Origin of the sequence: Nucisporomicrobium flavum, from assembly GCF_016464385.1 — a bacterium.
GTDB lineage: Bacteria > Actinomycetota > Actinomycetes > Mycobacteriales > Micromonosporaceae > Actinoplanes > Actinoplanes flavus_A.
This window is the reverse complement of sequence record NZ_JADMLH010000010.1, coordinates 120169-231504: the sequence shown is the minus strand read 5'-3', so window position 1 is coordinate 231504 and position 111336 is coordinate 120169. Positions and strand designations below refer to the sequence as shown.

Here is a 111336-nt window from a genome sequence, read left to right as displayed (position 1 = left end):
GTCGTACGCCGTACCGAACACCGGGTGCGGCGGATCCGCCCTGCCGAAGGCTCCGGCGTTGTTCACCAGCACGTCCAGGCCGCCCAGCCCGGCCGCCGCCTCGTCGACCATGGCCCGTACGGCATCGGGGTCGGCCAGATCGGCCCGGACCACGACGTGGCCGTCACCGGGCAGCTCGGCCGCCAACTGCTCCGCCAGCGCGGCGGAATCGCGGTGATGCACCGCCACCCGGTCGCCGCCCGCCGCGAACCGCTGGGCGATCGCCCGTCCGATACCGCGCGAAGAACCGGTCACCAGGATCGCCCGACGTGTCATACGGCCACTCTAGGATCACGATCGTGGACTCCCCGAGCACAGCGCACCGCCGCCTCGAACGCGCCGTCCGTAAGGTCCAGGCCGAGGCCCGCGTGCCCGCCCTGTCCGTGGCCCTGCACCGGGCCGACCGCGAGCTGTGGACATGCACCGTCGGCGACTCCGGCAACCCGGCACACCCGCTGGACGCCGACAGTCGCTTCCGCATCGGCTCGGTCACCAAGACGTTCACCGCCGTGCTCGTCCTCCAGGCCCGCGACGACGGCCTGCTCGACCTCGACGACCCGGTCTCCGCCCACCTCGAGGTCCCCGCCCACGGCACCGCCACGATCCGCGGCCTGCTCTCGCACACCGCCGGCTACCAGCGCGAACCCCACGGCGACGTGTGGGACGTGCTCATCGCCCCCGACGACCGGCAACTGCTGGACGACCTCGCCCGCGCGGAACGCGTCCTGCCCGCCAACCGCCGCTACCACTACTCCAACCTCGGCGTCGCCGTCCTCGGCCAGCTGGTCGCCCGCCTCCGCGGCGGCACCTGGGCGTCCGTGCTGGCCGACCGCATCCTCGAGCCGCTCGGCCTCACCGCCACCACCGTCGAACCCACCGCGGACGCGGCCGTCGGCTACCTCGTCGACGCCTACTCCGACGCCGCCCGCCCCGAGCCCCAGCTCGACATGGGCGGCGCCGCCCCGGCCGCGCAGATCTGGAGCACCGCCGCCGACATGGCCCGCTGGGCGGCGTTCCTGGCCGCCCCCGAGCTCGTCGACCCGGGTGCGAAGGTGCTGGCCCCGGCCACCCTCGACGAGATGCGCTGGCCCCGGACGACCACCGACGAGACGCTCTGGTCCGCCGGCTTCGGCCTCGGCCTCATCCTCATGCCCCAGGGCGGCCGCGTCGTGCACGTCGGCCACGACGGCGCCATGCCCGGCTTCCTCGCCGGCGTGTACGGCCGCCGCGGCGGCGACGGCAACCCGGGCGCCCTCGGCGCGGCGGTCCTCGCCTCCTCCGGCACGTCCACCGAGATCAACGAGCTCGTCCACGAGCTTCTCGCCATCGCCACCGAAGCCGACCCGGCCGAGATCCGCCCCTGGTCACCGGGCCCGCCCGCGCCCCCGCACTACCGGTCCATCCTGGGCCCCTGGTGGAGCGAAGGCTTCCAGCACACCTTCAGCTGGCACGCCGGCACCCTCCAGTCCCGCGCCGCCGAGGCCCCGGCCGACCGGCCGCCGTCGGTGTTCCGGCCCCTCCCGGACCAGCCGGACGTGCTCCGCACGGTCTCCGGCCGCGAAGCGGGGGAGCTGCTCCGCCTGACGCGGGACGAAGAGGGACGCGTCGTGCGGATGCATTGGGCGACGTACCGGTTCACCCGGCACCAGGAGACGTTCGACGGGGTGCCGGTCTCGCAGGGCTGAGCGGCCGGCTGCCGCTCGTGCCCGGCTCATCGCCCGGCCGCCGACCTTTCCGCCGCTGGTCGCCGGCGCTTGCACTGCCGGTCGTCGGCCTTTCCGCCGCTGGTTGCCGGCGCTTGCACTGCCGGTCGTCGGCCTTTCCGCCGCTGGTCGCCGGCGCTTGCACTGCCGGTCGTCGGCCTTTCCACCGCCGGTCGTCGGTCTTTCTGCTGCCGGTCGCCGGCGCTTGCACTGCCGGTCGTCGGCGCCGGGAATGGTCGGTCCGAGCGCTCCGGGACGCCGCGAAACGGGCCGGAATCGCCTCGGCGGCGGGGGCCTCGAGCGGATACGATGGCACGATCCTTAGGCGCACCGCCGACGCACGGCGGGGATGAGAAAGAGAGCAGGTGGCGTAGGCCGTACGGCCGCCCCTATGACCGGCACCGACCACAGCAGCGCTGCCGCTCGGGTGCAGACCAGGATCGAGGTCTCCGACCCCAAGATCATGGTGAACCTGCTCGGCACCAAGGACGAGATCCTGCGGCTCGTCGAGCGCACCCTCACCAGCGACGTGCACGTCCGCGGCAACGAGATCACCATCACCGGCGCACCGGCCGACAACGCCACCGCGGAGCGGCTGTTCTCCGAGCTCATCGAGCTCATCGAGAAGGGCGAGACGCTCACCGTCGACGCGGTGCGGCGTACCGTCGCCATGCTGGAGCAGAACACCGCCGAGCGGCCCGCCGAGGTGCTCACCCTCAACATCCTGTCCCGGCGGGGGCGCACGATCCGGCCCAAGACGCTCGGGCAGAAGCGCTACGTCGACGCGATCGACGAGAACACGATCGTCTTCGGCATCGGCCCCGCCGGCACGGGCAAGACGTACCTCGCGATGGCCAAGGCCGTGCAGGCGCTCCAGGCGAAGCAGATCAACCGGATCATCCTCACCCGCCCGGCCGTCGAGGCGGGCGAGCGGCTCGGCTTCCTGCCGGGCACGCTCAACGAGAAGATCGACCCGTACCTGCGGCCGCTCTACGACGCCCTGCACGACATGCTCGACCCCGAGAGCATCCCGCGGCTCATGCAGGCGGGCACGATCGAGGTCGCGCCGCTGGCCTACATGCGTGGCCGGACCCTTAATGATGCGTTCATCATCCTCGACGAGGCGCAGAACACGACGCCCGAGCAGATGAAGATGTTCCTGACCCGGCTCGGGTTCGGCGCCAAGATCGTGGTGACCGGCGACGTCACCCAGGTCGACCTGCCCGGCGGCACGTCGAGCGGCCTGCGCGTGGTCCGGGAGATCCTGCAGGGCGTCGAGGACGTGCACTTCGCCGAGCTGTCCAGCTCCGACGTGGTACGCCACCGGCTCGTGGCGGAGATCGTCGACGCGTACGCCCGCTACGACGCCGAACAGGAACAGGACCAGGGGCAGCAGTCCGTACGCGCCGTGCAGGGCCGCGCCGCCGGCAACGCCCGCCGCGGCCGCTGACCGCCGGTCACGACGAACGACGGCCCGGCCGGGCCGGACGGCCGCGCCGGGCCGGGCACGCAGGACGGGCGGGCCGGGCCGGGCACGCAGGGTGGCCGCGCCGGGCCGGGCACGCAGGGTGGCCGCGCCGGGCCGGGCGGCTGCTCACGGCACGGTGGTCCCGTCCGGCCGGGCAGGCATTACGGGCGCGGCGGCCGCGCTGCCGGGTGGCCCGTGGCCGGTGCCCGGCGGGGCGGCCGGGCCGGACCGGGTGGGCGCACTGACGGGCGGCGGGCCGGAGCGGGATACTGAGGGGGCCGGCCCGGTGTACCAGGGCCCGGTGTACCAGGGCGTGACATCAGCAACGGCGGCCGTCATCACCGGCGGGCGCTGACCGAGCTTCACACCGAGACCAGGGGTAACGCACCACAATGTCCATCGAGATCGCCAACGAGTCGGGAGTCGAGGTCGACACCGACGCGATTCTCGCGGTGGCCCGGCACGCGCTCGAGGAGATGGGGGTCAACCCTCTCGCCGAGCTGTCCATCCTGCTGGTCGACATCGACTACATGACCGAGCTCAACCATCGCTGGATGGGCAGTGACGGCCCGACGGACGTCCTCGCCTTCCCGATGGACGAGGGCAGCGTCGATCACGGGCCCGGCGAGGCCGGCACCGGGGAGCCCGCGCTGCTGGGCGACATCGTGCTCGCGCCCGAGGTGGCCGCCAAGCAGGCCGTCGCCGCCGGCCATTCCGCCGCGGACGAGCTGCATCTGCTCACCGTGCACGGAGTGTTGCACCTGCTCGGGTACGACCATGCCGAGCCGGACGAGGAGCGGGAGATGTTCGCGTTGCAGGCACGGCTGCTGCAGAGCTGGCGCTCCGGGCGGCGGACCGGCTGATCGCCATGGACCCGTCCCTGCTGACACCCATAGCCGCGGGCGCCGCCGGCGCGGCTGACCTTCCGGACATCCAGCTCATCGTGTACGCGGCGGCGCTGGTGTTCCTGGCCGGGCTCGCCTCGATGACCGACGCCGCGCTGGCGACGGTCTCCCCGGCGCGGGCCGCGGAGATGGAGCGGGAGGGGCAGCGGGGCGCCGCCGCGCTGGCCGCGGTCGCCGGTGACGTCGTCCGGCACCTCAACCTGCTCCTGCTGCTGCGGCTGATCTGCGAGCTGACCGCGACCACGCTGGTGGCGCTCGTCGCCGTGGACAGCTGGGGCGCCGGGTGGCGGGCGGCCCTCGTGACCGCCGCCGCCATGACGCTGGTCAGCTTCGTCGTGGTCGGCGTGGGCCCGCGCACGGTGGGGCGGCAGCACGCGTACGCGGTCGGGAAGGCCACCGCGCCGCTCGTGCGGTGGATCGGGCGGGTGCTGAACCCGCTGGCCTCGCTGCTGATCCTCATCGGTAACGCCGTCACGCCCGGTAAGGGGTTCCCGGAGGGCCCGTTCGGCAGCCAGGTGGAGCTGCGGGAGCTGGTGGACCTGGCCGAGCAGCGTGGCGTGGTGGAGCACGGCGAGCGCGAGATGATCCATTCCGTGTTCGCGCTGGGTGACACCATCGCGCGCGAGGTGATGGTGCCGCGGACCGAGATGGTGTGGATCGAGGGGCCGAAGACGCTGCAGCAGGCGCTGTTCCTGTTCCTGCGCTCCGGCTTCTCGCGGATCCCGGTGATCGGGGAGAGCGTCGACGACGTGCTCGGCGTGCTGTACCTCAAGGACGTCGTCCGGCGGACCCAGAGCGGCGACCCGGCCGCCTCGGCGGAGCCGGTCGCCGACCTGATGCGCCCGGCCACGTTCGTGCCCGAGTCGAAGCCGGTCGACGACCTGCTGTCGGAGATGCAGGCGGCCCGCACCCACCTGGTGATCGTGGTCGACGAGTACGGCGGGACGGCCGGCCTGGTCACGATCGAGGACATCCTCGAGGAGATCGTCGGCGAGATCACCGACGAGTACGACGTGGAACGCCCGCCGGTCGAGCACCTGGAGGACGGGGCCGTACGCGTCACCGCCCGCCTGCCGATCGAGGACCTGGGCGACATCTTCGGCGTGGAGCTGCCCGCCGACGAGGTGGAGACGGTCGGCGGCCTGCTCGCGCAGACGCTGGGCCGGGTGCCGATCCCCGGCGCGACCGTGGACGTCGGCGGCCTGCACCTGATCGCCGAGGGCACCACCGGCCGCCGCAACCGCATCGACTCGGTGCTGGTGCGCCGGGTCGAACCCCCGTCGGAGCAGTCCGGCGACGACGAGAACGCCCCCGAGACCGAGGAAAGACAGCACGCCGATGCCTGAACAGAACAGCACCGCCGCCGAGCTCAGCGCCGAGGACGCGAAGCTGGTCACGCTGGCCCGCGGGGCGCGCGCCCGGGTGGGCGCGGCCGAGGGAGCTTCGGTACGCGACCAGGACGGCCGGACCTACGCCGCGGCGACGGTGGCGTTGCCCAGCCTGCAGCTGACGGCCCTGCAGCTCGCGGTGGCCTCCGCGGTGGCGGCGGGCGCGACGAAGCTGGAGGCGGCGGCGGTGGCCACGCAGGCGGAGACGCTGGACGAGGCGGGCCGGGCCGCGGTGCGTGACCTGGCGGCGGACGCGCCGATCCACGTGGTGGCCCCGGACGGCACCCTCGTGGGCACGGTGACCCAGTGACGGACGCGGGCGGCTCCGGGCGAGGCGGCGCCGGCGAGCGCGGCGCGAAGCGTGCCGATGGGGGCGGTGCGAAGCGCGCCGATGGGGGCGCGAAGCGCGAGCGGAGCGAGCGCGGTGAGCCGGGAGGCGAGCGGCGGCTGACGCCGGGGGAGCGGAACGCGCAGCGACGGCAGGAGCGTCAGCAGGCGAAGCGTCAGCAGGGATCCGCCGGGGGCGCTGCTCAGGGCGGTGGCAAGCGGCGGCAGGAGACGGCCGGTGCCGCTCCCGCCCCGGACGGGAGACCGGATCGGAAGCCTCGTCATCGCAGCGGTGCGGGGAAGGCCGCCGTGAGCCCGGGGCCACTGGATTCCGGCGGGGCGGGGGGCGCGCGTACCGATAAGAAGGTGCACAAGCACAAGGCCGCCGGCCGGGTGACCGGCGCGGACGACGCCTACCGTGCCGGGTTTGCGTGTTTTGTCGGCCGGCCGAACGCCGGCAAGTCGACGCTGACGAACGCGATCGTCGGGCAGAAGATCGCGATCACCTCGAACAAGCCGCAGACCACCCGGCACGTCATCCGTGGCGTGCTGCACCGCGACAACGCCCAGCTCGTGCTCGTCGACACGCCGGGGCTGCACCGGCCGCGCACGCTGCTCGGGGAGCGGCTCAACGATCTCGTGCGGGAGACGTGGAGCGAGGTGGACGTGATCGGCGTCTGCTTCCCGGCGGACGAGCCGGTGGGCGCGGGTGACCGGTTCATCTCGACCGAGATCGCCGCGCTGAAGGCGACCGTGATCGCCGTGGTCACCAAGGTGGATCTGGTGGATCCGGCGACGCTCACGGAGCGGCTGCTGGCCGTCAGCAAGCTGTACGACTTCGCCGACATCGTGCCGGTCAGCGCCGTCTCCGGGCACCAGGTGGAGACGCTGGTCGACGTGATCACGAAGCATCTCCCGGAGTCGCCGCCGCTGTACCCGGACGACGTGCTGACCGAGGAGCCGGAGCAGGTGCTGATCGGGGAGCTGATCCGGGAGGCCGCGCTCGAGGGCGTCCGGGACGAGCTGCCGCACTCGATCGCCGTGCTGGTCGAGGAGATGTTCGTCGAGGGCGGGTTGACGAAGATCTACGCCAACATGTACGTGGAGCGCGACAGCCAGAAGTCGATCGTGATCGGCACCCGGGGCGCGCGGCTCAAGGACGTCGGCATCCGGGCGCGGGCGGAGGTCGAGGCGCTGCTGGGCCGGAAGGTGTACCTGGACCTGCACGTCCGCGTGGCGAAGGAGTGGCAGCGGGATCCGAAGCAGCTGCGCCGCCTGGGATTCTGAAGATAGTTCGATTTATCCATATTTGTGGGCATAGTCACGTAGGCCCGGTTTCACGTTGCCGGACAGCGTCCTGTTTCGATAGGCGTTGTCGCCATGCGAAACCGGTACCTCGACCTGCTGCGCGCCGTCGCGACCGTCCGGGTGGTGGTCTACCACGCCACCGGCTGGGCCGCCCTGACGGTCGTGTTCCCGGCGATGTCGGTGATGTTCGCGCTGGCCGGCTCGCTGATGGCGGCGTCGATCGACCGTTCCGGTCCGCTCGCGGTGGAGCGCCGGCTGCGCCGCCTGCTGCCGTCGCTGTGGGTGCTCGCGCTCGTCGCGGTGCCCTCCATGCTGCTCACCGGCCTGGCCTGGGACTGGACGGTGCTGTACTGGGCCTTCCCGCTGCAGGACCCGCCGGCCAACGGCTGGGGCTCGATGGCGCTGAGCGCGACCTGGTACCTGCGCGACTTCCTCTGGTTCGTGCTGCTGTCCCCGGTGGCCCTGCCGCTGTTCCGGCGGATGCCGAGGACCGCGCTCGCGGTGCCCTACGCGGCGCTGGCGATCATCACGCTGGCCGGGACGCCGGTGCATCCGATCGTTCGGGACATGGCCCTCTACGGCGGCGCGTGGCTGCTCGGCTTCGCGCACCATGACGGCATGCTGCGCCGGCTGAGCCGGCGGACCCTCGTCGCCGCTGCCGGGTCGCTCGCCGCGGCCGGCGCGGCCTGGATCGTCACCCATCCCGGACCCCGGGGGTACGACCTCAACGACGTCCCGCTCGGCAACGCGCTGTGGTCGGCGGCGTTCGTGCTGGTCGTGCTGGGCTGCGCCCCCGTCGCCACCGCGGCGCGTCCGGGCCGGCTGCTCACCCTGCTCAACGCCCGCGCCCTCACGATCTACCTGTGGCACGTGCCGGTGATCGTCGCGGTCACGAAGCTGGGGGAGGCGCACGGGCTGCCCACCCGCGGCTGGGTAGGCATCGGCTGGCGGCTCACCGTGGTCGTCGCCCTCGTCGCGCTCGCGGTGCTGCTCGTCGGGTGGGTCGAGGACGTCGCCGCCGACCGCCCGCCGCGGCTGATCCCCGGCCGCCCGCCGCGCAGCGCACCGGTGTCACCCGCCGTACCGCGGACGGCCGTCGCAGCGGGTAACGTCGGCTCGGTGGCCGAAACGCTGCGCACATGACCACGGCCGCCGCCCGGGTGCGGCGGACGTACTACGTCCTGGGCTTCGGCAACACCTTCGCGGCGTCGCTGATCTGGGGCGTCAACACGCTCTTCCTGCTGGACGCCGGGCTGACGAACCTCGAGGCGTTCGCGGCCAACGCGTTCTTCACCGCCGGGATGGTGCTGTTCGAGGTGCCGACCGGGATCGTCGCGGACGCCTGGGGCCGCCGCGCGTCGTACCTGCTCGGCACCGCCACGCTGGCCGTCACCACCGGGCTGTACGTCTGGCTCTGGACCGTGCACGGGCCGTTCTGGGCGTGGGCGGTCTCCTCGGCCCTGATCGGGCTCGGGTTCACGTTCTTCTCCGGCGCCACCGAGGCCTGGCTGGTCGACGCGCTGACCGCCACCGGGTACGACGGCAGCCTCGACACCGTGTTCGCCCGCGGACAGGTGGTCTCCGGGATCGGCATGCTGCTGGGCGCGGGCGGCGGCGGATACCTGGCCCAGTTCGCCGGGCTGGGGGCGCCGTACGTGCTGCGCGCCGCCGTGCTCGTGCTGATGGCGGTGCTCGCCGCGGCGCTGATGCGCGACCTGGGGTTCACCCCGGACCGCGGGCGCTCGTTCGGTGCCGAGGTCCGCGAGATCGCCACCAGTTCCGTCGAGTACGGCCTGCGCGTCCGCCCGGTGCGCTGGCTCATGCTCGCCGCGCCGTTCACGGGGGGCGTGGGCATCTACGTGCACTACGCGCTGCAGCCGTACCTGCTGGAGCTGTGGGGCGACGAGTCCGCGTACGGCCTGGCCGGGCTCGCCGCTGCGCTGGTGGCGGGCGCCTCGATCGCCGGTGGGCTGGTGACGCCGTGGCTGCGCTCCCGGTTCGCCCGGCGTACCTCGGTGCTGCTGCTGACGCTCGGGCTCGGCGCGGTGACGGTGCTGCTCATCGGGCTCGTACCGGCGTTCTGGGCGGTGCTCGCGCTGATCGTCGTCTGGGGGCTGCTGGGTGCGGCGGCGATGCCGGTGCGGCAGGCGTACCTCAACGGCATGATCCCGTCCCGGCAGCGGGCCACGATCCTGTCCTTCGACTCGCTGATGTCCTCCGCCGGCGGCGTGGTGGCGCAGCCCGCGCTGGGCCGCGCCGCCGACGTCTGGGGCTACCCGCTGTCGTACGTGGTGTCGGCCGCGCTGAGCGCCTGCGCGGTGCCGCTGGTGTGGCTGTCCCGCCGGGAGAGGCCGGCCGCGGACACCGCCGTGGAGCCGGCCGCTACGACGACGTGACCGCGATGTTGCCGCTGCTGGCCCGCAGGTCCAGCACGTTCGTCGCGCCGGGGCTCGAGGTCACGTCGGATTCGAAGTCGCCCGAGCCGGTCCGGTGCAGGATGCGGTAGCTGCCGTCCGGCACGGCCAGATCGATGTCGCCGCTGGTCACGTGGGCGGTCACCGAGGCCGGCTGTGCCAGCCGCAGGTCGACGCTGCCGGAGTTGGCCTCGACCTTGATCGCGCCGCCGCCGGTCAGGTCGCTGGCCTCGATGTCGCCCGAGGTGACATGGAAGGTGGCGGGACCGGCGAGGGCGCTTGCGGTGATGGTGCCCGAGGTGGCCTTCGCGGTCGCCTGGCCGGTGACGCCCTGCAGGGTGATGTCGCCGGAGGTCACCGTCACGTCGGCCGACGCGACGCCGGTCAGGTTGAGGCTGCCGGAGTGCACGCCGCCGCGCACGGCCACCCCGGTGGGCGCCTCGATCTCGTACGAGGCCCGGCAGTTGTGCCCGCAGCTCGTGTCGATGGCCAGCGTGGTGCCGGTGAGCCGGTACGAGACGTCCGGATCGTCGCCGTTGCTGCGGACCACCCGCCGGATGCGCGTCTCGTCGATCGCCGAGGCCGTCACGGTCACATCGCCGCTGTTGCCGCTCACCACGATCTCGGTGACCTTGACCTTCTCGGTGTCGTCGTAGGTCAGCCGGGCGCCGATCCCACCCCCGCAGCCGGCGAGGGCGGTCGCCGCGGCGGCGGTGACGACGGTGAGGGCTCCGGCGCGCAGGACCAGTCTCGTGCTCATGCACCAGACGCTATGAGCCCGGGTACGCCCGGCGCCATCGGTCCTGTCACCCACCCGTCCCCGAGATGACCCTGAGATCCGGGTCAGGGTCTGTCGTACCCAGGGGGCAGAATGTCGGGGTGCCCGCCGGATACCGACGCCAGCTCTACCGCGACGACGCGGTGGTGCTGCGCGTGCAGAAACTCGGCGAGAGCGACCGGATCATCACGCTGCTGACCCGCCGCCACGGCCGGCTGCGTGCCGTGGCCCGGGGCGTGCGGCGCACCACGTCCCGGTTCGGGGCGCGGCTGGAGCCGTTCGGCCACATCGACCTCCAGCTCGCCGGCTCGCCCGAGGGGGTCGGCAGCAGCCTGCACTCGATCAGCCAGGTCGAGGGCCTCGCGCTGTACGGCAAACGCTTCCTCGAGGACTACCCGCGCTACACGGCGGCCAGCGCCATCGCGGAGACCGCCGAGCGGCTCACCCCGGTCGAGCGGGAGCCGTCGCTGCGGCTCTTCCAGCTGACCCTGGGCGCGCTCAAGGCGCTGGCCGCCGGCGAGCACTCGACCAGCCTGGTCCTGGACGCCTACCTGCTGCGCGGCATGGCCTTCGCCGGCTGGGCGCCCGCCCTGGCCGAGTGCGCGGTCTGCGGCACGCCCGGCGGCCACGGTGCGTTCTCGGTGCCGGCCGGCGGCTCGGTGTGCCCGGACTGCCGCCCGCCCGGCGCCGCCCACCCGGCCCCGGCGACGCTCGGGCTGATGCTCGCCCTGACCCACGGCGACTGGGCCGTCGCCGACGCCGCCGAGCCGCCCGTCCGCCGCGAGTGCAGCGGCCTCGTCGCGGCCCACCTGCAGTGGCACATGGAGCGCAACCTGCGCGCCCTTCCGCTTGTCGACCGACGGGAGCCTATTCAGTGAACCTTTTTCAACCTGGCATCAAGCCCGACGGTGCCGAGCCGTCGGCCGGTGGCGGCCCGGGTCGGCCCCGCCACGTTGAAAAAAGTTCAGTGACACGTCCGCCCACGCCGCACATCTCCGGCGCCCGCCCTCCCGAACTGCCCAAGGGTGCGATCCCGCGGCACGTGGCGCTGGTGATGGACGGCAACGGCCGCTGGGCCAAGGAGCGGGGGCTGTCCCGGACCAAGGGCCACGAGCAGGGCGAGTTCTCGCTGTTCGACACCATCGAGGGCGCGATCGAGCTCGGCATCCCCTATCTGTCGGCGTACGCGTTCTCCACGGAGAACTGGAAGCGGTCGCCGGAGGAGGTCCGCTTCCTCATGGGCTTCAACCGCGACGTCATCCGCCGGCGCCGCGACCAGCTCGTCGACCTGGGCGTACGGGTGGTCTGGTCGGGCCGCACCGGCCGGCTGTGGAAGAGCGTGATCTCCGAGCTGCAGACCGCCGAGGAGATGTCGCGCGGCAACAAGACGCTGACCCTGCAGTTCTGCGTCAACTACGGCGGCCAGGCCGAGATCGCCGACGCGGCGGCCGCCATCGCCCGGGACGTGGCGGCGGGCAAGCTGAGCGCCGACCGGGTCACCGAGAAGACCATCCAGAAGTACCTGTACCACCCCGAGGTGCCGGAGGTGGACCTGTTCCTGCGCCCGTCGGGGGAGCAGCGTACGAGTAACTTCCTGCTCTGGCAGTCCGCGTACGCCGAGCTGGTGTTCCTCGACACCCTCTGGCCCGACTTCGACCGCCGCCACCTCTGGTACGCGTGCGAGCTGTACGCCCAGCGTGACCGCCGGTTCGGCGGCGCGATCCCGAACCCGATCGCCCCGGTGTGACGGCCCGTTACCTCTACCTGGCCCGGCACGGCGACGCGGCGGAGGACAGCGGGCTGACCGCGGCGGGACGGCGGCAGGCGGAGTGCCTGGCGGAACGGCTCGGGGACGTGCCCCTGACCTCGATCACGCACAGCCCGCTGCGCCGCGCCGCCGAGACAGCAGCCCTGCTGCCCGGGCCCGCCCCCGCCGAGTGGGACGCTGCCGGTGACTACGTTCCGTACGTGCCCGACCCGGTGCCCCCGGGGTTCGAGGTGCTGTTCGAGGGCTGGACCGCCGATGAGCTGGAGGCGGGGCCACGGCTGGCCGCGCAGGCGCTGGGCCGGTTCGCCGTCCCCTCGCCGGACGGCGCGGAGCGGCACGACCTTGTCGTGACCCACGCCTTCCTCGTGGCCTGGTTCGTCCGGGACGCGCTGGGGGCGCCGCCGGAGCGCTGGCTCGGGCTCAACGCCGCCAACTGCGCCCTCACGGTGATCCGCTACAGCGAGGGGCGCCCGCCCGGTCTGCTGGTCTTCAACGACATGTCGCACCTCCCCGCCGAGCTGCGCTGGACGGGTTTCCCGCGGCACCTGCGGGTCAGCCGGTGATGATGGCGACCGCGGCGTCCACCCGGGACAGGTCCGGGAGCACCGCGTGCGCCCCGGCCAGGGCCAGCTCGGCCATGCTCGTCGCGCCCGTGGCCACGCCGACCGCGAGCGCGTCGTTGGCCAGCGCCGCCGAGACGTCGTTGGGGGTGTCGCCGATGACCACGGGCTCGAAGCGCTCGCCGTACTTCGCCTCGGCCCGTTCCCGGCAGCGGCGCACGAGGGTCGCCCGGACGCTGTCGTCGGTGCCGTAACCGCCGATCTCCGCGTCGAAGACCCCGGTCAGGTCGAAGGCTGCCACCTTCGCCGCCGCGACCTGCGGCACGTTGCCGGTGACGAGCGTCTGCACGACATCGTCGCGTGCGCCCAGCACGTCCAGCACCGCCCGCACCCCCGGCAGCAGCTCGCCCTGCTCCGCGAACAGGTGCCGCGACCCGTGCACCCGCTCGACGTAGCGGGCGAAGAACCGTTCCGGCGTGCAGTCGGTGACACCGTGCGCGGCGAAGACCTCCGCGCAGATGTCCAGGTCGGTACGCCCCCCGAAGCTCGGCGTCGACCGCCAGGCCACGCCGGTGACCTCGGTGAACGCCTCCCGCCACGCCTGCGCCGCGACACCGCCACCCCGCAGCAGGGTGTAGTCGATGTCCCACATCACGAGGCGTCTCACTGCCCGGCCAGCCGCCGCTCGACGTGCTCCACCTTGGTGTTCAGCGCGTCGGTCACGCCGGGGCGCACGTCCGCCTTGAGGACCACGCTGACCCGGGGCGCCTGCGCGGCGACGACGTCGACGGCCTGCTTGACCACGGCCATCACCTCGTCCCACTCGCCCTCGACGGTGGTGAACATGGCGTCGGTGCGGTTGGGCAGGCCGGAGGCGCGGACCACCCGGACGGCCTCGGCGACCAGATCGCCGACGGACTCGGAGGCGCCCAGGGGCGTGACGGAGAAGGCAACCAGCATGAGGCCATCGTGGCAGAGCCGGGCGGCCGGCGATGTGTCGACCGTCATCGACATAGAGGGATTTCGGGCACAGATCGTTTTCGCGCGGGTTTGCGGTGGACCTTGCGGAGTACAAAGGGCGGGCCCGCCGACTCATCGAGGAGAGTGACCGCCGTGTTCACCGCTTTCGCCCGTACGGCCGCCCTCGCCGTCCTGGTTCTCACGCTGCCGGCCTGCCGCACGGCGCAGAAGGTGCCGACGGCCGACGCCCCGGCGTCCACCTCGGCCCCGGCGCCGTCGACCGTGACCCGGGAGCCGTCCGTCCCGCCGGCGACGCCGTCCAGCCCGGCGGCGGGGACCGGCTCGGGGAAGCCGGATAAGGGAGGCGCGATCCTGGCCGGCAAGCGGCAGGTCGTCATCGCGCCGGTGGGTTCCGCCGAGTCCGTCCTGACCGTGGACGACAAGGGGCGGCTGAGCCTCACCGACGGCCCCTCGGACCGCACCCTGTTCGTGCTCGTCCCCGTCGGCGACGGGAAGCATCAGATCCGGACCGCGAAGGCCGACGAGAGCGGCGAGCCGGCCTGCATGGGCCTGCGTGACGGCAGCGTCGTGGCAGCGGCGTGCGACGCGGGCCGGGCGGGGCAGCGGTTCACCTTGGAGTCGGAACCGCAGCGCGGCGGAAAGGCGGCGTACACGATCGGCGCCAAGGGCGGGCTGCGGCTGAGCGTCGACCGTTCCGGGCTGGTGGCCACCCCGGGCCGGGGCACGCCCTTCACGCTCGTGGACAACGGCGCCGCACCGGCCGGCCCCGGAGACTAGCCCTGCCTCGACGTGTTCGCCCGGCGGCCACCCGGGCGACACCGGGCGTTGAGCGCGGGAGGCGAGATTGGCGCCGTCACCACCTAGATCTCGCAGCAGCTCCGGACATGGGTCACGGCCACCACCACGATCACGACCACCCGCACGCCGCCGACGTCTCGCCCGCCCTCGACCCGCACGTACCCGACAGCGAGCTGTCGCCCGCGGACGTCTCGCGCCGGGGCTTCCTGCGCGGCGCCGGGTTGCTCGGCGCCGGCGCGGCCGCGTCGGTGCTGGCGTCCCCCTCGGCCGCCGCGGCCGCCGGTCTCCCGCACGCCCACGGGCCGGCCGGTGGGGGAGCCACCCAGGGCGGCTTCCGGTGGCTCGCCGGGGACCACCACATCCACACGCAGTACAGCTCGGACGCCCAGTACCGGGTGATCGACCAGGCGAAGCACGGGCGGGCGTACGGGCTGGACTGGCTCGTCATCACCGACCACGGCAGCAACGCGCACGCCAAGATCGGCGTGGAGAAGGTGAACCCGGACATCCGGGCGACCCGCGAGGAGCTGCGGGACCTGCTGACGTTCCAGGGTCTGGAGTGGAACATCCCGGCCGCCGAGCACGCGACCGTGTTCGTGCACCCCGGCCGCAACGAGGTGGACGTGCTCAAGCGCTTCGAGCAGGCGTACGACGGCTCGCAGCTGCCGGCCACGAACACCGAGGCGCAGAACGAGGCCACCGCCATCGCCGGCATCAAGTTCCTCGGCGAGCAGGTACGCCGGCGCAAGGTCGAGGGCGCGCTGTTCCTTGCCAACCACCCGTCGCGCCGCGGCATCGACTCGCCGCACGAGATCCGCAACTGGCGCGACGCCGATCCCACCGTCGCCATCGGCATGGAGGGCGCGCCGGGCCACCAGGCCGCCGGTATCAAGGCCCCGAACGGCCGTGGCGGCGCGCGCGGGCTCTACGACAACAACCCGTCCGCCGCGTCGTTCGCCGGCTACCCGCTGGAGACGTACCGGACGTGGGGTGGTTTCGACTGGATGACCGCCACCGTCGGCGGCCTCTGGGACAGCCTGCTCGCCGAGGGCCGCGCGTGGTGGGTGACCGTGAACTCGGACAGTCACGTGGTCTACCTCGACCAGTCGCAGCGCGGCCCGGGCAGCGACTTCGACGCCAACGGCAAGTACAACGACCCCGTCTACAACCCCGCGGTCAACACCTCGGCGGGCGACTTCTGGCCGGGCTTCTACGGGCGTACGAACGTGGGCGCGACGTCGTTCTCCTACAAGGCGGTCATGGACGGCCTGCGCGCCGGGCGGGTCTGGGTCGACCACGGCCGGCTCATCAAGACCCTGGACGCCCGCGTCCGGGTCGCGGGCGACCGCCGGCCTTCCACGGGTACGCCCCTCGGCGGTGTCCTGCAGGTGCGGCGCGGCACGAGCACCGAGCTGACCCTCGAGATCGACCTGCAGGACGTGCCGAACTGGGCGCAGTTCGTGCCGGTCCTCAAGCGCGTCGACGTGATCGTCGGGTCGGTGACCGGCCCGGTCGCGGACAAGGACTCGTTCAAGGCCCCGGACACCCGGGTCGTCAAGTCGTTCGAGGTGTCGCCGGGCGCGCGGAAGCTGACGGTCACGTACGCGCTGGGCCGCCTCGACAAGCCGTTCTACCTGCGCCTGCGGGGGACCGACGGGAACCGTACGCAGCCCGGCCTGATGGGCGCCGCGACCGACCCGTACGGTCCGCAGCTGGACGTCGCCGGCGACGCCGACCCGTGGGGTGACCTGTGGTTCTACACCAACCCGATCTGGGTGCTGCCGCGGTGACCTCGTCCCTGACCGACCTCGACGGCCTGCCGGTCGTCGGGGTCGGCCTCGGCCATCCCGACACGGCCGCCGCGGAACACTGGCTGGCGTCGCTCGACCCGCAGCCGCTGCTCGCCTGCACGCACCTGGTCCGCCGGCCGCATCCGCAGGTGGCCTGGACATTGATCTTCGCCGGCGAGGTGCCCGCGGACCTGCCGCGCGCCGACGTCTCCGCCGAGGGCGGACGCGCGGTCGTCTTCCCGGGGGTGGAGCTGCTGACCGGGGAGCTGACGGTCGCGGACATTCTCGCCCGCAGCGCGATCGACCGGGTCGAGATCCTCGGCGGCGCCGAGGCCGACCCGTCGGCGGTGGTCAGGACGAACGACTTCGTCCGTCCGCTGTGGCGCGACGGCACGCTGGTCCTGGTGACCATGCCGGCGGCGGGCGGGGCGCTGGTCCCGTTCGAGACCCGGCACCCCACCCCCTGCTGCGCCGCGCACTGACCCGGTCAACCGGCGATGCGATCGGCCACGGTGCCGGCGATCCCGTCCAGTTGGGTACGGGTCAACGGCGGCGCCGGGGCGCTGACCGGCGCGGCGTCCCCACCGAAGTAGTTCACGGCCCGCAGGGTCAGGGTGTGGTCGCCGCCGCGCAGCATCACCTGGACGCCGTAGAAGACGTACCGGTCGCCGTCGCCGGCCGGGAGATTCTCCAGCCACCGCACCACCCGCAGGCCGCCGGGCGTCCGGGCCTCGGTGCAGCCGGGCGGCAGGTCGTCGCACTCGTACGCCGGTGAGCACGACGTGCCGGGCTCGCAGCCGGTCGGGCGTACCGAGAGGTAGAAACCGCCCTTGCGGCCGCCGGCGGTGAGCCCCGACCGGCCCTCGAACGTGACCGGATCGCGCTCGACGCGCAGCACCGGGTGCCCGTCGGGGGTCCGCCGCTCGCCCGGCACGTCCGGCATGTAGATCCACCCGGCTTGCGGCGCGTGCTCGGTGAGGGCCTCCTCCAGGACCTCCTGCAGCGCGGCCCTGGTGCGTTCCCGGCCGGCGGCGGTGCCCGTCTCCAGCACGAGACCGGCGAGGCTGGGCGACGGCCGGGCGCTGGGCGACGCCGCGGCAGGCGGGGAGGCGCCGCGCGAGTGCGGGCCGCCGGCCAGGCTCATGCCCGCGACCACCGCGATGACCACGCCGGCCGCGGCCGCCGCGCCCGTACCGAACCGGCGGAGCCGCTGCCGCCGGCGCTGCGACACGATGACGGCCCCGACGTCGACGGTGGACGGCGGCGGCGCGCCGATGAGCTGGTCGAGCATCTGCTGGTTCATTCCTGACTCCCGGATGAGTACGCCAGCGCGCGCAGCGTCTCCAGCCCTCGCGCCGACTGGCTCTTGACCGTTCCCGCGGAGATGCCGAGCAGTTCGGCGGTCTCCTCGACCGAGTGGTCGAAGTAGAAGCGCAGAACCACCACGGCGCGCTGCCGGGGTGCCAGCCCCGCCAGCAGCCTGATCAGCCGGTCCCGGTCGCCCGCCCGGTCCGGCTCGCTGCGGCCCGCGTCCGGCAGCACACCGGCCGGGTGCTCCCGCCGCCACGGCCGGCGCCGCTCGTCCAGCCACGACATCGTCAGCACGCGCTGGGCGTACGCGTCGGGGTTGTCGGCGCCGCTGACCTTGCGCCAATGCCGGTACAGCTTGCCCACGACGACGGCCACCAGGTCGTCGGCCATGTGCCAGTCATGGCACAGCAGGTACGCCGCTCGCCGCCACCGGTCCATGCGGACGTCGACGAACGCGCGGAACTCGTCCTCCTCGGACCTTCTCACGGTGCCTCCCATCGCTTCCCCCCGCACGACGGAGCACCCCCGGACCGGGGTTGCACGCCGGCGGTCACATGCTTGGATGGGTCCGTGACCGATCATGGAACCGGCCGGGTCGTGAGCGCCACCCGCGAGATCGCGGCGGCGCCCGCCCGCATCTTCGAGCTCATCGCCGACCCCGCACAGCAGCCCCGGTGGGACGGCAACGACAACCTGGCCGAGGCGCCCGCCGGGCAGCGCGTCCACGCGGTCGGCGACGTCTTCACCATGACCACGACGAACGGCAACGTCCGCGAGAACCACGTCTTCGAGTTCGAGGAGGGCCACCGCATCGCGTGGAAGCCCGCCGAGCCCGGCAAGCCCACGCTGGGGCACGTGTGGCGGTGGGAGCTCGAGGAACTCGGGCCGGAGCTGACCCGGGTGACGCACACGTACGACTGGACCGACCTCACGGACGAGAAGCGCCTGCCCCGAGCCCGCGCGACGACGGCCGACAAGCTCCGGGCCTCCCTCGACCGCCTCGCCACCCTCGCCGAGCGCCCCTGACGGCGGTCCGCCCGGCGGCGGTCAGCCGAGGATCGGGTTGAAGACGCCGGCCAGGATGCTCGTCGTCAGGGCCGCCGCTCCCAGCACCCCCGCTCCCACCACCAGCGCCGCGTCCGCCTTGGTGAAGTGCTGGCGGCGGGCGTACGTGCGGGGGGTCGTGGAGTCGAAGCCGCGGGCGTCCATCGCCGTCGCGAGGCGGCCGCCGCGGCGGAGGGCGCCCACGAGCAGGGCGAAGGCTGTCGAGGCGAAGAGACGGAGCTTTGCCAGGGGGTTGCGGCCCGCGTCGATGCCCCGGGCTCGGCGGGCCATGGTCAGCATCTGCCATTCCTCCGTGAGCAGGGGAATCAGGCGGAATGCCGCCAGCGCGCCGATGGCGAAGCGGGCCGGGGCCTTGACGTTCTGGACGAGCGCGTCGGCGAGGTCCGTCGGGTCGGTGGTGGCGAAGACGATGATGCCCGGCAGAGCCACCGCGAAGACGCGCAGGACGAGGCCGAGCGCGCCCGCCACGACGCCGGTGGTGATGTCGAACGGGCCGACGGAGAGCAGGTGGGAGCCCGTACGGTCCGCGGCGAACAGCACCATCGTCACGAGGATGCCCGCGGCGGCGAGGGTGAGCGGCCACGCGCGGCGGGCCAGGACGCCGAGGCGTACGCCGAAGAACGGGAGCGTGCACAGCTCGACGGCCAGCGCGATCGCCGGGGTGAGCGGGTCCAGCGTGGCGATCAGCGGCATGGAGAACAGCAGGGCCGCGCCGAGTTTCGCCACCGGGTTGCGCCGGGCCAGCGGGGCCGTCGGGTCGGCGACCGGTTCGAGGGCCAGGGTCACGGCCGCCGCCGGGGGAGCGGGCCGGGGGCCGGCGTGGGGCCGAGGTGGTGGACGCGGTCGGCGAGGGAGGTGACGAACGCGTCGTCGTGGGTGACCGCGACGATGCCGTGGCCCTCGTCGCGCAGGGCGGCCAGCAGCGCCACCAGCTCGATCCAGGTACGCCGGTCCTGCCCGAAGGTCGGCTCGTCGAGCACCAGCAGCCGCGGCGCGGTGGCCAGGGCCGTCGCCACGCTGAGCCGCCGGGCCTCCCCGCCGGAGAGCGTGTACGGGTTGGCCTCCGCCAGCGCCGTCAGCCGCAGCCGGGCCAGCAGGTCGTCCACCGTGGCCGCCACCTGGGCGGGGGAGCGGCGGAGCCGGCGGGGCCCGAGCGCCAGCTCGTCGGCGACGCGGCTGGTGACGAACTGATGTTCCGCGGTCTGGAACACCGAGCCGATGCGGCTGGTGAGGTGCGCCGCCCGCCACCTGTGCGGCGGTTTCGCCTCGCCGGGTACGTCGATCCGGCCGGTCGTGGGTGCCAGGAGGCCGCCGAGCATCAGGGCGAGGGTGGACTTGCCGGCGCCGTTGGGTCCGGTCACCGCCAGGGCCTCGCCCGCGCGGGCGGTCATGCTGGCGGCGCTCAGCCGGTGCCGGAAGGCCGCGCTGTGTGCCCGTACCAGATCATCACCCGGAGCCGCCGCGGCCGGGTGCCGGGGCAGCGGATAGCCCGGCACCCAGACCCCCTGCCCGGCCAGCGACGGGCCGTGACCGGCGAAGACGACCTCGGGGGCGCCGTCGGCGGCGACGCCGCCGCCCGGCGCGAGCACCACCACCCGGTCGATCAGCGGAAGCGCCTCGGCGACCCGGTGCTCGACGACGATCAGCGTGCTGTCGCGGTCGCGCGCCCGGGCGACGGCCTCGCGGATCAGGTCGCCGCCGGCCGGGTCGAGGTTGGCGGTGGGTTCGTCGAGCAGCACCAGCCCGGGGCGCAGGGCGAGCACGCCGGCGAGCGCGAGGCGTTGCTGCTCGCCGCCGGAGAGGGCGCTGGTCGCGCGGGTGATCGGGTACGGGAACCCGACCCGGTCCAACGCGTCGCTGACCCGCGGCCAGATCTCGCCCGCGGGCACGCCCCGGTTCTCCAGCCCGAACGCCACGTCGTCGCCGCTGCGGGCCATGACGAGCTGGGTCTGCGGGTCCTGGAAGAGCAGGCCGACGCCGTCGTGTGCCTTGCGGGGATCGAGCCCGTCGATCTCCACGGTGCCCTCGGCCTCGCCGGAGTCCTCGGGCAGCAGCCCGGCGAGCGCGGCGAGCAGGGTGCTCTTGCCGGCCCCGGAGGGCCCGAGCAGCAGCACCCGCTCGCCGTGCCGGATGTGCAGGTCGACGCCGCGGACAGCCCATGACCGGCGCCCCGCGTGGCGCCAGCCGAAGTCCCGCAGCACGACCTCCGCCATGATCAGACCAGTGCCCGGTCCCGGCCCGCGGCGAACCTGTCCAGCACGCCGGTCGGCACCAGCGCGCGGGTCAGTGCCCAGCTGCCGGCGCCCGCGATGGCGGTGCCGCTGACGATGGTGATCAGCGCGTACGGGATGCGGTAGTCCCACAGGGCGTAGCCGCCGTTCCACACGAAGAAGTCGTACAGCGCGGCGCTGAGCCCGGTGAGCGCCCCGGCGAGCAGTGCGGCGGGCAGCTTCCACTGCCGGTAGAGCAGCATCGCGAAGGCGAGTTCGGCGCCGAGGCCCTGCACGAGACCCTGGGGGATGACCGTCGCGCCCCACTTCGAGCCGAGCAGCGCCGAAATGATCGCCGCGACCGTCTCGGTGTAGAGCGAGGCGCCCGGCTTGCGGATGATCAGGCCGGCGAGGACGGCCGGCATCAGCCAGACGCCGTAGAGCACCGCCTGGGCCGGCGGGAAGAACGCGAACGCGCCCTCGGTCAGGTTCCAGACCGTGTTCCACGCCCAGAAGATGACGCCGAACGCCACGGCGATGATGGAGGCGATCACGATGTCGATCGTGCGCCAGCGGTACTGGTTCATGTCGTTGCCCTCCCAGGGGTACCGGGAGGAGACGCACGCCACGGACCGGGCTGTCCCGGACGTGGCGCGGCTGGAGAAGACCGAGCTCCCTGCGCTGGCATTACCCAGATCAGGTTCTAGGGTCTGCGGGCCGGAACCCGCACTCTCAGCGCTGTGCGCTCCCCTGTCGGATGAATCCTTTTCGCGACCTACCTCGACCCCCGCAGGGCGGGGGCCAGGTGCGGTGATCTCCACCGTCGCGAGAAGGATTCACTACGTTATTTTCATGGACGTTAACACCGTACGGCTGTACGGAACAGCGTTGGAGGCGTCACATGGAGATCAAGGCCCGGGGGCTCACCTTCGATGTGTACGAGGGCGGCCCGGCCGACGGCGACCCGGTGCTCCTGCTGCACGGCTTCCCCCAGGACCATCGCGAGTTCGACCTGATCCTGCCCCGGTTGCACGCGGCGGGGCTGCGGACGTACGCCCTCGATCAGCGCGGCTACTCGGCGGGCGCCCGGCCGGCCGCGGTGGAGGACTACCGGCTGAACGAGCCCACGGCCGACGCGGTGGCGGTGCTCGACGCGCTCGGGGTGGAACGGGCGCACGTGATCGGCCACGACTGGGGCGCACAGGTGGGCTGGCTGCTCGCCGCGCATCACCCGGACCGGGTCCGTACGCTCACCGCGGTCTCCGTACCGCACCCGCGCGGGCTCGCCGTCTCGCTGCGCAACCAGCCCTCGCAGCGGCTGCGGTTCGCGTACATGAAGGTGTTCCAGTCCCGCTTCGCCGAGCGCCTGCTGCTGGCGCGCGACGGTGAGGTGCTCAAGCGGATGATGCGCCCGATCGGGGCCCGCGCGGCCCGGTACGCGTCCGCGATGGCCGAGCCGGGCCGGCTCACCGGGGCGCTCAACTGGTACCGGGCGCTCTCCGGCCGCCAGCTCGCCGGTGTCGGCAAGATCACCGTGCCCACCACGTACGTCTGGAGCGACCGCGACCCGGTCGTCGGCCGGTCGGCGGCGCTCGCCACCCGGACCTGGGTCGAGGGGGACTACCGCCTGGTCGTGCTGCGCGGGGTGGGGCACTGGGTGCCGGAGGAGGCGCCGGACGCGCTGGCCGACGTGGCCCTCGCGCGGATCGGCGTTTGACGCCGCGGCGGTCCGGGCATCCGATGCGCCACATGACGGTGAGGAGACGACCTGATGGCCGCCGAGAAGCGCCGGATGAAGAATGAGACCGAGAAGCAGCGGTGGGACCGCAACTTCGCCGACCTGCTGCAGGAGTTGCGCGTCGCGCAGACCGGCGTGCAGATCCTCTTCGCGTTCCTCCTGACGCTGCCGTTCAGCAACGGTTTCCCCAAGACGACGGACTTCCAGAAGGACACGTACATCGTCGCGCTGATCTCGACGGCGTTCGCGACCGCGCTGATCATCTCGCCGGTGGCGTTCCACCGGGCGCTGTTCCGCCAGGGCCGCAAGCCTGAGCTGGTCCGGCACGCCCACCGGATGGCGACCGGTGGCCTGGCGTTCACGCTCGTCGCCATGGTCAGCAGCGTCCTGCTGATCACCGACTACCTGCTGCCCATGTGGGTGGCGCTGGTGTTCACCGGGATCGCCGCGGCCTTCTTCCTGACGTTCTGGGTCGCGATCCCGTTCGCCCGGCGCAACTGGCTGGACGAGGACGACGACGAGGAGGACGAGGAGTTCGCCGAGGACGCCGCCGAGCCCAACAAGGAACCTAACGTGCCTTCGCGGGCCTGAGGCCGAGGTCGCGCAACTCCAGCGCGGCCAGCGCCTCCACCGCGTCGGCGTCGCCGTTGCGCCAGGACTGGGCGATGTCCGGGCCGAGCGCGGCGAGCTCGTTCAGCGGCCGGCCCGCCAGGGCCCGCAACGCCAGCAGGTCGCGGCCGGCCGGCTGCTCGCGCACCACCGCGGCCACCCCGGCGCGGCGCATCCAGCGCAGCCGCCGCGGCAACCACAGGAACAGCACCAGCGCCAGCGGCACGGCGACGATCAGCAGCGCCATCGTGACGGCCAGCTTGCCGACGATCTCCTGCTGCTGCCGGCCCGCCTCGGCGAGCTGGGACGCCGCGCCCGCCGCGCTGTTGAACGGCGCCGTCAGGTCGTCGCCGACGAGCGGCACCCGGCCGACCTTGCCGCCGATGTCGCCCAGGTTGCCGGCGATCCCGGTGCCCGCCTCCTGCAACTTCTGCCCGGGCACGCCCAGCTTCTCCACCATGTCGTTCACCCAGAACCCGGCGCGGATCCAGGCGTACACCCACAGGACCACGGCGAGGTCGGTCAGCAACTGGCGTACGGCGGTGGGCAGCCGGTCGGCGTACATCTTCACGCGCGACAGCTTCCCACGCCGAGGGCGCGACAGCCTCCCACGCGGGGGCTAGGAGCGCTGGGCCGCGCACTCCGGGCAGGTGCCGAAGATCTCCATGGTGTGCGAGACGTCGACGAACCCGTGCTCACCGGCGACCCGCTGCGCCCAGGTCTCCACGGCCGGGCCCTCGACCTCGACCGTACGGCCGCAGGACCGGCAGACCAGGTGGTGGTGGTGCCCCTGGCTGCACCGGCGGTACAGGTGCTCGCCGCCGGGCGGGCGCATCACGTCGATCTCGCCGGCGTCGGCCAGCCCCTGCAGCGTGCGGTACACCGTGGTCAGCCCGACCCGTTCGCCGCGCTCGCGCAGGATCGCGTGCAGGTCCTGGGCGCTGTGGAAGCCCTCGCAGTCGGCGAGGAGGTCGCGGACCGCGGTCCGCTGCCGGGTGTTGCGGACAACGGTTCCCTCGTCCGTCATGATCCCTCCCTCGCATGGCTCACCGCGTCCGCGACGATGTGCGCGACGTGTTCGTCCACGAGCGAGTATGCGATCTCGCGTCCACGCCGTGCACCCCGCACCACCCCCGCGCCGCGCAGCACCCGCAGGTGCTGCGAGACCAGCGGCTGCGGTGCGCCCAGCTTCTCGACGAGCTCGTGCACGCACCGCTCGCCGCCGCCGAGCTCCGCGACTATGGCGACGCGGATCGGTGCGGACAGCGCGCGCAGCAGCTCGCCGGCCGCCTCGTACGCCTCGTAGCCGGTCGCCGTGCCCGGCACCGGATGGGCGCTCATCGGGCGCCCGCTTCCTGCAGGACCACGTCGGGCGGTTCGGCGTGCTCGGCGTGCCGCTCCGCGGGGATGTGCCGGCGCAGCACCCGCCAGGTCGCGCTGCCCACGGTGATGGCGAGGAACGCGGCGATCGCCAGGATGACGATCGTGGCGCCGGGCGCGGTGTCGATCTCGCCGGCGGCCCAGACCCCGGCCGCGGCGGCGGTCACGCCGATGCCCATCGCCAGCGCCATCGTGCTGCGGAACCCGCGGGTGATCTGCTGCGCGGCCGCCACCGGCACGACCATGAGGGCGCTGACGAGCAGCAGGCCGACGGTGCGCATGGCGATCGTGACGGTCACGGCCGTGGTGGCGGCGATCACGAGATTGAGCGTACGCACGGGCAGGCCGGAGACGCGCGCGTACTCCTCGTCGTTGCAGACCGCGAACAGCGCCGGGCGCAGCGCGAGCATCGCGGTGAGCACGGCGGCGCCCAGGATCGCGATGACGATCAGGTCCTGCCGGGTCGTGGTGATCAGCGAGCCGAAGAGGTACTGCATCAGGTTGGCGTTGGCGCTGTCGTCGGAGAGTCCCACGAGGACCACGCCGCCCGCGATGCCGCCGTAGAACAGCAGCGCCAGGGCGAGGTCGCCGGACGTACGGCCGCGCTCACGCACCAACTCGACGCCGACGGCCCCGAGCACGGCCACGACGACCGCGGTGAGCACCGGCGACTGCTGCAGGAGCAGCCCGACGCCGACGCCGGTCAGCGCCACGTGCCCGATGCCGTCGCCGATCAGCGACAGCCGCCGCTGCACGAGGTAGATGCCCAGCGCCGGGGCGGCCAGCCCGATGATCAGCGCGCCGGCGAGAGCTCGCAGCATGAAGTCGTACTGAAAGAGGTCCATGTCAGGTGGCCGGCATTCTGTCCGTGGGGGCCACGCAGATGCGCGCCTGCTCGGGCTCCGCGTGCGGGTGGACGTGGTCGTGGCCCGGCCCCGCGTGATGCCCGGCGGGCTCGGGGACGGCACCCTCGTACGCGATCCGCCCGCCGTGCACCACGACGGCCCGGTCGATCAGCGGCTCCAGCGGGCCCAGCTCATGCGCGACCAGCAGCACGGTGCCACCGCGTTCGCCGAAGCCGGCGAGCGCCTTCGCGAAGGCCTCCTGGCTCCCGGCGTCGACCCCGGCCGTCGGCTCGTCGAGGACCAGCAGGTCGGGGCGGCCGGCCAGGGCGCGGGCGATGAGCGTGCGCTGCTGCTGGCCGCCGGAGAGCGTGGTCACCGGGTCGTGGATGCGGTCCAGGAGCCCGACGTCGTCCAGCGCGGCACGGACGGCCTCGCGGTCGGCGGCGCCGGGAAAGCGGAAGATGCCCCGGCGGGCGAGCCGGCCCGAGGCCACGACCTCGCCGACCGTGGCGGGCACCCCGCTGCCGGCGCCCATGCGCTGCGGCACGTAACCGACGCGCGCCCACTGGCGGAAGCGGCGCTGCGGGGTCCCGAAGAGCTCGATCTCGCCGCCCGCCAGCGGCACCAGGCCCAGGATCGTCCGGATCAACGTGGACTTGCCGGACCCGTTGGCGCCGAGCACGGCCACGACCTCGCCGGCGCCGACGTCCAGCGTGACGTCGCGCAGGACCGTGCGGCCGCCGTACGCGACGGCGGCGTGGCGTACCGAGACGACGCTCATGACGTGCACCCCAGGGCGGTGGTGAGGGCGGTCAGGTTGGCGCGCATGACGGAGAAGTAGTCCGCGCCGGGCTCGGTGACGCCCTCGATCGGGTCGAGGACGGCCGTACGGGCGCCGACCTCGCGCGCGATGGTCTCGGCGACCTTGGGACTGACCAGGGTCTCGAAGAAGATCGTGGTGGTGCCCGTGGCTCTCGCCTCCTCGGCGACGTGGGCGAGGCGGCGCGGGGACGGTTCCGCCTCGGGGGAGATGCCGGTGATGCCCACCTCGGTGAGCCCGTACCGGTCGGCCAGGTAGTGGAAGGCGGCGTGGCTGGTGACGATCTCGCGCCGCGCGCAGGTGGTGAGCGCCTTGCGGTACTCGCCGTCGAGGGCGGCCAGCTCGGTGCGCAGCGTCCCGGCCCGGCTCGCGTACGCGGCCGCGTGCGCGGGGTCGGCCTGCCCGAGCCGCTCGGCCAGCGCGCCGGCGATGGTGGCGTAGCGGACCGGGTCGAGCCACACGTGCGGGTCGGCGCCCTCGCCGGCCTCGGCGTGCTCCTCCTCGCCCGGCTCGTGCTCGTGCTCCTCGGCCGGCAGCAGCTCGACCGTGGCGCCGGCGTCGAACGCCCGGTCCCGAGCCTCGAGGCCGACCGCCTGGTCCACGGCCGGCTGGAAGCCCTTCAGGTGGACGACGAGCCCCGCGGTGCTGACCTTGCCGACCTGGCGGGGGTTGAGCTCCACGTCGTGCGGCTCCGCGCCGGGCTTGGTCAGCTGGACCACCCGGACAGCGTCGCCGCCGATGCGCTCGGCGAGGAACTGCAGCGGGTAGAAGGCCGTCACCACGTCGAGGCGGCCGCCGCTGAACCCGCTCGCCGGCTGCCCGCACCCCGCGGCCGCGCCCAGCAGGAGGGCTGCGGCGGTTGCGGCAAGAGCCCGGCGGGGGAGCATGGCACAACAATGCGCCGAGTTGGTAATGATTGTCAAAAGCGCATACGTCAGAGCGCCTTGGCCACCGCCGCCGCGAACAGCAGGGCCAGCAGGATCAGCCGTACGGTCCGCAGCGCCGGCGTCTGCACCGGCCACGTGGTGAAGGTCAGCGCCACCAGCGCCACGCCCAGCAGGAACAGCAGCGCGGCGCCGACGATGCCGGGCAGGAACAGACCCGCGAGAAAGACCACCAGCGCGGCGATGAACGCCGTCGTCGGGTTGACACCGGCCAGCCGGCGCAGGAGGTTCTCGGGCGGGGACGGGGTCACGTCGGGCTCCTCGCGGTACGTAGGCTCAGGTCATGCTGGTGCTGAACCGCTTCGTCGTCCCGCCCGACACGCAGGACTCGTTCGTCGAACGGGCGCACGCCGCCCTGACCGCCCTCGCCGCGAGCGCCGGATACCGCTCCGGGCGCCTGACCCGCGCGCTGGACGACCCCGCCTACTGGACCCTGGTCACCGAATGGGAGTCCGTCGGAGCCTACCGCCGGGCGCTCGGCGGGTTCGACGTGAAGGTCCACGCCACCCCGCTGCTGTCGGAGTCCCTCGACGAGCCGTCGGCGTTCGAGACGCTCGCGAGCGCCGCGCCCGGCGCGCAGGTCGAGGCCCGGGCCAGCGACCGGGCCGCCGAGCCCTGGCGCTGAGCCGTACGCTTGATCGCATGACCACCCTGGGTGCGCCCCCGCCGCAGCAGCAGGGACCGTCTCCCGTGCCGGAGCCGCCGTCCGGGCCGGGCGTGGTCCCGCCGTTCCCGGCCCCGCCGGTGGAGGGCCGCGGCCGCCGCGTCGGGCTCGGGCTCGGCCTGGGCGCCGTGGTGCTCGTGCTCGTCCTCGGCGGCGGGCTGGCCGCGTTCATCGGGCTCACCACGGTCGCCACCCGGGCCCTCAACGAACAGGCCGACGTGGTCGTCGGCGACTACCTCGACGCGGTGCGCGACAAGCGCTACGGCGAGGCGTACGACATGCTGTGCCAGCAGACCAAGGACGACGAGACCGAGGCGGAGTTCACCAGCCGGGTCTCCGCCGAGGAGCCGATCAGGAGCTATGACGTGGGCGACGTCGAGCTCGTGCAGATGTCGGCGCCGGTCGACGTCACGTATGCCGACGGCTCGACCGCCGAGCTGCGGGCGTACCTCGCGCAGAACCGCCGGACGGGCGGTTTCGAGGTGTGCCGCGTCGAGGAGTAATCTCCTGATTTTGTCCGCATCCCCTGAGTCCCCGCCGACAACCAGCCGGCGTAGGAGGAACATGCCCGTCGACCGTATCGACGCCGTCGTCAGCCTGGCCAAGCGCCGCGGCCTCGTCTTCCCCTCCAGCGAGATCTACGGAGGCACCCGTTCGGCGTGGGACTACGGCCCGCTCGGCGTGGAGCTGAAGGAGAACGTCCGCCGGCAGTGGTGGCGCACCATGGTGCAGCAGCGCGACGACATCGTCGGCCTCGACTCCGCCGTCATCCTGTCCCGCGACGTGTGGGCGGCCTCCGGCCACCTCGACGCGTTCGTCGACCCGCTGACCGAGTGCCAGTCGTGCCACAAGCGTTTCCGTGCCGACCACCTCGAGGAGGCGTGGGAGGCCAAGCACGGCTCGGCCCCCGCCTCGCTGAGCGAGCTCAACTGCCCCAACTGCGGCAACAAGGGCACGTTCACCGAGCCCAAGATGTTCAACGGGCTCATGAAGACGTACCTCGGCCCCACCGAGAGCGCGGACGGCCTGCACTACCTGCGCCCGGAGACCGCCCAGGGCATCTTCGTGAACTACAACAACGTGGCGACCGCGGCGCGCAAGAAGCCGCCGTTCGGCATCGCGCAGGTCGGCAAGTCGTTCCGGAACGAGATCACCCCGGGCAACTTCATCTTCCGTACGCGCGAGTTCGAGCAGATGGAGATGGAGTTCTTCGTCGAGCCCGGCACCGACGAGACCTGGCACGAGTACTGGCTCGAGCAGCGCTGGAACTGGTACCGCGACCTCGGCCTCGCCGAGCAGAACCTGCGCTTCTTCGAGCACCCCAAGGAGAAGCTCTCGCACTACTCGAAGCGCACGGTCGACATCGAGTACAGGTTCCGCTTCGGCGGCACCGAGTTCGCCGAGCTCGAGGGCATCGCCAACCGCACCGACTTCGACCTGAGCACGCACTCCAAGCACTCCGGCGTCGACCTGTCCTTCTTCGACCAGGAGAAGCAGGAGCGCTGGGTGCCGTACGTGATCGAACCGGCGGCCGGTCTGACCCGCGCGGTGCTGGCGTTCCTGCTGGAGGCGTACGACGAGGACGAGGCCCCCAACACCAAGGGCGGCGTCGACAAGCGGACGGTCATGCGCTTCGACCCCCGCCTGGCGCCGATCAAGGTCGCGGTGCTGCCGCTCTCGCGCAACCCGGAGCTGTCCCCGAAGGCCCGCGGCCTCGCCGACACGCTGCGCAAACGCTGGATGGTCGAGTTCGACGACTCGCAGGCCATCGGCCGCCGCTACCGCCGCCAGGACGAGATCGGCACCCCGTTCTGCGTGACCGTGGACTTCGACACGCTCACCGACGACGCGGTGACGGTCCGGGACCGCGACACGATGAAGCAGGAGCGGGTCGGCCTCGACGCGATCGAGGACTACCTCATCAAGCGCCTGCCCGGTTGTTGAAGCTCTTGTAACCAGTGGCGGGTGGTCGTCCAGCCTTCGAGGCGGCGGCCGCCCGCCGCTGTCGTTCCGTCGGCGGCGAAGCGGCCGCCGTCGGCGATGTGGCGCAGGCCGGTGACCGCCGGGGTGAGCCGGTCGCGCACGGCGGGCCGGGCGGCGGCGAGGGTCGCCTCGAAGTCGTCCAGGACCGGTCCGGGGCCGGCCGCCCCGGGCACGGCCAGATAGAAGATCACGTTGCGCCACGCGTACGCGATGTCCTTGATCGTCGGCAGCGGGCGCGGGTTGCCGGGCAGCCGGGCGGTGAGCCGGCACCCGGCCTCGAAAGCCCGGCGGGCGAGCGTCGCCCAGTCGCCGGCGGGGGCGACACCCGCGCGCACGAGCGTGGCCAGGTTGTGCGTGGTGAGGATCTGGCCCTGCTCGATGAGCATGCCACCCGCCGCGACGGTGAACGTGTGCCGCCAGGCCCCCGTCCGCGAACGGCACAGCCGCTCGAAGTCGGCGTCCGGCGCGGCGACCGCGGCGTAGTCGATGTCGTAGTAGCGGGCGTACAGGCTGCCCTCGAGCAGCTCACCGGCCAGCCGGGCGGCGCGCAGGAACTTGGGCGAGAAGGTGCCCATGAAGATGTCCGCCGCCAGCTCCTCCACCCACGGCAGGCCCGCATCGGCCTCCCGGCTCAGCGCGGCGAGCTCGCGGATCAGCGGGTTGGGCAGCAGCGTACCGGGGAAGCCGTCGATCGCCAGCTCACCCAGGCGGCGCAGGGTGGCGTGGGCGTCGCGACGGGTGTCGTCGCCGGCCTCCCGGTACGGGCCCACGGCCGCCACCCACGGCAGCTCGCTGAGCCGCACCTGGCTCTCCAGGTTCAGCAGCAACAAGGACCGGCGGTTGCGGAACGCGCGGTACGTCGCCGCCATCAACGCCCGCAACGCCGGATCCCGGTACGCGGCCGCACTGGTCTCGGCGGCGATCTGCGGCACCAGCTGGGCGAGCACCTCGGCGGACGGGACCACGCCGGCCTCGATCAGCTCGGGGATCCGCCCCGCCCGTGCCCGGCGGACCACGCCGCGGATCGACGGGGGGATCGGCGTGCCGGCCGCTACCGCGTGGGTCTCGGCCTCCGCCCCGCGCACCGGCACGCAGAGCGCGTCCACGTCCGGTACGCCCCGGCCGGGGTCGAGCGCCGCGAGCCGGCTGACCACCACCCGCGCCAGCACGTGGTGGGCGGGTACGCGCGCCTCCCGCGCCTGCCGCTCCCGCAGCGCCGCGTGCTCCGGCGAACCCGGCACGCCCCGCCGGGCCAGCATCGAGCCGGCGACGTGACGCAGCAGCCCGAGCGCCCGCGGGGTCAGCTCCCCGTCCGCCACGGCCTGTTCGGTGGCGGCTCGCAGGACGGCCAGGTTCTCCTTGGGACGACGGTGCTTGCCGCAGTGGGTGTGGGCGGCCGCGAGCTGCCCGTAGCGCCCCAGCAGGCCCCGGGCCCGGTCCCGCCAGCCGGGCGGGAACACCGCGGCCACGGTCCCGCCGGCATCGCGGGTGTCCAGCCACAGCGTCAGGAACTCGTCGGCGAGCGGGTTCCACACGGTCAGCGCCTCGCGCATCGCCGCCACCCGGGGGTTCTCCCGGCGGCCGGCCAGCGCGGCGCTGACCTGCCCGGCGTCGGCGCGCCAGACGAGCTCCGGGTCGTGCCCGCCCGCCGGGTCCGGCACCGGGGTGAAGCACAGGCGCCCGGCGTACGGACCGATCTCGTCGACCAGGGCGAGGGCCGCCGCCCGGTCACCGGTGCGCAGCAGCCACGCCACCGTCAGCAGCGCCGCCTGTTCCGGCAGCTCGAGCCGGTAGCCGCCGCTGTCGAGCAGTGCGCCCAGCTCGGCCTGCCCGGCCTCGGTCAGGTGGTACGCGAACAGGGCGGCCCGGTCGGTGGCGATCCCCGGACGGATCTCGTGGGGGCGCAACGGTCCGGCCGCTGCGGGCGTACCCGTGGCGAAGCCGCCCCTGACGACCTCGGGGGTCACCCAGGCCGGCAGCCCGGCGACCGGCGTGCGGGACCCCGGGCGCACGGCTCCGGACGCCACCGCCCGCAGCACCTGCACCCAGCGCCGCACCCGCCCGTCGGCGCGCTCGCGGGTGGCGGCGTCCTCGTGGATCGCCGCGGTGACGAAAGCCGCGGCCAGCTGCGCGTACGGGTAGCCGCTCTTCTGCATGTCCATCGCCAGCGTGGCGGGTTCCGCCCCCGCGCCCTCCGGGTCCCGAGCCCGGTGCTCTGCTGCTGAGCTACACGCTGCAGTCCCGTGCCGGAGACTACGGGACCCCGCGCGTTCTGCCGATCAGAATTCGAAGCCGCCCGGCCGGTCGTTGCGGTCGGCGATCAGGCCCGCGAGCGTCGCCACCGCGATCTCCGCCGGGGTCCGGCTGCCGATGTTCAGGCCGACGGGCCGGTGCACCCGGGCGATCTCCTCGTCCGGTACGCCCAGCTCCTTGAGCGCGGCGAGGTGCGGGCCCTCCTTGTGGGGGTTGCCGACGATGCCGATCCAGCGGGCGCCGCTCGCCAGGGCCTCCTGGAGGACCGGGCCGATCTCCGGCCGGTGATGGTCGGTCAGCACGATGTCCGTGTGCTCCGTCACCCCCGCGGCGGACAGGTCACCCACGAACGTGTCGCCGTGCGGCCGCGGCGAGCCCTGCAGCCGGGCCGGGTCCGGCTCCACCAGCGTGCACCGGAAACCGACGTCCAGGCCCAGTCGCAGCAGCGCCTCGGCGACCGGGGACTCGAAGACGGCGACCAGGTGGCGGGGGCTCTGCTCGGTCTGCACAGCCCGACTGTGCCAGAGACCGGTGTGTAATGCTCGACGGCGTGACCCTCGCGCTCTCCGCCAAGCCCCTGACGCTGGGCAGCCACCAGGTGTGGCCGCCGGTCGTGCTCGCGCCGATGGCCGGCATCACCAACGTGGCCTTCCGCAAGCTCTGCCGCGAGCAGGGCGGCGGCGTGTACGTCTGCGAGATGATCACCACCCGGGCCCTCGTCGAGCGCATCCCCAAGACGCTCAAGATGATCCAGTTCGCCCCGGACGAGGGCTTCCGCAGCCTCCAGCTGTACGGCGTCGACCCGGACGTGACCGCCGCCGCCGTCCGCATGGTCGCCGAGGAGAACCTCGCCGACCACGTCGACCTCAACTTCGGCTGCCCGGTCCCCAAGGTCACCCGCCGCGGCGGCGGCAGCGCCCTGCCGTGGCGGCGCAAGCTTTTCGGCCGCATCGTCAAGCAGGCGGTCGAGGCCGCGGCGCCGGCCGGCATCCCGCTCACCGTCAAGATGCGCAAGGGCATCGACGACGACCACCTGACGTACGTCGAGGCCGGGCTGATCGCCCAGGAGGCGGGCGTCGCGGCGGTGGCGCTGCACGCGCGTACGGCCGAGCAGCGCTACTCGGGAACGGCCGACTGGGACGCGATCGCGACGCTGAAGCAGGCCCTCGACGTCCCGGTGCTCGGCAACGGCGACATCTGGGAGGCCTCGGACGCGCTGCGCATGGTCGCGCACACCGGCGTCGACGGCGTGGTCGTGGGCCGCGGCTGCCTCGGCCGGCCCTGGCTGTTCAAGGACCTGCAGGCGGCGTTCAACGGCGTCGAGTCGCAGGAGCTGCCCACCCTCGGCGAGGTGGCAGCCATCATGTCCCGGCACGCCCACCTGCTGGTCGAGGCGCTCGAGGACGAGAAGCACGGCTGCGCGGACTTCCGCAAGCACGTCGCCTGGTACCTCAAGGGCTTCCCGGTCGGCGGCGACCTGCGCCGCGCCCTCGCGATGGTCTCCTCGCTCGCCGAGCTCGACGACCTGCTCGGCAAGCTCGACGCGGACCTGCCGTTCCCCCGCGAGTCGCTCGGCCAGCCGCGCGGGCGCATCAACGCCCCGGGCAAGGTGTCGCTGCCGTACGGCTGGCTCGACAGCCGCGACGACGACACCGTCCCGGAGGGCGCCGAGATGGAGAACAGCGGCGGATGACGCGCGAGGCGGGGAGGGCGCCAGGTGCCCTCCCCGCCCCGCATCGTACGGCGGCTCAGACGTCGAGGTCGTTCTCGATGCGCTTGAGCTGGTGCCGGGCCATCGCCAGGTTGGCGCGGTCGCGGCGCAGGGCGACGTACAGGAACAGGCCCTTGCCGGAGCGGCTCGTGAGCGGCCTGATCATGTGGTACTGGGTGTCCAGGGTGATGAGGATGTCCTCGATCTTCTCGCTGAGGTTGAGCATCTCCATCGCCCGCAGCTTGGCCCGGACCACGTCGGTGTTGCCGGCCGCGGCGACCGTCAGGTCGAGGTCCTTGCCGCCGCCGGCGGTGCCGAGGGCCATCCCGCTGGTGTGGTCGACCAGCGCGACGCCGACCGCGCCGTCGATGTCCATGATCTCTTTGAGTGCGGTGTCCATGTCGGGCATGGGGATTTCCTCCGTCTGTGCAGTGGGGTGTTGGGTGAGACCTCAGCGGCCTCGGATGGAGCTGGGCAGGGTGGCCATCGGCGTGCGCCGCGCGAGCGGGATCGCCGGGCCGGCCTGCACGGGAATCTCCGGCCGCGGGGCCGGGGCGGCGTCGAGGACCAGGACCTGCACGAGCCGGCGTACGGCCCGCCGCGCCTCGAGGTGCACCATCGCCAGGTTGGCGTTCCCGGTCGTCACGAGGGTCAGCAGGGCGCTGGGCCCCGCGGTGTACGAGGTGATGTATCCGCCGTCGCACTCCACCACCGATTCGCGAAGGCCGCCGTGGTTGACGGCGTGCGCGAAGCGCCGGGCGAGGGCGAGGTGGGCGGCGGCGAGGGCGGCGATGCTGTCGGGCTCGATGCCGTGGGCGTCGTGCGCGACGACCATGCCGTCGGTGGTGGCGAGGACGCTTCCGGTGAGTTCGGGCAGCCGGTGGCGGAGGTTGCCGAGTTCCGTCAGTACCGCCGGATCCACCGTCATCCTCGGTGTCTCCTTCCTCAAGTCGGCCGTCAGCGGGGGCGCCCGCGTCACCGCAGGGCCCGCAGCGCGGTGCGGATGCGTTTCAGCAGGACTTCGTCGGTGCCCGGGTGCGGCGGCGCCGGCTGGGAGATGAGCTCCTTGGGCAGCTTGGCGCCGGGTTTGCGCCGGGCGAGCCGCGGCGGCCGGTGGGCCGGGCCCGGTTCGGCCTCGCGCGGCGGGTCGCCCGAGGCGAGACCGGGCCGGGCCCGGGTGACGATGGGTACGGTCGGCCCGTCCGGCACCGTCGCCGGGGAGGCGACGGTGCTCTGGGGGGCCGAGGCGCGCGCCCGGGGCACGCGGGCGAAGGCGGGTTCCGTGCCGGCCACCCGCTCGCCGGGCGACTCGATCAGGCCGAGCGCCGCCAGCCGGCGCAGCTCCTGCACCGTGGCGTACCCGGCGCGGCCCAGCAGCAGCGCCAGGTCGGCCGGGGTGCGCTGGCCGTCGGCGTGCACCAGCAGCTCCCACTGCGCCGCGGTGACGGTGATCCGCTCCCGGGGCGGCCGGGGCACCGGGGTCACCGCCGCCGTGTCGATCCGCACGTTGGGGAAGATGTCGTCGAGCAGCCGGGCCCGCCGCCGGGACTCGCGGACCACCGCGGCCGCGTCGACGCGGACGACGTCGCCCAGCCAGTGCGCCGCCCCGTCGAGGAAGTTCACCGGCGCCGCCGCCGGGGCGAGCGCGAAGTACGCGGCGTCGTACGTGGCACCCAGCACACACAACTCCAGTTCTCCCTGGGTGATGTGGCCCTGCTCGAGCAGCACCCGACCCACCCGGGCCTGCGAGGTGGCGGTGTCCAGCGCCGCCTGCCACGTACGCGGCGCCAGCCGGCCGGAGGCGGTCAGCAGCTCACCGACGCCCGGCGCCGCGGCCGACTCGGCGTACGTCACCCGGCCGTCGACCAGGTAGAGCGTGCCGCCCGGCGGGCCGCCGACGACCAGGGCACCGGTTCGCCCTTCGCCCGCCGCCTGCGTGAGCAGGCTGCCGGGCGCCGCGGACGTCGGGGACTTCACGGTGGCTCCTAGGGTCAGGTCGAGATCAGCTCGTCGGCGAGGCGTTCCATGCGGCGGCGGGCCACGGCGAGGTTGCCGCGGACCCGGTCCAGCCACACGTAGAGCACCAGCCGGCTGTCGAAATCGGTCCGGACGAGCCGCAGCAGGTGGTAGCCCCCCGCGGTCGTGATGATCAGGTCCTCGAGGAGGTCGTGCGGCACGGCCGAGACGAACAGCGACCGGCTCTGCGCCGCCTGTACGACGTCGGCCGTGCCGGCGGCCGCGGCCTCGTGGTCCTCGTTGGGTGCGGCCCCGGTCGTGGCGACCGGGAAACCGGTGGTGTAGTCGACGATGCTGGCCCCGACCGCGCCGGGGATCGCCATGGCCTCCTGCAGACAGTGTTCGACCCCGGGCACATCTCTCCTCGCCGGGTGATGCTCCCGCCGGCGGCTTCGCGGGCTGCCGGCGGTTCGGGTGGATCCGGTTCCGCTCGGGCGGGGTCTGGAGGTTCCCGCCGTCACAAGGGGCCATCCTGCGGGTGAGCCGCGCTCACGAGTCGCACCCGCTGTGCGTCATGTGCGTCGATGCTCGCCGGGCGGCGTGCGGACGCGCGCGCGACGCCCGGCGCGGCGCGGGCCGGGACAACAACCGCTTGGCCGCCTCGGGACCGAGTGCGCCCAGCTCACAGTGGGGGAACGAGCCGAACCAGTGCCGCTCGCCCGGTACGAACCGCAGCGGCGCGTCGCCCGCCGCGAGCAGCACCTGCGTCACGGCAGTGATCGTGGCCACCACCCGGCACGCCAGCTCGTGGTGGCCGAGGTGCCCGTCGCGCAGCAGCAGCCGGCCGACCCGCCCCTCGCCGTGCCCGGCCGCGTACGCCTCCCGCCACTGCCGCGCGGACAGCCGGCCGCAGCCCACCAGCCGCGCCCCGATGCCCGGGCAGCCCGGCGACTCGGCGTACGAGATGCGCCCGGCGACGAGATAGACGACCCCGCCCGGCGTGCCCCCCACATGCAGGGCGCCGGTGCAGCCGGCCTCGGCCAGCGCGGTGAGACGGCGGTGCAGCGCATTCATCGATCGGTCTCCTCCTCGCGGCCAGTGTCGGCGCGCCGGGGCGGGAGGATGTCGCACGACGGGTGCGTCGTTCCCCGGTGGTGGGGACGCCGTCTGCGCGTAACATGATCGTCACTTTCGATGGCGTCTCGTGGAGGTTTGCCGTATGCCCAGCCGGTGGGAGCAGATCGTCGTCGACGCCGAGGACCCGGCACGGCTCGCCCGCTGGTGGGCCGAGGCGCTCGGTTACCGGATCGTGCACGAGGCGCCCGGCGAGGTCGAGATCCGGCGCTCCCCGGACGAGCTGCCCGGGCTGCTCTTCACCCCCGTGCCGGACGCCAAGACCACCAAGAACCGCCTGCACATCGACCTGCGCCCGGACGACCAGGAGTCGGAGGTCGAGCGCCTCGTCGACATGGGCGCCCGGCCGGTCGACATCGGCCAGCACGACGTCGGCTGGGTGGTCCTCGCCGACCCGGAGGGCAACGAGTTCTGCGTGCTGGCGTCCCGCCGTCAGTAGGTGAACTGACCGATCAGCCCCCGGATCTCGGTGGCGGCGGCGCTCACCCGCTCCGCCGATTGCCGGGTCGTGTTCGCGTCCTCCGCCGTCGCGCCGGTCGACGCGGTGATCTCGCCGACCGTACCGCTGATCTCGGTGGCCGCCGCCGACACCGCACTGACATTGCCGGCCATCATCTCGGTCGTCGCCGACTGTTCCTCCACCGCCGCGGCGATCGTGCGCTGCCCGTCGTCGATGTGCGTGATCACCCCGGTGATGCCGTCGATGGCCGTGGCCGTCCGCGCGGTCATGTCCTGGATCGCCGAGATCCGGCTGGTGATCTGTGCGGTCGCCTGCGCGGTCTCCTGCGCCAGATCCTTGACCTCGGTGGCCACCACGGCGAAGCCCTTGCCCATCTCTCCCGCCCGGGCCGCCTCGATGGTCGCGTTGAGCGCCAGCAGGTTCGTCTGCTCCGCGATCCCGGTGATCAGCCGCACGATGTCGCCGATCTCCCGGCTCGCCTCGCTCAGCGTCCCGACGAGCACCGACGTCTCGCTCGCCTCCGTGCTCGCGCGATTCGCCGTCACCGCGGCGTCCGCGGTCTGCCGGGCGATCTCCCGGATCGACGCGGACAGCTGCTCGGTCGCCGTGCTCATGTCGGTCACCGAGTCCGAGACCTGCCGCGCCGCCACGTCCGCCGTACGCGCCTGCCCGGACGTACGCTCCGCCGACGTGTCCAGCCGGCCGGCCAGCTCGCGCAGGTCGTCGCTGGCGGTCATCAGGGTGCCCGCGCCGGCGGCCGTCGCGGCGATCGTCGTCCGGATGGCGGTCAGCGCCTCGTTCAGCGCCAGCGCCATCTCGCCGAGCTCGTCGCGGTTCACGACCTTCACCTCGACGGTCAGGTCCCGGCGCGCGGCTGCCCGCAGCGCCGCCAGCATCTGCGCGAGCGGGCGCCGCACCGCCCGTACGGTCAGCAGCGCCGCCCCCGCGGTCAGCAGCACCCCCGCGAGACCGGCCGCGAGGATGAGCCAATCGCTGGCCCGGCCCGCATCGGAGCCCTCGCCGTTCGCGTCCTTGACCGCCTGCAGCATGGCGTCGTCGATCGCGCCCAGCGTCTCCTCCAGTGCGGCGAAACGCTCCAGGAAGGCCGGGAGCTGGGCCACCGCCCCGGCCCGGTCGGACACGGCGAGCGCCACCATCGACTTCGCCGCGTCACCGTACGCGACGACATCCGCGCGTACCTGGGCGTAGCGGGCGGTCAGCGCGGCCGGTGCCCGTTCCGCGGCCGCGTCGAAGTTGCTGACCAGCGACCCGGCATGCTCGCTCACCTCCTCGACGCCGAAGTCCGCCCGCTGCTGCGCCGTCGTCGCGTACATCGCGGACATCACGTCGGCGCGCAACCCGTCATGCATCATGTCGGCGTTCCACTGGTGACTCATGCCGTCACTGATCCGGGCCATCTCCGCGGTGGCCGTCGACTGGTTCGACGAACCCCAGGCCGCCGCGGCGCCCACCAGCGCCACCGCCGCCACCGCGATACCCGCCATGATCATGAGCCGGGCGGCGATGCTCACCCGGGACCGGCCGTGCGATTCGGACTCCACGTCATTCGCATCGGCCCCCGGCGCGTTCCGCTTAGGGTTGATCTCATGACGGGCGATGCGGAACGCCGGATCCCGGAGCCGGCGAAGGACAGCGGCTACGGCCGGACCCCGTACGAACGCGACCGCGCCCGCGTGCTGCATTCTGCAGGCTTCCGCCGGCTCGCGGCCAAGACCCAGGTGCACACCGCCGGCTCCGACGACTTCCTGCGTACCCGCCTCACCCACTCCCTCGAGGTCGCCCAGATCTCCCGCGAGATGGGCGCCCGCCTCGGCTGCGACCCCGACGTCGTCGACGTCGCCGGCCTCGCCCACGACATCGGGCACCCACCCTTCGGCCACAACGGAGAGACCGCCCTCGACGCGATCGCCCAGCCCTGCGGCGGCTTCGAGGGCAACGCACAGACCCTGCGCGTCCTCACCCGCCTCGAGGCCAAGGTCGAGGGCGCCGGCCTCAACCTCACCCGCGCCTCCCTCGACGCCACCTGCAAATACCCCTGGCCGCGGCGCACCGGCACCCGCAAGTTCGGCGTCTACCCCGACGACCTGCCAACCTTCCGATGGGTACGCTCAGCAGCCCCCGAAGACGGCCGCCGCTGCCTCGAGGCGCAGGTCATGGACTGGGCGGACGACGTCGCGTACTCGGTGCACGACGTCGAGGACGGCATCCACGGCGGCTACCTGTCCCTGCGCCCCCTGCTCCACGACCCCGGCGAACGCGCCGAGCTGTGCGCCGACGTGGCCGCCACCTACTCCGACGAGACCCCGCAGGCCCTCGGCGAAGCCCTCGACCTCCTGCTCGCCGACGAGGTCGTGGCCGCCGCCGCCGACCACGACGGCACGTACCGGGCCCAGGTTGCGCTCAAGCGGATGACCAGCGTGCTCACCGGCCGCTTCGTCTCCTCGGCCGTCGGCGCCACCAACAGCCGGCACGGCAGCGAACCGGTCCGCCGCTACGCCGCCGACCTCGTCGTCCCGCGTACGGTCCGCAACCAGTGTGCGCTCCTGAAGGGCATGGCGTTGCGCTACGTGATGCGCGCCCGGGCCGCGGAAGACTGGTACGAGCAGCAGCGCGAGATCCTCGCCACCCTGGTCGGTACGCTCTGCGACCGGGCCCCCGACCACCTCGACCCCATGTTCGCGGCCCTCTGGAAGGAGGCGCCCGACGACCCGGCCCGCCTGCGCGTGGTGATCGACCAGGTCGCCTCGCTGACCGACCCGGCGGCGGTCGCCTGGCACCGCACCCTCGTGGGCGGACGCGGGTGACGCTCGTTCCGGCAGCGGACCCTCGTGGCAGGCCGCCGGTAGGGCGAGGCAGTATGTAGCCGTGGCGGGCAGGGTCAAGGACGAAGACATCGCGCTGGTCCGCGACCGCACCTCGATAGCGGACGTGATCAGCGAGACCGTGACGCTGCGCTCGGCGGGCGGCGGCAACCTCAAGGGCCTCTGCCCCTTCCACGACGAGAAGACTCCCTCCTTCACCGTCTCCCCTGCCCGAAATGTCTACTTTTGCCACGGGTGCGGTGCTGGTGGGGACGCGATCAAGTTCCTGATGGACGCCGAGCATCTGAGCTTCGTCGAGTCGCTCGAGCGCCTCGCGGGCAAGGCCGGCATCCAGCTTCGCTATGAGACGTACGCGGATGATCGGCCCGGTAGTGCACCCAGGCCGCAGACCGGGCAGCGGCAGCGGCTGATCGCGGCGCATGCCGCGGCCGCCGAGTTCTACCGTGACCAGCTTGGGAAGGCCGGTGCGCGCAAGGCCCGGGAGTTCCTCGCGCAGCGGGGGTTCGGGCGGGACGCCGCCGAGAAGTACGGGTGCGGCTTCGCGCCCGAGGGCTGGGATCTGCTCACCAAGCACCTGCGGCAGAAGGGGTTCACCGCCGAGGAGCTGACCACGGGCGGCCTGGCCAAGCCGGCGCGTTCCGGGTCGCTGATCGACCGGTTCCGCCGCCGCCTGCTGTGGCCGATCCGCGACCTGAGCGGCGACGTGATCGGGTTCGGCGCGCGCAAGCTGTTCGAGGACGATGACGGCCCGAAGTATCTGAACACGCCGGAGTCGCCGCTCTACAAGAAGTCCCACGTCCTGTACGGGATCGACTTCGCCAAGCGGGAGATCGCCAAGCGCGGCCGCGCGGTCATCGTCGAGGGGTACACCGATGTCATGGCGTGCCACGAGGCGGGCGAGCCGACGGCCGTCGCGACGTGCGGCACGGCGTTCGGCGTCGACCACATCGGGGTGCTGCGCCGGTTGCTGATGGACAGCGACAGCTTCACCGGCGAGATCATCTACACGTTCGACGGGGACGCGGCCGGGCAGAAGGCGGCGCTGCGGGCGTTCGAGGAGGACCAGCGGTTCGTCGGGCGCACGTTCATCGCCGTCAGCCCGGACAACATGGACCCGTGCGAGCTGCGGCTGGCCCGTGGCGATCTCGCCGTACGCGACATGATTGCCGGCCGGGAGCCGCTGGTGGACTTCGCGCTGCGGCAGACGCTTTCGCGCTTCGACCTGGACACCGTCGAGGGCCGGGTCGACGCGATGCGAAGGGCCGCGCCGCTGGTCGCGAAGATCAAGGACCGGGAGAAGCGTCCCGAGTACGCCCGTAAGCTCGCCGGTGACCTCGGCATGGACCTGGAGCCGGTGCAGCGTGCCGTGGCGGCCGCGATGACGCCGGACGCCCCGGTGGTGTCGCAGCGGCGGGCCGCGGAGAGCCCGCAGCGCCAGGTCGAGCGCGAGACGCTGAAGCTGGCGTTGCAGCTTCCGGTCCTGGCCGGCCCGATGTTCGACGCCATCGAGGCCGATTCGTACGGCGACCCGGTGCTGCGCGCGGTCCGGGAGGCGATCGCGGCGGCCGGCGGCACGGCGTCGGCGACCGGCGGGGCGGTGTGGATCGAGGCGGTTCGCGACGCCTGCCAGGATCTGAGCGGCAAGGCGCTGATCGGCGAGCTGGCGGTGGAGCCGCTGCTGGTCGACGGCGAGGCCGACCTCAGGTACGTCCAGATCACCCTGGCCCGGCTGCAGGTCGGGTCGGTGACCACCCGCATCAAGGACCTGAAGTCCAAGGTGCAGCGTCTCAATCCCGTGGCCCACAAGGACGAGTACCTCGCGCTGGCCGGCGAGCTCTTCTCCCTCGAACAGCACGCTCGCGCGCTCCGCGAGCAGGCAGCAGGTGCACTGTGAGTCTGTTCCGCCGCCGTCCCAAGCTCCCGCCGGAGCTGCGCCCACCGCTGGAGGCCGACGAGCGCGTGCTCGCCTGGTCCTTCGTGGGCGAGCCGGGGGAGCAGGTGCTCGTGGCCACCAACCGCGGCCTCTGGCAGCCCGGCGGCCGGCGCCTCGGCTGGCACGAGATCCACAAGGCCGAGTGGTCGGGCCGGGAGCTGCGGATCACCCCGGCGGAGGTGGCGCAGGAACGAGCCGGGTACACGGTGACGGTGGACGCCCCGATCATCGGGTTCCTGCTGCTGGAGCCGGGGGAGCTGCCGGATCAGGTGCGGACCCGGGTGACCCGCTCGGTCGCGTACACGACGCACCATCCGCTGCCGCCCAACGGCGGGGTCCGGGTGGTCGGGCGCCGGATCAGCGGCGTCGACGGCCTGACCTGGTCGGTCCGCTACGACGCCCGGACGGCGGTCGACGCGGATCCGGTCGTGGACGTCACCGACCAGCTCGTCGAGGCCGCCCGGGAGGCGACGGCGCCGCCCGCCTGAGGTTTGTCGTACCCCCTCACTAGGGTCGGCGGGGTGACACTCATTCACGCTCGCGGGCTGGTCAAGCGGTTCGAGGGCTTCACGGCGGTCGACGGGATCGACGTCGACGTGGAGCGCGGCGAGGCGTTCGGCTTCCTCGGCCCCAACGGGGCGGGCAAGAGCTCCACCATGCGGATGATCGGCTGCGTCTCGCCGCCGACGGGTGGCGTGCTGCGCATCCTGGACATGGATCCGCTGCGCGACGGGCCGAAGATCCGGGCGCGGCTCGGCGTGTGCCCGCAGCTCGACAACCTCGACCTCGAGCTGACCGTCCGGGAGAACCTGACGACGTATGCCCGCTTCTTCGGCATCCCGCGCAAGGTCGCCCGGCGGCGCGCCGACGAGCTGCTGGATTTCGTGCAGCTCACCGAGCGTGCCGACAGCAAGGTGGAGCCGCTGTCCGGCGGCATGAAGCGCCGGCTGACCATCGCCCGCGCGCTGGTCAACGAGCCTGAGATCGTGCTGCTGGACGAGCCCACCACGGGGCTCGACCCGCAGGCCCGGCACCTGGTCTGGGAGCGGCTGTTCCGGCTCAAGCAGCAGGGCGTGACGCTGGTGCTGACCACGCACTACATGGACGAGGCGGAGCAGCTCTGCGACCGGCTCGTGGTGATGGACGGCGGCAAGATCGTGGCGGAGGGGTCGCCGCGCGCGCTCATCGACGAGTATTCGACCCGCGAGGTGGTCGAGCTGCGCTTCAACGTCGAGTCCCAGGACGTCTTCGCGGACAAGCTGGCCGGCGTGGGCGAGCGCCTGGAGGTCCTTCCCGACCGCATCCTGCTCTACGTGGCCGACGGCGACGACGCGGTGGCCGAGGTGCAGCGCCGCGCGCTGAGCCCGGCGAGCGTGCTGGTGCGCCGCAGCAGCCTCGAGGACGTGTTCCTGCACCTCACCGGCCGGACGCTGGTGGACTGACATGACCTGGTCCGTGCTCGAATACCACCTGGTCAGCTACCGCCGCATCTGGCGCTCCAGCGTCCTGTCGTCGTTCGTGCTGCCGCTGCTGACGATGCTCGGCTTCGGTGTGGGCGTCGGGGCGTACGTGACCGGCGGCGTCCAGGGCGTGCCGTACCTGGACTGGATGGTCCCCGGCCTCATCGCCTCGACCGCCATGCAGGTGGCCATCGGCGACTCCAGCTGGCCGGTCTTCGGCGGCTTCGAGTGGCAGAAGATCTACTTCGGCCAGGCGGCCGCGCCGCTGCGCGTGGCGGACATCCTCGACGGGCACCTGCTGTTCGTCGTCTTCCGCACCCTGACCAGCTGCGCGGCGTTCCTGCTGATCGCCACGGCCTTCGGCACGATGCACTCGGCGTGGGCCCTGGCGACCCTCCCGATCGCGGCGCTGGTCGGCCTGTCGGTCGCCACCCCGACCTTCGCGTACGCGGCCGCCGTCCGCAGCGACAGCTACCTGGCCATCCTGTTCCGCCTGGGCGTCATCCCGATGTCTCTCTTCTCGGGCGTCTTCTTCCCGGTCGAGTCGCTGCCGGCGGTCTTCCGCTGGATCGCGTACGCCCTCCCGCTCTGGCACGGCGTCGACCTGAGCCGCGCGGCCACCCTCGGCGCGGCACCGTCCTGGTCGGCGGCGGGCCACGTGGTGTACCTCGCGCTGTGGGCGGGAGTGGGCTGGCTGCTGGCGCTGCGCCGGTTCCGGAAGCGGCTGGTGGTCTGACATGACACCGCATCCGCCGGCTTCCCATTCGTCCGTCCCCGTGGCACCCGTTCGCACCTGGAGGTCGCCGTGGTGACTCTCGTTCTGCCGCGGCTGGTGTCCTTCGAGGGTGCCGGCCGCCGCTCGGCCTCCGTCGTCGAGCGCAACGCGGCGTCGCTGCGCACCGCGTACTGGCTGGTGCTGATCTCGGGTTTTCTCGAGCCGGTCCTCTACCTCTTCTCCATCGGTGTGGGCGTGGGCGCGCTGGTCGGCGACCTGACGCTGCCCGACGGCCGGATCATCGGGTACGCCGCGTTCGTGGCCCCCGCGATGCTCGCCTCGTCCGCCATGACCGGCGCTCTGTCGGAGACCACCTTCAACTTCTTCGGCAAGATGAAGTTCATGAAGCTGTACGACGGGATGCTCGCCACCCCCGTACGGCCCATCGAGATAGCCCTGGGCGAGCTCGCCTGGGCCATGATCCGCGGCAACCTGTACGCGGCCGCGTTCCTCGTCGTGATGGTGCTCATGGACCTCACCACCCCGTCCCGGGCCCTGGCAGCCTTCGCGGCGGCGGTCCTCGTCGGCTTCGCCTTCGGCGGCGCGGGCATGGCGTTGTCCACGTACATGCGCAGCTGGCAGGACTTCGACCTGATCGCCTCGGCCCAGTTCGCCCTGTTCCTCTTCTCGGGCACCTTCGTCCCGGCCCAGGCGTACCCCTCGATCCTCCGCTGGCTCGTGGAAGCCACCCCGCTGTACCGCTCGGTCGACCTGATCCGGGCGATCAGCATCGGGGGAGTGGGCTGGGTGCAGGCGGTGGACGTGGTCTATCTGCTGGCGGTGTTCGGCATCGGGCTGACGATCGCGGGGAGGCGCATGGAGAAGCTCCTCTGCAAGTGACCGCACCCTTTCTCGGCCCCGGCGCCGCATCCCTCTGCCGGCACCCATCCCCGCGCGGCCGGGACCGCTCCCACCCCCTTCTCGCCCTGTTCAAGACCATCTGAGCTGGACAAGTGCTGAACGCAGCCTGGGCAGAAAGTGGTTAAAGCCCCAGGATGGCGGGCATCACCTTTCCAGGTCGCGGATCGCAGGGGGCTCGGTGTGGCGGAGCCGATGCGGGTGCGTCCGACGAGACCATGCGTAGCGCCCTGGAGGTATGTGGCGATGAAGCTTTTGGGCAAGGCCGGTGACACCTCGCACGAGGGCGGCCACGACAAGGACGCCGCCGCTGCGCGTGCCGCCGGGGAGCGGGACGCCGACCGCAAGGGGATGGACCTGGATGCGGCTGCCACGTCGCGAACGGGTGAGGACCAGGACAACGACTTGTCCGCGCCCGGCCCCGACGCCGGGCCCGACAACCCGGCCCAGCTGAAGGGCAAGGGGATCCTCGGCGCCCTGAAGCGGACGTTCAAGCAGTTCTCCCAGGACAACGTCACCGACTGGGCGGCCGCGCTCACCTACTACGGGGTGCTGTCGATCTTCCCGGGTGTGCTGGTGCTCGTGTCGGTGCTGGGCATGCTCAGCGACAACGGGCAGCAGACCGTGCAGGAGACGGTGCAGCAGGTGGCGCCCAGCGAGCAGATCCAGAACCTGGTCAACCAGGTCCTCACCCAGGTGCAGGACCCGGGCAAGGCCGGCGTCGCCGCGATCATCGGTATCGTGGCCGCGTTCTGGTCGGCTTCCGGCTACATCGGCGCCTTCATGCGGGCCTCGAACGCCATCTACGACGTGCCCGAGGGCCGGCCGGTCTGGAAGACCATCCCGATCCGCCTGGGCGTCACCGCGGTCATCGGCATCATGCTCATCATGTCCGCGGTCATCGTCGTCTTCACCGGCGGCCTGGCCGAGGCGGTCGGCAAGCAGATCGGTCTCGGCGGGGGCTTCGTCACCGCGTGGAGCATCGCCAAGTGGCCGGTCCTGATCATCCTGGTCAGCCTGATGTTCGCGATCCTGTACTGGGCGTCGCCGAACGCGAAGACCGGTGGCTTCCGCTGGGTCAGCCCGGGTGGCATCTTCGCGGTGCTCGTGTGGGTCGCCGCCTCCGCCGCGTTCGCGATCTACCTGGCGAACTTCGCCAACTACAACAAGACGTACGGCACGCTCGGTGGTGTCATCGCCTTCCTGGTCTGGCTGTGGATCTCGAACATCGCGATCATGCTCGGCGCGGAGCTGGACGCGGAGCTGGAGCGCGGGCGGGCCATCGCGGCCGGCCACTCCCCGGACGACGAGCCGTTCCTGCAGCTGCGCGACGACCGCAAGCTCAAGAAGGGCAGCGAAAAGGGTCTCAGCACGAATTGACGGACGAACCTCACCGACGGCCGCGCCTCCCCCCGGGAAGCGCGGCCGTCGCCGTTTCCACCGGGGGAGCAGGCCGACCGCCGACCGGTTCCGCCCGGCCGCAGCGAACCCGGTGCCGCTCCCGCTCCCGCTCCCGCTCCCGCTCCCGCAGCCGCAGCCGTAGCCGTGGCCGCAGCCGGCCTCAACCCCAGAGCGACCGCCGCCGCGCCCCCCCGGGCCGCATCGCATGGCGGGCCGCAACCGCCGTGCTGCACCCTCCGCAGCTGACGGCACCATGCATGTACTTTTGAATCAGATGACAAAAGTTTGCGGTGATCAACGAGAAGGTATGGACTAGCGCGCCGGAAGGGCCCTAGTGTGACGGGCGTGACACCGTACCGTTTCGGCGGTGTGAACGGCCCGGAGGTTGCCCGTGCATGTCGTCGACCCCCCTCATCTGCGCCTTCTCCGCCTGTTGCGGGACGAGGGTCCGATCTCCCGCGCCGAGCTGGGTGACCGGCTCGATCTGACGCGCCCGCGGCTGCTCGCCGAGGTCGAGCGTCTCGTGGCCGCCGGCTACATCGCCGAGGCGGGGATGGCCGCGTCGCGCGGCGGTCGCCGGTCCACGCTGGTGGAGCTGCATCCACGGCTGCGCTTCGCGGCGGTCGATCTCGGGGCCAGCTCCATCGACATCGAGGTGACGAACGGCCGGTTGGAGCCCGTCGCCGCGTACCGGGAGATCGCCGACATCCGCAGCGGGCCGAAGGCGATCCTGCACCGGGTCAACGAGCTGCTGGCCAAGGCGAGGACCGACGGCGCGTACGAGAAGCTCGATGCCGTCGGGATCGGCGTGCCCGGGCCGGTCAGCTTCCGCGACGGTGTCCCGGTGTCGCCGCCGATCATGCCGGGCTGGGACCGCTATCCGGTGCGGGAGCTGCTGGCCCGCGAGCACGGTTGCCCGGCCGTTGTGGACAACGACGTCAACATCATGGCGATCGGGGAGCGGCACGGCGGTGTCGCCCACTCGGTCGACGACTTCCTCTTCGTCAAGATCGGTACGGGTATCGGCTGCGGCATCCACCTCGCCGGCGACGTGTACCGGGGCGTGGACGGGTGTGCCGGCGACATCGGGCACATCCAGGTCGACGCGCACGGTCCGATGTGCTCGTGCGGCAACGCCGGGTGCCTGGAGGCGCTGTTCAGCGGGGCGGCGCTGTCCCGCGACGCGCTCGCCGCGGCCCGCAGCGGAGAGTCGCCCGCGCTGGCCGAACGCCTCACCGCGAACGGCGAGCTGGGCGCGCGGGACGTCGCGGACGGCGCGGCCGAGGGCGACGTGACCTGCATCCGGCTCATCCGCGACGGCGGCCGCCGGGTCGGGTCGACGCTGGCGACGCTGGTCAGCTTCGCGAACCCGTCGATGATCGTCATCGGGGGCGGGCTCGCGCAGCTGGGCCACATCCTGCTGGCCGAGATCCGCAGTGTCGTCTACCGGCGCTCGCTGCCGCTGGCGACCGGCAACCTGCCGGTGGTGCTCAGCGAGCTCGGCGCCCGGGCGGGCGTCACCGGTGCGGCCGTCCTCGCCAGCGACACGGCCTTCGAGCAGGCATCATGACGGCCCCGGACGGCACCCCGCAGCAGCCGGCCGGGAACGAGCCGGCCGCCACCGCGCCCGCCGGCGAAGCCGTGCGCAAGGGCGAGGCCGTGCTCAAGCCGGCCGGGGACGAGCCCGCCGCCGGCGAGGTCGTGCTCAAGCTGGAAGGCGTCGTCAAGACCTTCCCGGGCGTACGGGCGCTGGACGGCGTCGAGCTGGAGGTACGCGCCGGCGAGGTGCACTGCCTGCTCGGCCAGAACGGCGCCGGCAAGTCCACGCTGATCAAGGTCCTGGCCGGGGTGCACCACGCCGACGAGGGCAGCATCACCTGGCTGGGCGAGCCGTTCGCGCCGGCCACGCCGCAGGCCGCGATGCGCGCCGGCATCGCCACGATCTACCAGGAGCTCGACCTCGTCGACGACCTGTCGGTGGCCGAGAACGCGTTCCTGGGCCACGAGGAGAGCCGGGGCGGGTTCCTGCGCCGGGGCTCGACCGCCGCGCGTACCCGGGAGATCCTGGGCCGGCTCGGGCACGCGCACATCCCGCCGCGCCGCCTGGTGCGTTCGCTGCCGGCGGCGGGCAAGCAGATCGTCAGCATGGCCCGGGCGCTGTCGCACGACGCCAAGCTGATCGTCATGGACGAGCCCAGCGCCGTGCTCGCCCACGACGAGGTCGAGAACCTGTTCCGGATCATCCGGGAGCTGACGTCGCACGGCATCGCCGTCATCTACATCTCGCACCGCCTCGAGGAGATCCGCGACATCGGCGACCGGGTCACCGTCCTCAAGGACGGCCGGACGACCGCGGCGAACCTGCCGGCCCGCAGCACCCCCACCCGCGAGCTGGTCAGCCGCATGACGGGCCGCACCATCGAGTACGTCTTCCCGCAGCGCACCGGCCGGGCCACGAGCGGCGAGCCGCTGCTGGAGGTGGAGGGCCTGACCCGCGACGGCGAGTTCGTGGACGCCTCCCTGAGCGTGCGGGCCGGCGAGATCGTCGGCATCGCCGGGCTGGTCGGTTCGGGCCGGTCGGAGCTGCTGGAGACCATCTTCGGCGCGCGCCCGGCGGACGCCGGCACGGTCATCATGGCCGGCAAGCGGATCCGGTCCATCGGCGACGCCGTACGCCAGGGCATGGGGATGGCCCCCGAGGAGCGCAAGAGCCAGGCGCTGCTGCTGGACGAGCCGATCTACCGCAACATGACGCTGTCGTCCTTCTCCGGGTACGCCCGCGGCGGCTTCACCGACGCCGGCAAGGAGAAGGAAGCGGCGTTGCGTACGGCCGACCAGCTCGAGCTGCGCCCCCGCGACGTGAACCGCCCGGTACGCACCCTGTCCGGCGGCAACCAGCAGAAGGTCGTGGTCGGCCGCTGGCTGCTGGACAAGACGAAGCTGCTGCTGCTCGACGAGCCGACCCGCGGCGTGGACGTGGGCGCCCGGGCCGAGCTGTACCAGGTGATCCACGATCTCGCGGCCGGCGGCGTGGGGGTGCTGCTGGTCTCCAGCGAGGTGCCCGAGGTGCTCGGCCTGGCCGACCGGGTGCTGGTCATGCGCGAGGGACACCTGATCCACGAAGCACCCGCAGCCGAGATCGACGAAGCAACAGTCCTGGACCTCGTCATGGCGGGGTCTCTCATGGAGGGAGAGCCGGCGTGACCGATCAGAGCACCAAGCCTGGCGTGCCGGCGCAGTCGCCGCCGGTCGACCCCACGCTGCCGACCGACACCACGAAAGAGCAGCCCCGGCAGAGCTGGTGGAAGAGCGACGGCGCGGAGCCCGTACGCCGCAACCTCGGCCTGGTCGGCGTCCTCGTCGTCCTGGTGATCATCGGCATCGTCACCCGTCCCGAGCTGTACGGCAACGCGAGCTGGGTGACCGACAACGTCTGGACGATCCTGCAGCAGGCGTCCGCGATCGGCGTCGTGACCGTCGGCATGACCTTCGTGATCATCGGGGGCGGCATCGACCTCTCCGTCGGCGCCATCGTCGCGGTGGCCGGCGTCTGGTCCACCACGCTCGCCACCCAGAGCTACGGCGCGGCCGGGATGATCTTCACCGCGATCGTCGTGGGGGTCGTCGTCGGGCTCATCAACGGCCTGCTCGTCTCGTACGGAAGGCTCGTGCCCTTCATCGCGACCCTGGCGATGATGGTCGCCGCGCGCGGCCTGGCCGCGCAGATCTCCGGCAAGCAGACCCAGGTCTCGAGCAACACGACCATCAACGACATCGCCAGCACGAAGATCCTCGGCATCCCGATGCTGGTCATCATCCTGGCGCTGGTCGTCGCGGCCGGCTGGGTGCTGCTGAACCGGACCACGTTCGGGCGGCGCACGGTCGCCGTCGGCGGCAACGTCGAGGCGGCCCGGCTGGCCGGCATCAACGTGCGGGTGCACACCGTGCTGCTGTACGCGCTGTCCGGCCTGTGCTGCGGCATCGCCGCGATCATGCTGACCTCGCAGGCCACCAGCGCCCAGGCCGCGATGGCGAACCTCTACGAACTCGACGCGATCGCCGCGGCGATCATCGGTGGCACGCTGCTCAGCGGCGGCCGCGGCACCATCATCGGCGCCCTCTTCGGGGTGCTGGTCTTCTCCACCATCACCAACCTCTTCGCGATCAACAACCTCTCCACCGAGGTTCAGAACATGGTCAAGGGCGGCATCATCGTCGCCGCCGTGCTCGTCCAGCAGTTCCGCTACCGGTCGTTGACGCAACTATTCGGCCGCAAGACCGCCTGACCCAGCCCCCACACCTCACCCGGCGACCGCCCGACGGCCGCCCGGTCACCCCTGGGAGAAAACCGATGATCGATCTGTCCCGTCGCCGCATCCTCTTCGGTGGCGCCGCCCTCGGCGCCGGTGCCGTACTGACCGCTTGCACCAGCAACACGCCCAGCGAGAACACGCAGATCAACACCAACGAGAACTCCGACAACAAGAACGCCGCTCCGGGCGACAAGGTCATCATCGGGTTCTCCGCCCCGGCCGCCGACCACGGCTGGGTCGCCGCGATCACCAACAACGCGAAGGCGCAGGCGGCCGCGTACAAGGATGTGGAGTTCCGCAGCGTGGAGGCGGGCGCGGACGCCGCAGCCCAGCGCGCCGCACTGTCCACCCTGATCGCGCAGAAGCCGACCGTCATCGTGCTGCTGCCGCACGACGGCAAGGAACTCAACTCGGTGGGCCTGCAGGCGATGCGGGCCGGCATCCCGGTGGTCAACCTGGACCGGGCGTTCCCCGACCGGGGCGCGTACCGGCTGCAGATCAAGGGCGACAACTTCGGCATGGGCCTGGCCGCCGGCGCGTACATCGGCGAGCAGATGAAGGCCAAGGGGATCAGCAACCCGATCATCGGCGAGATCCCCGGCATCGACTCGCTGGAGCTGACCCAGGAGCGCACCCGCGGCTTCAACGAGGCGCTCGCCGTGTACGGCTTCAAGGTCGCCAACCGCAGGCCCGCCGAGTTCACGGCCGACACCGGTCAGCGCGCGGCCACCGAGATCCTGCAGGCGCTGCCGAAGATCGACGCGATCTGGAACCACGACGACGACCAGGGCATCGGCGTGCTCGCCGCGATGAACCAGGCGAACCGCAAGGAGTTCATCATGGTCGGCGGCGCCGGCTCGAAGCAGGCCATCGACGCGATCAAGGCCGACAACACGCCGCTCAAGGCGACCGTCACGTACAGCCCGTCGATGGCGTCCTCGGCGATCTCGCTGGCCCGCCTGATCGGGCAGGGCAAGGGCATGTCGGACCTGGTGGAGCTGCAGGTGCCCAAGGAGATCACGCTCTCCTCCGAAACGATCACCAAGGACAACGCGGATCAGTACAGCAAGCTCGGTTTCTGACGTCTCGCGACCACAAGCGAACACACGATCGGAGAGCACGATGGGGCAGCTGCGGGTCGGCATGGTCGGCTATGCGTTCATGGGCGCCGCGCACTCACAGGCCTGGCGTACCGTCAACCACGCGTTCGACCTGCCGCTGTCGGCACGGATGTCGGTGGTCTGCGGCCGTGACGAGGCCAAGGTCGCGGCCGCGGCCACCAAGCTCGGCTGGGAGTCGCACGCCACCGACTGGCGCCAGGTCGTGGCCAGCGACGACGTCGACCTGGTGGACATCTGCACGCCGGGGGACACGCACACGGAGATCGCCCTCGCGGCGCTGGCCGCCGGCAAACACGTCCTGTGCGAGAAGCCGCTGGCCAACTCGGTGGCCGAGGCCCGCGAGATGGCCCAGGCAGCGGCCGCCGCGCAGGCCAAGGGCATCCGCGCGATGTGCGGTTTCAACTACCGCCGGGTGCCGGCCGTCGCGCTGATGCGGCAGCTCGTCGCCTCCGGGCGCATCGGCACGCTGCGCCACGTCCGCGCGGTGTACCTACAGGACTGGATCGTCGACCCGCAGTTCCCCCTCGTCTGGCGGCTCCGCAAGGACGTCGCCGGCTCGGGCGCGCTGGGCGACATCGGCGCGCACATCGTCGACCTCACCCAGTACGTCACCGGCCAGCTCATCACCGGCGTCAGCGCCCTCACCGAGACCTTCGTCCGCGAACGCCCGCTCCCCGTCGAGGCGTCGGGCCTGTCGGCGGCGGGCAACGGCCACGCCGGCTCGGGCGAGGTCACCGTGGACGACGCGGCGCTGTTCCTGGCCCGCCTCGACGGGGGAGCGGTGGCCACGTACGAGGCCACCCGCTTCGCCACCGGCCGCAAGAACGGCCTCCGCGTCGAACTCAACGGCTCGCACGGCTCGGTCGCGTTCGACTTCGAGCGCATGAACGAACTCGAGTTCTACGACGCCACGGTGCCCACGGCGGAACAGGGCTTCAGCCGCATCCTGGTCACCGAGCCGGAGCACCCGTACATGGCGGCCTGGTGGCCGGCGGGCCACCTCATCGGCTACGAACACTCGTTCACCCACGAGGTCCGCGACCTCATCGCGGCGATCGCGGCCGGCGAGGACCCGGCACCGTCCTTCGCGGACGCCCTCCAGGTCCAGCTCGTCCTCGACGCGGTCGAACGCTCGGCGGCCTCCTCGGCCTGGGTCCCGGTGGAGGCGCAACTGGCCGCTGTCTGAACCACGAACCCGGCCCGCGAGGGACGGTCCGGTTGCGCCCCGGACCGCCAAGGGCCCCGGTTGTCCGGCATCGGCCGACGGGTTCCCGGTCACTGCCGATCAACCCCACTTCACAAGTACGGGCACAGCACGGCCCCGTGGCACCCGCCACGGGCCGTGCCGTCCCGGCCTCACCACGCCGCCATCCGGGCGGGGGAGGGGCACGCCGCCCCACGCCGGACCGTCCGGCACACCCCGCACCACCCGCCTCCGCGCGGCCTTGCCGCTGACGTGGCCGCCACCCCAGCCCCGCCGACCCGCGAGGCGGCATCCAGGCCCGCGCCGAGCCGCGGGCCATCATCCCGGCCTGTGCTGACCGCGGACCGTCATCCCAGCCTGCGCGGACCCGGGCCTCGCACCGACCGAGCGGCGCGCCTTCCCGACCCGTGCGCGGTCCCGCGCCCATGCGGCCCGCCTCCCCGGCCCTCGCGCGGCCCCGCGCTCCCATGCGGCCCGCCTCCCGGGCCCGTGCGGCCCGCCTCCCCGGCCCTCGCGCGGCCCCGCGCTCCCATGCGGCCCGCCTCCCGGGCCCGTGCGGCCCCGCGTCCTCGTGCGACCCGCCAGGCGCGCGCCGCAGAGCTGCGCTCGCGGTCGTGGCCGGCCGCCCACGCAGCGCGCATTTGCCGCGTGCAGCTGCATTCGGGCCATCCGCACGTGTCGCTGTCCGGTGCGTGCCCGAGTGTGCAATTGATGCACAGAAAACGCTCTCCGCGCCGGTGTGCCGACTTGCCCCGATCCGGGTTCCCGGGCTGCTCAGCGGGGGCGGCAACATCCATGACCGCCGATCCGCCCGGCGCACAGAGATCATGTTCGTACCGGTCACGGCGTCGCACGGCGAGTACGCCGCTGATCCGGCAACGCGCCGAGGCTCGTATCCGAGGGCAGACAACCCGTGAGATGGAGGCGTCATGGCACCCCGTCGGTCCGCCACGACGGCAGCGGTGACCCGCGGCCAAATGGTCCATACTGGACCCCGCACGAACCGATGCACGTGCGAATGCACCGGTGACGCCCCGCTCCAGGAGGGATTCTGATGCGTCTGCGCCACCATTCGGGCCGGGTCGTCCACCTGACCCACGGCACCGCGGTACGGCCCGCCCGGGATCTCCCGGCTGTCGTCGAGCAGCTCGACGCGTACGCCGAAGCCGTCCGGTCCCGTCTGGACGTGGACACCCTCGGGGTGAGCCTCTGGCTCCCGCCCACCCTCGCCGCCGCCCTCGCGATCGACGGGCGCTCCCGTACCCGGCTTCGTGCCGAGCTCACAGCCCGCGGGCTGGAGGTCGTCACGTTGAGCGGAGTGCCGTACGCGGAGGGCGGCGACGAGGGCTCCGAGGGCGGCCCCGACCGGAGTGACGGCGACCCCGACTGGAGCGACCCGGCGCGCCTGGAGTACACGCTCGACCTCGCCCGCATCCTCGTGGATCTCCTGCCCGACGACGCCGTACGCGGTGCCGTGACCACGATCGGCCTCGGCCGCGCCGACGACTGGGACGAGGCCAAGCAGAAGGCGTGTGCCCGCATCCTCGGCCGGCTCTCCGGCGGCCTCGCAGAGGTGGCCTGGCAGACCGGCCGCGCCGTCCGCGTCGGGTTCCGCCCCGGCCCCGGCGCCGTGCTCGACGGCTCCGCCTCGGTGGCGGCCGCCTTCACGCGCGTCGACAAGGACCGGCTCGGCGTCAGCCTCGACCTCGCCGCCCTGGCCTGCACCTGGGAGGAGCCGGGGGCGTACCTGGACCGGCTGGCCGGCGCGGGCGTGTCGGTGATTCAGGCGCAGGTCACCGCAGCCCTGCAGGCCGACGACCCGGCCGCGGCCGCCGAGGCCCTCCGCGGGTACGTGCACGGCCGGCATCACCCCGTCACCACCCCGGACGGCGGCCGCCTGGACCTCTCCGATGCGCTCCGGGACCTGCCCGCGGGGCCTTGGCGGGTGCTCACCCCCGTACCGTTGAAGGAGCAGCCGCCGGCGCCGCTCAGGGCGACCACCGAGGTCTGGCGGACGGCGGTCCGCCGGCTGATGTCCGGGGACCTGCCCGGCACCGAGCATCTCGACATCGAGGCGCAGGGCGCGACCGAGCTCGCGGACCTCGGCCTGTCCCCGCCCGCCGTCCACATCTCTTGTTGAGCGGGCCGCCCGCACCTAGAGTTTGACCTGGCACCCGCCGGCGGGCGGGCCGGCCGGGAGGCGCAGACCCGGCACGGCCGCGACGTCCCCCGGCGTGCCGCCGCCGGTCACCTCGCGCCGGCACCGGAACCCTCTTCGTAGAGCCTGCGAACAGGGAGATGACCATGGCACGACCCATCACGCTCTTCACCGGCCAGTGGGCCGACCTGCCGTTCGAGGAGGTCTGCCGGCTGGCCTCCGAGTGGGGCTACGACGGCCTCGAGATCGCCTGCTGGGGCGACCACTTCGAGGTGGACCGGGCGCTCGCCGAGGACGACTACGTCGACCGCAAGCGCGAGCAGCTCGCCAAGCACAACCTGCGCGTCTTCGCGATCTCCAACCACCTCGTCGGCCAGGCCGTCTGCGACCACCCCATCGACGAGCGCCACAAGGACATCCTGCCGGCGGCGATCTGGGGCGACGGAGACCCTTCGGGGGTACGGGACCGTGCCGCGGAACGCATGAAGGACACCGCCCGGGCGGCCGCCAAGCTGGGCGTCAAGACGGTCGTCGGCTTCACCGGCTCGTCGATCTGGCACACCGTGGCCATGTTCCCGCCGGTGCCGCCCGCGATGATCGAACGCGGCTACCAGGACTTCGCCGACCGCTGGAACCCCATCCTCGACGTCTTCGACGAGGTCGGCGTCCGCTTCGCGCACGAGGTGCACCCCAGCGAGATCGCGTACGACTACTGGACGACCCGGCGCACCCTCGAGGCCATCGGCGACCGCCCGGCGTTCGGGCTGAACTGGGACCCGTCCCACTTCGTGTGGCAGGACCTCGACCCGGTCAACTTCATCCTCGAGTTCAAGGACCGGATCTACCACGTCGACTGCAAGGACGCGAAGGTCCGTACGGGTGACGGCCGCCGCGGCCGGATGTCGTCCCACCTGCCCTGGGCGGACCTGCGCCGCGGCTGGGACTTCGTCTCGACCGGCCACGGCGACGTGCCGTGGGAGGACTGCTTCCGGGCCCTGAACGCCATCGGGTACGACGGCCCCATCTCGATCGAATGGGAGGACGCGGGCATGGACCGCCTGGTAGGAGCCCCGGAGGCGCTGCAGTTCGTCCGCCGGCTCGCCTTCGACGCCCCGTCCGCGGCGTTCGACGCGGCCTTCTCGTCCTCGTCCTGACCCGCCACCCGGCCGGGGTGGCGGTCTGCCCGCCACCCGGCGCGGGCGGCGTCGTGCGGCGTCCTGGGCACATGCCGATGGCCCGGTCCCTCAGCGGGACCGGGCCATTCGGCTGCGGTGGGTCAGTACGTGGTGCCCGTGCTGTTCGAGCTGACGCTCGAGGTCGACAGGTCGCCGGTGGTGGTGTCCGACGTCGAGGACGACGAGCTGGCCGACGACAGCTTCTCACCGAGCTTGGACTGGTTCAGCTTGTCCTTGCCCTCGGTGTAGAGCTTGTTGGCCTGGGCCTGGGCGACGCCGGCGGCCTCCTGGACCGTCGGGTGCTCCCACACCTTCCTGGCGTTGGCCGTGATCTCCTCGTACTTCTCCCGGCCGGCACGGCTGCCCAGGACGAAGCCCGCCGCGAGACCCGTGATGAACATGAGCTTTCCGCGCATGGCGGCTCCTTCCGTTCGTTGACGCGCGTGCGTCTGGTTCCGGTCCATACCCATCCTGCCGCTGGATCATTCGCCCCGGCTGCGTTTCGTCCCTGTTGCGGCTCTCCCGGGTGTGTCGGATCCCTCGCCGGGGGTGCGGCGCCGCTCCTGACCGAGCGCGTCGGCCTGCTTCGGATCGCTTGTCTGCGTCGCCGTGCGAGCGATGATCGCGCCGGGCCGGCCTCACGCGTGCCGCTGGGTGCGCGCCGTGCTCAGCGGGCGCGGCGCGCACCGTGCCGGTGTGTCGGGTACCCCTGGCGCGCGAGGCCGCCTCGGTCATGTATTGTTTTCCCGGTCGCCACGACAACCCGCGAGAGCGGGGAGCCGCGGTCCGATCCCCTGTAGCTCAATTGGCAGAGCAGCCGGCTGTTAACCGGCAGGTTATTGGTTCGAGTCCAATCGGGGGAGCTCTCTCACGTATTCGCCCGTCAGCCCGCCGCGAAGATTGTCTTCCGGACCCAGGTGAGGGCCGTCGGCCCGGTTGCCGTCCGCGCTGCATCGAGGCTGAGCTGGCCGCGGGTGATGTCGGACCCGGTGAGGGCGGCGGTGTCACCCGGGGAGTTCACAGCCGTGGCTATGGACAGGCTCGCGGTGCGGGATTTCGCTGTGACGCCGTCCAGGCCGGCGTCCTTGTCTTCGCAGGTCTGACAGTGCTTCGCGGTCGCCGGGCCGGCGGTGAGGATCAGCGCGCAGGCGCAGCCGGTCAGTGCAGCGGCGACGATGCGACGCGGGCTGGGCCGGCGACGGCTCGGGCCGCCGGATGCGCGGCCGCGTGTGGCGATCAGGTTCATCGGAGTCTCCTTGTCATGCTGAGCGCGCTGATGCGTCATGACTGCAGCACCCAGTTCGAGACGGCTGTGGGTGGCACGCTGACGCTGTTGCTGCCGATTCCGTCGACAGGTTCCAGGATGATGTCGAACCTGTCCGGTACGAGGGCGAACACCTGATAGGTGCCTGCGCCGGGGTTGAAGGCGTACGAGCCGTCCGCCATCGTCGTGGTGGTCTGGACGGCTTTCGTCGGAAACGCGCGGATCTCCATCGTGACGCCGGCCAGCGGGCGCCCGTCGGAGTCCACGACGCTCCCCATGATCACCGTGTCGCCGGCTGTCGTTCCGGTCGAGTCGATCCCATCCCAGCCGGATTCCTCCTCGGTGTCCTCCCAGGGCTCTACGCCGGTGATCGAGATCGACCCCGGGTCGATCAGCTCCGTCTCGTCGGTCTCCGTCGCAGCGGGCTCGAGGTGAATCGGAGCTGTCTCCGCCGGTACGGAATCGGCTGTTCTCGTCGTTGCCTCCCGGGCGGTGCAGCCGGTCAGCGTGACTGTGACCGCGGCGATGAGCAGAGACGTTGCGATAGTCCTGTGGCCTCTCGGGCCTACGAGCAGGTGTTTCATTGCGATTCCCCCGTTTCGGCGCGCCGGATGCTGCGCCATGGAGTCATCGTCGCCAGCCGGCCGGCTCCCGCCAATGAGGGAGTCCCTCCCATCCGAGGAGGGCAATCCCTCCGCTTGGCCCATGAACCATCAAGAAACAGGATGAAAATGGAAAATGGGGTCATGCGCTTCGCCGGATCAGTCCGCACGCCCGCGGCAGGGCCGGCGATCGCCGCGTTGGCGGGAGTGGCAGTGGCCCTCGTCGGACTCGTCGTCTCGACCCCTCACAGGCCGTACCCGTGGTCGGTGTGGGCGCCCGTTCAGTGCGTCGGCCTCTCCTTCGTCGTGGCCGGCGCGGTGGGCTGGTGGCGCCAGCCGGCCAACGGCACCGGCCGGCTGATGACCGCTGTCGGCATCACCTGGTACGTCGGAGACCTGCAGGTCAGCGCCCACCCGGTGCTGTTCGCGGTCGGGTTCTGCGGCTTCTACCTGTGCGCGGCGGTCTTCACCCACCTCATCCTCGCTCTGCCGACCGGTCACATCGTCACGCGATCCGAGCGCTGGCTGGTCGCCGGCATGTACACAGTGGTGACGTCGACCCAGGTCCTGCGTTACCTCGTCGAGTACCCGGTCCAACCCCAGATCTGGGGTACGGCCGACGGCCGGTCCGTGTGGGCCCCGATCGGCAGCGTCGCCGCCGGCGCGTGCACGGTGGCGGCCTTCTGCCTCGTTGTGCGCCGCTGGCGGACCGCGCGGCGGCCGGCGCGTCGGCATCTGAGTGCCCTGTGGATGGCCGGCGCCGCCGGAGGGGCGATTTCCCTGATCTGGACTGGCGTGGTGGTGAGCAGTCCCACGGCGCGCATCAACCGCTGGCTGCTGTGCGCCTTCGCCGTTGCCCTGATCCTGGTTCCGTTCGCGGTCCTGGCCGGCGTACTGCGGATCCGGTTGGCGCGCCTGCAGGTCGCGAACCTGGTCGTACGGCTGGATGCGATCGCCGAACCCGAGCGGCTGCGTGACGCCCTCGCCGACGCTCTCGGCGACCCGGCCTTGCAGGTGTGGTTCCCTCTGCACGGCGGCGGTTACACCGACCCGGTGGGACACATCGTCGCCGACCCAGCCAGGCACGGCGCTGCGACCACGCCCGTCGAGTGCCGAGGGGAACACCTCGCCGTCCTGGTCCATGATCCGGCCCTGCTCAACCAGCGTCAGTTGGTCGAGGCGGTCATTGCGACGGCCAGGCTGGCGCTGGAGAACGCCGGGCTCCACGCCGCACAGCGCGCCCAGCTGGAGGAGGTCCGAGCCTCCCGGGCCCGCATCGTCGCCGCGGCTGACGACGAACGCCGCCGGATCCAACGCGACCTCCACGACGGGGTCCAGCACCAGCTCCTGGCGATCGCGGTGTTGGTCCGGCGGGTCCATGAGGAACTCGGTCAGCTCGACGGCTCCCGGCAATCCGTGCATCACCTCGACACGGCCGCCAACCGGCTGCACGACGTCATACGTGAACTCCGCGAACTGACCGAGGGCATCAACCCTCCCGCCCTGACCGAGCAGGGATTGGGCGCTGTGCTGGAAACCCTCGCCGAGCGTGCCCCCATCCCGGTCGAATACGAGGCCCCGCCCCGGCGCTGGCCGGCGCCGCTCGAACGCACCGCGTACTTCCTCATCAACGAGGCGCTCGCCAACATCTACAAACACGCCCGTGCCAGCCATGCGTGCGTGACTGTCACCGCCCACTCGCACGGCCTCACCGTCCGCGTTGCCGACGACGGCTGCGGCGGCGCCGACCTGACCCGGGGCAGCGGTCTTCGAGGCCTGTACGACCGCGTCGCCGCGGTCAACGGCACGCTGCGCCTCGAAAGCCCTCCCGGCCGGGGCACCACCATCGAAGCGGAGCTGCCATGCGAATCATGATCGCCGAAGACTCCGGGATGCTCCGCCAGATGCTCGTCGACCTGCTGACCCGCCACGGATTCGACGTCACCGGTCAGGCGAGCACCAAGGACGACATCGTCGCCCAGGTCGACCGCGACCCACCTGACGCAGTCCTCCTCGACATCCGCCTCCCGCCGGGGTAGAGCGACGAAGGGCTCCAGGCCGCCGCCCTCATCCGCCAACGCCACCCGGCTGTCGGACTGCTCGTCCTGTCGCACTACGCGGAGACGGCCTACGCCTTCCGGCTTCTCCAGGACGGCGCCGGTGGCGTCGGCTACCTCGTCAAGGACCGCGTCCAGGACACCGACCGTCTCATCGACGCGATCCGCCGGGTCGCGGCCGGCGAGGTCGCCGTCGACCCCGAAGTCGTCCACCGGCTGATGTTCCGCCGCCGCACCGTCGACCCGCTCGCCCAGCTCACCGACAGCGAACGCGATGTCCTCGCGCTCCTCGCCGAAGGGTTGTCGAACACCGCCATCGCCGACGGCCTGCACATCAGCATCAAGACCGTGGAGAAGCGCCTGACTGCCATCAACCAGAAACTCGGGCTCCGCACCTCTGGCACCGAACGCCCCGACGTCAACGTCCGCGTCCTCGCCGTCCTCACCTACCTGCGTAGCGCGCCCGGGACCGGCACGGCTCGTACGTGAAGGCCGGCTCCTATGTCGCCTCCTTGAGGCAGTCGAGGATCGCGGATTCGGCGGCCGGGGACTGCGCGGCGCCCGCCGGGGCCTCGGCGTGGCCCTCCATCAGCGCGTCCAGCTGCTCATCGCTGGCGTAGCGCAGATACCAGTCGGCCACGCATGACGCGGCGGGGTCCGGCACGTCGGCGGTGCGCGGGTCCTTCTTGATCGCGGCCATCACCTCGGCGTGCCCCGGCCGGTCCGGGCCGGTGCTCCGCAGCAGCACGAAGGCCGCGCCGGCCACGGCCAGGACGGCCACCGCGGCGATGAGAACGATGCGGGGGAGCCTGCTCATGCGGGACACCGTAGACGCTCGTCCGCTGTCGTGGTGACCCCTGTGGACAGCCCTGCAGGCCCCCGATGATCTGTGACCCATGTCACTTTTAGCCGTCTCTCCAGGTCGGCGGGGATGTCGATCATATGGAAGCACGTAGATATCCACAGCCGACAGAAACGGGGCAGACGCGCTCCCTCCCCCTCGCCTACGGTGTGCCCCAACACGACATGTGATGGTCTTTTACGGGGGGATCAATGCGCGCGTCGCGGGGCTTCGGCCTGCGGAGAAAAGCCTCAGTCATCGCGTTGGTCGCCTTGGGCGGCGCCCTCGCTCAAGCGCCGGCGTCGGCCGCCATGCCGGCCGAGCCGTCCGCGCCCGTGCGCGCGGCGGCCGCTGCGTCCGCCGGTCCTCGCGACCACTTCTACGACGCCGCCGGGCAGTTGGTCGCCACCAGCAACGGCACCGAGGCCGCGGTCAACACGTACGACGATGCCGGCAACCTCCTGCGCACCGAGCGCATCCCGGCGAGCCGGACCACCATCTTCGCGTTGGTCCCCGCCCGGGGCCCGGCCCGCACCAGAGTGGAGATCCAGGGCACCGGTTTCTCCGCCACCGCGAGCGCGAACACCGTCACCGTCGACGGGATCGCGGCGCCGGTGCTCGCTGCGAGCACCAACCGGCTGACGTTCGAGGTGCCCGCCGACGCCACCGCCGGTGAGGTCAAGGTCAGCGTCGACGGCGTCACCGCGACCAGCCCCAAGCCGTTCGCGCTCACCGCGGGCGCCGCCGCGCCCGCCATCACGGGGCTGTCGGCGAGCCAGGGCAACAAGAACGACGTCGTGACGATCACCGGCACCGGGTTCGACCCCGTCGCCTCGCGCAATGTGGTGATGTTCCACCGCACGGTCGCCCGGGTCGAGGAGGCGAGTGGCACCAGCCTCCGGGTCCGGGTCCCGGACGCCGCCGGTTCCGGGAAGGTCACTGTGCGGACCCCCGGCGGGACCGCTACCAGTTCGAACGACTTCCTCATCGCGCCGCGCGGGTTCGTCATGCGCGACCTCGTGTACGCCGGCATCGTGGCCAAGGACGGCGCCGCCGTCACCGCCACCATTCCGGCCGGCAAGTCGGCGCTGCTCTTCGTCGACGGCACCGCCGGCGAGCGGCTCAACATCAAGTCCTCGAACAACACCATCCCGGTCCGCTCGGCACTGTGGATGTACACGCCGTACGGCGGCAACTTCGGCCGGGGCTCGCTCGGTGACCCGATCGACATCTGGGCCGGCGCGCCGCTGAGCCAGGACCTGCCCGCCATGCCCACCAGCGGCCGGTACGCGATGGTGATCAAGCCGAACGACGGCGTCGGCGGGTCCGTCAGCATCGCCGCGTCCAGCACCCTCGCCGGGATCAGCCTGACCAAGAACGGCGCCGGCGTCCCGTTCCAGATCACCACCGCGCAGCAGCCGAAGGAATTCCCGTTCACCGCCGCGGCCAACGAGTGGCTGAGCCTCGGCCTCACCGAGCTCAGCGAGCCGTCGAACCGCTTCGTCGTCAAGATCACGGCGCCGGACGGCACCTACCAGCAGTGGGACTACGCGCTGTCGCAGTACATCCCGACCATGGTCTACAAGACCAAGGCGGCCGGCACGTACAAGCTCGCCGTGACCTTCGGGCCGAACGAGCTGGGCTTCGGCAAGGTGTGGCTGTCCGCCGTCATCAACGGGACCACGCTGGGCATCAACGGCGCGGCGGCCGACATGCGCATCGAGCGGCCCGGGCAATCGGTGCGGCTGCCCTTCAATGGCACCACCGGCCAGAACCTGCAGCTGGGCTACTCGGAGAACCTGCTGCAGCAGAACGACCGGCCGTACTATCCGGGCGCCCTGCTGATCGAGCCCGACGAGGTGCAGCGCGAGCTGCTCAGCGGTGGCTGGCCGGAAGCGCGGTCGCTGCCGACGCTGCGCAAGACCGGCACGCACTACCTGCTCATCACCGGCTGGCAGGCCGTCGGCACGGTGAAGGCGTGGCTGTCCACCGCCATCGAAGCCGGCACGCTGACGCCGAACACCCGGGCCAGCGTCACCATCGACCGGCCCGGCCGGGACGCCTACTTCGACTTCAACGGCACCGCGGGCCGGCCCATCTCGGTGGGCAGCATCGACAACGCCATCCCGGGCGAGGTGACGCTGCGGCTCTTCCGGCCGAACGGTTCGCAGGTCAGCCTCGGCAGCGGCCGCAGCTTCGACATCGCCGCCCTGCCCGACACCGGTCGCTACCGGCTCCAGGTCGACCCCGAGTCGCCCGGGACCGGCCGGATCAACGTCTACATGGCCGAGCCCGTCGACCTGGGCGCGATGGCACTCGACACCGCCCTGCCCGCGCCGGTCACCCTGCCCGGCCAGAAGGTGGTCGGACGCTTCACCGGCCAGGTCGGTCAGCGGCTGAGCCTCGGAACGCGCACGCCCATGGCGAACCTGTCGGTGCGGGTCTACAAGCCCGACGGCAGCTACTTCTACGGCTCCACCATCGACACCCGCTTCGGCCTGGACCTGCCGGCCCTGACCGTGGCCGGTGAGCACCGAGTCGAGATCAGCACCATCAACCGGGAGACCGGCGACCTCACCGTCTTCCTCTCCACCGAGGTCGACGCGGGCACGTTCACGGTGGACGGGCCGACCAGCACGATCGCGATCCCGCGCCCGGCGCAGAACGCCCGCCTGACCTTCACCGGCACCGCCGCCGACAAGATCGACATGAACATCGTCCGGCTCGGCCTCGAGGGTGGCGGCGCGTTCTACTACACGCTCATCGGTCCCGACGGCCGGACGCTCGCCAACCACTGGTGGCCCGTACGGCTGCGGGAGCAACTGCCGACGCTCACCGCGACCGGCGTGCACACCCTGATCCTCGACCCGGGCACCGGCGCCACCGGCGAGATCGACCTCGGCCTGAAGAACCGCACGACCCCGCTGGCCGCGAAGTCGACGGCGAAGGCGTTCGACGAGCCCAAGCCCGCCACCCCGGTCTGCGAGACCGAGCGGGAGGCCACGCCCGGCCTCACCGCGCCGGCGCCGGGCCAGGCGGCCACCGCGCCGAAGCCGGCGCCGCGGGCGAGCGAATGCCAGGTCAGCGCGGGATGGAAGCCGGACGCCCGCAACCTCAGCGGTGGCGGCTGGACCACCGGGGAGAAGACCCCGGCGCCGCGCGACCGGGCCCTGCAGTTCCCCGTCGGCGTCACGGGCGTCGTCGGCAAGGTCCTCGACACCTCCGGCAAGCCGCTGACCAAGGTCACGGTGCGCGCCGCCGGCAAGTCGGCGACCACGGACGCGCAGGGTCGCTTCGCCCTGGCCGGGATCCCGGGCGGTCACGTGTCGCTGCGCGTCGACGGCCGTACCGCCACCGGCACCGACGCGCACTACGGGGTGTTCGACATCGGCGTCGAGGTGGAGCGCGGGCAGGTGCTCGTCCTGCCGTACACGGTGTTCCTGCCGCAGATCGACACCGATGCGGTCGTCACCGTGCCGAGCCCGACCACCGAAGAGGTCGTGCTGACCACCAGGGCGATCCCCGGCCTCGAGGTGCACATCCCGAAGGGCACGGTGATCCGCGACTCGGACGGCAAGGTCACCCGCGAGCTCAGCCTGACCCCGATCCCGATCGACCGGCCGCCGTTCCCGCTGCCGCCGACCAAGGTCCCGGTCTACTTCAGCGTCCAGCCGGGTGGGGGAGTGCTGTTCCCCGAGGGCGCCAGGATCGTCTACCCGAACTACACCAGGGAGGCGCCCGGCACCAGGACGCAGTTCTGGAACTACGACCCCGACGGCAAGGGCTGGCATCTGTACGGCCTGGGCCGGGTCACCAGGAACGGCAAGCAGATCGTCCCCGACCCGGGCGTCAAGTTCTACCGCCTGACCGGTGCCATGACCGCGGTGCCCGGGATGAACCCGCCGCCGAAGGCACCGGTGCAGGCCGGCCCGCGCACCGGTGACCCCGTCGACCCCGCCACCGGGCTGCTGGTCGACGAGAGTGTCGACCTCGCGATCGACGACGTCATGCCGATCGAGATCAAGCGGACCTACCAGCAGGGCGACCCGGACGTCCGGGCGTTCGGTGTCGGCATGAACTTCGACTACGGCATGTTCCCGTGGTCGCCGGGCACGATCGGCAACTTCAGCTTCGAGGCGTTCGACCTCATCCAGCCGGACGGGTCGAAGATCCACTACACCCGGACCACGCCCGGCACGGACTACGCCGGCGCGGTCTTCGCGGCCGATCCGACGCCCACCCGCTACGACGGGTCCACGGTGGCCTGGAACGGCGACGGCTGGGACGTCACGATGCGCGACGGCACCGTCATCGTGCTCGGTGACGAGGCCCCGATGCAGGCCATCCGCGACAAGTTCGGCAACACCACCACCATCACCCGGGCCACCGCCGGTCCCGGCACCGACGGCAAGGTGCGGCTCAACGGCGCGATCACGCAGATCACCTCGCCGAGCGGCCGCTGGGTGCGGTTCAGCTACGACTCCGGCAACCCGCCGAGGATCAGCGCCGTCGAGGACAACCTCGGGCGGCGGGTCAGTTACACGTACGACCCGACGGGCCACCTGCGCACCGTCACCGATCCGGACAACCGGGTGACCGAGTACACCTGGGACCCGGCCGGCCGGCTCAAGACGATCATCGACGCCCGGCACAACCAGTTCCTGCTCAACGAGTACGACGACCAGGGGCGGGTCAAGACCCAGCGGACCGCGGACGACGGCCTGACCGTCTTCGACTACACCGCCGCCAACGGCGTCATCACCGAGACCAAGGTGACCGATCCGCGTGGCTTCGTGCGTCGCTTCACCTTCAACAGCCGCGGGTCGATGGTCACCGACACCCGCGCGTACGGCACCGCGAAGGCGCAGACCACCACCATCGAGTACGACGCGTCGCTGGTCCGGCCGAAGGCGAGCATCGACGCGCTGAACCGCCGCACCGGCTACGAGTACGACGCGCTGGGCCAGGTCAAGAAGATCACCTACCTGGAGGGCACGGCGCAGGCGCGGACCGAGCAGTTCGAGCGCAACGGGCCGCACGGTGAGCTGACGAAGTACACCGACGCGTACAACAAGGCGACGGTCTACGAGCTGGACACCCGGGGCGCCGTCAAGAGCATCACCGACCCGATGAACCGCAAGTCCACCCTGACGGTGAACGCGAGCGGCCTCATCACGCACCAGACCGACGCCGCGCTGAAGACCACGATCACCGAGTACGTGGGCGCCGACGCCGTGAAGGTGACCGACCCGGTGGGCCGGGCGACCCAGGCCGGCTTCGACCCGCTGGGCCGGATCATCTACCAGGCCGACGGCCGCGGCGCGGTCACCGACACCGCCTGGGGCCGCAACGACAAGATCGCGTCGATCACCGACGGGCTGGGCCGTACCGTCCACTTCCGCTACGACGCCAAGGACTTCCTGCACGAGGTGGAGGACGCCCGCGGCGGAGTCACGGTCTACGACTACAACGCGATGGACCAGCTGGCGAAGGTCACCGACCCGACCGGCAAGGCGGAAACCTTCGAGTACGACGGCAACGAGAACCTCAAGAAGCACATCAGCCGGCGCGGCATCGTCACCGAGCACGACTACGACGAGCTCAACCGGCGGTCGGAGAGCCGCATCGGGCCCGACGACACGATCGTCTACGGCTACGACCTCGGCGATCGGCTGCGCACCATCGAGGACTCGGTCGCCGGTTCGACCAGTCTGGACTACGACGAGCTCGACCGGGTCAAGGTCGAGACCACGCCGCAGGGCTCGGTCAGCTACGCGTACGGCACGACGGTGCGCGACCGGACCTTGACGCTCCCGGGCCGATCCGCGACCCGGCACGTGTACGACGCGAGCGGCGGCCTGGCGGAGATCCAGCAGGGCACCACCCAGGTCACCGTCGTCACCCCCGACCCGGTCGGGCGCACGAAGCAGATCGGCGCGCCGGGCACCGGGGTACGGCAGACCTACACCTACACCGACGCCGGCCAGATCAAGTCCATCGTCTATCAGGCCGGCAGCACCCAGCTCGGCGACCTCACCTACGACTACGACGCGGCCGGCCTGCCGATCCGCACCGCCGGCAGCTTCTCCCGCAGCGATCTGCCGCCCGCGTACGGGCCGGTGACCTACGACGAGGCCAACCGCATCAAGGCCATCGACGGCGTCGAGGTCGGCTACGACGCCGACGGCAACCTCACCTCCGACGGCACCAGCACGTTCACCTGGGACGACCGTGGGCGGCTGGCCCGGGTGTCCCGTACGGGCCTCGAGGCCACCTTCGGGTACGGCACCGACGGGCGGCGCACCACCCGTACCGTCGGCTCCGCCACCACCGACTTCCTCTACGACGGCGACAACGTCGCCCAGGAGAAGGCCGGGGACGCCGTCTCGGCGACCATGACCAGCGCGGGCGTGGACGGCTGGCAGCTGCGCGAGGCCGGCGGGACCACGAAGCGGTATCTCACCGACGCGCTCGGCAGCACGCTGGCCCTGGTCGACAACGCCGGCGCGGGGGCCTCCTACAGCTACGACCCGTTCGGCGCCACCACGGTCACCGGGACGGACGGCGGAAACCCGTACCGGTTCACCGGGCGCGAGGACGACGGGACCGGGCTGTACTACTACCGGGCCCGCTACTACAGCCCGGTCCTGCAGCGGTTCATCAGCGAGGACCCGCTCGGACTGGCGTCGGGCGACGTCAACCCGTACGCCTATGTCACCAACCGTCCGACGGCGCTCACCGACCCCACCGGGCAGAAGGCGAACTCCGGCGGCAAGCCGCAGGCGCAGAAGCCGCCGTCCGCGTCCTGCTCCCGGAACACGGTCATGGACATGGCGCAGGAAGTCGCCAACGAGGGCAACGACTACCTGCACAACCGGCTGTCCCAGGACCAGCTCGACGCGATGGACGAGGAACCGTGGCGCAAGTGGCAGTATTACGGCTCCGAGGTTCACAAGGAGACGGCCAAGCGCCTGGAGGACAAGTACCCGGGCCGGTTCACGTACCGGACCACCGGGCCGGACTTCCTCGACAACTGGAACGGCAAGCTCGTCGAGCTGACCACGCCCAAGGCGGTCAAGGCCCACAAGAAGAAGGGCGGTGACTACCTCACCTGTGAGTACGCCACCTACACCTGGGCCAAGTGACCGGCTGTTCTTCGACCACGAGCATCTGGTGGAGAAGGACTTCACCGGCCTGCGGCTCGGCTCCTTCGGCGCACACGCCTCCCGCTTCGACCGCTGCGTCTTCGCCGGGATGCGGGTGGAGACAGCGACGTTCGGTTCCGGCGTGGCGGTGTCCGAGTACGTGGACTGCGTCTTCGACGGCGCCCGGATCCAGCGGGCGATGGCCGGCTTCGCGCGGTTCGTCCGGTGCACCTTCCGCGACGTGGATCTGCGCGAGTGGGACGGCGAGTTCGTGGACATGGTCGACTGTGTCGTGTCCGGCACGGTGCGCTCCGGGCAGTTCTGGGGCGCACCGCTGCCGCAGTCCGGGGAGTCGCGCTACCGGTCGTATGCGCGCGGCCTCACCGAGCAAGGGCTCGGGGAACCGCCGGAGAGTGTGCGGGCGCTGATGCTCCGCACGGCCAACGAGTTCCACGGCAACGACTTCTCCGGCGCCGAACTCGTCAAGACGTCCTTCCGCGGTGGGGCGGACCTGACCCGTCAGCGTCTGCCGCAGGGCCCCGACTACCTGTACGTGCCGGACGCCGCGGCGGCCATCGACGCCGCCGTCGCCCGCCTGGACGCGGGCACGGTGCCCGACGCCCTGGTCGGCGCGGACCTGCAGCCCCGGGTGCGCCGGTTCCTGACCGGGGTTCTGGGGCGCGACGTCGAGCAGGGGCAGCGGCAGTTGCTCGTCCGGGCCAAGGACTTCGCGTCGCGCGGCGCCGTCAAGCCGCACGCGGCCGCCGCGGTCGCGCTGCTCGCGGATGTCATCAAGGAGTCGTAAGCCACAGCACACGGGGGAGGAACAGGCGTGAGAACCAGCACGGGACGCCGGCTCGGCGTGACGATCGCGACCGCGGTCGTCGCGCTGCCGCTGGCCGTATCGGCCGCCGCGCAGGCCGCACCGCCCGACGGTCCGGTGTACGTGCCGGCGGGCGCGGAGGTGGTCGAGGGCCAGTACATCGTGGCGTTGCGCAAGCCCGCCAAGGGATCGGTCGGCTCGCTGGCGGCCTCCGTCGCCACCCGGCACGGCGGCAAGGTGCAGCGCACGTACGGCAGCGCCCTCGACGGTTTCGTCGTCCGGGCCAGCAAGGCGCAGGCGCGCCGGATCGCCGCCGACCCGGCGGTGGCCCGGGTCGAGGCCGACACGCTGGTGTATCCGGCGGAGACCCGGCCGTACCCGATCTGGAACCTGGACCGGGTCGACCAGCGCACCTCCGTCCTCGACGACGGCTACACGTACCCCGACTCGGCGGGCGCCGGCGTGCACGTGTACGTCCTGGACTCCGGCATCCGGACCAGCCATCAGGAGTTCGGCGGCCGGGCGACCGTGGGCTTCGACGCCCTCGACGACGGCTGGAACGGGCAGGACTGCAACGTCAGCGGGCACGGCACCCACGTCGCCGGCACGGTCGGCGGGGCGACGTACGGCCTCGCGCCGAACGCCGAGCTGGTGTCCGTACGCGTGCTCAGCTGCGCCGGGCCGGGCACCCAGAGCCAGGTGATCGCGGGCATCGACTGGGTGACCGCGCATGCGCAGAAGCCGGCCGTCGCCAACATGAGCCTCGGTGGCGGCTATTCGCCGGTGGAGAACCAGGCCGTCGCGGCGTCGGTGGCGGCGGGCATCACCTACGTGGTGGCCGCGGGCAACTCCGACGCGAACGCCTGCAACTACAGTCCCGCGTCCGAGCCGTCCGCGCTGACCGTCGGCGCCAGCAACTCCGCCGACGAGCGGGCCCGCAACTGGGGCGGTACGGACCCCGGCTCCAACTACGGCACCTGCCTGGACCTGTTCGCCCCCGGCGAGAACATCAAGTCGGCCAGCAACGTCACCGACGGCGCGGCCCGCTCGCTGCGCGGCACCTCGATGGCTTCACCGCATGTGGCGGGGGCCGCGGCTCTGCTGCTCGCGGAGAACCCGGCGATGACGCCGGCCCAGGTGTCGCAGCGCATCGGTGGGGCCACCACCGTCGGCGCCCTGCGGCTGGCCACCACGGACACGTCGCCGAACAAGCTGCTCTACGTAGGACCGGAGCTGTTCAGCGGTGCTTCCTGACGCCCCGATCGGCCGCCGCGCCCTGCTGGCCGGGGCGGCGGCCACCGCTGCATCGGTCGGTGCGGCGGCCTGCTCGGCCCCGCGGCGCGAACCGGTCGCGGAGCAACCGCCCGCTGGGCAACCGCCCGCGGGGCAACCGGCCGCGGGGCCGGTCGGGCCGGTCGTCCACCAGCCCGGCATCGTCTCGCCGCCGCTGCCGGCCGTGGTGCTGACCGCGTACGACGCGACGGCGGCGGACCGCCCGGCTCTCACCCGGGCGCTGCGCGAGCTGGCACGATCGGTCCCGGCCGCCGTGGTCACGGTCGCGCTGGGCGCGTCGCTCTTCGACGGCCGGTACGGGCTGAGCCGGCCGCGGCTGCTGACGACGATGCCGGAGTTCCCCGGCGACGTCCTGGACCCGTCCTGGTGTCACGGCGACGTGCTGGTCCAGGCCGCCGCGACCGACGCCCGGGCCCTGCGCCTCCCGGCGATCCCCGGGTTGCGGCAGCGCTGGCGCATCGACGGCTTCCACCCCCGCGACCGGGGCGCCGGCGTCCGCAACCTCTTCGGGTTCCGCGAGGGCGCCGGCAATCCGGAGGCCGCGGACCCCGCCCTCATGAACGACCTGGTGTGGGTGCAGCCCGGCGACGGCGAACCGGCCTGGTGCACGGGCGGCAGCTACCTGGCCGTCCGGCTCATCCGCCTGGCGATGAGCAGCTGGGAGCGCGAGCCCCGCGACGAGCAGGAACAGGTCTTCGGCCGCGACAGGGACACCGGCGCCCCGCTGGGGCAGGGCGACGTCGACTACGCCGCGGACCCGGACGGGCGCCGCATCGCACTCGACGCCCATGTCCGCCGCGCCAACCCCGGAACCGCGGAATCGCAGCGCCACCGCATCCTGCGGCGCGGTTGGTCGTACCGGCGCGGGGAGGACGCGGGACAGATCTTCACGTGCTACCAGCGGGACGTCGAGCGGGGATTCGCGGCGATCCAGCAGCGGCTGACCGGGGAAGCCCTGGCGAAGTATCTGCTGCCCTTCGGCGGCGGCTACTACTTCGTGCCGGCGGCCGACAGGCTCAGCCTGGGCTGAGTGGCCGCGGAAAGGCAGGGGCCAGGTGCGCACGGTTCCGTTGCATCCGGCCACGGTGGTCATCCGCTGATCCGCGCGGGCGTGACCGCGGCGCCGGGCCGCAGCCCACCTGGCCCGCGGCGCCGGGCCGCAGCCCAGCTGGCCCGCGGCGCCGGGCCGCAGCCCAGCCGGCCCGCGTCGGTGTACCCCTGGACACTCGGTGAAGAGGGGAACTCGTTCCACGGGCTGGATCGTCGTAGTCGTGTGAGGTGGACCGTCGTGCGGGAGTGCCGGTCGTCGGTGGGGAGGTGGGCGGCCGCCTACCTGCTGGTCGTCGTCGCGCTCGGCGGTTGTGGGTTCGGCGACGATTCCACCGCGGCCGAGACAGCGGTGAACACCGTCCAGATGCCGCTGCGCTCGCTGTATTCGCGGTCGTTCGCGGGGCTCGACGTCGAGAACGACCGGCTGGTCGTGTACCGCAGGCCGGACGCGGCCCTCGACACCTTCGTGCGGGAACGCGTCCCCGAGGTCGACGTCGAGTTCCGGGACGCGCCGTATTCGCTGGACGAGCTGGAGCCGCTCGCCGCGCGGGTGACCGGCGACTGGCACTACTGGTCGACGCGACAGATCAACCTCAAGCTGGTGACTCCCCGCGCCGACGGTACGGGTGTCACCGTGGTCGCCGCGGCCGGTGACCTCGACGCGGCGCGGGCCGAGTTCCGGCAGCGCTACGGCGACGAGCCGCTCATCCTGAGCCCGCCGGCCCACTCCGGAATCGCGCCGGCCGGATTCACGACTCGGTGACGGCCACCGCGCCGGCCGCCAGGGTCCCGGGGCCGGGGCCGGGGCCGGCCCCAGGGCCGAACGCGGTCAGGTTGATCTCCTCGTCGGTGCGGTTCATCAGGAAGCGGACATCGCCGCGGATCGCCAGCTCGACGCGTCCGCGCAGCCCGGCGGGCAGTTCGCTCTCCACGCCGGCCCGCGCGAGAAGATCACCGAGCACCGGCGCCAGGCCGTCCGGTCCGAGCCTGGTGGACACGTACGTGGCCGAGCCGGCTCCCACGCCACGGCGGGTGATGGCGGGCCGGCCGGCCGCATCGCCGGAGGCGTACGACGCCAGCACCTCGGTTCCCGGCCCGGTGACGTCGATCCGGTCCGTCCACAGCGTCCCGGTCGTGCCGTTGTCCAGCCGCACCCGCTCGTCGTCGAGCAGCGGCGCGAACTCCTCGATCCGGATGCCCAGCAGGTCCCGGAACGCACCCGGGTACCCGCCGAGCCAGACGTGGTCGTTCTCGTCCACGATGCCGGAGAAGTACGTCGTCACCAGGTGACCGCCGTTCTCCACGTACGCGGACAGGCGCTTGCCGAGGCCGGCCGGGACGACGTACAGGATCGGCGCCACCACGACGTCGTAGTCCTCGATCGGCGCGGACAGCGGCACGACGTCCACGCGGACGCCCGCGTCGAGGAACGCCGTGTACCAGTCGAGGGCCTCCCGCCGATAGCGCAACCGGTCGGTCGGGTGGGAGTCCTGCTCGCCGGCCCACCAGGACGTCCAGTCGAAGACGATGGCGGCCCGCGCGCGGGTACGCGGTGCGCCGGCGACGAAAGCCAGTTCCCGCAGGCGGGCGCCCAGGGCCGACACCGTACGGAAGAGGTCGCTGTCGGTGCCGGCGTGCGGGACCATCGCCGAGTGGAACTTCTCGGCCCCGGCCCGGGACTGCCGCCACTGGAAGAAGCAGACCGCGTCGGCGCCGTGCGCGACGTGCGTCAGCGAGTCCCGTTCGAGCTCGCCGGGCCGCTTGGCGAGGTTGACCGGTTGCCAGTTCACCGCGCTGGTCGAGTGTTCCATCAGGAACCAGGGCCGCCCGCCGGCCAGGTTGCCGGTCAGGTTCGCCGAGAACGACAACTCGTCGCGGGAGCGCGGCCCCGGCTGCCGGTAGTGGTCGTTGGCGACGAAGTCGACCTCGGCGGCCCAGTCCGCGTAGTCCATGGCCTTCGTCTCGCCCATGACCATGAAGTTGGTCGTCACCGGCACCTCCGGCGTGACGGCCCGCAGGATGTCCCGCTCCGCGATCAGGTAGTCCTTCAGCACCGTCGACGAGAACCGTTTGAAGTCCAGCTGCTGGCTCGGGTTGGGGTGGGTGGCGGCGAGCCGTGGCGGCAGGATCTCGTCCCATTCGCCGTACCGCTGCGACCAGAACGCGGTGCCCCACGCCTCGTTGAGGGCGTCGAGGGTGCCGTACCGCGAGCGCAGCCAGTCGCGGAACGCGGATGCCGCGTCGGACGAGTGGTCGTAGACGTTGTGGCAGCCCAGCTCGTTGTTGACGTGCCAGGCGGCCAGTGCGGGGTGGGCGGCGTACCGGGTGGCGAGCTCGCGGACCAGGCGCAGCGCGTACCGGCGGAAGACCGGTGACGTCGGCCGCCAGTGCTGCCGGCCGCCCGGCCACAGCGTGCGGCCCTCCCGGTCCACCGGCAGGATCTCCGGGTACGCCGTCGTCAGCCAGGGCGGGGGAGAGGCGGTCGCCGTGGCGAGGTCGACGAGGATCCCGTTGGCGTGCAGCAGGTCCATCGCGTCGTCGAGCCAGCCGAAGTCGTACTCGCCGTCGGCGGGCTCGAGCCGTGCCCAGGAGAAGATGCCCAGCGAGACGATGGTGACGCCGGCCGTACGCATCGCCTCGACGTCCTCGTCCCAGACCTCGCGCGGCCACTGCTCGGGGTTGTAGTCGGCGCCGTATTCCAGGCGGGGGGCACCGGCTCGGCGCAACCAACGGAACGTCATGGGCTCTCCTTGGCTCTGGCGGGGGTCACTTGACGGTGAAGCCCTGCTCGGTGCCGTACTTCGCGGACTGGTCCCGCCACGCCTTCAGCCCGTCGGCCAGAGTCGTCGAGGACACGTACGCCTTACCCGCCGTGTCGTTGAAGACGCTGTTCGCGTACACCTGGAACGGCAGGTACGACCAGCCGGGGACGACCTGCTGGGCCGACTTCGCGAAGATCTCGTTGGCCTTCTGCCCCGCGAAGTAGGGGAACGGCGTGTTCAGGAACGCCGGGTTCTGCAGGTCGGCCGTGGTGGAGGGGAAGGCGCCGCCCTTGATCCGCAGGTCCTTGCCCTCGTCCACCGAGGCGTACTTGACGAACGCGTACGCCAGCGCCTTGTTGGCAGACTTCTCCGGCACGCCGAGCGAGCTGCCGCCGTTCTCCGCGCTGGCCTGCCCGCCGGCCTCCCACTGCGGCATCGGCGCCACCCGCCACTTGCCGGATGCGGGCGCCGCGCCCGAGGCGAGGTTGCCCGGCATCCAGGCACCGGTCGGCAGGCTCGCGATGGTGCCGTCGGCCAGCGCCTTGAACCACTGGTCGGTCCACGGCGGGATCGGCGCCACGAGCTTCTCGCTGATCATCGGCTGCCAGACGGTCGCGAACCTGGCGGCGCCGGGGTCGGCGAAGTCGATCCGTACGGTCGTGCCGTCCACCTGGTACGGCTTGCCGGCGGCCTGCCAGATCATGCTGGTGGTGAAGCCGGCGTCGCCGGTGTCCGCGGTCAGGTACGCCTTCGGGTCGGCCTTGTGCAGCTTGCGGGCGGCGTCGACGTATTCGGTCCACGTGGCGGGCACCGCGATGCCGTGCTTGTCGAAGACCTCCTTGTTGTAGAACAGCGCCATCGGCCCGGAGTCGAGCGGCAGGCCGAAGACGCCGCCGTTCGGGGTCACCGCGTTCCACGGGCCGGGCGTGAAGCTGCTCTTCAGCCCGGACGCGCCGTAGCCGGAGATGTTGGCCAGCGACTTGGCGATGGCGAACTGCAGGACCGCGTAGTACTCGATCTGCGCGACGTCGGGTACGCCGCTGCCGGCCGCGACCGCGTTCTGCAGCGCCGTGTACTGCTTGTCGCCGGTGCCGGCGTTGACCAGATTGATCTTGACGTTCGGGTACTTCTTCTCGAAGCCCGCGGCGACGTCCTTGATCGTGCTGTCCCAGGCCCAGACGGTGAGGGTGCCGCCCTTCTGCAGCGCGGCCGTGACATCCGCCTCGGTGCCGGTCGCCGGCGGCGTGGCGAGGTCGGAGGAGGAATCGTCACTGCAGGCGGCGAGGGCGAGCATCGCGGCGGTCGCGGCGGCGGCCACCTTCAGGATTGTGGACATCGGTGTCCTTTCATTCTTTGACGCTGCCGGCGGCGAGGCCGGACTGCCAGTACCGCTGCAGGAGCAGGAACGCGGCGAGCAGGGGCAGGATCGTCAGCAGCGATCCGGTGATGACGAGGTTGAACACGGCCTGGCCGCCGACGGTCTGTGCCTGGTCGTTCCAGGAGTTCAGGCCGATGGTCAGCGGGTACCACCGCGGGTCCTTGAGCATGATCAGCGGCAGGAAGTAGTTGTTCCAGGTCGCGACCACGGTGAAGAGCAGGACGGTGACGATGCCGGGCCCGAGCAGCGGTGCCGAGACGCGGAAGAACGTACGGAACTCGCCCGCGCCGTCGATCCGGGCGGCCTCCAGCATCTCGTCGGGTACGGCCTGCGCGGCGAACGTCCACATGAGGTAGAGCCCGAACGGCGAGACCAGCGACGGGATGATCACCGACCACGGCGTGTTCGTCAGCCCCATCCTGCTGAACATCAGGAACGTCGGTACGGCCAGCGCGGTGCCCGGGACGGCGACCGCACCGATGACGACGGCGAAGACCGCGCGCTTGCCGGGGAAGTCGAACTTGGCGAGCCCGTACCCGCCCAGCGTCGCCAGCAGCGTCGCCCCGCCCGCGCCGGCCACCACGTACAGCAGGGTGTTGCCGAGCCAGCGGACGAACACCCCGTCGTCGTACGTGAGGGTCTGCCGGATGTTGTCGAGCAGGGCGAACTTGCCGTCGCCGAACCACAGGCCGAACGAGCTGAGCAGGCCCTGCTGCGTCTTGGTCGCGTTCACCACCAGCCAGAACAGCGGGACGAGGCTGTAGATCGCGACCAGGGCGGTGAGGGCCGTCAGCACGACGCTGCGCCGCCGGTGCATCACTTCCGCCTCGTGCCGCGCAGCTGCACGGCGTACGCGACGGCCATCGTGATGAGGCCCATGATGATCGCCACGGTGGCGGCGTAGTTGTACTGCTGACCCGAGAACGACAGCGAATAGGCGTACATGTTGGGCGTGTATGCCGTCGTGATCACGTTGCGGGCCAGCGGGCGCATGATCGCGGGCTCGTTGAACAGCTGGAAGCTGCCGATCACCGAGAAGATCGTCGCGATCACGAGCGCGCCCCGCAGGTGCGGGAGCTTGATCGCCCGGACGATCCGGAACTGCCCGGCGCCGTCGATCTCCGCCGATTCGTAGAGCGTGACCGGTACGACCCGCAGCGCCGAGTAGAAGATCAGCATGTTGTAGCCGACGAACTCCCAGGTGACGATGTTGCCGATCGAGGCGAGCGCGAGGCCGGCGGAGAGCGGCTCGGGCAGCGTGACGTGCAGGGCGTCGTTGATGCTGCCGACCAGCCCGAACTGGTTGCTGTACATGAAGCCCCACATCAGCGTGGCCACGACCGCCGGCACCGCGTACGGCAGGAAGATCGTGACCCGGAAGAAGGCCCTGCCGTAGAGCCGGCCGCTGTCCACGGCGAGGGCGACCAGCAGCGCGAGCAGCAGCATGATCGGGACCTGGACCACGAGGAACAGCGCCACCCGGCCGAACCCGGCCCAGAGCTGGGCGTCCCCGATCGCCTGGGCGTAGTTGTCCAGCCCGACGAACGAGGTGCCGCCGATGAGCCGGTTCCGGTACAGGCTGAGGTGGATCGAGTAGCCGATCGGCGCCAGGAAGACCAGCGCGAAGACGAGCATGAAGGGGCCGACGAACATCCAGCCCTCGAGGGACCGGCGCCGTCGTCGGCGGCCGGGCCGCGCCGGGGCATGCGTGACCATGGTGCCTCCCTCGTGTTCACGTAACCATGGGTGGCTATGTTTACGTAAACATGGCGGTGATAGTTTCACCCGGTGCCAGGATCGTCAAGGAAGGCGGGCCGCTCACGCGGGGTCTCGATGGCCGACGTGGCCCGCCTCGCCGGGGTGTCGTCGCAGACCGTGTCGCGGGTGTCCACCGGCCACCCCGGCGTCGTCGAGTCCACCCGGCAGGTGGTGCTGGACGCCATGCGCGAGCTCGGCTACCGGCCCAACAGCGCGGCCCGGGCGCTCAAGCTCGGGGAATTCCGCACCATCGGCGTCATCCTCTTCACCCTCGCCACCACCGGCAACAGCCGGACGGTCGAGGCCATCGCCACCCAGGCCGCGCTCGAGGGGTACGCCATCACGCTCATCCCGGTGGCCGCACCCACCCAGGACGGCGTGCTCGGCGCGTTCACCCGCCTCGGCGAGCTCGCCGTCGACGGCGTCATCGTGATCATGGAAGTGCACCTGCTCGACGCCACCGACCTCACCCTGCCACCCGGCATGCCGGTCGTGGTGGTCGACTCCGACGCCGGCGACCGCTACCCCGTGGTCGACACCGACCAGGCCGACGGCGCCCGGCAGGCGGTACGGCACCTGCTCGCGCTCGGCCACCGTACGGTCCGGCACGTCGGCGGCCCGGCCGAGTCGTTCTCCGCCGAGCGCCGGGCCCAGGCGTGGCGGGCCGTGCTCGCCGACGCCGGTCGTCCTGTGCCGCCGGTCGAGCGCGGCGACTGGTCCGCCGCCTCCGGATACCGGGCCGGCCGGCGCCTGGCCGCCGACCCCTCCTGCACCGCGGTCTTCGTGGCCAACGACCAGATGGCGCTGGGCGTGCTGCGGGCCCTGCACGAGCACGGCCGCCGGGTGCCCGGACAGGTCAGCGTCGTGGGGTTCGACGACATCCCCGACGCGGCGTCGTACCTGCCGCCGCTGACCACCGTGCACCAGGACTTCGCCGAGGTGGGCCGGCGCTGCGTGCACGGCCTGCTCGACCAGATCCGCGGCGAGCGCGGCACACCGGGCACCGAGCTCGTACCCACCGTCCTGATTCACCGATCGAGCACCGCCGCACCCGCGTCGCCGTAGCGTCACCGCACGTCGGACAGCTGCTTCTCGTTCACATACCCGTGCTGCACCGCGAGGTCGCCCAGGCGCTGCCACGCCTCCTCGGACGTCGCCTGCAGGTCGAGCAGGTCGTCGAGCTGCTGCACGCTGATCAGGCCCGCGCGCACCAGCTTGCGGCCGATGCGGCGTTGCGGGACGACCTGCCGGGACCTCTGGGCGGCGCTGCGGGCGTACATGTGGATCAAAGGCGCGAGGGAGATCCCGAGCGTGAGCGACGCCCAGAGATAGAGGGTCCAGAAGGGGTGGTCCAGGACGACGCCGCAGGCCAGGCAGGCCGCGGCGACCGCCGCCCAGCCGAGGTGGCCGCGGAACGTGCGCCAGGTGTCGCCGGTGGCCGCCGCACCCTTCGGGGTGACGACGTAGGCGAGCGGGCGGCCGGCCAGCTGAGCGGCCGCGGCGGCGACGTAGACGGGCGCGGTGACCAGCTCGAGGGCCATGCCGGCCAGGCCGAACGACCGCCGTTCGTGCTCCACCAGGTTGAAGCGCTGGGTGAAGCGGAAGAACGCCAGGCCGGCGACGAGGTTGCCGACGAACAGCACACCCCAGACCAGCGCCGGGAGGCGGCTGATGGTGACGCCGCCGACCAGGTAGAGCGCGCTGAGCGCGATGCCGATCACCCAGGACAGGGCTGTGGTCGGGTAGTGCGACTGCAGCGCGAAGAACGACAGCCGCTGGCTGCGCCGCGGCAGGCTGCGCATCAGCGCCGGGGAGTGCCGGCGGGCGATCTCCCAGATTCCGTACGCCCAGCGCTTCTGCTGGCTGAAGAAGTCCGAGTACGTGGCCGGGCCCTCGCCCACCGCCAGCACATCCGGGGTGTACACGCCGTTCCAGTGGTTGCCCGTCTCCGGGTTCCGGGCGCCGTAGATCACCATCGAGGTCAGGTGGTCCTCGATGATGCAGTCCTGATAGCCGCCGATCTGCTGGAAGGCGGCCGGCCGGTACAGGTGGTTCGTACCGATCAGCAGCGGCGCGCCGTGCCCGTTCCCGCCGCGCTGCATGATCCCGTGGAAGATGTACGCCAGCTCGGCCGCGCCGCGCGCGACGAACGACTCGGTGAGGTTCGCGTAGACCTGCGGCGCGACCACGAACGCGGTGTCCGGGTCGGCGAAGTAGCCGAGGCTGCGCTCCAGGAAGTTCGGATACGGGATGTGGTCCGGGTCCATCTGGGCGACCACGTCATAGTCGTCCTCGTACGCGGCCCGCCACGCGTTGTGATTCCCGTGCTTCGTCCGCGCCTTGAACTCGCCGCTGGGCTGGTTCCACTCCGGGCGGCCCTTACGGCTGAAGTGGCGTACGCCGATCTCCTCGCAGCGGCGGCGCACCTCCTCGTCGTCGCCCTCGTCGAGCAGCCACACGTCGACCGGGCCGTCGTGGCGTACCCGCTTCATCGCGCGCAGCGTGGTCAGCACCAGCTCGACCGGCTCCTTGCCGGGCACGATCGTGGTGAGCAGGGCCACCCGCAGACCGGCCGGGGCCGGCATCGGCTCCGGGTCGCGGGCCCGGGCGGCGAAGTACGCCAGCACCCAGGTCCGCAACGCCACGATCACCTGCAGCACGACCATGAGGAACAGGCCCACCAGCATGGCGAGGTCCCGCACCTGGTCCCCGGCCCGCAGCGCGGGCAGGTTGCCGGGCAGCACCAGGAAACCCACCAGGGCCAGCGCGAACGCGATGTGCAGACCGGCGACCCCGAGCATCACCCGGTGCTGCCGACGGCTCAGCACCGGCCGGTACCGCACCCGGTCGGCGGGCGTCCGCACCGGCCCGGTGATCTCCGTGGCCGTACGCCCGTACAGCCGGCCGGGCACGCGCCGTTCGACCTGTTCATCCATGCCCGTCGCCATCGGTGTTCCGGGGCCCAAGCTGAGCTGTTGGCTTTGGCCTGACCTGTTCTTGCGGCTGTCTTGTTCTTCTCTTGCTCTTTCGCCTTGCCCCTTCTTTCGCCTGCCGCGGGCGGCGTCCGCCGTTAGGCTGAGTGCTGCGTTGTTCGTCCCCTTGTGAGGTGCCCGTGTCGCAGCCGCCAGAGGTGGACGTCGTCATCGTCGGCGGCGGCCTCGCGGGGCTCGCCGCTGCCCGCAGGCTGGACCGCGCCGGCGTCGACTGGCTCCTCGTCGAGGCGTCCGACCGGCTCGGCGGCCGCGTCGCCACGGACGTCGTCGACGGCTGGCGGCTCGACCGCGGCTTCCAGGTCCTCAACACCGCGTACCCGAGGGTCCCGGCCCTGGTCGACATCGACGCGCTCGAGATGCGCTACTTCACGCCGGGCGTCCTGGTCCGGCGCGGCGGCCGCCTGCACCGCCTCGAGAACCCGCTCCGCGACCCGATGGCCGCCCCGAAAGCCCTCAACAGCGGCGTCGGGACCCTCACCGACCGCCTCAAGTTCGCGGCCCTGGCGACCCGCTGCGCGACGTACCCGCCGGCCCGGCTCCTCGACGCCCCGGAGCTGACCACCCAGGAAGCGCTACGCAAGGCCGGCCTGTCCCACCGCATCATCGAAGAGGTCCTGCGCCCGTTCCTGTCCGGCGTCTTCGCCGACCGCTCCCTCGACACGTCCAGCCACGTCCTCGCGATGGTCCTCCGCTCCTTCGCCCGCGGCCGCATCGGCGTCCCGGCACACGGCATGGCCATGCTCCCGGCGGCGGTCGCAGGGCCACTGCCGTACCCGCAGTTGTTGGTGAATGCCCGAACCGTGGCGGTCACCCCGGGCCGCGTCGTCACGGACGGCGGCGACATCCGCTGCCGAGCGGTCGTCGTCGCCACGGACCCGGTCACGGCATCCGAACTCCTCCCAGGGCTGCCCCGCCCGGACATGCGCGGCCTGACCACGTACTACTTCGGCGCACCCCAGGCGCCCATCGACGAACCCACCCTCCTGCTGGACGGCGACCGCCGCGAAATCGTGGCCAACACGATCGTCATGTCCAACGCGGCCCCCGAGTACGCCCCCGCAGGCCGCTCCCTGATCGCGGCCTCCACCGTAGGAGTCGCGGCGCCGTCGGGGGCCTCGGAACAGGTGATGCGGGTCGAGCTGGCACGGATCTACGGCGTGGCCACGGACGACTGGGAGCTGCTGAAGGTCGTACCCATCCCGCACGCCCTGCCGGCAGCACCCGTCCCGCAAGCCCGGCTCCGAAAGCCGGTCGCACTGGGGGAGGGCTTGTTCGTTGCGGGAGACCACCGAGACAGCCCCTCCATCCAGGGGGCACTCGCAGGAGGATGGCGCACTGCAGGAGCGGTGCTCGCCTCCCTCGGCGCCCTGGTCGGTCTTTGAGCCTGCCGGCAGGGGGTACTGACAGGTGCATGACCGACACGACGCAGCCCGACCCCACACCCGGCAACCCCGAAGAAGACCACCCGGCACAGGAGGCCCACGGCGGCAGCATGGCCCCGGGCCTGGTCGACGACACAGGCCACCAGACCCCGGACGAACCGCCGCAGGCGGACGAAGAGTAGATCGCTGGCCCGCGCTGGACGCCCCGGGATAGGATCGCCGCCGGTACGGGGCGGTAGCTCAGCGGGTTAGAGCAGGGGACTCATAATCCCTCGGTCGCGGGTTCGAGTCCCGCCCGCCCCACCAGCAAAAACGGCTCTCGAACCCGCCTCCGAGCGGCTCGCGTGACGCGGGACGTGACGCGAGCGGTTGCTAACGTGCGGTGTATGACGCGACGGGCGGTTCCCCGGCAGCGACAGCGGGGCACGATCGACACCCTTCCGAGCGGCGCCCTCCGAGTCCGCGTATACGCCGGCGTGGACCCGCTGACGAAGCGCCGGCACGACCTCACGGAGGTCATCCCGCCCGGGCCGAATGCGGCCCGTGAGGCTGAGAAGGCTCGTACAAGGCTGCTGAACCAGGTCGACGAGCGTCGCAATCCGAGGACCAGGGCGACGGTCAATCAGCTGCTGGATCGCTGGCTGGAAGTGCTCGACGTCGAGCCGTCGACGCGGCGCGGCTACGTCCTGAAGATGGACAAGCACATCCGGCCCATGCTCGGCAGCGTCCAGGTTGGCCGGGTGGACGCCGAGCTGCTGGAGACGTTCTACGCGAGGCTTCGGAAGTGCCGCGATCACTGCGACGGCCGGCGGTACGTGCAGCATCGGACGCAGCGGCCGCATGAGTGCGACGAGCGGTGCGGGAGGCATGCCTGCAAGGGCTTGGCGGCTTCCACGATTCGCCAGATTCACTGGATCCTTAGCGGGGCGCTCGACCGGGCCGTGCGGTGGAAGTGGATTGCGCTCAATCCGGCTGAGCAGGCGGCCAAGCCGGCGCTGCCGCATCCGGACCCGAAGCCGCCGACGGCGGCCGAGGCGTCCCGGATCGTCACCGAGGCCTGGCGGGATCCGGACTGGGGGACGTTCGTCTGGTGCGCGATGACGCTCGGCGCACGCCGCGGGGAGCTGTGCGCCCTGCGCTGGCAGCATGTCGACCTGGACAACAGCGTGGTCACACTACGCCGGGCAATCTCCGTTGGCGAAGACGGCGAGCTGGTGGAGAAGGACACGAAGACCCATCAGCAGCGGCGCGCGGTCATCGACAGCGACACGGCCGACGTGCTGGCAGAGCACAAGCGTCGCTGGGAACAGCGTGCTGAAGCGCTCAGCATCGAGCTTTCGCCGGCGGCGTTTGTGTTCTCCGCAGCACCCGATGGCAGCACATTCCCTGTGCCAGACACCATGACGCAGAGGTATGACCGTCTCGCCAAACGGCTCGGCATTGACAGCCACCTGCACACACTGCGGCACTACTCCGCTACGGAACTCATCACAGCCGGGACCGACATTCGTACCGTCGCCGGTCGGCTGGGGCACGGTGGTGGAGGCGCGACCACGCTGCGCGTATACGCCGCCTGGTTGAGCGAGGCCGATCAACGAGCTGCCTCGGTCCTTTCCGGTCGGATGCCTCCTCGGCCGGTCGTAAAATTCGGCGACCAGTCGCTGAAGACCCGCCCTCCACAGCGGCCTTCTGTGTCGCGAACTGCCAGGCATGCGGCCCTTGAATGGTGGCATTCGGCGCGCCTCGCAGGAAAGCTGCCGACTGGTGCCGATATTGCAAGGGCCGCGGGTGTCGACTCGAGCGTCGGCAGGCGCTGGCGTCGTGAATGGCTCGCTGCCGAGGGGATCGCTTCCGATTATGAAATGCCACAGCAATGACGACTGATCACGACTGGTCGGAAGATATTCCTGGTAGCCAGTTCCGTCTAGACATCGATGAGCTGGGCGACCAATTCGTTCACGCCATCACTCGATACTTCGCCTCGAGCAGTCCTAATCTCGGGGGAATAAAGATTGCTGGTGGCGGCCCGGTCGGCGGGACGACGATCCGCTTTCGCGGGGACAGATTGAGGTCTTCTCTTGTCGTTATTCCGGAAGCTGGCCGAGTGCGTGGCGTGGTACTTGGTATTGGCGACAAGTCTGATCAGGTGCAGCCATGGGTTGCCGCGTGGGCGTGGGCGCGGGCCAACTACAAAAGCACGGAAGTTTTTGGTTGGTGGTCGGTCATTTCTCCTAACGCGGAGCAAGAGTTCGCTCCCATGTGGAAGCTGGAGGACGTTGCAACGATTGGCGGGGTGAAGCTGGTGCCCACGGCGACTTATGTGAATACCGGCGCTATTGCTTTCGTGCACAACAGGGTTGCAGGGGTTCCTGTGCAGCTCGTTATTGCTTCTGGTTCTGTAAGGTCCTACGAAATGCGGGCTGCGGTAGACCGAGCCTCGTCAGATCTTAGGGCAGTGTGTGGCCTGCTTGCGGTCGTTTCTGAGACGTCATGGACGTTGCGCTCACCTCCTGCGATAGTGCCGCCCGGCTTCAATCTTGATTCTGTAGACGTTACCGGATGGGGTGTATTGGAGGATTCGCCGGAGATCCGGGAGACCGGAATCAATGCCCAGCAGCTGTCGGTGCCACCAACCGCTGATAGGGCGTACGCGTTAATGCAGCGTAAGCCTTGGCTTGCCGCTCTGCTTTCTACCTATCAGGAAGCGCTGGAGTTGTCCAGCCGTCATGAGTCCTTCGCCGTAATCGGCTTCGTCTCGATAGTCGAGGAGATAGGTAATAGATCGGCGGGAAGGCTGCCCCGTTGCGATGAGTGTTCGGCGATCGTCGAGAGCGGGCAGCGCTTCCGAAAGTCTCTAGAGCGTGTCGTCCCCGTGCCCTTAGCTGAGCTGATGAGTAAGTACGTCTACGACTACAGGTCTAGGACGGCTCACTCGGGCCGCCTCCATGGTAATGAAACAACTTTTGGCCTCGGTTCATCGGGCGGGTTAATTGGCAATTACAAGCGTGCCGCTTTTCCCACTTTCCTTTATCAACTACGCCTTGCCGCCACCCGCTTGCTGCGTCTTGAGCTGGAGATCGGTGATGTAGAGCGCTGAGGCCGAGCACCTCATGATGCATCGTTCCCCGCCGCGACCAATGGAGTGCTCCCTTTTAGCTCATGCTCGATTGGGCCGAAATTGTTCGTGATTCTCCCGTACTCGGCGTCGCCCAGCCAGCGAGAACCATCCTCGAAGTGAACCTCAACGCGTACCGGCGTTGGCAATGGCACCTCATCGGACCGACGGATGATGATCCGCCAGGTGCCGTCTCCACCGTCGAAGTATGCGCACGGCACCTCAGACTGCCCGTTCAAGCGGCAAGAAGCGTTCGGTGTGGCAAGGTAGCTGCTCATGTACCCAGCGTATTTGATATCGAACGGCCGCTCGATGTGACACGAGGGTCTCGACATGCACCGTTTAGGCTGGTGCGCACCACCACTGGAAACAAGTCAGGTTGCGGAGCACTGCCGATGGGTGAGGTAACGGCGAACGTGGAGAACACGGTGCGCGGCTGGATAGCGACGGGTGAGTACGCTCCCGGCGCGCGCCTGCCGTCGGAACGTCAGCTGGCCTCCGATTTGAGCGCCGGCCGCACAACCGTGAGGCTCGTCCTCGCGAAGTTGGCTGCCGAAGGGCTTATCCGATCGGAGCACGGCCGGGGCTACTTCGTCTGCGAGCCGTCCCGGTAGCGTTCAGGCATGGGCGACGCGAGCGACCTGCAACCCTGGCAGATCCATGGTGAGCGCACGATCTACGACAATCCCTGGGTACGCCTGACCCTGGTCGATGTCGAGCCGCCAGGCACCAAGCGCTTCGAGCACCACGTCGTACATCTTCAGCGTGTGGCGATCGCGGCGGTCATCGACGACCAGGACCGCGTGTTAATGCTGTGGCGGTACCGCTTCGTGCCTGACCGCTGGGGTTGGGAACTCCCCGGGGGAATCGTCGAGGCTGGCGAGGACTCCGCCGCCGCGGCAGCCCGTGAGGTTGAGGAAGAGACCGGCTGGCGACCCGGCGCCCTGACCCGGATCGCGTCGTTCGAGCCGATGATTGGCATGGTGGACTCGCCGCACGAGGTCTTCGTCGGCACGGGCGCCACGTACGTGGGCGAGCCGACCGAAGCAGAGGAAGCCGGCCGCGTCGAGTGGGTGCCGCTCGCGGAGGTGCGCGACATGATGGCCCGCGGCGAACTGGCCGGATCAGGAACGCTCGTCGCGCTTCTTCACGTGCTCGCATTCGGGAAACCGAGCGTCACATCCGCTGCATGAGCCGCTCGACTCGCTGCCGGTGCCGGATGGAACCGGTCTGAGTCGCCAGCGACCGCGCTTGCCGCAGCTGTATCCGGGCCTGGTCGAGTTCCCGCCGCACGAGGTGAGCCTGGGCGAGACCGCACCGCAATCCGGCTTGCGCTCGGATGAAAGTCCCGTCCATGGCGTCGAGCGCGGCTTGGAGCTCGGCCATGGCGCCTTCGTCCCCGAGCAGCGCCAGCGAGTGTCCCCGCCAGCGGGTCAGGTGGACCTCGTTCAAGAAGACGCTGCGGAGGTCCGCGTCGCGGTCCTGCGGCCCGGCCGGCAGCGCCGCGGAGGCTCGGTCGAGCGCCTTGCGGCACTCGTCCGGCATGCCCGCCAGCGCGTACACCTCGGCCTGGGCCGCGTGGAGCCACGAGCCGAGCCGAGGCGAAAGGGCCCTGCCGCCGACACGCTGAGCCTCGGCGATGAGCTGCGCCGCCAGGTCCGGCTTGCCGGCGTCCGCGAGGACGTACGCCTGCTCGCCCATCGCGTGCGCGAGGTGCAACGAGGACTCAGCTTCGCGGGCTGCGCTCTTGGCCAGCTCGTAGTGGCGCCACGCCCGGTCGGCCGCGCCGACGTCGAGGGCCTGCCATGCCGCCATCGAGGCGGCCTCGGCCAGCGCCAGCGCCAACGGCCGGCGGGCATCCGGCAGGACGGCGAACGCGAGCGCTTCCTGGAGATGGCCGAGGTGCGCGTGGACCTGGTCGACGAGGGCCGCCGCACCGACCTGTCGGTCCATAGTGCGAAGCAGCTCGGTCTGCTGAGTCACGGTCTGCACGATCGAGCTGCCAACCGTACGGGCTGACTCGATCCGCTGAAGCAGTTCCTCGTAGCCGTCGACGAGCGTGCCGGCCGACGAAGCGTCCTCACCCCGCAGCTCGGCGTCGGTCCAGCCGAGCAAGGCGCGGAGAATCGCGGCGTACTTCGGGCTGAGCGGCCGACGGCCGTTCTCCCATTCGGACACGTAGACGTGCAGGCTCGATTTCGCGGCGACGTCGAGGCCGTGCCGCCGGGCGTGCTCTTCGATCTCGCGTACGAGGCGAGCCTGTGACCAGTGCTTCGCGTGACGTGCCTCCCGGAGCCTCACTGACCACCTCCCGTGCTCGTAGATCGACCGCTGTCGACTCCAGCATGCCCTTACGGCTGCAAGTTTTGAAGGCGTCAGGGGTTAACGCAGCAGCGTTAACCCCTGTTGGCTTCCGGGTCCGTCTCACTCGGCGTTTCCTTGGTGCAGCACAGCAACACCAGCCTCCGCAAGCATCTGGCACTCGCCAACCTTGACACTGGTGCGCACCAGTTCCGTAGACTGGTGCGCACCAGTTGAGGGTCAGGCAAACAAGAGACGGCCGCCGGTGCTGGAACACCGAACGGCCGTCGAGAGCGGCTCCCGCGGCTGCAACCGCTGGAGCCAGGTACGCCAGTCCACCCAGGTCAAAGGGAGTTGACGCATGTCGAGTGTAGGACGTACGCCATCCAGCCTGCCGAGGTTCCTCAGCGTGGCCGAGACGGCCAAGACGCTGGGCATGTCGGAGATGACGCTGTACCGCGCCATCAAAGCGGGGGAGTTCCCCGCCGTACGGATCCGCGGTCGCCTGATCGTGCCGTCCCGCGTGCTGGAGGAGCTCGCCAACGCCGCCGTCACGGAGAACGGCGAGGTTAACGCCGCCGCGTGGACCGGAAACGGCCTGCGTGCGGCGGCCGCAGCGGGAGCCGACCTCTGATGCGCGTCATCGAAGCCGCCGCGGGCGGCGTGGTGGCGACGGTGGTGGTCGTCCTGGTCGCGAGTCGGATCGCGATCGGGGTCGACCTGGTCATCGCGGGTGCGGTGGCGTTCCTGGTCGGCTTCTTGCTCGTGATGCTGCGCGCGGACCAGGTTGTCTCGCGCGGCGGCCGGAAGTGAGGGCCGTTCCGGTGATCGGCTTCGTGTACGAGATGGTGACGGGCAAGCCGTGGCGGACGGTTCGCAGCGCTGCTGCGGAGTTCGGGCCGTCGGCGGGTGCGGTGTACGCCGCGGAGTTGAGCCGGTACAGCGATGCCGAGCTGCTCGCGTACGGCGAGGAGATTCTGGCGGCGGTGAAGGCGGGACGCGGGCGGTCTTCGCGGCTCGTGGTCCTCAAGTAAGGCGGGACTCGGACCGGGTAGCAGCCGGCCCGAATCCCGAAGCCCCATCGTCGCACGGCATCACGGATGTAGGACCTGCCTGTTGTTGATCGAGCGGCGCGGCCTGCGCGTCGCTCGGGCTCGCCCCTCAAGGCCGGGGCCAGGGCCGAGAACCGTTGTTGGAGCTGCCGCAAGCGGCAGCCGTTCTTCCGGGCTAGCGCCCTGGCTACTCCACCCCGTCTCCCGGTCAAGGGGTCCAAAGCATCTTGGCCGCCCTTCGGGCCGCTGCGCTCGTCCAAGATCCTTCGGCCTTATCCCTTGACCGCGAGCCTCTCGGGGCGGAGTAGGGCGCCAGTAACGGCGGAGGCAGAGCCACCGCCCCGCCCTACGGGCGCTAGCAAAACCGATTCGTCACTCGCGGCCCGTGCCGCACCAGCCAGAAAGGACCCGTCACGTGGAAACGCCGCACCGCTACTACGTCTCCTTCGTCCGGCCCTCTGACACCGGATCCCAGTTCGGTGCCGCCGAGGTGGCCCTGATGTACCCGGTCCGCAGCAAGGCGGACATCGACACGATCGGCGGCATCCTCGCCGACGCCGGATACCCCGGCGTGACGGTCCTGTCGTTCAGCCCTTTCACCTCGCCCGCAGCCCAGCCTCAGGCCGCCTAAACAGGAAGGTCAGCCATGCGATTCACCGAACGCTGGGGCTGGATCGACGAGGAAGCGATCCGCCAGCGCGAGCAGGAAGCAGCCGAGCGCCGCGAGAAGAAGCGCGCCGCATACGAGGCCGCGCAGGCACACGCCAACGCTCCCGAGACGATCCCGCCGACCGGCAAGCACCACCGCGCCGACGGCTAGTGACGAGCCGAGGTCGGGCCGAGTAGCAGTCGGCCCGGCCCACCCTCCCCAGACCTGGAGGTGAGCACCATGACCACCACGACGCAGATCCCGACCAAGACCGCTGACCGGATCGCCACCGAGGTGCTGACCGCCACCTACATCAAGAGCTGCGGTGGCCTGGAGCTGACGCGCTCGTGTTCCTGCCAGCACGGCAGATGCGGGCACTGCGGGGTCGGCGACCACGGCCGGTGCACCACGCGGGTGAGCTTCAACGGCAAGCCGCCGGCCCAGCCCTTGACTTACGTCGTCGACCGCCGCGGCGGCGCACTGGCGTCGGTGTGGCCTAGCGGGACAGCCTGCCGGTGGGTGTGCTCGTGCACCGACTGCCCGACCGGCGACAACACCGCCACTCAGGCGCCCGCGGCGCATCGCAAGGCCCGCGGCGACCTGCGGCCCGACGACACGGTCTGGCTGCAGCCCAAGACGCTCGCCTGCCCGGCGATCTGCTGGACGCAGCCCCGCGCCACCGTTGTCGCGACCCAGGGCCTGTACGTGGTGGTGAAAGTCGGCCGGCAGCAGCACCGCATCCACGTCGACAACATCCGCCGCAGCGACCCGGGCGCCGCGCACGGCGTCGTAAACGTCAAGGCCAAGCCGCGCCCGCAAATGCCGGACGGCTTCGAAGAACAGTCCCTGTTCTAACCCTCGGCAATAACCCGGAGCGCGACCACTGGCCTGGAAACCCGGCCGCGCCCCGGTCTCCCCTTTCGGCTCTAACCCCTCAAGGAGAGGCCTCCCATCATGTCCGACAAGTGGCTGCACATCCAGCACAACGAGGTCCGCGACCGCAACCGCCAGCGACGCCTGGCCACCGAGCGAGAAGCGCAGCGCCAGGCCGTCGAGCGCCGCGATCAGCAGGGGCGCCGCAAGTGAGCCGCCGGCCGAAGGACCCGCAGGCGGCCCGCATCCTCGCCGCCGTCGATTCCGAGTCACGCCCCTACACCGACCGGGCCGCGAAGTACCCGACCGCCCGCCGGTACCAGCAGGCCCGCGACGAAGGCACTGCCCGCAAGGCGCGCTGACGGCGCCCGTGGCCGCCCGACCTCTTCCCCGGCCGGGCGACCGCGGTAGCCGCCAGAACCGGCGGCCCGAAGGGAGAGCACGTCATGACGAAGAAGGTCGGACAGGTCAACGAGGACACGGGCCGGGTGGAACAGCGCACGGTCCGCCGCATCCGCCAGGTCGATTGGCCCGTGACGGTCGTGACCAGCCGCCGGCAGCGCATCGCCCGCAACCTGTGGGGCTGACCGACATCCGTACGCGAACGGTCGGGACGAGTAGCAGTCGCCCCGGCCTCCCAACCCAGCAGTCAGGAGAGGTCACAGTGAGCCAGCAGACAGCCGTTGCAGAACAGGAAGCTGCCGCCGCGCGTAAGGCTTTGCCGATTGAGGCGCGCAGGCACGCCGCCCGCGTGATGTACGGCGAGAGCGTCACCGCGGGCATGCCGATGACGGCCCAGGAGTTGGGCGAGGCATTCGGCCGCAGTGAGCGGTGGGGTCGGGATCGGATGACGGAGGTCCGCAACGATCTTGCCGTTTCCGCCGAAACTGCCGGTCCTGCCGACGATCCCGAACCGGCAGTACCTGAGCCCGTCGAGGTGCCCGAGCCGGAACCCGCGCCCGCCACTGAAACGCCGGAACCCGTCAGCGAGAGCGCCGAGGTATCCGAGCAGCGGCCGATCGCGGTGCACCAGGACGACGCAGAGGCCCCGCGGCCGAGGGACGTCGCGCCGGCGCTGGAGACGCTCGTACGGGTGCGGTGGGGCGTGCGCGCCACCCTCGCGCTTGGCGTCATTGCCTCCACGGTGGCCAACGTGCTGCACGCGCACGACAACCCGATCAGCCAGACCATCGCGGCGTGGCCGCCCCTCGCGCTGCTGGCGACCATCGAACTGATCTCGCGGGTGCCGACGCACCGACGGGACCTGGCCGCCGTACGGTTCGCCGCCACGGCCGTCATCGCGAGTATCGCGGCGTGGGTGTCGTACTGGCACATGGCCGACGTCATCAGCCGCTACGGCGAGACCGGCGCCAGCCCGTACCTCATCCCGCTGACCGTCGACGGCCTGGTCGTTGTCGCCTCCGTCTGCCTGGTCGAGCTGGGCAGCCGCATCCGCGCGCTCGCCGTGGAGGCGGCGCGATGACCAGCCTCGCCGACATGGCGTACGTGACAAGCCAGGAGACGAACGTGTGGCGCGAATGCCGCGGTTGCGGTGCGTCGGCGCCGATGGCGCCGGAGGTGGAGCGCTGCGACCGGTGCGACGCACCGGCGAAGCCGACGCGGCGACGCCGCGCCGACGCCGGCCAAGTCCGTCTGACTGAGCGCGACCTGGCGGTGTTCCGGTGGCTGGCCGACATGAAGGCCATCTACGAGGACGACCTGGCCGTACTGATCGCCCGTCTGCCGGCGTTGCCGTGGACGGAAGCGGGCCGCCGGCCGGGTCCGCGAGCGGTACGGGCGCTTCTGCAGCGGTGGCAGGGCGCGGGGTACGCGGAGGCGCGCAAGATGCTCAACGGTGTTCCGCGGATCGTGCGCCTGTCGCGGGGTGGGGCCGCGGTCGTCGGGGTCGACAGCTTCCGGGAAACCGCGCCGACCACGGCGTTCCACCAGTGCGAGGTGTCCCGACTACGGCTCGTGCTCGAGGGCCGGCCGTCGCCGTCGCTGGGCTCGCTGGCGCGTTGGGAGTCGGAGCGTGCCTTCCGCTCGGATCTGGACGCTCTGGGGCTCGCGCGTCGCGGCCAGAAGCCGGCGGAGCGGATCCACGTGCCGGACGGTGTGGCGACCTACGAGCGCGGCACTCGCGTTGCGGTCGAGGTGGAGCGCAACGTCAAGGCGCCGGTTCGGTTGGCGCGCATCGTCGAGGAGCTGCTGACCGAGTACGAGGTGACCCTGTACGCGGTGGCCGGCAACGAGGTCCGCAACGCCGTGGCCGCCGCCGAGCGGGCGGCCCGGCGGGCGCTGGCGAATCGGCAGATCAGCGCCGACCGGATAGGTGCGCTGTCGATCATCGATTTGCCACAGGAGGTGGCGTGATGCGCAAGCTCCGCTGGATCTGCGGCGCCGTGTTCGCGCTGGCGCTGCCCGTCGGAGCCCTCGTGACCGGGCTGGCCTACTTGGTGCTGCGGCGGCGCTGGTCTGATCGGTTGATCGCCTTGTTCGCCGTGGCGCTGGGAGTTCTCGCGACGTGGTGGGTGATGGCGCGGCTGAACTATTGGACGGCGTGGTGGCACATCATCGCCCGCCTGGTACACGTGTCGGACCAGCCGGCCACACCGGGTGAGTGGACGACCGTCGCCGCGATCGGCACAGCGCTTGGTCCGGCGTTGGGTGGCTTGCTCTGGCTGGCGACGCAGGCGCACCGGGAGCGGTCGCCGTTCAACGGTGCCGACGAGCGCGAGCACCGGCAGCTGTGCGAGGAGCGTCGCCGCCTGGTCGTCACGCACGCGGCGCAGCGTGCTCGCCACACCCGGGTGCGGCCGGTCGCGGTGATCGCACGTCCTTGGACCGTAGGCCTCGGTGATGGGTACGGGCCGATGGTCGGCCGGTTCCAGCGCGGCGACCTGCGCCGGCCGTGGCGCGCACACGGCCGGGTCCGGCTGCCGATGACGCACCCGGACAACCGGCACCTGTTGATCCTCGGCGCCACCGGGCTGGGCAAGACGGAGACCGCGCTGACCATCGCCGAGTGGGCCGCCTGCAACGGACGGCAGGTGATCTACCTGACCTGCAAGGAACCGCCGTCGGCTGGTAAGTCGGCCGCGCCGCGGCTCGCCGCGGTCGCCGATGAGCACGGCCTACGCTTCCGGTCCTTGCTGGCCCGGTCGTCCCCGTACGACCCGATGCGCGGCGACCTGGCCGAGGTCCGCGACCGCCTGATACGCATCGAGGAGTGGGGCGACCGGTACTGGGCTGCCGTCGCCAACACCCTCGTCGCGCTGGCGCTCGAGCTCAACGCCGAGCAGGGCAAGGCGATCGACGCGTTGCCCGACCTGGTGTACTCGCTGGTGCGGGGTCGGCTGGCGAACCTGGCGAAGAAGTCGGGCGATCCGCGGGTGGCCGAGCTGGTCGACGCGTTCAACTACAACGACCTCGGCGGCGCGCTCATGCGCTACGCCTCGATGGCGATCCACCTGCGCGGCTGGATCGGTCCGGCCTCGGGCGGCGGGTGGTCGTTCGAGGACACCGACGTGGCGTGCATTGAGCTGCCCACGGTCAGCCGGCCGGAGGCCGCTACGGCGCTGATGCGGCTGGTCCTGCGTGACTTCGGCTCGTACCTGGTGGACCCGTACCGCCGCCAGGTCGATCCGGACGGGCGACCGAAGCCGGTCGTCATCGTCATCGAGGAAGCCGGCGCCGTGTCCGGAGACCCGGTGATCGGCCGCGAGTTCGTCAACCAGGTCGAGCGCAACCGCGACGCCGGCGCGTACAGCATCCTGACGGCACAGGATCCGACGGGGTTCGGTGGCGGGCACACTTGGTCGGCGCTGTCGACCAACGCCGTGGTGCTCACGTACCGGCAGAGCGAGCAGGCCGAGCCGATCTCGAAGCTGGCCGGCACCGAGCGGGTGACCGAGGGCGGCGCCGACTACGACCAAGACAACAGTCTCAAGCGCCAAGGGGTGGCCCGGCGTCAGCACGCGTTCAAGGTGAACCCACAGCTCCTGCGCACGCTCGGCATCGGCGAGTTCGTGCTCATCTCGGCCGGCCGCTACGCGAAGGTGGCGGCGGCGCTGCCGCGGCTGTCGTTCCGGCTCCCGGACGTGCCGGCCGTGCACGCGGCCGTTGAGGCGATCGAGTCAGTGCGGGTAGCAGCCGCGCTGCCGACCAATCAACCCCAGAACATCGGGGAGCAGGCCGAAGAGCAGCAGCCCACTCAGCGCGGCCCCATCCTGTTCTAGGGAGGTAATCATGAGGGTCCGACGTAGGCCATCACGCGTGATCGAGTTACCCGCCTCGGCGCTAACCGATCCGATGGCGCTCGTGACGGCGCTGTCCGCGGCGCCGCTTACCGTGGGCCTCCGGGTGGCCTACTGGGACCATGACCAAGTCGACCGGCAGGTCATCGCTGCAGAGGTGTTGCTGCGGGCACTCGACCCCAGTGAGGTCGTCGACCGCATCGCTCACGAGTAGCCAGCCCTCCGACCGGAGACGCCCGTCGAGCCGCGTTCAGCGGCCGGCGGGCGTCTTCGCGTACGCGTCGTCTGTGAGAGGTGATCTCCTCGCGCGGGCAGGCTCCGCCATGCCGCGCCGGACGCCCGGGTGCAAGGGGTCGCTTGCGACCGAGCGCAGCGAGGCTCGCCCCTTGCGGCCGGGTGGCTGGTGTGGCATCCCTCCGGGTGCCCGTGTGAGGAGATCACCGGACCTTGGCCGGCTGTTCTTTCGGCGATCTCCGAGCCGGGCCGGGGTTCGGGGCGGAGCCCCGAGGTTCCAAGGGACTCGGCCGGCGCCGACCACCGCCGGAGAGCTAGCAGACCCCTTCCTAGACCCTTCCTAGATCCCTCCGGTGCCGGAAGGGATCTAGGAAGGGTTTATGACCGGGGTCTAGGTGGTGTTGTGGCTGCTCACCCGCCCTGCCCAGGGCGGCCCACACCAAACCCCAACCCCAATCCCGCTTCGCTATGGGATCGGGGTTGGGGTTTGGTGTGGGCAGGGCAGGGCGGGTGAGCAGTAGGTGGGTGGGTGGTTGGTGGGCTGTGTGGGTGGTTGTGGTGGGTGGGTTGGTTGCGGTGGGTGGGTGGTTGCGGTGGGGCGACGACGCTTCGCGCGTCGCCAAGATCGGATCGAGCTGCGCTCGATTCAAGGTCAACACCTGTGGTGGTTGGCGTTGGGTTCCCTTGTTCGATGCTTTTCCTTCGAAGATGGATTGCGAGCCGGCGTCCGCAGCGTCTGTTGATGCTGCTTCCTCGCCTCTACTCTGTTGGGGTTCACTCGTTAGTCGATCTCCAGTTCTCGCAGCGTCGGGGGCTCCGTTCTCACTGGGCAGGCAGTCGTGGCGGCGGATCGGCACGGCTTGCGACGACACCATAGTGCGCTCCTGGGGGCGAGCCCCAAGACCCTCATTGGCTTCTCGCGAAGCGGTGCTACCGGACTATGCACGCTATCGATTACCCTCCGAGTCACGGGTGTAGCGCATCTGGGCCACCCTCGACGCATCGACGGAATTAGAGAGGCTCCTTCGTGACTATGCCTGACCGAAGAGCTCCCGAGGGCGGTGGCGCGTGTGGCAAATGACGCGTTGGAGGATGGCCTGGAACCTTTGTCAGAGACGCAGCTACGGTCAGGCGCTGCATTCGACCGCGTGATCGGCAATATGGCGAATAGCGCGGTGACCGCATTTGTGGCTGCTGGTACAGGGTCGCCAGAGGCTGGCGCCGCGCTCGGTGGCGCGGTTGGGCCCTTAGCGGAGGAGCTTTCCTACGCTATTCGACGGATTGTCGATGTACGGCGCGAGCGAGCTACCGTCATGGTTTCCGCTGCTGCAGATGAAAACGGCGTATCGAGTTCTGAGTTGCTTGACCAGCTGTTGCGAGATCCGGCGAAGATGCGGCTTTTAGTCGTGGGCATCGAAGCCGCCGGGGAAGCGACGGCCGATGCAAAGCTGAAATTGATTTCTGAGATAGTGGCTACAGGAGCTTTGGCTGAAGACGAGGCCGTTGTAGACGAACAGCTTCTAGCCCTATCGGCAATTCGTGAGTTGGAAGTTCCTCACTTTCGGCTGATGTTGCAGATTGCTCTCCCGTCGCCGGTCTATTGGGCCACTGCGCAAGAAAGACAGCAATATCGGTACGCATGGCCGGAGAGCCGTATAGTTGAAGCCAGTCCTACTCTCAAGAACGCGCTGCCGGCCTTGGCGGCCAAGTTGCAGAGTCTCGGCCTAGCGCGCACGGTAGCTGTTGAGGGTGCTCAGGATGTCGTATGGCGTCTAACCTCTTTTGGCGAAACTTGTGTTGACGCGATCAAAGACCAATCCCGATTTAGTTGATCGGAAGGTTCACCTGAATGAGTATTAGTGACGAGCTGCCGCCCAATGTGGGCGCGAAGCCGGCCGCCTCAGAGTCGCTTGAAGAAAACCTCGGTTTCCAGATCGTTACTACCGCAGCTATTCTTCTAGCGGATAAAGTCGAGAAGGCTCGCAGTTTGGTGAAAATTGTTCAGAAGGATCACGAGCGGCTTCACGCGTCAGAACTGCGTGCCTTGCAGAAACGTCTAGACATTCAAGACCGTGTCGCTGTCGAGGCTCAAGTGAGGGCGCTTGACGATTCACGCTTCGACAGACTCGACGTTCTTCTTGCGAAAAATTCGGGCGACGAGGAAGAACGCCGGGATTCGACATCTAAAGGCGCCTATTATCCCGTTGCATCTGAGCAGTATTTTGCTGTCATGTCCGACTTCATAGAAGAAGTCGAAAATCAAATCTGGGACGAATTGCATAGGCTTTTCCTTGACGATGAACTCAAGCGGGATTATGCCAGCAAGTATTACGTAAGCCTTACTGAGCCGACTTTAGACGGGCAATTGGCGGCATCGCTATTTCCCTTGATTGTTCAGTATTTCGAGGAATTTATGGGCGCGCTTGCGCGAAGCGCCCTCTCGGCTCGGGGCTCGACCAGTCTCGGCGATCTCCCTCCGGTGCCGTTCGATGTAATCGAGAAATACAAGACGACAGGGGAACTGCGCCGGTGGGCTATCGATCGACGAATAGAGGACTTCATTCGAGGGGGATACGCAGAGTGGCATGATATAACGCTGCAATGGGCGGGTTTTGACATCGAGACAATTCCTGGGAGTTGGACCGTCCTTCGTGAGTCTCTGGCTCGTGTGCGCCTCTTGTCTAGAGGTACGAGCGCGCGAGCGGACCCTGACTACGTTAACGAGATTGCTGGCCTTGATCTTCCGCCCGTCCAGCTATGGGAGAAAGTAACGACCTCGCCGCGATACCTTGAAGACTTGCTCGACAGTGTTGAGCTGCTTAGTACTGGGATGGCAATCAAATGGGGTTCACACTTTTTTGGTAAGCGAAACACGGACGTTTCTTACTTTACCTCTCAGGGTGTCGATCTCGAATCTAAGGAGAAGTGGTCGGAGGCCCTTTCGATTTTCGACCTTTTGACTGCAACGCTCGTCCACGAGGGCCACAGTTCATTTAATATTGCTATGATTAACATCTGGCTTTGCCGTCAGCAGCTGCACACCGATGATGCGACGATGCAGCACGCCATGTCGCAATTCGTTCCTTCCGACGCACTTGAGCGCATTGGCATTAGCGCTTTGAATCGAGACTGGCCGAGACTGCTCGAAGCCTTGGATGAAGCTATAACGAGTCAGGGTGATCAGGCAAGTGAACAAGCGGTGTGGTTGATGCAGATGCCACTTATTCGAAGGTCAATTCGGGAGCATCCACCAGTCAAGCACTATCTCGAAAATCGGCGCCAGGGCCGCCGTCCTAAGCGCACCGGCAAACGGAGGTAGCTGTGCGGAAGTGGCCGTGACGCGAGTCGTGACGCGAAGCAGAGTCGATCGTTGAGGGGGAAGTGGCACAGGGCTGCTTCCGTGTAAGTAGGGGCGCAGGTAGATGCCGTGGTTATGGCGGACGGGCTGTCTCATAATCCCTCGGTCGCGGGTTCGAGTCCCGCCCGCCCCACTGTTTACTCCTGGGGGCGACCCCCAGACCCCACGTTACGGTGGTTGCGCTGGGCGGGCCGCCCGCGCGGCCGCGGTTGGTTGCGCTTACTGTGCGTCGGGTTTCGCCGGGCGGCGAGACGACTCAAGAGTCCTGTATTTCGGCAAGGAGCCGCCGTCGCGACACGGTTGTCGCGTTGGCGCTCGAGCTCGACGCTGAGCAGGGCAAGACGATCGACGCGTTGCCAGACCGGGTGTGTTCGCTGGTGCGGGGTCGGCTGACGTGGCCGGGCTGGTCGACGCGTTCAACTACAACGACCTCGGCGGCGCACTCATGCGCTACGCCTTGATGGCGATTCACCTGCGTGGCTGGATCGGCCCGGCCTCCGCCGGTGATGGTCGTTCGAGGAACCGATGTGGCGTGCACCGAGCTACCCACGGTCAGCCGGCCGCAGGCGGCCACGGCGCTGATGCGCTTGGTGCTGCGCGACTCCGGCTCGTACCTGGTGGACCCGTACCGTCGCCAGGTCGGTCCGGACGGGCAACCGAAGCCGGTCGTCATCGTCATCGAGGAAGCCGGCGCCCACAGCGTCCTGACGGCACAGGACCCGGACGGCTTCGGTGGCGGGCACACCTGGTCGGCGCTGTCGACCAACGCCGTAGTGCTGACGTACCGGCAGAGTGAGCAGGCCGAGCCGATCTCCAAGTTGGCCGGCACTGAGCGCGTGACTGAGGGCGGCGCTGACTACGACCAGGACAACAGCGTCAAGCGCCAGGGTGTGGCCCGTCGGCAGTACGCGTTCAAGGTGAACCCGCAGCTGCTGCGCACGCTCAGTGTTGGGGAGTTCGTCCTCATCTCGGCGGGCCGTTACGCCAAGGTCGCGGCTGCGTTGCCGCGGCTGTCGTTCCGGCTCCCGGACGTGCCGGCCGGGCGCGCGGCCGTCGAGGCGATCGAGTCAGTGCGGATAGCAGCCGCGCTGCCGACCGATCAGCCCCCGGACACAGGGGAGCAGGCCGAAGAGCAGCAACAGGCTCAGCGCGGCCCGATCCTGTTCTAGGGAGGCAGTCATGAGGGTCCGACGTAGGCCACCACGCGTGATCGAGCTACCGACTTTGGCGCTAACTGATCCGATGGCGCTGGTGACGGCGCTGTCTGCCGCGCGGCTTGTCGCGTGGCTGCGGGTGGCCTATTGGGACCATGACCAGGTCGACCGGCAGGTCATCGCCGGGGACGCGTTGCTCCGCGCTCTCGACCCTGGCCAGGTTGTCGACCGCATCGCTTACGAGTAGCCGGACCCTTCGACCGGAGACGCCCGTCGGGCCGCGTTCAGCGGCCGGCGGGCGTCTTCGCGTACGCGTCGTCTGTGAGAGGTGATCTCCTCGCGCGGGCAGGCTCCGCCATGCCGCGCCGGACGCCCGGGTGCAAGGGGCCGCTTGCGACCGAGCGCAGCAAGGCTCGCCCCTTGCGGTCGGGTGGCTGGTGTGGCATCCCATCGGGTACCCGAGGGGATGAGATCACCAGACCCTGGCCGGCTGTTGCTTCGGCGATCTCGAGCCGGGCCGGGGTTCGGGGCGGAGCCCGAGGTTCGAAGGGGACTCGGTTGCTGACGGCCGCGGCAGAGGGCGGTAGACCCCTTCCTAGATCCCTCCCGTGCGGAAGGAATCTAGGAAGGGCTTATGAACGGTCTGGGTGGCGTTGTGGCTGCTCACCCGCTCTGCCCAGGGCAGCCGACACAATCCCCAACCCCAACCCCAATCCCGCTTCGCTACGGATCGGGGTTGGGGATTGATGTGGGCAGGCAGGGTGGGTGAGCAGTAGGTGGGTGGTTGGTGGGGTGTGTGGGTGGGTGGTTACGGTTGGACGACGACGCTTCGCGCGTCGCCAAGATCGGATCGAGCTGCGCTCGATTCAAGGTCAACAACCGTAGTGGTTGATGTTGAGTTTCCTTGTCCGATCTCAGTAGCCGAAGGTGGATCGTTGTCGACGACGTCCGCAGAGTTTCTGTAGAGCGGCATACCTGAGTGCCGGCGTAGCAGGAGCCGTGCTCTCGTGGTCGGATGGTGCGCTATCCCCAGCGACATGAGCTCACTTCGGCCCGGCGGGCACCGATCGTCCGGAACAGCAGAGCACTAGCAAGCCATGGTGCTGCCAGGGGCGAAGCCCCTAACTCCGTTCGCTCCGTCAAGGACTATGACTCTCCGTGGTGTCAAGGTTACGGAGACGTCGGCGAATCGGTATCATGTCTGACCATGTCTCCCCTCCCGCATGGCATCCTTCAGCGATTTACCGACGGGAACCGGACCAAGCTTGAAGTCGCCTCGGTGCTTCAGGCTGGCGGCTTTTCGATCGAGTACGTCAAGGCGACAGACAATCCTCGCGTTTGGGGTTACTTTGCCAAACCGCTCGATATTTTGCAGGCGACTCTCGGAGAGACTCGCGAAATTCTTGTGCTTGTGGCGGAGTATGAAAAGCTTCAAGCGGGCGAGATCGATAAGGCCGCTGACATTATCCGCTCGACCGGGGTTAGGTTGAGCCGTTCAATCGGTATCATCTTGACCGAGGATCGCCGCACTGGCGATAAGGTTCGCGAATATAGTGATGAAAGCGGCACTCTGTTTGTCGGCTTTAGCCTGGACCGGATTCGATCGTGTAAACCTCATGGCGACACGGATTTCCGGGTCCTGCTGCAGTCTCAGGCGTACGCACGTGACTTGTACAATCTGCCGGGCGCTGTCACCAAGTCGCAGGACTTCTTCGGCCGGCGCCGACTCCTTGAGCGACTACGACAAGAAGTGGTTACCGGTGCAGGCCATCAGGGAGTTTTTGGGCTCAGAAAGATAGGCAAAACTTCCTTAGTAAACAGGCTTGCTCAGCTTGTTCGTGAGGATGGCCGGTGCTTTGTAGCCCAAATAGATTTGCAGCGAGCAGCGGCAATCCGTTCGGATACACCGTACATACTTTGGTCGATCGGGCAGGCAGTCTTCGACTCTCATCGGCGTGTTCGAGATACCAAGGGGTTGCGCCTGTTCGGTCAATACAGGCTCTTCATGGACGTGCCGGATCCGCATGCGGTGCCAGAACTATTCGATCACGATATTCAACTGATTTTGAGGGAGCGTAAGCGGAAGGTCGTCGTCTTTCTTGATGAAATCGAGCGAATTCTCCCGCCGAATCCTACGCCTGAAGCCCAAAAGAGCTTCGTACAACTTTGGCGGCTTCTGCGCGGCCTGGACCAACAATTTCCCGGGAGAGTCTCGTATATTATCTCCGGCACTAATCCCAAGTGTGTAGAGGACGCGAAAGTGGGGGCTGAAGATAACCCCATCTATAACTACTTCACACGGGAATACCTAAATCCTCTCGATAGAGAAGAGGCTGCTGACCTTCTCGTTACGATTGGGCGTCGGATAGGTCTTGAATGGGAGCATGGCTCTCTATCGGCAAGCTATTCGCAGACAGGAGGGCATCCGGCCCTACTGCGGGCACTTGGGTCTAGCGCGCATGAGCGTCAGCCCAACCGGCGCAGTGCTTCGCGTGTCCTCGAGAGTGATGTTAGAAGCCTCGCGCAGGACCTGCTTATAGAGCGTTCATCTCTCCTTGACCAGCTAGTATCAACGCTCCGAGACGAATATCCAGATGAGTACTATTTGCTTACACTCCTTGCCGAGGGCAAGATTAACGAGTTCGCAGAATGGGCCCGGTCGTCTCCGACGGATGTCGCTCATCTAGTGGGTTATGGTATCTGCAAAGATCCGCATACCGTTCCTCGACTCTGCATTGATCTTCTGCAGACATATGTCCAGCGACAGCTCAGCGCGCTCGACCGTTCGCCCACCGAGAGGGGCTCGCGAGGGCTGCAGCCTGGTCAGGAAGTTGGCGACTACATCGTTGAGCACGCAGTCGGTTCTCCCGGCGGCTTCGCGACAGTGTACAAAGCGCACCGCCAGGACCAGCCGAGTGAGATAGTGGCGCTGAAGGTTGTCCGCAATGGCAAGTTGAGCAGTATCCAGCGAGAGCTCGATATTCTGCAAACACTGAACCATCCCAATATTGTTAAGGTCATCGATGCGGGCAGCCTCGCGAACGGCGACGCATATCTTGTCATGGACTACGTTGAAGGGCCTACTCTCCGCACCTTTTGTGAGGCATCAACGCGTCCCTCTGAGTCGACGCTGCTCAAGTGGGCTGTTGCTCTACTAGGCGCGCTCGAGCGAATGCACCCTCGACCTGTAAGAATTGATGAGTTGCGCAAGCGTCATGATGAGCTTGATGGTGATGTGGCGCAGGAGATATTCGAGGCGCAGCACGGCGTGGTTCACCGAGACATCAAGCCAGCCAATATCATCCTTAGCAAAAGCCATGGTCCGGTCTTAATTGACTTCAATATATCCATTGAGGCGGGTGCGCCTGTAGAGACTGTGAGTGCCACCCCTCACTATCTGCCGCCCGGCTTCATCCTAGGGAACTGGACACACGAAGTAGACCTTTATCAATTGGGGTTGACTCTGCTGCAACTCGCCAGTGGAGCGGAGATCGGAAGGGCCACCCTGGGCGATCTCCTGATGCTCGCGCGGAAGAGTGTCAGCGCTCGAACGATGAAGATTATTGAAAAGATGTTGGCCTATCAGGGCGAGCAAGGGTACCGGCTGACCTCTGACGCGCTGAGAGAAGTCCGCACAGCCCTCAATGCGGTCAGCAGGAAGGACTCAAGGTCGTAGGGCTCTCTTGGGTCGAAGAGATGCCAGTGACGTGTCGCGTGTGCTCGCTGGCTGCTTGGGAGTCAGGTCTCGATGATGTGCTAGGCCCAGGCGTCGTCAGATGGCTAGGTTGGACTCCGAACAGAGTTACCGACTTCCCATAGAACTGAGCAGACCAAGACAGTGCATGCGGCAGAATAATTCGTCTCACTAAGTGAATCATCCAATCAATGCTTCGCAACGACGTGGCACGCTTTGTTCCTCACATCGGCATTCTGGATTAATAGCCGGCCCGGACTGCTACTCAAAACAGGTAGCACCGTGTCCTGAGGCGGGTATTCAACTTCAATCAGTTAGGATCCGACATGCTAAGTAGTCGATATTTGGTATCGACGAAGAACGTCGACGCAATTCTTAAGAAGATCGTAGACGGAGTCGCCCCCGACAAATTTACGAACGAGCATCTCAAGAGCATTGGTTTCACCAGCAGTTCGGACCGGGGAATTATTCCAGTCCTCAAGGATCTCGGTTTCCTTGGTGGCGACGGGACGCCGCAGCCCCGGTACCACAACTACAGAGATCGATCTCGCTCGGGCGCCGTGCTCGCCGAGGCGCTTCGCGAGGCATATTCGGACATCTTTCATATCCGCGAAGTGCCCACCACTACTGACCGGCCAGCCGTCGAAGGGCTCTTCCGCAGCAAGCTCAACTCATCGGACCGAGTGTCGCAGCAACAGGCCGCGACCTTTTATGCGCTCCTGAAGAACGCGGATCTCCAGGCCCAATCGCCTGCAGGAGCAACAATACCACCTGTCAAGAAAGCGACGCCCGCGGTTGAAGATGCATCCGAGCGCAACGAAGCGTCTAGCAGCCCGGCCGGAAGGCCATCATTGAAGCCGGAGCTCCACTACACCATACAGATTCATTTGCCGGCTACCAAAGACATAGAGGTATTCAACGCGATCTTCCAGTCCCTTCGCAGTAATCTCCTGTCATGACTGACGATCTTCGAAGCTGGCTATTTCGAAGTTTGATGTTCGAGGCGGATTCCGAGTATTTCCGCCAGGCCGGCATTCGAATCGGGGTCGACGAAGGGCGGGCCGAAGAGGCCCTTCTAGCCGAGGCGCTGGCGCCCTTCGCAATCGACATTCGCAACGACGCATTACGCATGGCTCGGCTCTACGCGATTTTGTACTGCTTCGAGAATTCAGTGCGGGACCTAATACGTACGCGTCTCAGCGAAAGAGATCCACAGTGGTGGGATAGCCTTGTTCCTACTAAAGTCAGGAACACGGCCAGTTCCCGGTTCGCCGACGCTGAGAAGAATTCATGGCTCGAAGGTACGAAGAAGGATATGCTCGGCTTTGTGGACTTCGGAGGTCTATGCGACATCATCACAAACAACTGGACGGAGTTCGAAGATCTGGTTCCGTCCCAGCACTGGCTAAAGCAGCGCTTCGACGAATTAGAACGTGCCCGCAACTTCGTCGCACACCATAGGATGCTTGCGCCGGCCGAGTTCGAGAGACTGGAGATTTATGTCGCCGACTGGAACAGGCAAGTTGGCCTATAGCGGAGGAATGTCATCTTTGAGATGGGCCGCAGGCGCCTGCCATGCCGTGCAACTATATATGAGACTTGGTTCCGGCTTTTGGCTAATGCCGGCAGTGGTGACAGGCTGAGGACTTGACGGTGGTGGCGCTTCCGGTGGCGTTGAATTCGCCGTGCCGGGAGCTTAGCTTACCAGTTAGGATCGTCTTCCTCGCCCCGTCCTTGTCTTCGAGGAATTGTTCTAAAGCTTCGCGTATAACCGTGGATTATCCAATCTCAGGATAAGAAGCCAAAGTAGTCCTCCGTGGAATGCAAAAGCTGCGGACCTACGATCTCAAGAAGATACGGGAAGAGTGGAGCATTGGCTCGTGAACTAGAGCTGGTATAGAAGAGCTCGCTCGATATCATTGGCAAATAGCTGGCTATCCACCTGGCGATGCGCTTTCGAGGGGCTGGCGAGGCGACCCAAGCGACCTGTATTTCGGCAAGGAGTCGACGTCGCGAACACGCTTGTCGCGTTGGCGCTCGAGCTCGACGCTGAGCAGGGCGAGACGATCGACGTGCTGCTCTACCTGGTGTATTCGCTGGTGCGGGCTCGCTGTCAACGGGCGAGACACAGCTCTGCAAGTACAGGGAAAACTGCCTTCGACGAATAGCGTCCCTTTTGCGAAATCCCGTCATCAGCATCCCGTACCACGCTGAAGGCCAATCGAGCAGTAAACGGTTCCGTGGACGACACTCCGGATCCTTCGATCGATTCGGCGGGCACCAAGGCTTTCTCCCGTCGCATTACTCGGGCTACCATCCGGTCATGGTGGACGTGATAGCGCTCGATACAAGCGCAAGCCTAGCCGACTGGATCAGTGCAATAGGACAAGCGGCGGGCGCTGTCGGCACTGTCGCGGCGGTGGTGGTAGCGCTCTTTCTCCCCGGATGGCAGCGGGCAAAGATGCGTCCGATAGTGACTCTTGAATTCGATCGAACGTCTGAGGATCTTGCCGTTTACGAGAGCCCTCCTTGGGCTAGCGTCTGGATAAGGCTCCGGGCTACCAACAGGCCAGGTCGAGAGACGGCAAGAAAAGTTCGTGTGATTGCCTCCAAGGTAGAGCCCGAGGAGGGATCCGTGTTGCCTGAGAACACACTTGCCCTTCGGGAGCTCACGTGGTCGGAGGTCAGGGCCGGTGAACTTGATCTTCCGCCTGGGATGCAGCGTCGAATAGACGTCGCTCATGTGGACAAGAAGCGAACGGCAAAGAGGGATGTGGTTACTCCTTGGCCGGAGCTTGGCATGGGTCTGGCTGGGTGGCCTCAGCGTTACGACGGGCGGGATTATCTGGGGGAGGGGGCGTTTTGGATCAAGCTGACTGTCGCAGGCGAGAATTTGGATGCTACTGAATGGGAGATAAGGATTTCCTTCAAGAAGGCCGGGCTGTCCAACAGGTCATCGCTTGCGAGAATCCGAGACGCCATAGAAGTATCTGATCCTGTACTGGTATCCAAAGAGACTTCGCTGCGCCGCCGCCGACGGCTCACGGGCGGCTAGTGTGTCGTGATTTTCGTACACCGCGGTTGCTGCGGAACACCCGACGGAGCACTGTCGGGTCTAGCAACGTTCGAGTTCAAGGCCGCCCGCTCCGTACGCCCACTCACGCCGGGCTTCAAGTGGCTTGCCGCGGCGTGACGCGGTCGCGGATGCTGTCGAGGACCGCCTCCGCTGCCCATGCCGCGGCGTCCGCGATGTCTCGGCTGTCCATGCCGAATTCGCGGCGGTACGTCACCCAGGTCCCGACGGAGTCGAGGTGTGACAGCGCCGCGATGACCGTCCTGCGTTGCACCGGGTCGAGGGATGGCACCTCGGCATCCAGCAACTGTTCGAGGTGCGCCCGGCCAGGCGACGGCGATGCGCCGTTCATGCCACGCATCGCCGTCTCAGCGACGACGTGGGCGAGCTCTGGCCGTGCGTCGTACCGATGCATCGCTTCGCGGATTGCGAGGGGGAGGTCGAAGATCGAGTGCGACTCCTCCCGGGCGAACAGCGTTGCTTCGATCCAGGCTGCGGTCGCCAGGAGCAGGTCGACGCGCGTGGGGTAGTTGCGGAATACCGTGCGCTCGGCGATGCCGGCCCGCCGGGCGATGACTCGGTTTGACACGTCGTCGCTGCCGAGCTCTTCGATCAGTTCGGCGTACGCGCCGAGGATCGCCGTTTGCGTACCACTCAGCGCCGTCACGGCTTGGCCCAGATCGCGTCGGGCAGCCTGGCGAGCACGGCATCCACGGCGCCGTCGAAGGCGTCGCAGATTTCGGCGGCGTCCAGGTCGAAGCCCGTTCTCAGTCGCGCCCAGAACATCGATGACGAGAAGTAGCGCAGGGATGCCGCGACCCGCCTCCGGTCGCGTTGGTTGAGGGTCGGCGCCGCCACGTCGAGCATCGCCTCGATCGCGCGCGTGATGTAGGCCGGCTCGGCGTCGAGCGTCGGGGAGATCGCGGACGCGCGTGCGCCGACGTACGCGTATGCGGGTGACGCGTCGAAGGCGCGGAAGCGTTCGTGCACGGCGGCGCGGAAATCGGACACGGTCACGAACGGTGGCAGCGGGAAGCAGGTCTGCTCGATCCAGTTGGAGAGCGCGGCGAGCAGGTGGGGGCGGGTCGGGTACTGGCGGTAGATCGTGCGCTCCGAGATGCCGACCTCGTCGGCGAGGGCACGGTAGGAGATGTCGTCGAACGTGCGCTCGCGGAGCAGCACCGCGGCGCTCGCGAGAATCGCGGTCGCGGTGTCGACCGGCTCCTCCATCACGTCTTCCTCTTTCGGGCGGCCGCTCCGTGCGGGGGCCTGGTGACGTCCGGCGGGAGCACGTACCGATCGGAGTCGTCGAGGGTGAGCGCCAGCGACGAGACGTACTGGACTTCGCCGTGCGGCCCTCTCTCGGCCGAGGCCAGCATATCCGGCCGTTCGAACGTGTACCCGGTGACATGGCAGCGGAGCCGCTCGCCCGAGGGGTTGCCGTGCTCGTCGAATCGGGGGGAGTCGATGCCGTCGGAGCGGCGGCGCAGGTAGTAGCGCCCCCGCGTGGCGACGGCCGTGACCGGCGTGGCCACGATCGCGACGCCGATGGCGACGAGCACCGAGAACGGCTTGACGGCGGCGCCGAGCAGCCCGGCGAAGGCGAGCAGTGACAGCACCGAGGCGAGCCCCACCGACACGAGCCCGACCGGGTTCCAGTCGTGCAGCATGCCGCGGCGGAACTCGGGGAAGCGCGGCGAGATGCGCAGCACCCACTTGTTGATCGCGATATCGGCGGCGATCGTCACGAGCCACGCCATGACGACGTTCGCGTAGAGGCTCAGCACGAAGGAGATGAGGGTGAAGACGTTCAGCATCATGAGCACGTAGGCGATCACGAGGTTGAACAGGACGAAGACCGTACGGCCCGGGTAGTGCTTCGCCATCCGGGTGAAAACGTTCGACCACGCGAGCGAGCCCGAGTACGCGTTCGTCACGTTGATCTTCACCTGCGCGACCACGATGAGCACCAGGGCGAGAACGATCGCGAGCCAGTCGGGGACGAGGACCTGGTACATCACGACGAATTGCTGGACCGGTTCGGTCGCCTGGTGCCCGAGGGTGGGCTCGACCCGTACGAGGAGGTAGACCGCGAGAAACACGCCGATCACCTGCTTGGTGCCGCTGAAGACCACCCAGCCGGGGCCGGCGAACGCGAACGATGTCCACCACGAGCGGGTGTTCGACGGCGTACGCGGCGGCATGGCGCGGAGGTAGTCGATCTGCTCCGCCAGCTGAGGGGTGAGGGCGAAGCACACGGCCGCGCTCGAGACCACGGCGCCGAGGCTGACCGAGCCGCCGGAGTTGCCGGTGAACGACGTGAAGGCGCGTACCCCCTCGGGGTCGGAGACGACGACCCACAGCAGCGGCAGCAGGGCGAGAGCGAGCCACAGCGGCGTGGTCCAGAATTGCAGGCGTTCCAGCGCGCGCATGCCGTAGATGACGATCGGGATCACGACGACGGTCGAGATGAGATAGCCGAGCCACAGCGGCGTCCCCGTCGCCACTTGCAGCCCCTGCGCCATGATCGCGCCCTCCAGGGCGAAGAAAATGCAGGTGAAGCCCGCGAAGACAACCGTCGTGATGATCGAGCCGTAGTAGCCGAATCCCGCGCCACGGGCGATGAGGTCGAGGTCGAGGTTGTAGCGGGCGGCGTAGTAGGCGACGGGAACGCCGACGATGACGATGATGACCGACGCGAACACGATGCCGAGTACGGCGTTCGTGGTGCCGTGATCGATGCCGATGCTCGCGCCGATCGAGAAGTCGGCGAGGAACGCGATGGACCCGAGGGCGGTTGCTCCGACGGAGGCCGCGCTCCAGCGCCGGAACGTACGCGGGACATAGCGGAAGGCGTAGTCCTCCAGGCTGTCCTCTGCGGCCGCGCGCGCATTGTCCGTCGACACAAGGCATGTTTGCTGTCCGGTGTTACGACGGCATTGCCGGTGTGAGTCATGCCGGCTCAGATCGCCATGGCGGCTCGCACGGTGGAGGTGGCGGCCTTGCCGCCCGCTCCGGTACGGGTGACGAAGCCCGAGGCGAGCACGACGTAGTGGTCGGCGGCCTCCAGGGCGAAGCCGACGTGCTGCTCGACGAGCAGCACGTTGATGCCCTCGTCGGCCAGCTGCATGATGGTCTGCTCGATCTCGGCGACGATCGTGGGCTGGATACCCTCGGTCGGCTCGTCGAGGATGAGCAGCTTCGGCTCGGTGATGAGGGCGCGGGCGATCGCGAGCTGCTGGCGCTGCCCGCCGGAGAGCAGGCCCGCCTTCCGGGCGGCGAACTGCTCCAGCGCGGGGAAGCGGGCCATCTGCGCGTCGATGAGGGCCTTGCCGCCCCGGCGCCCGTCGGCGACGAGTTGCAGATTCTCCAGCGTGGTGAGCTGGCCGAACGACTGCTGACCCTGCGGCACGTACGCCATGCCGCGAGCGACGCGCCGGCTGGGGGCGAGCGACGTGACGTCCTCGCCGTCGAACAGCACGCGGCCCTTCGACGGCTTGATGAGGCCGATCGCGAGACGCAGCAGGGTCGTTTTGCCGGCGCCGTTGTGGCCGAGCACGGCGACGACCTTGCCGGCCGGAACGGTCACGCGGTGCAGGACTTGCGTACGCCCGTAGCCGGCCTCGATGTCGGTGAGCTCCAGCACGTCAGACCTCCGTCCGGTTCGGTGTCCCGACTGCGATGGCGTCCGCGGTGCCGAGATAGACCTCCTGCACCTGGGGGTCGGCCTGGACCTCGGCCACCGTGCCCTGGGAGAGCACCTTGCCCTGGTGCAGCACCGTCACGCGGGTGGCGAAGCGGCGCATGAAATCCATGTCGTGCTCGACCACGAGCACGATCCGCTTCGCCGCGATGCGCTGCACAAGGTCGCCGGTCGCCGCCCGCTCGTCATGGCTCATCCCGGCGACGGGCTCGTCGAGCAACAGCACTTTCGCGTCCTGTACGAGCAGCATCGCGATCTCCAGCCACTGTTTCTGACCGTGCGACAGGATGCCGGCCGGCGTGGCGAGCTCGCCGGTCAGTCCGGTCTCCTCCAGCGCCTGCTCGATCGACGCGTCGGTGCCACGCCGGGCCCGCAGCAGCGAGGCCGGGGTGCGGTGACGTCCGGCGGCGATGTCGAGGTTCTGGAGCACGGTGAGCTCCTCGAAGACGCTCGCGGTCTGGAACGTACGGCCGACGCCGAGGCGTACGATCCTGTGCACCTGTTGTCCCAGCAGCTCTTTCTCGCCGAGCCTCGCCGACCCGGTGGCCCTGACCAGCCCCGTGATGGCGTCGATGCAGGTCGTCTTGCCGGCGCCGTTCGGGCCGATGAGGAACCGGACCTCGCCGGGATGCGCGTCGAAGGAGACGCCGCTGACTGCGACGAAGCCGGAGAACTCGACGCGGAGGTTCGTGACGACGAGCGAAGCGTCGGTCATGACCTCACCCCTTCGAGCTCCGCGGTGGCGATCGCCGGGGCGGGCTGTTGCGCGGCGCTCCGGCGTGTTCGGGCGAACCTGGCCGGCAGCGACGACAGCCCGTTCGGCAGGAAGAGGATGACGACGATGAACAGCAGGCCGAGGATGTAGGTCCAGCTCTCGGGCCAGGTCGAGCCGAGGCTCGACTGTCCCCACCCGACCGCCATCGCGCCGAGCGCGGGGCCGAAGAGCGAGGCGCGGCCGCCGAAGGCGACCCCCGCGATCATGAGGATCGAGGCGGCGGCGCCGATCTCGGCCGGGGTGATGATGCCGACGATGGGTACGAACATCGCCCCGCCGATGCTCGCCATCAGCGCGGAGAAGACGAAGGCGACGAGCTTGACGTTGGCCGGGTCGTAGCCGAGGAAACGTACGCGCTCCTCGGCGTCGCGGGTGGCGACGAGGAGCTCACCGAAGCGGCTGCGGTAGAGCTGCCACACCGCGAGCAGGCACATGACGAGCAGCGCGGCCGCGATGAGGTACACCATGACCTTGTTCGCCGGGTCGTTGAGCACGAAGCCGAAGAAGTACTTGAAGTCGCTGAGCCCGGTGTCGCCGCCGGTCTCGCGGATCGTGGAGCTGATCAGGGTGGCCAGCGCGACGGCGAGCGCCTGCGACAGGATCGCGAAGTACGCGCCCTTCACGCCGCGCTTGAACAGCGCGTAGCCGAGGACGCCGGCCAGGACCACCGGGAGCAGCACGATCGCCAGCAGGGTGAACGCCGTGCTGCGAAACGGCTCCCAGAACGCCGGGAGCGGCGCGAGCGGGTCGTAGAGCACCATGAAACCCGGGACGCGGTCGCCGGCGGTCTCCAGCGTGAGGTGCATGGCCATCGAGTACGCGCCGAGGGCGAAGAACACCCCCTGCCCCATCACGAGCATCCCGCCCCGGCCCCACGCGAGGCCGATGCCGACGGCGGCGATGGCCCAGCAGCAGTACTTGCCGAGATTGTTGAGCCAGTGATCGGTGAGCACGAGGGGAGCGACCGCGAGGAGCAGGACGGCGAACACCCCGATGCCGCTGAGGGAAAGCCATGGCTTCGGCTTGGTCATGCCAGACTCCTGGTTCGCACCGTGAACAGGCCCTGCGGGCGCAGCTGCAGGAAGACGATCACGAGGATGAAGGCGAGCACCTGCGCCAGGCTGCCGGTCGTCCAGTAGGCGAAGCACGACAGGGCGACGCCCACCGCCCACGCGGCGATGATGGTGCCCTTGAGCTGGC

Annotated in this window: 114 protein-coding genes, 3 tRNA genes and 1 riboswitch (2 of these 118 cut by a window edge); of the genes, 74 read left to right on the top strand and 43 right to left on the bottom strand. The window is 70.2% G+C overall.

Features of this window, described 5'->3' with window-relative positions:
• Nucleotides 1–315 carry the start of an SDR family NAD(P)-dependent oxidoreductase gene (locus tag IT780_RS24450; protein ID WP_199513983.1) on the bottom strand. Its footprint begins 447 nt before the window's first position, so 315 of the gene's 762 nt are visible here — the first part of the coding sequence; the start codon lies at nt 313–315; the stop codon falls past the left edge of the window.
• A gap of 23 nt (nt 316–338) precedes the next feature.
• On the opposite strand from IT780_RS24450, the gene IT780_RS24445 reads away from it, so the two are divergent.
• The 8 genes from IT780_RS24445 to IT780_RS24410 all read left to right on the top strand — a co-directional run bounded on the left by IT780_RS24445 (nt 339) and on the right by IT780_RS24410 (nt 9534).
• On the top strand, nt 339–1724 hold the full coding sequence (locus tag IT780_RS24445; RefSeq protein ID WP_199513982.1) for a serine hydrolase domain-containing protein: 1386 nt from the start codon (nt 339–341) through the stop codon (nt 1722–1724).
• Nucleotides 1725–2133: 409 nt separating this feature from the next.
• Nucleotides 2134–3192 (top strand): PhoH family protein, encoded by a 1059-nt coding sequence (locus tag IT780_RS24440; protein WP_199513981.1) that lies wholly within the window; start codon nt 2134–2136, stop codon nt 3190–3192.
• Between the two features lie 410 nt (nt 3193–3602).
• The gene (gene ybeY, locus IT780_RS24435; RefSeq protein ID WP_199513980.1) at nt 3603–4073 is read left to right on the top strand and encodes an rRNA maturation RNase YbeY; all 471 of its coding nucleotides are present in this window, start codon (nt 3603–3605) and stop codon (nt 4071–4073) included.
• 5 nt (nt 4074–4078) lie between these two features.
• Nucleotides 4079–5461 carry a hemolysin family protein gene (locus tag IT780_RS24430; protein WP_233413407.1) on the top strand — a complete coding sequence of 461 codons (1383 nt, stop codon included), beginning with the start codon at nt 4079–4081 and terminating at the stop codon, nt 5459–5461.
• Entirely contained in the window at nt 5454–5813 is a 360-nt protein-coding gene (locus tag IT780_RS24425; protein WP_199513979.1) for a cytidine deaminase-like protein, read from the top strand. The genes IT780_RS24430 and IT780_RS24425 overlap by 8 nt, the downstream gene beginning before the upstream one ends.
• Before the next feature lie 410 nt (nt 5814–6223).
• Complete coding sequence (era, locus tag IT780_RS24420) at nt 6224–7117, top strand: GTPase Era (RefSeq protein ID WP_199514054.1); 894 nt, start codon at nt 6224–6226, stop codon at nt 7115–7117.
• Nucleotides 7118–7210: 93 nt separating this feature from the next.
• Nucleotides 7211–8281, top strand: coding sequence for an acyltransferase family protein (locus IT780_RS24415; protein ID WP_199513978.1), 1071 nt, complete (start codon nt 7211–7213; stop codon nt 8279–8281).
• Nucleotides 8278–9534, top strand: coding sequence for an MFS transporter (locus tag IT780_RS24410; RefSeq protein WP_199513977.1), 1257 nt, complete (start codon nt 8278–8280; stop codon nt 9532–9534). Before IT780_RS24415 ends, IT780_RS24410 begins: the two co-directional genes overlap by 4 nt.
• Here the strand turns inward: IT780_RS24410 and IT780_RS24405 are convergent.
• Nucleotides 9521–10312, bottom strand: a complete 792-nt coding sequence (locus IT780_RS24405; RefSeq protein WP_199513976.1) for a DUF4097 family beta strand repeat-containing protein — start codon at nt 10310–10312, stop codon at nt 9521–9523. The two genes, IT780_RS24410 and IT780_RS24405, sit on opposite strands and share 14 nt — an antisense overlap.
• A 119-nt stretch (nt 10313–10431) precedes the next feature.
• On the opposite strand from IT780_RS24405, the gene recO reads away from it, so the two are divergent.
• The 3 genes from recO to IT780_RS24390 all read left to right on the top strand — a co-directional run bounded on the left by recO (nt 10432) and on the right by IT780_RS24390 (nt 12661).
• Nucleotides 10432–11208 carry a DNA repair protein RecO gene (recO, locus tag IT780_RS24400; RefSeq protein ID WP_307831351.1) on the top strand — a complete coding sequence of 259 codons (777 nt, stop codon included), beginning with the start codon at nt 10432–10434 and terminating at the stop codon, nt 11206–11208.
• 89 nt (nt 11209–11297) lie between these two features.
• A complete protein-coding gene (locus tag IT780_RS24395; RefSeq protein ID WP_199513974.1) occupies nt 11298–12077 on the top strand; it encodes an isoprenyl transferase in 780 nt (259 codons plus the stop codon).
• On the top strand, nt 12074–12661 hold the full coding sequence (locus IT780_RS24390) for a histidine phosphatase family protein (RefSeq protein ID WP_199513973.1): 588 nt from the start codon (nt 12074–12076) through the stop codon (nt 12659–12661). Before IT780_RS24395 ends, IT780_RS24390 begins: the two co-directional genes overlap by 4 nt.
• Here IT780_RS24390 and IT780_RS24385 read toward each other — a convergent pair.
• Together IT780_RS24385 and IT780_RS24380 are read right to left on the bottom strand one after the other, a co-directional pair.
• Nucleotides 12651–13325 (bottom strand): haloacid dehalogenase-like hydrolase, encoded by a 675-nt coding sequence (locus IT780_RS24385; protein ID WP_307831349.1) that lies wholly within the window; start codon nt 13323–13325, stop codon nt 12651–12653. The genes IT780_RS24390 and IT780_RS24385 overlap by 11 nt on opposite strands.
• Nucleotides 13322–13618, bottom strand: a complete 297-nt coding sequence (locus IT780_RS24380) for an MTH1187 family thiamine-binding protein (protein ID WP_199513972.1) — start codon at nt 13616–13618, stop codon at nt 13322–13324. The genes IT780_RS24385 and IT780_RS24380 overlap by 4 nt, the downstream gene beginning before the upstream one ends.
• Nucleotides 13619–13771: 153 nt before the next feature.
• Here IT780_RS24380 and IT780_RS24375 point away from each other — a divergent pair, with 153 nt between their 5' ends.
• The 3 genes from IT780_RS24375 to IT780_RS24365 all read left to right on the top strand — a co-directional run bounded on the left by IT780_RS24375 (nt 13772) and on the right by IT780_RS24365 (nt 16709).
• On the top strand, nt 13772–14416 hold the full coding sequence (locus tag IT780_RS24375; protein ID WP_199513971.1) for a hypothetical protein: 645 nt from the start codon (nt 13772–13774) through the stop codon (nt 14414–14416).
• Between the two features lie 107 nt (nt 14417–14523).
• On the top strand, nt 14524–16227 hold the full coding sequence (locus IT780_RS24370) for a CehA/McbA family metallohydrolase domain-containing protein (protein WP_199513970.1): 1704 nt from the start codon (nt 14524–14526) through the stop codon (nt 16225–16227).
• Nucleotides 16224–16709, top strand: coding sequence for a hypothetical protein (locus IT780_RS24365; RefSeq protein WP_199513969.1), 486 nt, complete (start codon nt 16224–16226; stop codon nt 16707–16709). The genes IT780_RS24370 and IT780_RS24365 overlap by 4 nt, the downstream gene beginning before the upstream one ends.
• A 5-nt stretch (nt 16710–16714) precedes the next feature.
• On the opposite strand, the gene IT780_RS24360 is transcribed toward IT780_RS24365, so the two are convergent.
• Complete coding sequence (locus IT780_RS24360; protein WP_199513968.1) at nt 16715–17530, bottom strand: hypothetical protein; 816 nt, start codon at nt 17528–17530, stop codon at nt 16715–16717.
• Nucleotides 17527–18024: a SigE family RNA polymerase sigma factor gene (locus tag IT780_RS24355; RefSeq protein ID WP_307831348.1), complete on the bottom strand. Its 498-nt coding sequence runs from the start codon at nt 18022–18024 to the stop codon at nt 17527–17529. The genes IT780_RS24360 and IT780_RS24355 overlap by 4 nt, the downstream gene beginning before the upstream one ends.
• Nucleotides 18025–18108: 84 nt before the next feature.
• Here IT780_RS24355 and IT780_RS24350 point away from each other — a divergent pair, with 84 nt between their 5' ends.
• Nucleotides 18109–18564: an SRPBCC family protein gene (locus IT780_RS24350; protein WP_307831347.1), complete on the top strand. Its 456-nt coding sequence runs from the start codon at nt 18109–18111 to the stop codon at nt 18562–18564.
• Between the two features lie 21 nt (nt 18565–18585).
• Here the strand turns inward: IT780_RS24350 and IT780_RS24345 are convergent, their stop codons facing one another.
• Genes IT780_RS24345 through IT780_RS24335 form a run of 3 tightly spaced genes read right to left on the bottom strand, consistent with a single transcriptional unit; the run spans nt 18586 to nt 21400 of the window.
• Nucleotides 18586–19389 carry an energy-coupling factor transporter transmembrane component T family protein gene (locus IT780_RS24345; protein ID WP_199513965.1) on the bottom strand — a complete coding sequence of 268 codons (804 nt, stop codon included), beginning with the start codon at nt 19387–19389 and terminating at the stop codon, nt 18586–18588.
• Nucleotides 19386–20816 carry an ABC transporter ATP-binding protein gene (locus IT780_RS24340; RefSeq protein WP_199513964.1) on the bottom strand — a complete coding sequence of 477 codons (1431 nt, stop codon included), beginning with the start codon at nt 20814–20816 and terminating at the stop codon, nt 19386–19388. Before IT780_RS24340 ends, IT780_RS24345 begins: the two co-directional genes overlap by 4 nt.
• Nucleotides 20817–20818: 2 nt before the next feature.
• Nucleotides 20819–21400 carry an ECF transporter S component gene (locus IT780_RS24335; RefSeq protein ID WP_199514052.1) on the bottom strand — a complete coding sequence of 194 codons (582 nt, stop codon included), beginning with the start codon at nt 21398–21400 and terminating at the stop codon, nt 20819–20821.
• A 68-nt stretch (nt 21401–21468) separates the two neighbouring features.
• Nucleotides 21469–21575, bottom strand: a riboswitch (TPP riboswitch).
• Nucleotides 21576–21714: 139 nt separating this feature from the next.
• Here IT780_RS24335 and IT780_RS24330 point away from each other — a divergent pair.
• Nucleotides 21715–22530: an alpha/beta fold hydrolase gene (locus IT780_RS24330; protein ID WP_199513963.1), complete on the top strand. Its 816-nt coding sequence runs from the start codon at nt 21715–21717 to the stop codon at nt 22528–22530.
• Between the two features lie 75 nt (nt 22531–22605).
• The gene (locus IT780_RS24325; RefSeq protein WP_199513962.1) at nt 22606–23142 is read left to right on the top strand and encodes a DUF6328 family protein; all 537 of its coding nucleotides are present in this window, start codon (nt 22606–22608) and stop codon (nt 23140–23142) included.
• Here the strand turns inward: IT780_RS24325 and IT780_RS24320 are convergent.
• The 7 genes from IT780_RS24320 to IT780_RS24290 are packed head-to-tail and all read right to left on the bottom strand — an operon-like array spanning nt 23120 to nt 27400.
• A complete protein-coding gene (locus IT780_RS24320; RefSeq protein WP_233413453.1) occupies nt 23120–23725 on the bottom strand; it encodes a hypothetical protein in 606 nt (201 codons plus the stop codon). The two genes, IT780_RS24325 and IT780_RS24320, sit on opposite strands and share 23 nt — an antisense overlap.
• Nucleotides 23726–23779: 54 nt before the next feature.
• Nucleotides 23780–24187, bottom strand: coding sequence for a Fur family transcriptional regulator (locus IT780_RS24315; protein ID WP_199513960.1), 408 nt, complete (start codon nt 24185–24187; stop codon nt 23780–23782).
• A complete protein-coding gene (locus IT780_RS24310; RefSeq protein ID WP_199513959.1) occupies nt 24184–24501 on the bottom strand; it encodes an ArsR/SmtB family transcription factor in 318 nt (105 codons plus the stop codon). Before IT780_RS24310 ends, IT780_RS24315 begins: the two co-directional genes overlap by 4 nt.
• A complete protein-coding gene (locus tag IT780_RS24305; RefSeq protein ID WP_199513958.1) occupies nt 24498–25385 on the bottom strand; it encodes a metal ABC transporter permease in 888 nt (295 codons plus the stop codon). The genes IT780_RS24310 and IT780_RS24305 overlap by 4 nt, the downstream gene beginning before the upstream one ends.
• Before the next feature lies 1 nt (nt 25386).
• Nucleotides 25387–26166 carry a metal ABC transporter ATP-binding protein gene (locus IT780_RS24300; protein WP_199513957.1) on the bottom strand — a complete coding sequence of 260 codons (780 nt, stop codon included), beginning with the start codon at nt 26164–26166 and terminating at the stop codon, nt 25387–25389.
• Nucleotides 26163–27092 (bottom strand): metal ABC transporter substrate-binding protein, encoded by a 930-nt coding sequence (locus IT780_RS24295; RefSeq protein ID WP_199513956.1) that lies wholly within the window; start codon nt 27090–27092, stop codon nt 26163–26165. The genes IT780_RS24300 and IT780_RS24295 overlap by 4 nt, the downstream gene beginning before the upstream one ends.
• Before the next feature lie 47 nt (nt 27093–27139).
• A complete protein-coding gene (locus IT780_RS24290) occupies nt 27140–27400 on the bottom strand; it encodes a DUF6703 family protein (protein ID WP_199513955.1) in 261 nt (86 codons plus the stop codon).
• Nucleotides 27401–27432: 32 nt separating this feature from the next.
• On the opposite strand from IT780_RS24290, the gene IT780_RS24285 reads away from it, so the two are divergent.
• The 3 genes from IT780_RS24285 (at nt 27433) to IT780_RS24275 (ending at nt 29757) form a co-directional block, all read left to right on the top strand.
• Nucleotides 27433–27774, top strand: a complete 342-nt coding sequence (locus IT780_RS24285) for an antibiotic biosynthesis monooxygenase family protein (RefSeq protein WP_199513954.1) — start codon at nt 27433–27435, stop codon at nt 27772–27774.
• Nucleotides 27775–27791: 17 nt separating this feature from the next.
• Nucleotides 27792–28316: an Rv0361 family membrane protein gene (locus IT780_RS24280; RefSeq protein ID WP_199513953.1), complete on the top strand. Its 525-nt coding sequence runs from the start codon at nt 27792–27794 to the stop codon at nt 28314–28316.
• A 61-nt stretch (nt 28317–28377) separates the two neighbouring features.
• Nucleotides 28378–29757 (top strand): glycine--tRNA ligase, encoded by a 1380-nt coding sequence (locus IT780_RS24275; RefSeq protein ID WP_199513952.1) that lies wholly within the window; start codon nt 28378–28380, stop codon nt 29755–29757.
• Here IT780_RS24275 and IT780_RS24270 read toward each other — a convergent pair.
• From IT780_RS24270 to IT780_RS24260, 3 genes are all read right to left on the bottom strand, one after another.
• Complete coding sequence (locus IT780_RS24270) at nt 29727–31958, bottom strand: amino acid adenylation domain-containing protein (RefSeq protein ID WP_199513951.1); 2232 nt, start codon at nt 31956–31958, stop codon at nt 29727–29729. The two genes, IT780_RS24275 and IT780_RS24270, sit on opposite strands and share 31 nt — an antisense overlap.
• 2 nt (nt 31959–31960) lie before the next feature.
• Nucleotides 31961–32032: transfer RNA gene (locus IT780_RS24265), tRNA-Pro, on the bottom strand.
• Nucleotides 32033–32075: 43 nt separating this feature from the next.
• Nucleotides 32076–32558, bottom strand: a complete 483-nt coding sequence (locus IT780_RS24260) for an XdhC family protein (RefSeq protein WP_199513950.1) — start codon at nt 32556–32558, stop codon at nt 32076–32078.
• Nucleotides 32559–32587: 29 nt separating this feature from the next.
• On the opposite strand from IT780_RS24260, the gene dusB reads away from it, so the two are divergent.
• Complete coding sequence (gene dusB, locus IT780_RS24255) at nt 32588–33742, top strand: tRNA dihydrouridine synthase DusB (RefSeq protein ID WP_199513949.1); 1155 nt, start codon at nt 32588–32590, stop codon at nt 33740–33742.
• Nucleotides 33743–33797: 55 nt separating this feature from the next.
• On the opposite strand, the gene IT780_RS24250 is transcribed toward dusB, so the two are convergent.
• The 5 genes from IT780_RS24250 to IT780_RS24230 form a co-directional block, all read right to left on the bottom strand.
• On the bottom strand, nt 33798–34169 hold the full coding sequence (locus IT780_RS24250; RefSeq protein WP_199513948.1) for a hypothetical protein: 372 nt from the start codon (nt 34167–34169) through the stop codon (nt 33798–33800).
• Nucleotides 34170–34211: 42 nt separating this feature from the next.
• A complete protein-coding gene (locus IT780_RS24245; protein WP_199513947.1) occupies nt 34212–34688 on the bottom strand; it encodes a roadblock/LC7 domain-containing protein in 477 nt (158 codons plus the stop codon).
• Nucleotides 34689–34735: 47 nt separating this feature from the next.
• Nucleotides 34736–35737, bottom strand: a complete 1002-nt coding sequence (locus IT780_RS24240; RefSeq protein ID WP_199513946.1) for a DUF4388 domain-containing protein — start codon at nt 35735–35737, stop codon at nt 34736–34738.
• 14 nt (nt 35738–35751) lie between these two features.
• Nucleotides 35752–36132: a roadblock/LC7 domain-containing protein gene (locus IT780_RS24235; protein ID WP_199513945.1), complete on the bottom strand. Its 381-nt coding sequence runs from the start codon at nt 36130–36132 to the stop codon at nt 35752–35754.
• Between the two features lie 133 nt (nt 36133–36265).
• Nucleotides 36266–36790 carry a hypothetical protein gene (locus IT780_RS24230; RefSeq protein WP_199513944.1) on the bottom strand — a complete coding sequence of 175 codons (525 nt, stop codon included), beginning with the start codon at nt 36788–36790 and terminating at the stop codon, nt 36266–36268.
• Between the two features lie 145 nt (nt 36791–36935).
• On the opposite strand from IT780_RS24230, the gene IT780_RS24225 reads away from it, so the two are divergent.
• Entirely contained in the window at nt 36936–37289 is a 354-nt protein-coding gene (locus IT780_RS24225; RefSeq protein WP_199513943.1) for a VOC family protein, read from the top strand.
• Here the strand turns inward: IT780_RS24225 and IT780_RS24220 are convergent.
• Nucleotides 37283–38872, bottom strand: a complete 1590-nt coding sequence (locus IT780_RS24220) for a methyl-accepting chemotaxis protein (RefSeq protein ID WP_307831343.1) — start codon at nt 38870–38872, stop codon at nt 37283–37285. The genes IT780_RS24225 and IT780_RS24220 overlap by 7 nt on opposite strands.
• 45 nt (nt 38873–38917) lie before the next feature.
• Between IT780_RS24220 and IT780_RS24215 the strand changes: the two genes are divergently transcribed.
• The 14 genes from IT780_RS24215 (at nt 38918) to IT780_RS24150 (ending at nt 56530) form a co-directional block, all read left to right on the top strand.
• A complete protein-coding gene (locus tag IT780_RS24215; RefSeq protein WP_199513942.1) occupies nt 38918–40135 on the top strand; it encodes a deoxyguanosinetriphosphate triphosphohydrolase in 1218 nt (405 codons plus the stop codon).
• Nucleotides 40136–40196: 61 nt separating this feature from the next.
• On the top strand, nt 40197–42047 hold the full coding sequence (gene dnaG / locus IT780_RS24210) for a DNA primase (protein WP_199513941.1): 1851 nt from the start codon (nt 40197–40199) through the stop codon (nt 42045–42047).
• Nucleotides 42044–42574 (top strand): hypothetical protein, encoded by a 531-nt coding sequence (locus tag IT780_RS24205; protein WP_199513940.1) that lies wholly within the window; start codon nt 42044–42046, stop codon nt 42572–42574. The genes dnaG and IT780_RS24205 overlap by 4 nt, the downstream gene beginning before the upstream one ends.
• Nucleotides 42575–42607: 33 nt before the next feature.
• On the top strand, nt 42608–43528 hold the full coding sequence (locus tag IT780_RS24200; protein ID WP_199513939.1) for an ABC transporter ATP-binding protein: 921 nt from the start codon (nt 42608–42610) through the stop codon (nt 43526–43528).
• A gap of 1 nt (nt 43529) precedes the next feature.
• Nucleotides 43530–44282: an ABC transporter permease gene (locus IT780_RS24195; RefSeq protein WP_199513938.1), complete on the top strand. Its 753-nt coding sequence runs from the start codon at nt 43530–43532 to the stop codon at nt 44280–44282.
• 69 nt (nt 44283–44351) lie between these two features.
• On the top strand, nt 44352–45161 hold the full coding sequence (locus IT780_RS24190; protein ID WP_199513937.1) for an ABC transporter permease: 810 nt from the start codon (nt 44352–44354) through the stop codon (nt 45159–45161).
• 264 nt (nt 45162–45425) lie between these two features.
• The gene (locus tag IT780_RS24185) at nt 45426–46559 is read left to right on the top strand and encodes a YihY/virulence factor BrkB family protein (protein ID WP_199513936.1); all 1134 of its coding nucleotides are present in this window, start codon (nt 45426–45428) and stop codon (nt 46557–46559) included.
• A gap of 412 nt (nt 46560–46971) precedes the next feature.
• Entirely contained in the window at nt 46972–48150 is a 1179-nt protein-coding gene (locus IT780_RS24180) for an ROK family transcriptional regulator (RefSeq protein WP_199513935.1), read from the top strand.
• On the top strand, nt 48147–49784 hold the full coding sequence (locus IT780_RS24175) for a sugar ABC transporter ATP-binding protein (RefSeq protein ID WP_199513934.1): 1638 nt from the start codon (nt 48147–48149) through the stop codon (nt 49782–49784). Before IT780_RS24180 ends, IT780_RS24175 begins: the two co-directional genes overlap by 4 nt.
• Nucleotides 49781–50866 carry an ABC transporter permease gene (locus IT780_RS24170; protein ID WP_199513933.1) on the top strand — a complete coding sequence of 362 codons (1086 nt, stop codon included), beginning with the start codon at nt 49781–49783 and terminating at the stop codon, nt 50864–50866. The genes IT780_RS24175 and IT780_RS24170 overlap by 4 nt, the downstream gene beginning before the upstream one ends.
• Nucleotides 50867–50931: 65 nt before the next feature.
• Nucleotides 50932–51975 carry a substrate-binding domain-containing protein gene (locus IT780_RS24165; RefSeq protein WP_199513932.1) on the top strand — a complete coding sequence of 348 codons (1044 nt, stop codon included), beginning with the start codon at nt 50932–50934 and terminating at the stop codon, nt 51973–51975.
• A 40-nt stretch (nt 51976–52015) separates the two neighbouring features.
• Nucleotides 52016–53200, top strand: coding sequence for a Gfo/Idh/MocA family protein (locus IT780_RS24160; RefSeq protein ID WP_199513931.1), 1185 nt, complete (start codon nt 52016–52018; stop codon nt 53198–53200).
• A 1072-nt stretch (nt 53201–54272) separates the two neighbouring features.
• Nucleotides 54273–55358 carry an IolE/MocC family protein gene (locus IT780_RS24155; protein WP_199513930.1) on the top strand — a complete coding sequence of 362 codons (1086 nt, stop codon included), beginning with the start codon at nt 54273–54275 and terminating at the stop codon, nt 55356–55358.
• A gap of 164 nt (nt 55359–55522) precedes the next feature.
• Nucleotides 55523–56530 (top strand): sugar phosphate isomerase/epimerase family protein, encoded by a 1008-nt coding sequence (locus IT780_RS24150; protein ID WP_199513929.1) that lies wholly within the window; start codon nt 55523–55525, stop codon nt 56528–56530.
• A 122-nt stretch (nt 56531–56652) separates the two neighbouring features.
• On the opposite strand, the gene IT780_RS24145 is transcribed toward IT780_RS24150, so the two are convergent.
• Nucleotides 56653–56967, bottom strand: a complete 315-nt coding sequence (locus IT780_RS24145) for a hypothetical protein (RefSeq protein WP_199513928.1) — start codon at nt 56965–56967, stop codon at nt 56653–56655.
• 374 nt (nt 56968–57341) lie between these two features.
• On the opposite strand from IT780_RS24145, the gene IT780_RS24140 reads away from it, so the two are divergent.
• Nucleotides 57342–57414: transfer RNA gene (locus IT780_RS24140), tRNA-Asn, on the top strand.
• 20 nt (nt 57415–57434) lie between these two features.
• Here IT780_RS24140 and IT780_RS24135 read toward each other — a convergent pair.
• Complete coding sequence (locus IT780_RS24135) at nt 57435–57797, bottom strand: hypothetical protein (RefSeq protein ID WP_199513927.1); 363 nt, start codon at nt 57795–57797, stop codon at nt 57435–57437.
• A gap of 35 nt (nt 57798–57832) precedes the next feature.
• Nucleotides 57833–58399, bottom strand: coding sequence for a carboxypeptidase-like regulatory domain-containing protein (locus IT780_RS24130; protein WP_199513926.1), 567 nt, complete (start codon nt 58397–58399; stop codon nt 57833–57835).
• 27 nt (nt 58400–58426) lie between these two features.
• Between IT780_RS24130 and IT780_RS24125 the strand changes: the two genes are divergently transcribed.
• The 3 genes from IT780_RS24125 to IT780_RS42095 all read left to right on the top strand — a co-directional run bounded on the left by IT780_RS24125 (nt 58427) and on the right by IT780_RS42095 (nt 60963).
• Complete coding sequence (locus IT780_RS24125; RefSeq protein WP_199513925.1) at nt 58427–60292, top strand: sensor histidine kinase; 1866 nt, start codon at nt 58427–58429, stop codon at nt 60290–60292.
• A complete protein-coding gene (locus tag IT780_RS42100) occupies nt 60289–60456 on the top strand; it encodes a response regulator (protein WP_233413404.1) in 168 nt (55 codons plus the stop codon). Before IT780_RS24125 ends, IT780_RS42100 begins: the two co-directional genes overlap by 4 nt.
• Nucleotides 60457–60693: 237 nt before the next feature.
• Nucleotides 60694–60963, top strand: a complete 270-nt coding sequence (locus tag IT780_RS42095; RefSeq protein ID WP_233413403.1) for a response regulator transcription factor — start codon at nt 60694–60696, stop codon at nt 60961–60963.
• Nucleotides 60964–60973: 10 nt separating this feature from the next.
• Here the strand turns inward: IT780_RS42095 and IT780_RS24115 are convergent, their stop codons facing one another.
• Entirely contained in the window at nt 60974–61291 is a 318-nt protein-coding gene (locus tag IT780_RS24115) for a hypothetical protein (protein ID WP_199513924.1), read from the bottom strand.
• 335 nt (nt 61292–61626) lie between these two features.
• Here IT780_RS24115 and IT780_RS24110 point away from each other — a divergent pair, with 335 nt between their 5' ends.
• From IT780_RS24110 to IT780_RS24090, 5 genes are all read left to right on the top strand, one after another.
• The gene (locus tag IT780_RS24110) at nt 61627–68460 is read left to right on the top strand and encodes an RHS repeat-associated core domain-containing protein (protein WP_199513923.1); all 6834 of its coding nucleotides are present in this window, start codon (nt 61627–61629) and stop codon (nt 68458–68460) included.
• A complete protein-coding gene (locus IT780_RS24105) occupies nt 68414–69265 on the top strand; it encodes a hypothetical protein (protein ID WP_199513922.1) in 852 nt (283 codons plus the stop codon). The genes IT780_RS24110 and IT780_RS24105 overlap by 47 nt, the downstream gene beginning before the upstream one ends.
• A 27-nt stretch (nt 69266–69292) precedes the next feature.
• Nucleotides 69293–70537, top strand: a complete 1245-nt coding sequence (locus IT780_RS24100) for a S8 family peptidase (RefSeq protein ID WP_199513921.1) — start codon at nt 69293–69295, stop codon at nt 70535–70537.
• Nucleotides 70527–71606, top strand: a complete 1080-nt coding sequence (locus IT780_RS24095; protein ID WP_199513920.1) for a Dyp-type peroxidase — start codon at nt 70527–70529, stop codon at nt 71604–71606. Before IT780_RS24100 ends, IT780_RS24095 begins: the two co-directional genes overlap by 11 nt.
• Nucleotides 71607–71864: 258 nt before the next feature.
• Nucleotides 71865–72389 carry a hypothetical protein gene (locus tag IT780_RS24090; RefSeq protein WP_233413402.1) on the top strand — a complete coding sequence of 175 codons (525 nt, stop codon included), beginning with the start codon at nt 71865–71867 and terminating at the stop codon, nt 72387–72389.
• On the opposite strand, the gene IT780_RS24085 is transcribed toward IT780_RS24090, so the two are convergent.
• Genes IT780_RS24085 through IT780_RS24070 form a run of 4 tightly spaced genes read right to left on the bottom strand, consistent with a single transcriptional unit; the run spans nt 72376 to nt 77482 of the window.
• Nucleotides 72376–74367, bottom strand: coding sequence for a beta-galactosidase (locus IT780_RS24085; protein WP_199513918.1), 1992 nt, complete (start codon nt 74365–74367; stop codon nt 72376–72378). The two genes, IT780_RS24090 and IT780_RS24085, sit on opposite strands and share 14 nt — an antisense overlap.
• A gap of 25 nt (nt 74368–74392) precedes the next feature.
• Nucleotides 74393–75724: an ABC transporter substrate-binding protein gene (locus IT780_RS24080; protein ID WP_199513917.1), complete on the bottom strand. Its 1332-nt coding sequence runs from the start codon at nt 75722–75724 to the stop codon at nt 74393–74395.
• 10 nt (nt 75725–75734) lie between these two features.
• Nucleotides 75735–76583, bottom strand: coding sequence for a carbohydrate ABC transporter permease (locus IT780_RS24075; RefSeq protein WP_199513916.1), 849 nt, complete (start codon nt 76581–76583; stop codon nt 75735–75737).
• Nucleotides 76583–77482, bottom strand: coding sequence for a carbohydrate ABC transporter permease (locus IT780_RS24070; RefSeq protein ID WP_199513915.1), 900 nt, complete (start codon nt 77480–77482; stop codon nt 76583–76585). Before IT780_RS24070 ends, IT780_RS24075 begins: the two co-directional genes overlap by 1 nt.
• Before the next feature lie 117 nt (nt 77483–77599).
• On the opposite strand from IT780_RS24070, the gene IT780_RS24065 reads away from it, so the two are divergent.
• Complete coding sequence (locus tag IT780_RS24065; protein WP_199513914.1) at nt 77600–78589, top strand: LacI family DNA-binding transcriptional regulator; 990 nt, start codon at nt 77600–77602, stop codon at nt 78587–78589.
• A gap of 2 nt (nt 78590–78591) precedes the next feature.
• Here IT780_RS24065 and IT780_RS24060 read toward each other — a convergent pair whose 3' ends face one another.
• Nucleotides 78592–80460 carry a glycosyltransferase family 2 protein gene (locus IT780_RS24060; RefSeq protein ID WP_199513913.1) on the bottom strand — a complete coding sequence of 623 codons (1869 nt, stop codon included), beginning with the start codon at nt 80458–80460 and terminating at the stop codon, nt 78592–78594.
• Nucleotides 80461–80636: 176 nt separating this feature from the next.
• Here IT780_RS24060 and IT780_RS24055 point away from each other — a divergent pair, with 176 nt between their 5' ends.
• The 5 genes from IT780_RS24055 to IT780_RS24035 all read left to right on the top strand — a co-directional run bounded on the left by IT780_RS24055 (nt 80637) and on the right by IT780_RS24035 (nt 84996).
• On the top strand, nt 80637–81899 hold the full coding sequence (locus IT780_RS24055; protein WP_199513912.1) for an NAD(P)/FAD-dependent oxidoreductase: 1263 nt from the start codon (nt 80637–80639) through the stop codon (nt 81897–81899).
• A 29-nt stretch (nt 81900–81928) separates the two neighbouring features.
• Complete coding sequence (locus IT780_RS24050) at nt 81929–82081, top strand: hypothetical protein (protein ID WP_199513911.1); 153 nt, start codon at nt 81929–81931, stop codon at nt 82079–82081.
• Nucleotides 82082–82128: 47 nt separating this feature from the next.
• Nucleotides 82129–82205, top strand: a tRNA-Ile gene (locus IT780_RS24045).
• A 170-nt stretch (nt 82206–82375) separates the two neighbouring features.
• The gene (locus tag IT780_RS24040) at nt 82376–83776 is read left to right on the top strand and encodes a tyrosine-type recombinase/integrase (RefSeq protein WP_307831340.1); all 1401 of its coding nucleotides are present in this window, start codon (nt 82376–82378) and stop codon (nt 83774–83776) included.
• Nucleotides 83773–84996, top strand: a complete 1224-nt coding sequence (locus tag IT780_RS24035; protein ID WP_199513909.1) for a hypothetical protein — start codon at nt 83773–83775, stop codon at nt 84994–84996. The genes IT780_RS24040 and IT780_RS24035 overlap by 4 nt, the downstream gene beginning before the upstream one ends.
• A gap of 11 nt (nt 84997–85007) precedes the next feature.
• Here IT780_RS24035 and IT780_RS24030 read toward each other — a convergent pair whose 3' ends face one another.
• Nucleotides 85008–85292 (bottom strand): hypothetical protein, encoded by a 285-nt coding sequence (locus IT780_RS24030; RefSeq protein ID WP_199513908.1) that lies wholly within the window; start codon nt 85290–85292, stop codon nt 85008–85010.
• Nucleotides 85293–85409: 117 nt separating this feature from the next.
• Between IT780_RS24030 and IT780_RS24025 the strand changes: the two genes are divergently transcribed.
• Nucleotides 85410–85628 carry a winged helix-turn-helix domain-containing protein gene (locus IT780_RS24025; protein WP_199514050.1) on the top strand — a complete coding sequence of 73 codons (219 nt, stop codon included), beginning with the start codon at nt 85410–85412 and terminating at the stop codon, nt 85626–85628.
• 9 nt (nt 85629–85637) lie between these two features.
• Nucleotides 85638–86207, top strand: coding sequence for an NUDIX domain-containing protein (locus IT780_RS24020; protein ID WP_199513907.1), 570 nt, complete (start codon nt 85638–85640; stop codon nt 86205–86207).
• On the opposite strand, the gene IT780_RS24015 is transcribed toward IT780_RS24020, so the two are convergent.
• Complete coding sequence (locus IT780_RS24015) at nt 86191–87315, bottom strand: helix-turn-helix domain-containing protein (protein WP_233413401.1); 1125 nt, start codon at nt 87313–87315, stop codon at nt 86191–86193. The genes IT780_RS24020 and IT780_RS24015 overlap by 17 nt on opposite strands.
• A gap of 361 nt (nt 87316–87676) precedes the next feature.
• On the opposite strand from IT780_RS24015, the gene IT780_RS24010 reads away from it, so the two are divergent.
• The 21 genes from IT780_RS24010 (at nt 87677) to IT780_RS23915 (ending at nt 105640) form a co-directional block, all read left to right on the top strand.
• Nucleotides 87677–87949: a helix-turn-helix domain-containing protein gene (locus tag IT780_RS24010; protein ID WP_199513906.1), complete on the top strand. Its 273-nt coding sequence runs from the start codon at nt 87677–87679 to the stop codon at nt 87947–87949.
• Nucleotides 87949–88128 (top strand): hypothetical protein, encoded by a 180-nt coding sequence (locus IT780_RS24005; protein ID WP_199513905.1) that lies wholly within the window; start codon nt 87949–87951, stop codon nt 88126–88128. Before IT780_RS24010 ends, IT780_RS24005 begins: the two co-directional genes overlap by 1 nt.
• On the top strand, nt 88125–88349 hold the full coding sequence (locus IT780_RS24000) for a hypothetical protein (protein WP_233413400.1): 225 nt from the start codon (nt 88125–88127) through the stop codon (nt 88347–88349). The genes IT780_RS24005 and IT780_RS24000 overlap by 4 nt, the downstream gene beginning before the upstream one ends.
• 433 nt (nt 88350–88782) lie before the next feature.
• Nucleotides 88783–88998: a hypothetical protein gene (locus IT780_RS23995; protein WP_199513903.1), complete on the top strand. Its 216-nt coding sequence runs from the start codon at nt 88783–88785 to the stop codon at nt 88996–88998.
• Between the two features lie 15 nt (nt 88999–89013).
• Nucleotides 89014–89187 carry a hypothetical protein gene (locus IT780_RS23990; protein WP_199513902.1) on the top strand — a complete coding sequence of 58 codons (174 nt, stop codon included), beginning with the start codon at nt 89014–89016 and terminating at the stop codon, nt 89185–89187.
• A gap of 69 nt (nt 89188–89256) precedes the next feature.
• The gene (locus IT780_RS23985) at nt 89257–89871 is read left to right on the top strand and encodes a DUF6248 family natural product biosynthesis protein (RefSeq protein WP_199513901.1); all 615 of its coding nucleotides are present in this window, start codon (nt 89257–89259) and stop codon (nt 89869–89871) included.
• A 99-nt stretch (nt 89872–89970) separates the two neighbouring features.
• Nucleotides 89971–90102, top strand: coding sequence for a hypothetical protein (locus tag IT780_RS42805; RefSeq protein ID WP_267910128.1), 132 nt, complete (start codon nt 89971–89973; stop codon nt 90100–90102).
• A complete protein-coding gene (locus tag IT780_RS23980) occupies nt 90099–90251 on the top strand; it encodes a hypothetical protein (RefSeq protein WP_199513900.1) in 153 nt (50 codons plus the stop codon). The genes IT780_RS42805 and IT780_RS23980 overlap by 4 nt, the downstream gene beginning before the upstream one ends.
• A gap of 84 nt (nt 90252–90335) precedes the next feature.
• Entirely contained in the window at nt 90336–90476 is a 141-nt protein-coding gene (locus tag IT780_RS23975; protein WP_199513899.1) for a hypothetical protein, read from the top strand.
• Nucleotides 90477–90553: 77 nt separating this feature from the next.
• Nucleotides 90554–91372: a DUF2637 domain-containing protein gene (locus IT780_RS23970; protein ID WP_307831339.1), complete on the top strand. Its 819-nt coding sequence runs from the start codon at nt 90554–90556 to the stop codon at nt 91370–91372.
• Nucleotides 91369–92262: a hypothetical protein gene (locus IT780_RS23965; protein ID WP_199513898.1), complete on the top strand. Its 894-nt coding sequence runs from the start codon at nt 91369–91371 to the stop codon at nt 92260–92262. The genes IT780_RS23970 and IT780_RS23965 overlap by 4 nt, the downstream gene beginning before the upstream one ends.
• The gene (locus IT780_RS23960; protein WP_199513897.1) at nt 92259–94127 is read left to right on the top strand and encodes a type IV secretory system conjugative DNA transfer family protein; all 1869 of its coding nucleotides are present in this window, start codon (nt 92259–92261) and stop codon (nt 94125–94127) included. Before IT780_RS23965 ends, IT780_RS23960 begins: the two co-directional genes overlap by 4 nt.
• A gap of 37 nt (nt 94128–94164) precedes the next feature.
• Nucleotides 94165–94359 (top strand): hypothetical protein, encoded by a 195-nt coding sequence (locus IT780_RS23955; protein WP_199513896.1) that lies wholly within the window; start codon nt 94165–94167, stop codon nt 94357–94359.
• 1090 nt (nt 94360–95449) lie between these two features.
• On the top strand, nt 95450–96211 hold the full coding sequence (locus tag IT780_RS23950) for a hypothetical protein (RefSeq protein ID WP_199513895.1): 762 nt from the start codon (nt 95450–95452) through the stop codon (nt 96209–96211).
• A gap of 17 nt (nt 96212–96228) precedes the next feature.
• Nucleotides 96229–97698, top strand: a complete 1470-nt coding sequence (locus IT780_RS23945; protein ID WP_199513894.1) for a hypothetical protein — start codon at nt 96229–96231, stop codon at nt 97696–97698.
• 566 nt (nt 97699–98264) lie between these two features.
• Nucleotides 98265–98906 (top strand): hypothetical protein, encoded by a 642-nt coding sequence (locus tag IT780_RS23940; protein ID WP_199513893.1) that lies wholly within the window; start codon nt 98265–98267, stop codon nt 98904–98906.
• 37 nt (nt 98907–98943) lie between these two features.
• Nucleotides 98944–99138: a hypothetical protein gene (locus IT780_RS23935; protein ID WP_199513892.1), complete on the top strand. Its 195-nt coding sequence runs from the start codon at nt 98944–98946 to the stop codon at nt 99136–99138.
• A gap of 960 nt (nt 99139–100098) precedes the next feature.
• Complete coding sequence (locus tag IT780_RS23930) at nt 100099–102567, top strand: protein kinase domain-containing protein (RefSeq protein WP_199513891.1); 2469 nt, start codon at nt 100099–100101, stop codon at nt 102565–102567.
• A 344-nt stretch (nt 102568–102911) separates the two neighbouring features.
• Complete coding sequence (locus IT780_RS23925) at nt 102912–103544, top strand: DUF5343 domain-containing protein (protein WP_199513890.1); 633 nt, start codon at nt 102912–102914, stop codon at nt 103542–103544.
• The gene (locus tag IT780_RS23920; RefSeq protein WP_199513889.1) at nt 103541–104119 is read left to right on the top strand and encodes a Swt1 family HEPN domain-containing protein; all 579 of its coding nucleotides are present in this window, start codon (nt 103541–103543) and stop codon (nt 104117–104119) included. The genes IT780_RS23925 and IT780_RS23920 overlap by 4 nt, the downstream gene beginning before the upstream one ends.
• A 789-nt stretch (nt 104120–104908) precedes the next feature.
• Nucleotides 104909–105640: a hypothetical protein gene (locus IT780_RS23915; RefSeq protein ID WP_199513888.1), complete on the top strand. Its 732-nt coding sequence runs from the start codon at nt 104909–104911 to the stop codon at nt 105638–105640.
• A 115-nt stretch (nt 105641–105755) separates the two neighbouring features.
• Here IT780_RS23915 and IT780_RS23910 read toward each other — a convergent pair whose 3' ends face one another.
• The 7 genes in view from IT780_RS23910 to urtB are tightly spaced (at most 56 nt apart) and all read right to left on the bottom strand, a layout consistent with a single transcriptional unit that may run on beyond the window.
• On the bottom strand, nt 105756–106325 hold the full coding sequence (locus tag IT780_RS23910) for a TetR/AcrR family transcriptional regulator (RefSeq protein WP_199513887.1): 570 nt from the start codon (nt 106323–106325) through the stop codon (nt 105756–105758).
• Nucleotides 106322–106888 carry a TetR/AcrR family transcriptional regulator gene (locus IT780_RS23905; protein WP_233413437.1) on the bottom strand — a complete coding sequence of 189 codons (567 nt, stop codon included), beginning with the start codon at nt 106886–106888 and terminating at the stop codon, nt 106322–106324. Before IT780_RS23905 ends, IT780_RS23910 begins: the two co-directional genes overlap by 4 nt.
• Entirely contained in the window at nt 106888–108564 is a 1677-nt protein-coding gene (locus IT780_RS23900; RefSeq protein WP_199513885.1) for a purine-cytosine permease family protein, read from the bottom strand. The genes IT780_RS23905 and IT780_RS23900 overlap by 1 nt, the downstream gene beginning before the upstream one ends.
• A gap of 56 nt (nt 108565–108620) precedes the next feature.
• A complete protein-coding gene (locus IT780_RS23895) occupies nt 108621–109304 on the bottom strand; it encodes an ATP-binding cassette domain-containing protein (RefSeq protein ID WP_199513884.1) in 684 nt (227 codons plus the stop codon).
• Between the two features lies 1 nt (nt 109305).
• Entirely contained in the window at nt 109306–110076 is a 771-nt protein-coding gene (gene urtD / locus IT780_RS23890) for an urea ABC transporter ATP-binding protein UrtD (RefSeq protein ID WP_199513883.1), read from the bottom strand.
• A complete protein-coding gene (urtC, locus tag IT780_RS23885; RefSeq protein ID WP_199513882.1) occupies nt 110073–111167 on the bottom strand; it encodes an urea ABC transporter permease subunit UrtC in 1095 nt (364 codons plus the stop codon). Before urtC ends, urtD begins: the two co-directional genes overlap by 4 nt.
• On the bottom strand, nt 111164–111336 hold the final stretch of the coding sequence (urtB, locus tag IT780_RS23880; protein WP_199513881.1) for an urea ABC transporter permease subunit UrtB. The gene runs 712 nt beyond the window's last position; the window shows 173 of its 885 coding nt (coding positions 713–885); its start codon lies off the right edge, out of view; its stop codon occupies nt 111164–111166. The genes urtC and urtB overlap by 4 nt, the downstream gene beginning before the upstream one ends.

What these genes read in the sequence shown, in the direction of transcription:
- IT780_RS23990 (WP_199513902.1), top strand. Translation starts at nt 89,014, where the DNA reads ATGCGATTCACCGAACGCTGGGGCTGGATCGACGAGGAAGCGATCCGC.
- IT780_RS24275 (WP_199513952.1), top strand. Translation starts at nt 28,378, where the DNA reads ATGCCCGTCGACCGTATCGACGCCGTCGTCAGCCTGGCCAAGCGCCGC.
- IT780_RS24245 (WP_199513947.1), bottom strand. Translation starts at nt 34,688, where the DNA reads ATGACGGTGGATCCGGCGGTACTGACGGAACTCGGCAACCTCCGCCAC.
- IT780_RS24130 (WP_199513926.1), bottom strand. Translation starts at nt 58,399, where the DNA reads ATGAAACACCTGCTCGTAGGCCCGAGAGGCCACAGGACTATCGCAACG.
- IT780_RS24325 (WP_199513962.1), top strand. Translation starts at nt 22,606, where the DNA reads ATGAAGAATGAGACCGAGAAGCAGCGGTGGGACCGCAACTTCGCCGAC.
- IT780_RS24315 (WP_199513960.1), bottom strand. Translation starts at nt 24,187, where the DNA reads ATGACGGACGAGGGAACCGTTGTCCGCAACACCCGGCAGCGGACCGCG.
- IT780_RS24380 (WP_199513972.1), bottom strand. Translation starts at nt 13,618, where the DNA reads ATGCTGGTTGCCTTCTCCGTCACGCCCCTGGGCGCCTCCGAGTCCGTC.
- IT780_RS23915 (WP_199513888.1), top strand. Translation starts at nt 104,909, where the DNA reads ATGGTGGACGTGATAGCGCTCGATACAAGCGCAAGCCTAGCCGACTGG.
- IT780_RS24195 (WP_199513938.1), top strand. Translation starts at nt 43,530, where the DNA reads ATGACCTGGTCCGTGCTCGAATACCACCTGGTCAGCTACCGCCGCATC.
- IT780_RS24125 (WP_199513925.1), top strand. Translation starts at nt 58,427, where the DNA reads ATGCTGCGCCATGGAGTCATCGTCGCCAGCCGGCCGGCTCCCGCCAAT.
- IT780_RS24340 (WP_199513964.1), bottom strand. Translation starts at nt 20,816, where the DNA reads ATGGCGGAGGTCGTGCTGCGGGACTTCGGCTGGCGCCACGCGGGGCGC.
- IT780_RS24425 (WP_199513979.1), top strand. Translation starts at nt 5,454, where the DNA reads ATGCCTGAACAGAACAGCACCGCCGCCGAGCTCAGCGCCGAGGACGCG.
- IT780_RS24225 (WP_199513943.1), top strand. Translation starts at nt 36,936, where the DNA reads ATGCCCAGCCGGTGGGAGCAGATCGTCGTCGACGCCGAGGACCCGGCA.
- IT780_RS24185 (WP_199513936.1), top strand. Translation starts at nt 45,426, where the DNA reads ATGAAGCTTTTGGGCAAGGCCGGTGACACCTCGCACGAGGGCGGCCAC.
- IT780_RS23985 (WP_199513901.1), top strand. Translation starts at nt 89,257, where the DNA reads ATGACCACCACGACGCAGATCCCGACCAAGACCGCTGACCGGATCGCC.
- IT780_RS23930 (WP_199513891.1), top strand. Translation starts at nt 100,099, where the DNA reads ATGTCTCCCCTCCCGCATGGCATCCTTCAGCGATTTACCGACGGGAAC.
- IT780_RS24160 (WP_199513931.1), top strand. Translation starts at nt 52,016, where the DNA reads ATGGGGCAGCTGCGGGTCGGCATGGTCGGCTATGCGTTCATGGGCGCC.
- IT780_RS24280 (WP_199513953.1), top strand. Translation starts at nt 27,792, where the DNA reads ATGACCACCCTGGGTGCGCCCCCGCCGCAGCAGCAGGGACCGTCTCCC.
- IT780_RS24330 (WP_199513963.1), top strand. Translation starts at nt 21,715, where the DNA reads ATGGAGATCAAGGCCCGGGGGCTCACCTTCGATGTGTACGAGGGCGGC.
- IT780_RS24285 (WP_199513954.1), top strand. Translation starts at nt 27,433, where the DNA reads ATGCTGGTGCTGAACCGCTTCGTCGTCCCGCCCGACACGCAGGACTCG.
- IT780_RS24215 (WP_199513942.1), top strand. Translation starts at nt 38,918, where the DNA reads ATGACGGGCGATGCGGAACGCCGGATCCCGGAGCCGGCGAAGGACAGC.
- IT780_RS23975 (WP_199513899.1), top strand. Translation starts at nt 90,336, where the DNA reads ATGACGAAGAAGGTCGGACAGGTCAACGAGGACACGGGCCGGGTGGAA.
- IT780_RS24360 (WP_199513968.1), bottom strand. Translation starts at nt 17,530, where the DNA reads ATGAACCAGCAGATGCTCGACCAGCTCATCGGCGCGCCGCCGCCGTCC.
- IT780_RS24020 (WP_199513907.1), top strand. Translation starts at nt 85,638, where the DNA reads ATGGGCGACGCGAGCGACCTGCAACCCTGGCAGATCCATGGTGAGCGC.
- IT780_RS24085 (WP_199513918.1), bottom strand. Translation starts at nt 74,367, where the DNA reads ATGACGTTCCGTTGGTTGCGCCGAGCCGGTGCCCCCCGCCTGGAATAC.
- IT780_RS24060 (WP_199513913.1), bottom strand. Translation starts at nt 80,460, where the DNA reads ATGGATGAACAGGTCGAACGGCGCGTGCCCGGCCGGCTGTACGGGCGT.
- IT780_RS23905 (WP_233413437.1), bottom strand. Translation starts at nt 106,888, where the DNA reads ATGGAGGAGCCGGTCGACACCGCGACCGCGATTCTCGCGAGCGCCGCG.
- IT780_RS23965 (WP_199513898.1), top strand. Translation starts at nt 91,369, where the DNA reads ATGACCAGCCTCGCCGACATGGCGTACGTGACAAGCCAGGAGACGAAC.
- IT780_RS24150 (WP_199513929.1), top strand. Translation starts at nt 55,523, where the DNA reads ATGGCACGACCCATCACGCTCTTCACCGGCCAGTGGGCCGACCTGCCG.
- ybeY (WP_199513980.1), top strand. Translation starts at nt 3,603, where the DNA reads ATGTCCATCGAGATCGCCAACGAGTCGGGAGTCGAGGTCGACACCGAC.
- IT780_RS24025 (WP_199514050.1), top strand. Translation starts at nt 85,410, where the DNA reads ATGGGTGAGGTAACGGCGAACGTGGAGAACACGGTGCGCGGCTGGATA.
- IT780_RS24145 (WP_199513928.1), bottom strand. Translation starts at nt 56,967, where the DNA reads ATGCGCGGAAAGCTCATGTTCATCACGGGTCTCGCGGCGGGCTTCGTC.
- IT780_RS42095 (WP_233413403.1), top strand. Translation starts at nt 60,694, where the DNA reads ATGTTCCGCCGCCGCACCGTCGACCCGCTCGCCCAGCTCACCGACAGC.
- IT780_RS24430 (WP_233413407.1), top strand. Translation starts at nt 4,079, where the DNA reads ATGGACCCGTCCCTGCTGACACCCATAGCCGCGGGCGCCGCCGGCGCG.
- IT780_RS24110 (WP_199513923.1), top strand. Translation starts at nt 61,627, where the DNA reads ATGCCGGCCGAGCCGTCCGCGCCCGTGCGCGCGGCGGCCGCTGCGTCC.
- IT780_RS23920 (WP_199513889.1), top strand. Translation starts at nt 103,541, where the DNA reads ATGACTGACGATCTTCGAAGCTGGCTATTTCGAAGTTTGATGTTCGAG.
- IT780_RS24050 (WP_199513911.1), top strand. Translation starts at nt 81,929, where the DNA reads ATGACCGACACGACGCAGCCCGACCCCACACCCGGCAACCCCGAAGAA.
- IT780_RS24320 (WP_233413453.1), bottom strand. Translation starts at nt 23,725, where the DNA reads ATGTACGCCGACCGGCTGCCCACCGCCGTACGCCAGTTGCTGACCGAC.
- IT780_RS24030 (WP_199513908.1), bottom strand. Translation starts at nt 85,292, where the DNA reads ATGAGCAGCTACCTTGCCACACCGAACGCTTCTTGCCGCTTGAACGGG.
- IT780_RS24295 (WP_199513956.1), bottom strand. Translation starts at nt 27,092, where the DNA reads ATGCTCCCCCGCCGGGCTCTTGCCGCAACCGCCGCAGCCCTCCTGCTG.
- IT780_RS24230 (WP_199513944.1), bottom strand. Translation starts at nt 36,790, where the DNA reads ATGAATGCGCTGCACCGCCGTCTCACCGCGCTGGCCGAGGCCGGCTGC.
- IT780_RS24005 (WP_199513905.1), top strand. Translation starts at nt 87,949, where the DNA reads ATGCGCGTCATCGAAGCCGCCGCGGGCGGCGTGGTGGCGACGGTGGTG.
- IT780_RS24155 (WP_199513930.1), top strand. Translation starts at nt 54,273, where the DNA reads ATGCGTCTGCGCCACCATTCGGGCCGGGTCGTCCACCTGACCCACGGC.
- IT780_RS24165 (WP_199513932.1), top strand. Translation starts at nt 50,932, where the DNA reads ATGATCGATCTGTCCCGTCGCCGCATCCTCTTCGGTGGCGCCGCCCTC.
- IT780_RS24270 (WP_199513951.1), bottom strand. Translation starts at nt 31,958, where the DNA reads ATGGACATGCAGAAGAGCGGCTACCCGTACGCGCAGCTGGCCGCGGCT.
- IT780_RS24135 (WP_199513927.1), bottom strand. Translation starts at nt 57,797, where the DNA reads ATGAACCTGATCGCCACACGCGGCCGCGCATCCGGCGGCCCGAGCCGT.
- IT780_RS24075 (WP_199513916.1), bottom strand. Translation starts at nt 76,583, where the DNA reads ATGCACCGGCGGCGCAGCGTCGTGCTGACGGCCCTCACCGCCCTGGTC.
- IT780_RS24370 (WP_199513970.1), top strand. Translation starts at nt 14,524, where the DNA reads ATGGGTCACGGCCACCACCACGATCACGACCACCCGCACGCCGCCGAC.
- urtD (WP_199513883.1), bottom strand. Translation starts at nt 110,076, where the DNA reads ATGACCGACGCTTCGCTCGTCGTCACGAACCTCCGCGTCGAGTTCTCC.
- IT780_RS23945 (WP_199513894.1), top strand. Translation starts at nt 96,229, where the DNA reads ATGAGTATTAGTGACGAGCTGCCGCCCAATGTGGGCGCGAAGCCGGCC.
- IT780_RS24070 (WP_199513915.1), bottom strand. Translation starts at nt 77,482, where the DNA reads ATGGTCACGCATGCCCCGGCGCGGCCCGGCCGCCGACGACGGCGCCGG.
- IT780_RS24175 (WP_199513934.1), top strand. Translation starts at nt 48,147, where the DNA reads ATGACGGCCCCGGACGGCACCCCGCAGCAGCCGGCCGGGAACGAGCCG.
- IT780_RS24440 (WP_199513981.1), top strand. Translation starts at nt 2,134, where the DNA reads ATGACCGGCACCGACCACAGCAGCGCTGCCGCTCGGGTGCAGACCAGG.
- IT780_RS24300 (WP_199513957.1), bottom strand. Translation starts at nt 26,166, where the DNA reads ATGAGCGTCGTCTCGGTACGCCACGCCGCCGTCGCGTACGGCGGCCGC.
- IT780_RS24305 (WP_199513958.1), bottom strand. Translation starts at nt 25,385, where the DNA reads ATGGACCTCTTTCAGTACGACTTCATGCTGCGAGCTCTCGCCGGCGCG.
- IT780_RS23925 (WP_199513890.1), top strand. Translation starts at nt 102,912, where the DNA reads ATGCTAAGTAGTCGATATTTGGTATCGACGAAGAACGTCGACGCAATT.
- IT780_RS24080 (WP_199513917.1), bottom strand. Translation starts at nt 75,724, where the DNA reads ATGTCCACAATCCTGAAGGTGGCCGCCGCCGCGACCGCCGCGATGCTC.
- IT780_RS42805 (WP_267910128.1), top strand. Translation starts at nt 89,971, where the DNA reads ATGTCCGACAAGTGGCTGCACATCCAGCACAACGAGGTCCGCGACCGC.
- IT780_RS24250 (WP_199513948.1), bottom strand. Translation starts at nt 34,169, where the DNA reads ATGCCCGACATGGACACCGCACTCAAAGAGATCATGGACATCGACGGC.
- IT780_RS24035 (WP_199513909.1), top strand. Translation starts at nt 83,773, where the DNA reads ATGACGACTGATCACGACTGGTCGGAAGATATTCCTGGTAGCCAGTTC.
- IT780_RS24065 (WP_199513914.1), top strand. Translation starts at nt 77,600, where the DNA reads ATGGCCGACGTGGCCCGCCTCGCCGGGGTGTCGTCGCAGACCGTGTCG.
- IT780_RS24410 (WP_199513977.1), top strand. Translation starts at nt 8,278, where the DNA reads ATGACCACGGCCGCCGCCCGGGTGCGGCGGACGTACTACGTCCTGGGC.
- IT780_RS24335 (WP_199514052.1), bottom strand. Translation starts at nt 21,400, where the DNA reads ATGAACCAGTACCGCTGGCGCACGATCGACATCGTGATCGCCTCCATC.
- dusB (WP_199513949.1), top strand. Translation starts at nt 32,588, where the DNA reads ATGCTCGACGGCGTGACCCTCGCGCTCTCCGCCAAGCCCCTGACGCTG.
- IT780_RS24115 (WP_199513924.1), bottom strand. Translation starts at nt 61,291, where the DNA reads ATGAGCAGGCTCCCCCGCATCGTTCTCATCGCCGCGGTGGCCGTCCTG.
- IT780_RS24310 (WP_199513959.1), bottom strand. Translation starts at nt 24,501, where the DNA reads ATGAGCGCCCATCCGGTGCCGGGCACGGCGACCGGCTACGAGGCGTAC.
- IT780_RS24415 (WP_199513978.1), top strand. Translation starts at nt 7,211, where the DNA reads ATGCGAAACCGGTACCTCGACCTGCTGCGCGCCGTCGCGACCGTCCGG.
- IT780_RS24010 (WP_199513906.1), top strand. Translation starts at nt 87,677, where the DNA reads ATGTCGAGTGTAGGACGTACGCCATCCAGCCTGCCGAGGTTCCTCAGC.
- IT780_RS24405 (WP_199513976.1), bottom strand. Translation starts at nt 10,312, where the DNA reads ATGAGCACGAGACTGGTCCTGCGCGCCGGAGCCCTCACCGTCGTCACC.
- IT780_RS42100 (WP_233413404.1), top strand. Translation starts at nt 60,289, where the DNA reads ATGATCGCCGAAGACTCCGGGATGCTCCGCCAGATGCTCGTCGACCTG.
- urtC (WP_199513882.1), bottom strand. Translation starts at nt 111,167, where the DNA reads ATGACCAAGCCGAAGCCATGGCTTTCCCTCAGCGGCATCGGGGTGTTC.